Origin of the sequence: Neobacillus sp. C211 (genome assembly GCF_051842875.1) — a bacterium.
Taxonomy (GTDB): domain Bacteria; phylum Bacillota; class Bacilli; order Bacillales; family Cytobacillaceae; genus Neobacillus.
Genome location: NZ_CM122574.1, coordinates 57,018 through 172,360, shown reverse-complemented (window position 1 = coordinate 172,360; position 115,343 = coordinate 57,018). Strand labels below are relative to the sequence as shown.

Annotated in this window: 111 protein-coding genes, 4 pseudogenes and 2 riboswitches (2 of these 117 cut by a window edge); of the genes and pseudogenes, 88 read left to right on the top strand and 27 right to left on the bottom strand. The window is 37.8% G+C overall.

Going from position 1 to position 115,343, the window contains the following annotated elements; all coding sequences use genetic code 11:
* From ACSU6B_RS00895 to ACSU6B_RS00800, 20 genes and pseudogenes are all read left to right on the top strand, one after another.
* Window positions 1-358, top strand: partial view of a carbohydrate ABC transporter permease gene (locus tag ACSU6B_RS00895; RefSeq protein ID WP_168242552.1) — the 3' end only. 473 nt of this gene lie to the left of the window's left edge; only the last 358 of its 831 coding nucleotides appear in the window; the start codon falls outside the window, past its left edge; it ends in the stop codon at window positions 356-358.
* Window positions 359-453: 95 nt separating this feature from the next.
* Window positions 454-1,773, top strand: coding sequence for an ABC transporter substrate-binding protein (locus ACSU6B_RS00890; protein WP_410882007.1), 1,320 nt, complete (start codon window positions 454-456; stop codon window positions 1,771-1,773).
* A gap of 114 nt (window positions 1,774-1,887) precedes the next feature.
* Window positions 1,888-3,624 carry a sensor histidine kinase gene (locus ACSU6B_RS00885; protein WP_410882005.1) on the top strand — a complete coding sequence of 579 codons (1,737 nt, stop codon included), beginning with the start codon at window positions 1,888-1,890 and terminating at the stop codon, window positions 3,622-3,624.
* Between the two features lie 110 nt (window positions 3,625-3,734).
* Entirely contained in the window at window positions 3,735-4,340 is a 606-nt protein-coding gene (locus ACSU6B_RS00880; RefSeq protein WP_168242555.1) for a hypothetical protein, read from the top strand.
* A 115-nt stretch (window positions 4,341-4,455) separates the two neighbouring features.
* Window positions 4,456-7,131: a polysaccharide lyase 8 family protein gene (locus ACSU6B_RS00875; RefSeq protein ID WP_410882003.1), complete on the top strand. Its 2,676-nt coding sequence runs from the start codon at window positions 4,456-4,458 to the stop codon at window positions 7,129-7,131.
* Window positions 7,132-7,487: 356 nt separating this feature from the next.
* Window positions 7,488-8,393, top strand: coding sequence for an ROK family protein (locus ACSU6B_RS00870; protein WP_410882001.1), 906 nt, complete (start codon window positions 7,488-7,490; stop codon window positions 8,391-8,393).
* A gap of 23 nt (window positions 8,394-8,416) precedes the next feature.
* Window positions 8,417-9,583, top strand: a complete 1,167-nt coding sequence (locus ACSU6B_RS00865) for an SIS domain-containing protein (protein WP_410881999.1) — start codon at window positions 8,417-8,419, stop codon at window positions 9,581-9,583.
* 78 nt (window positions 9,584-9,661) lie between these two features.
* The gene (nagA, locus tag ACSU6B_RS00860) at window positions 9,662-10,810 is read left to right on the top strand and encodes an N-acetylglucosamine-6-phosphate deacetylase (RefSeq protein ID WP_168242559.1); all 1,149 of its coding nucleotides are present in this window, start codon (window positions 9,662-9,664) and stop codon (window positions 10,808-10,810) included.
* Window positions 10,811-10,834: 24 nt separating this feature from the next.
* On the top strand, window positions 10,835-11,770 hold the full coding sequence (gene lacC / locus ACSU6B_RS00855) for a tagatose-6-phosphate kinase (protein ID WP_168242560.1): 936 nt from the start codon (window positions 10,835-10,837) through the stop codon (window positions 11,768-11,770).
* A 14-nt stretch (window positions 11,771-11,784) separates the two neighbouring features.
* Entirely contained in the window at window positions 11,785-12,786 is a 1,002-nt protein-coding gene (lacD, locus tag ACSU6B_RS00850) for a tagatose-bisphosphate aldolase (protein ID WP_410881997.1), read from the top strand.
* 266 nt (window positions 12,787-13,052) lie between these two features.
* Window positions 13,053-13,706 (top strand): bifunctional 4-hydroxy-2-oxoglutarate aldolase/2-dehydro-3-deoxy-phosphogluconate aldolase, encoded by a 654-nt coding sequence (locus ACSU6B_RS00845; protein WP_168242562.1) that lies wholly within the window; start codon window positions 13,053-13,055, stop codon window positions 13,704-13,706.
* Window positions 13,703-14,716: a sugar kinase gene (locus ACSU6B_RS00840; protein ID WP_168242563.1), complete on the top strand. Its 1,014-nt coding sequence runs from the start codon at window positions 13,703-13,705 to the stop codon at window positions 14,714-14,716. The genes ACSU6B_RS00845 and ACSU6B_RS00840 overlap by 4 nt, the downstream gene beginning before the upstream one ends.
* Window positions 14,717-14,752: 36 nt before the next feature.
* Window positions 14,753-15,583, top strand: coding sequence for a 5-dehydro-4-deoxy-D-glucuronate isomerase (kduI, locus tag ACSU6B_RS00835; protein WP_168242564.1), 831 nt, complete (start codon window positions 14,753-14,755; stop codon window positions 15,581-15,583).
* A gap of 28 nt (window positions 15,584-15,611) precedes the next feature.
* Window positions 15,612-16,391, top strand: coding sequence for a 2-dehydro-3-deoxy-D-gluconate 5-dehydrogenase KduD (gene kduD, locus ACSU6B_RS00830; protein WP_410881995.1), 780 nt, complete (start codon window positions 15,612-15,614; stop codon window positions 16,389-16,391).
* Window positions 16,392-16,970: 579 nt separating this feature from the next.
* On the top strand, window positions 16,971-21,218 hold the full coding sequence (locus tag ACSU6B_RS00825) for a polysaccharide lyase family 8 super-sandwich domain-containing protein (RefSeq protein ID WP_410881993.1): 4,248 nt from the start codon (window positions 16,971-16,973) through the stop codon (window positions 21,216-21,218).
* 348 nt (window positions 21,219-21,566) lie between these two features.
* Window positions 21,567-22,436 carry an aldose epimerase gene (locus ACSU6B_RS00820; RefSeq protein ID WP_410881991.1) on the top strand — a complete coding sequence of 290 codons (870 nt, stop codon included), beginning with the start codon at window positions 21,567-21,569 and terminating at the stop codon, window positions 22,434-22,436.
* A gap of 81 nt (window positions 22,437-22,517) precedes the next feature.
* Entirely contained in the window at window positions 22,518-22,688 is a 171-nt protein-coding gene (locus tag ACSU6B_RS00815; RefSeq protein ID WP_410881989.1) for a hypothetical protein, read from the top strand.
* A gap of 477 nt (window positions 22,689-23,165) precedes the next feature.
* Window positions 23,166-24,572 (top strand): MFS transporter, encoded by a 1,407-nt coding sequence (locus ACSU6B_RS00810; RefSeq protein ID WP_410881987.1) that lies wholly within the window; start codon window positions 23,166-23,168, stop codon window positions 24,570-24,572.
* A 78-nt stretch (window positions 24,573-24,650) separates the two neighbouring features.
* Window positions 24,651-26,369 carry a hypothetical protein gene (locus ACSU6B_RS00805; RefSeq protein WP_410881985.1) on the top strand — a complete coding sequence of 573 codons (1,719 nt, stop codon included), beginning with the start codon at window positions 24,651-24,653 and terminating at the stop codon, window positions 26,367-26,369.
* Window positions 26,370-26,506: 137 nt separating this feature from the next.
* Window positions 26,507-26,692: pseudogene (locus ACSU6B_RS00800) on the top strand (L-glyceraldehyde 3-phosphate reductase); the annotation flags it as partial.
* Between the two features lie 98 nt (window positions 26,693-26,790).
* Here ACSU6B_RS00800 and ACSU6B_RS00795 read toward each other — a convergent pair.
* The gene (locus ACSU6B_RS00795) at window positions 26,791-26,961 is read right to left on the bottom strand and encodes a hypothetical protein (protein WP_410881983.1); all 171 of its coding nucleotides are present in this window, start codon (window positions 26,959-26,961) and stop codon (window positions 26,791-26,793) included.
* 180 nt (window positions 26,962-27,141) lie between these two features.
* Between ACSU6B_RS00795 and ACSU6B_RS00790 the strand changes: the two are divergent.
* The 3 genes and pseudogenes from ACSU6B_RS00790 to ACSU6B_RS00780 all read left to right on the top strand — a co-directional run.
* A pseudogene (locus tag ACSU6B_RS00790) lies at window positions 27,142-27,981 on the top strand (ABC transporter permease); the annotation flags it as partial.
* A gap of 186 nt (window positions 27,982-28,167) precedes the next feature.
* Window positions 28,168-29,331 (top strand): tryptophan synthase subunit beta, encoded by a 1,164-nt coding sequence (gene trpB, locus ACSU6B_RS00785; protein WP_410881981.1) that lies wholly within the window; start codon window positions 28,168-28,170, stop codon window positions 29,329-29,331.
* A gap of 168 nt (window positions 29,332-29,499) precedes the next feature.
* Entirely contained in the window at window positions 29,500-30,120 is a 621-nt protein-coding gene (locus ACSU6B_RS00780) for a YitT family protein (protein ID WP_410881979.1), read from the top strand.
* A 174-nt stretch (window positions 30,121-30,294) separates the two neighbouring features.
* Here ACSU6B_RS00780 and ACSU6B_RS00775 read toward each other — a convergent pair whose 3' ends face one another.
* Complete coding sequence (locus ACSU6B_RS00775) at window positions 30,295-31,098, bottom strand: alpha/beta fold hydrolase (RefSeq protein WP_410881977.1); 804 nt, start codon at window positions 31,096-31,098, stop codon at window positions 30,295-30,297.
* Between the two features lie 93 nt (window positions 31,099-31,191).
* The gene (locus ACSU6B_RS00770; RefSeq protein ID WP_168242576.1) at window positions 31,192-31,404 is read right to left on the bottom strand and encodes an alpha/beta fold hydrolase; all 213 of its coding nucleotides are present in this window, start codon (window positions 31,402-31,404) and stop codon (window positions 31,192-31,194) included.
* Between the two features lie 612 nt (window positions 31,405-32,016).
* Between ACSU6B_RS00770 and ACSU6B_RS00765 the strand changes: the two genes are divergently transcribed.
* The 5 genes from ACSU6B_RS00765 to ACSU6B_RS00745 all read left to right on the top strand — a co-directional run bounded on the left by ACSU6B_RS00765 (window position 32,017) and on the right by ACSU6B_RS00745 (window position 35,157).
* Complete coding sequence (locus tag ACSU6B_RS00765; RefSeq protein WP_410881975.1) at window positions 32,017-32,274, top strand: hypothetical protein; 258 nt, start codon at window positions 32,017-32,019, stop codon at window positions 32,272-32,274.
* Window positions 32,275-32,383: 109 nt separating this feature from the next.
* The gene (locus ACSU6B_RS00760; protein ID WP_410881973.1) at window positions 32,384-32,866 is read left to right on the top strand and encodes a hypothetical protein; all 483 of its coding nucleotides are present in this window, start codon (window positions 32,384-32,386) and stop codon (window positions 32,864-32,866) included.
* On the top strand, window positions 32,850-33,473 hold the full coding sequence (locus ACSU6B_RS00755) for a hypothetical protein (RefSeq protein ID WP_410881971.1): 624 nt from the start codon (window positions 32,850-32,852) through the stop codon (window positions 33,471-33,473). Before ACSU6B_RS00760 ends, ACSU6B_RS00755 begins: the two co-directional genes overlap by 17 nt.
* A gap of 22 nt (window positions 33,474-33,495) precedes the next feature.
* Window positions 33,496-34,062, top strand: a complete 567-nt coding sequence (locus ACSU6B_RS00750; RefSeq protein WP_410881969.1) for a polyhydroxyalkanoate biosynthesis repressor PhaR — start codon at window positions 33,496-33,498, stop codon at window positions 34,060-34,062.
* Window positions 34,063-34,083: 21 nt separating this feature from the next.
* Complete coding sequence (locus ACSU6B_RS00745; protein WP_410881967.1) at window positions 34,084-35,157, top strand: alpha/beta fold hydrolase; 1,074 nt, start codon at window positions 34,084-34,086, stop codon at window positions 35,155-35,157.
* Between the two features lie 77 nt (window positions 35,158-35,234).
* On the opposite strand, the gene ACSU6B_RS00740 is transcribed toward ACSU6B_RS00745, so the two are convergent.
* On the bottom strand, window positions 35,235-36,014 hold the full coding sequence (locus ACSU6B_RS00740) for an alpha/beta fold hydrolase (RefSeq protein WP_410881965.1): 780 nt from the start codon (window positions 36,012-36,014) through the stop codon (window positions 35,235-35,237).
* 338 nt (window positions 36,015-36,352) lie between these two features.
* Between ACSU6B_RS00740 and ACSU6B_RS00735 the strand changes: the two genes are divergently transcribed.
* The 3 genes from ACSU6B_RS00735 (at window position 36,353) to ACSU6B_RS00725 (ending at window position 39,558) form a co-directional block, all read left to right on the top strand.
* Window positions 36,353-37,492: a sensor histidine kinase gene (locus ACSU6B_RS00735; protein WP_410881963.1), complete on the top strand. Its 1,140-nt coding sequence runs from the start codon at window positions 36,353-36,355 to the stop codon at window positions 37,490-37,492.
* On the top strand, window positions 37,489-38,088 hold the full coding sequence (locus tag ACSU6B_RS00730) for a response regulator transcription factor (RefSeq protein ID WP_214999480.1): 600 nt from the start codon (window positions 37,489-37,491) through the stop codon (window positions 38,086-38,088). The genes ACSU6B_RS00735 and ACSU6B_RS00730 overlap by 4 nt, the downstream gene beginning before the upstream one ends.
* Before the next feature lie 237 nt (window positions 38,089-38,325).
* On the top strand, window positions 38,326-39,558 hold the full coding sequence (locus ACSU6B_RS00725; RefSeq protein ID WP_410881961.1) for a multidrug effflux MFS transporter: 1,233 nt from the start codon (window positions 38,326-38,328) through the stop codon (window positions 39,556-39,558).
* A gap of 52 nt (window positions 39,559-39,610) precedes the next feature.
* On the opposite strand, the gene ACSU6B_RS00720 is transcribed toward ACSU6B_RS00725, so the two are convergent.
* Complete coding sequence (locus ACSU6B_RS00720) at window positions 39,611-40,459, bottom strand: alpha/beta fold hydrolase (RefSeq protein WP_410881959.1); 849 nt, start codon at window positions 40,457-40,459, stop codon at window positions 39,611-39,613.
* A gap of 362 nt (window positions 40,460-40,821) precedes the next feature.
* Between ACSU6B_RS00720 and ACSU6B_RS00715 the strand changes: the two genes are divergently transcribed.
* The 7 genes from ACSU6B_RS00715 (at window position 40,822) to ACSU6B_RS00685 (ending at window position 47,874) form a co-directional block, all read left to right on the top strand.
* Window positions 40,822-41,016, top strand: coding sequence for an IDEAL domain-containing protein (locus tag ACSU6B_RS00715; RefSeq protein ID WP_098933134.1), 195 nt, complete (start codon window positions 40,822-40,824; stop codon window positions 41,014-41,016).
* A gap of 388 nt (window positions 41,017-41,404) precedes the next feature.
* The gene (pabB, locus tag ACSU6B_RS00710) at window positions 41,405-42,796 is read left to right on the top strand and encodes an aminodeoxychorismate synthase, component I (protein WP_410881957.1); all 1,392 of its coding nucleotides are present in this window, start codon (window positions 41,405-41,407) and stop codon (window positions 42,794-42,796) included.
* Between the two features lie 6 nt (window positions 42,797-42,802).
* Window positions 42,803-43,396, top strand: coding sequence for an aminodeoxychorismate/anthranilate synthase component II (gene pabA, locus ACSU6B_RS00705; RefSeq protein ID WP_410881955.1), 594 nt, complete (start codon window positions 42,803-42,805; stop codon window positions 43,394-43,396).
* Window positions 43,397-43,398: 2 nt separating this feature from the next.
* On the top strand, window positions 43,399-44,265 hold the full coding sequence (gene pabC, locus ACSU6B_RS00700; protein ID WP_410881953.1) for an aminodeoxychorismate lyase: 867 nt from the start codon (window positions 43,399-43,401) through the stop codon (window positions 44,263-44,265).
* 2 nt (window positions 44,266-44,267) lie between these two features.
* On the top strand, window positions 44,268-45,038 hold the full coding sequence (locus ACSU6B_RS00695; RefSeq protein WP_410881951.1) for a nucleotidyltransferase domain-containing protein: 771 nt from the start codon (window positions 44,268-44,270) through the stop codon (window positions 45,036-45,038).
* A gap of 159 nt (window positions 45,039-45,197) precedes the next feature.
* Complete coding sequence (locus ACSU6B_RS00690) at window positions 45,198-46,847, top strand: copper resistance CopC/CopD family protein (protein WP_410881949.1); 1,650 nt, start codon at window positions 45,198-45,200, stop codon at window positions 46,845-46,847.
* 448 nt (window positions 46,848-47,295) lie between these two features.
* On the top strand, window positions 47,296-47,874 hold the full coding sequence (locus ACSU6B_RS00685; protein ID WP_214714759.1) for a hypothetical protein: 579 nt from the start codon (window positions 47,296-47,298) through the stop codon (window positions 47,872-47,874).
* 55 nt (window positions 47,875-47,929) lie between these two features.
* On the opposite strand, the gene ACSU6B_RS00680 is transcribed toward ACSU6B_RS00685, so the two are convergent.
* Entirely contained in the window at window positions 47,930-48,574 is a 645-nt protein-coding gene (locus tag ACSU6B_RS00680) for a YczE/YyaS/YitT family protein (RefSeq protein ID WP_088086163.1), read from the bottom strand.
* A gap of 183 nt (window positions 48,575-48,757) precedes the next feature.
* Between ACSU6B_RS00680 and ACSU6B_RS00675 the strand changes: the two genes are divergently transcribed.
* The 9 genes from ACSU6B_RS00675 (at window position 48,758) to ACSU6B_RS00635 (ending at window position 59,239) form a co-directional block, all read left to right on the top strand.
* Window positions 48,758-49,939: an LL-diaminopimelate aminotransferase gene (locus tag ACSU6B_RS00675; RefSeq protein ID WP_410881947.1), complete on the top strand. Its 1,182-nt coding sequence runs from the start codon at window positions 48,758-48,760 to the stop codon at window positions 49,937-49,939.
* A gap of 148 nt (window positions 49,940-50,087) precedes the next feature.
* Window positions 50,088-50,537 (top strand): CoxG family protein, encoded by a 450-nt coding sequence (locus tag ACSU6B_RS00670; protein ID WP_214732286.1) that lies wholly within the window; start codon window positions 50,088-50,090, stop codon window positions 50,535-50,537.
* A gap of 89 nt (window positions 50,538-50,626) precedes the next feature.
* Window positions 50,627-51,775, top strand: coding sequence for a cadherin-like beta sandwich domain-containing protein (locus tag ACSU6B_RS00665; protein WP_410881945.1), 1,149 nt, complete (start codon window positions 50,627-50,629; stop codon window positions 51,773-51,775).
* Between the two features lie 178 nt (window positions 51,776-51,953).
* On the top strand, window positions 51,954-54,713 hold the full coding sequence (gene ppc / locus ACSU6B_RS00660) for a phosphoenolpyruvate carboxylase (RefSeq protein WP_410881943.1): 2,760 nt from the start codon (window positions 51,954-51,956) through the stop codon (window positions 54,711-54,713).
* Between the two features lie 243 nt (window positions 54,714-54,956).
* Window positions 54,957-55,394: a poly-beta-hydroxybutyrate-responsive repressor gene (gene phaQ, locus ACSU6B_RS00655; protein ID WP_214999458.1), complete on the top strand. Its 438-nt coding sequence runs from the start codon at window positions 54,957-54,959 to the stop codon at window positions 55,392-55,394.
* Window positions 55,375-55,974: a hypothetical protein gene (locus ACSU6B_RS00650; RefSeq protein WP_410881941.1), complete on the top strand. Its 600-nt coding sequence runs from the start codon at window positions 55,375-55,377 to the stop codon at window positions 55,972-55,974. Before phaQ ends, ACSU6B_RS00650 begins: the two co-directional genes overlap by 20 nt.
* Window positions 55,975-56,278: 304 nt before the next feature.
* Window positions 56,279-57,484 carry a coiled-coil domain-containing protein gene (locus ACSU6B_RS00645; RefSeq protein ID WP_410881939.1) on the top strand — a complete coding sequence of 402 codons (1,206 nt, stop codon included), beginning with the start codon at window positions 56,279-56,281 and terminating at the stop codon, window positions 57,482-57,484.
* Window positions 57,485-57,759: 275 nt separating this feature from the next.
* Entirely contained in the window at window positions 57,760-58,590 is an 831-nt protein-coding gene (locus ACSU6B_RS00640) for an undecaprenyl-diphosphate phosphatase (protein WP_410881937.1), read from the top strand.
* A gap of 220 nt (window positions 58,591-58,810) precedes the next feature.
* Window positions 58,811-59,239 carry a CotY/CotZ family spore coat protein gene (locus tag ACSU6B_RS00635; protein WP_214999451.1) on the top strand — a complete coding sequence of 143 codons (429 nt, stop codon included), beginning with the start codon at window positions 58,811-58,813 and terminating at the stop codon, window positions 59,237-59,239.
* 64 nt (window positions 59,240-59,303) lie between these two features.
* Here ACSU6B_RS00635 and ACSU6B_RS00630 read toward each other — a convergent pair whose 3' ends face one another.
* Window positions 59,304-60,110, bottom strand: coding sequence for a glycerophosphodiester phosphodiesterase (locus tag ACSU6B_RS00630; protein ID WP_410881935.1), 807 nt, complete (start codon window positions 60,108-60,110; stop codon window positions 59,304-59,306).
* A gap of 250 nt (window positions 60,111-60,360) precedes the next feature.
* Between ACSU6B_RS00630 and ACSU6B_RS00625 the strand changes: the two genes are divergently transcribed.
* Window positions 60,361-60,456, top strand: a complete 96-nt coding sequence (locus ACSU6B_RS00625; protein WP_026566235.1) for a YjcZ family sporulation protein — start codon at window positions 60,361-60,363, stop codon at window positions 60,454-60,456.
* Between the two features lie 33 nt (window positions 60,457-60,489).
* Window positions 60,490-60,612, top strand: coding sequence for a YjcZ family sporulation protein (locus ACSU6B_RS00620; protein ID WP_410881933.1), 123 nt, complete (start codon window positions 60,490-60,492; stop codon window positions 60,610-60,612).
* A gap of 24 nt (window positions 60,613-60,636) precedes the next feature.
* Here ACSU6B_RS00620 and ACSU6B_RS00615 read toward each other — a convergent pair whose 3' ends face one another.
* The 3 genes from ACSU6B_RS00615 to ACSU6B_RS00605 all read right to left on the bottom strand — a co-directional run bounded on the left by ACSU6B_RS00615 (window position 60,637) and on the right by ACSU6B_RS00605 (window position 63,320).
* The gene (locus ACSU6B_RS00615) at window positions 60,637-61,119 is read right to left on the bottom strand and encodes a YkvA family protein (protein WP_410881931.1); all 483 of its coding nucleotides are present in this window, start codon (window positions 61,117-61,119) and stop codon (window positions 60,637-60,639) included.
* A gap of 65 nt (window positions 61,120-61,184) precedes the next feature.
* Window positions 61,185-62,918 carry an AAA family ATPase gene (locus ACSU6B_RS00610; protein ID WP_410881929.1) on the bottom strand — a complete coding sequence of 578 codons (1,734 nt, stop codon included), beginning with the start codon at window positions 62,916-62,918 and terminating at the stop codon, window positions 61,185-61,187.
* A gap of 141 nt (window positions 62,919-63,059) precedes the next feature.
* The gene (locus tag ACSU6B_RS00605) at window positions 63,060-63,320 is read right to left on the bottom strand and encodes a hypothetical protein (protein ID WP_098933116.1); all 261 of its coding nucleotides are present in this window, start codon (window positions 63,318-63,320) and stop codon (window positions 63,060-63,062) included.
* Between the two features lie 201 nt (window positions 63,321-63,521).
* Here ACSU6B_RS00605 and ACSU6B_RS00600 point away from each other — a divergent pair, with 201 nt between their 5' ends.
* From ACSU6B_RS00600 to ACSU6B_RS00580, 5 genes and pseudogenes are all read left to right on the top strand, one after another.
* Window positions 63,522-65,102 carry a peptide chain release factor 3 gene (locus tag ACSU6B_RS00600; RefSeq protein ID WP_410881927.1) on the top strand — a complete coding sequence of 527 codons (1,581 nt, stop codon included), beginning with the start codon at window positions 63,522-63,524 and terminating at the stop codon, window positions 65,100-65,102.
* A 324-nt stretch (window positions 65,103-65,426) separates the two neighbouring features.
* On the top strand, window positions 65,427-65,903 hold the full coding sequence (locus ACSU6B_RS00595; RefSeq protein ID WP_410881925.1) for a hypothetical protein: 477 nt from the start codon (window positions 65,427-65,429) through the stop codon (window positions 65,901-65,903).
* A gap of 239 nt (window positions 65,904-66,142) precedes the next feature.
* A complete protein-coding gene (gene sigI / locus ACSU6B_RS00590; protein WP_410881923.1) occupies window positions 66,143-66,889 on the top strand; it encodes an RNA polymerase sigma factor SigI in 747 nt (248 codons plus the stop codon).
* A pseudogene (locus tag ACSU6B_RS00585) lies at window positions 66,886-66,954 on the top strand (anti-sigma factor domain-containing protein); the annotation flags it as partial. The gene sigI and the pseudogene ACSU6B_RS00585, both read left to right, overlap by 4 nt.
* A 174-nt stretch (window positions 66,955-67,128) precedes the next feature.
* Window positions 67,129-68,028, top strand: coding sequence for an anti-sigma-I factor RsgI family protein (locus tag ACSU6B_RS00580; protein WP_439276288.1), 900 nt, complete (start codon window positions 67,129-67,131; stop codon window positions 68,026-68,028).
* A 43-nt stretch (window positions 68,029-68,071) separates the two neighbouring features.
* Here ACSU6B_RS00580 and ACSU6B_RS00575 read toward each other — a convergent pair whose 3' ends face one another.
* Window positions 68,072-68,275: an alpha/beta-type small acid-soluble spore protein gene (locus tag ACSU6B_RS00575; protein ID WP_088086184.1), complete on the bottom strand. Its 204-nt coding sequence runs from the start codon at window positions 68,273-68,275 to the stop codon at window positions 68,072-68,074.
* A gap of 186 nt (window positions 68,276-68,461) precedes the next feature.
* Window positions 68,462-68,818 carry a DUF3905 domain-containing protein gene (locus ACSU6B_RS00570; RefSeq protein WP_410881921.1) on the bottom strand — a complete coding sequence of 119 codons (357 nt, stop codon included), beginning with the start codon at window positions 68,816-68,818 and terminating at the stop codon, window positions 68,462-68,464.
* A gap of 136 nt (window positions 68,819-68,954) precedes the next feature.
* On the opposite strand from ACSU6B_RS00570, the gene ACSU6B_RS00565 reads away from it, so the two are divergent.
* Together ACSU6B_RS00565 and ACSU6B_RS00560 are read left to right on the top strand one after the other, a co-directional pair.
* A complete protein-coding gene (locus ACSU6B_RS00565; RefSeq protein WP_166257651.1) occupies window positions 68,955-69,116 on the top strand; it encodes a hypothetical protein in 162 nt (53 codons plus the stop codon).
* Complete coding sequence (locus tag ACSU6B_RS00560) at window positions 69,116-69,253, top strand: hypothetical protein (protein ID WP_168242602.1); 138 nt, start codon at window positions 69,116-69,118, stop codon at window positions 69,251-69,253. Before ACSU6B_RS00565 ends, ACSU6B_RS00560 begins: the two co-directional genes overlap by 1 nt.
* A 20-nt stretch (window positions 69,254-69,273) precedes the next feature.
* Here the strand turns inward: ACSU6B_RS00560 and ACSU6B_RS00555 are convergent, their stop codons facing one another.
* Window positions 69,274-71,019, bottom strand: a complete 1,746-nt coding sequence (locus tag ACSU6B_RS00555) for a B12-binding domain-containing radical SAM protein (protein ID WP_410881918.1) — start codon at window positions 71,017-71,019, stop codon at window positions 69,274-69,276.
* 124 nt (window positions 71,020-71,143) lie between these two features.
* Complete coding sequence (locus tag ACSU6B_RS00550) at window positions 71,144-72,838, bottom strand: L-lactate permease (protein ID WP_410881916.1); 1,695 nt, start codon at window positions 72,836-72,838, stop codon at window positions 71,144-71,146.
* Window positions 72,839-73,166: 328 nt separating this feature from the next.
* Here ACSU6B_RS00550 and ACSU6B_RS00545 point away from each other — a divergent pair, with 328 nt between their 5' ends.
* The 7 genes from ACSU6B_RS00545 (at window position 73,167) to ACSU6B_RS00515 (ending at window position 81,418) form a co-directional block, all read left to right on the top strand.
* Window positions 73,167-73,895, top strand: a complete 729-nt coding sequence (locus ACSU6B_RS00545) for a FadR/GntR family transcriptional regulator (RefSeq protein WP_168242605.1) — start codon at window positions 73,167-73,169, stop codon at window positions 73,893-73,895.
* Window positions 73,896-74,205: 310 nt separating this feature from the next.
* Window positions 74,206-74,925 (top strand): (Fe-S)-binding protein, encoded by a 720-nt coding sequence (locus ACSU6B_RS00540; protein ID WP_410881914.1) that lies wholly within the window; start codon window positions 74,206-74,208, stop codon window positions 74,923-74,925.
* A 45-nt stretch (window positions 74,926-74,970) separates the two neighbouring features.
* Window positions 74,971-76,395 (top strand): LutB/LldF family L-lactate oxidation iron-sulfur protein, encoded by a 1,425-nt coding sequence (locus ACSU6B_RS00535; protein ID WP_410881912.1) that lies wholly within the window; start codon window positions 74,971-74,973, stop codon window positions 76,393-76,395.
* A 2-nt stretch (window positions 76,396-76,397) separates the two neighbouring features.
* Complete coding sequence (locus ACSU6B_RS00530) at window positions 76,398-77,117, top strand: LutC/YkgG family protein (RefSeq protein WP_410881910.1); 720 nt, start codon at window positions 76,398-76,400, stop codon at window positions 77,115-77,117.
* A gap of 279 nt (window positions 77,118-77,396) precedes the next feature.
* Window positions 77,397-78,410: a 2-oxoacid:acceptor oxidoreductase family protein gene (locus ACSU6B_RS00525; protein WP_410881908.1), complete on the top strand. Its 1,014-nt coding sequence runs from the start codon at window positions 77,397-77,399 to the stop codon at window positions 78,408-78,410.
* Window positions 78,410-80,704, top strand: a complete 2,295-nt coding sequence (locus ACSU6B_RS00520; protein WP_410881906.1) for a thiamine pyrophosphate-dependent enzyme — start codon at window positions 78,410-78,412, stop codon at window positions 80,702-80,704. The genes ACSU6B_RS00525 and ACSU6B_RS00520 overlap by 1 nt, the downstream gene beginning before the upstream one ends.
* 129 nt (window positions 80,705-80,833) lie before the next feature.
* Window positions 80,834-81,418 (top strand): metalloregulator ArsR/SmtB family transcription factor, encoded by a 585-nt coding sequence (locus tag ACSU6B_RS00515; RefSeq protein ID WP_410882249.1) that lies wholly within the window; start codon window positions 80,834-80,836, stop codon window positions 81,416-81,418.
* Window positions 81,419-81,452: 34 nt separating this feature from the next.
* Here ACSU6B_RS00515 and mtnK read toward each other — a convergent pair whose 3' ends face one another.
* On the bottom strand, window positions 81,453-82,637 hold the full coding sequence (mtnK, locus tag ACSU6B_RS00510; protein WP_410881904.1) for an S-methyl-5-thioribose kinase: 1,185 nt from the start codon (window positions 82,635-82,637) through the stop codon (window positions 81,453-81,455).
* 103 nt (window positions 82,638-82,740) lie between these two features.
* Window positions 82,741-82,893: riboswitch (SAM riboswitch) on the bottom strand.
* A gap of 68 nt (window positions 82,894-82,961) precedes the next feature.
* Window positions 82,962-83,747 (bottom strand): carbon-nitrogen family hydrolase, encoded by a 786-nt coding sequence (locus tag ACSU6B_RS00505; protein WP_410881902.1) that lies wholly within the window; start codon window positions 83,745-83,747, stop codon window positions 82,962-82,964.
* Between the two features lie 118 nt (window positions 83,748-83,865).
* On the opposite strand from ACSU6B_RS00505, the gene ACSU6B_RS00500 reads away from it, so the two are divergent.
* The 6 genes from ACSU6B_RS00500 to ACSU6B_RS00475 all read left to right on the top strand — a co-directional run bounded on the left by ACSU6B_RS00500 (window position 83,866) and on the right by ACSU6B_RS00475 (window position 88,899).
* On the top strand, window positions 83,866-85,041 hold the full coding sequence (locus tag ACSU6B_RS00500) for a pyridoxal phosphate-dependent aminotransferase (RefSeq protein WP_410881900.1): 1,176 nt from the start codon (window positions 83,866-83,868) through the stop codon (window positions 85,039-85,041).
* Window positions 85,042-85,123: 82 nt separating this feature from the next.
* Window positions 85,124-85,232: riboswitch (SAM riboswitch) on the top strand.
* 72 nt (window positions 85,233-85,304) lie between these two features.
* Window positions 85,305-86,516, top strand: a complete 1,212-nt coding sequence (gene mtnW, locus ACSU6B_RS00495) for a 2,3-diketo-5-methylthiopentyl-1-phosphate enolase (RefSeq protein WP_410881898.1) — start codon at window positions 85,305-85,307, stop codon at window positions 86,514-86,516.
* Window positions 86,513-87,187 (top strand): 2-hydroxy-3-keto-5-methylthiopentenyl-1-phosphate phosphatase, encoded by a 675-nt coding sequence (locus ACSU6B_RS00490; protein ID WP_214999412.1) that lies wholly within the window; start codon window positions 86,513-86,515, stop codon window positions 87,185-87,187. Before mtnW ends, ACSU6B_RS00490 begins: the two co-directional genes overlap by 4 nt.
* On the top strand, window positions 87,181-87,810 hold the full coding sequence (locus ACSU6B_RS00485; RefSeq protein WP_410881896.1) for a methylthioribulose 1-phosphate dehydratase: 630 nt from the start codon (window positions 87,181-87,183) through the stop codon (window positions 87,808-87,810). The genes ACSU6B_RS00490 and ACSU6B_RS00485 overlap by 7 nt, the downstream gene beginning before the upstream one ends.
* Before the next feature lie 30 nt (window positions 87,811-87,840).
* On the top strand, window positions 87,841-88,374 hold the full coding sequence (locus ACSU6B_RS00480) for a 1,2-dihydroxy-3-keto-5-methylthiopentene dioxygenase (protein ID WP_410881894.1): 534 nt from the start codon (window positions 87,841-87,843) through the stop codon (window positions 88,372-88,374).
* A gap of 282 nt (window positions 88,375-88,656) precedes the next feature.
* Window positions 88,657-88,899 (top strand): aspartyl-phosphate phosphatase Spo0E family protein, encoded by a 243-nt coding sequence (locus ACSU6B_RS00475; protein ID WP_410881892.1) that lies wholly within the window; start codon window positions 88,657-88,659, stop codon window positions 88,897-88,899.
* A gap of 58 nt (window positions 88,900-88,957) precedes the next feature.
* On the opposite strand, the pseudogene ACSU6B_RS00470 reads toward ACSU6B_RS00475, so the two are convergent.
* Window positions 88,958-89,691: pseudogene (locus ACSU6B_RS00470) on the bottom strand (ZIP family metal transporter).
* A gap of 395 nt (window positions 89,692-90,086) precedes the next feature.
* On the opposite strand from ACSU6B_RS00470, the gene ACSU6B_RS00465 reads away from it, so the two are divergent.
* Genes ACSU6B_RS00465 through ACSU6B_RS00450 form a run of 4 tightly spaced genes read left to right on the top strand, consistent with a single transcriptional unit; the run spans window position 90,087 to window position 93,549 of the window.
* Window positions 90,087-90,911, top strand: a complete 825-nt coding sequence (locus ACSU6B_RS00465; protein ID WP_410881890.1) for an electron transfer flavoprotein subunit beta/FixA family protein — start codon at window positions 90,087-90,089, stop codon at window positions 90,909-90,911.
* A 34-nt stretch (window positions 90,912-90,945) separates the two neighbouring features.
* Entirely contained in the window at window positions 90,946-91,977 is a 1,032-nt protein-coding gene (locus tag ACSU6B_RS00460; RefSeq protein WP_410881888.1) for an electron transfer flavoprotein subunit alpha/FixB family protein, read from the top strand.
* The gene (locus tag ACSU6B_RS00455; protein WP_410881886.1) at window positions 91,970-93,265 is read left to right on the top strand and encodes an FAD-dependent oxidoreductase; all 1,296 of its coding nucleotides are present in this window, start codon (window positions 91,970-91,972) and stop codon (window positions 93,263-93,265) included. The genes ACSU6B_RS00460 and ACSU6B_RS00455 overlap by 8 nt, the downstream gene beginning before the upstream one ends.
* Window positions 93,265-93,549 carry a ferredoxin family protein gene (locus ACSU6B_RS00450; protein ID WP_168242623.1) on the top strand — a complete coding sequence of 95 codons (285 nt, stop codon included), beginning with the start codon at window positions 93,265-93,267 and terminating at the stop codon, window positions 93,547-93,549. The genes ACSU6B_RS00455 and ACSU6B_RS00450 overlap by 1 nt, the downstream gene beginning before the upstream one ends.
* 138 nt (window positions 93,550-93,687) lie before the next feature.
* Here ACSU6B_RS00450 and ACSU6B_RS00445 read toward each other — a convergent pair whose 3' ends face one another.
* Window positions 93,688-94,035 (bottom strand): hypothetical protein, encoded by a 348-nt coding sequence (locus ACSU6B_RS00445; RefSeq protein WP_410881884.1) that lies wholly within the window; start codon window positions 94,033-94,035, stop codon window positions 93,688-93,690.
* Window positions 94,036-94,249: 214 nt separating this feature from the next.
* Between ACSU6B_RS00445 and ACSU6B_RS00440 the strand changes: the two genes are divergently transcribed.
* Window positions 94,250-94,774, top strand: coding sequence for a hemerythrin domain-containing protein (locus ACSU6B_RS00440; RefSeq protein WP_410881882.1), 525 nt, complete (start codon window positions 94,250-94,252; stop codon window positions 94,772-94,774).
* A 26-nt stretch (window positions 94,775-94,800) separates the two neighbouring features.
* On the opposite strand, the gene ACSU6B_RS00435 is transcribed toward ACSU6B_RS00440, so the two are convergent.
* A complete protein-coding gene (locus ACSU6B_RS00435) occupies window positions 94,801-96,036 on the bottom strand; it encodes an MFS transporter (RefSeq protein ID WP_410881880.1) in 1,236 nt (411 codons plus the stop codon).
* 358 nt (window positions 96,037-96,394) lie between these two features.
* Between ACSU6B_RS00435 and ACSU6B_RS00430 the strand changes: the two genes are divergently transcribed.
* Window positions 96,395-96,835 (top strand): MarR family winged helix-turn-helix transcriptional regulator, encoded by a 441-nt coding sequence (locus ACSU6B_RS00430; RefSeq protein ID WP_410881878.1) that lies wholly within the window; start codon window positions 96,395-96,397, stop codon window positions 96,833-96,835.
* 103 nt (window positions 96,836-96,938) lie between these two features.
* A complete protein-coding gene (locus ACSU6B_RS00425) occupies window positions 96,939-98,633 on the top strand; it encodes a M3 family oligoendopeptidase (RefSeq protein WP_410881876.1) in 1,695 nt (564 codons plus the stop codon).
* A gap of 47 nt (window positions 98,634-98,680) precedes the next feature.
* Here the strand turns inward: ACSU6B_RS00425 and ACSU6B_RS00420 are convergent, their stop codons facing one another.
* Window positions 98,681-100,834 (bottom strand): ATP-dependent Clp protease ATP-binding subunit, encoded by a 2,154-nt coding sequence (locus ACSU6B_RS00420; RefSeq protein ID WP_410881874.1) that lies wholly within the window; start codon window positions 100,832-100,834, stop codon window positions 98,681-98,683.
* Window positions 100,835-101,026: 192 nt separating this feature from the next.
* Between ACSU6B_RS00420 and ACSU6B_RS00415 the strand changes: the two genes are divergently transcribed.
* Window positions 101,027-102,076: a YkvI family membrane protein gene (locus tag ACSU6B_RS00415; RefSeq protein ID WP_410881872.1), complete on the top strand. Its 1,050-nt coding sequence runs from the start codon at window positions 101,027-101,029 to the stop codon at window positions 102,074-102,076.
* A gap of 32 nt (window positions 102,077-102,108) precedes the next feature.
* On the opposite strand, the gene ACSU6B_RS00410 is transcribed toward ACSU6B_RS00415, so the two are convergent.
* Window positions 102,109-102,720, bottom strand: a complete 612-nt coding sequence (locus ACSU6B_RS00410; RefSeq protein ID WP_410881870.1) for a CPBP family intramembrane glutamic endopeptidase — start codon at window positions 102,718-102,720, stop codon at window positions 102,109-102,111.
* A gap of 144 nt (window positions 102,721-102,864) precedes the next feature.
* Between ACSU6B_RS00410 and ACSU6B_RS00405 the strand changes: the two genes are divergently transcribed.
* A complete protein-coding gene (locus ACSU6B_RS00405) occupies window positions 102,865-102,984 on the top strand; it encodes a DUF6254 family protein (protein ID WP_251032950.1) in 120 nt (39 codons plus the stop codon).
* A 56-nt stretch (window positions 102,985-103,040) separates the two neighbouring features.
* Here ACSU6B_RS00405 and ACSU6B_RS00400 read toward each other — a convergent pair whose 3' ends face one another.
* Complete coding sequence (locus ACSU6B_RS00400; protein ID WP_066252404.1) at window positions 103,041-103,229, bottom strand: YkvS family protein; 189 nt, start codon at window positions 103,227-103,229, stop codon at window positions 103,041-103,043.
* Between the two features lie 248 nt (window positions 103,230-103,477).
* Here ACSU6B_RS00400 and ACSU6B_RS00395 point away from each other — a divergent pair, with 248 nt between their 5' ends.
* The 9 genes from ACSU6B_RS00395 (at window position 103,478) to ACSU6B_RS00355 (ending at window position 110,261) form a co-directional block, all read left to right on the top strand.
* On the top strand, window positions 103,478-103,672 hold the full coding sequence (locus ACSU6B_RS00395; RefSeq protein WP_214714687.1) for a hypothetical protein: 195 nt from the start codon (window positions 103,478-103,480) through the stop codon (window positions 103,670-103,672).
* Window positions 103,673-104,056: 384 nt separating this feature from the next.
* Entirely contained in the window at window positions 104,057-104,323 is a 267-nt protein-coding gene (locus ACSU6B_RS00390; protein ID WP_088086214.1) for a phosphocarrier protein HPr, read from the top strand.
* Window positions 104,323-106,035 carry a phosphoenolpyruvate--protein phosphotransferase gene (gene ptsP / locus ACSU6B_RS00385; protein WP_410881867.1) on the top strand — a complete coding sequence of 571 codons (1,713 nt, stop codon included), beginning with the start codon at window positions 104,323-104,325 and terminating at the stop codon, window positions 106,033-106,035. The genes ACSU6B_RS00390 and ptsP overlap by 1 nt, the downstream gene beginning before the upstream one ends.
* 229 nt (window positions 106,036-106,264) lie before the next feature.
* Window positions 106,265-106,411 carry a hypothetical protein gene (locus ACSU6B_RS00380; protein ID WP_215001663.1) on the top strand — a complete coding sequence of 49 codons (147 nt, stop codon included), beginning with the start codon at window positions 106,265-106,267 and terminating at the stop codon, window positions 106,409-106,411.
* Window positions 106,412-106,517: 106 nt separating this feature from the next.
* Entirely contained in the window at window positions 106,518-107,153 is a 636-nt protein-coding gene (locus ACSU6B_RS00375; protein WP_410881865.1) for an FMN-dependent NADH-azoreductase, read from the top strand.
* A 466-nt stretch (window positions 107,154-107,619) separates the two neighbouring features.
* Complete coding sequence (locus ACSU6B_RS00370) at window positions 107,620-108,405, top strand: SDR family oxidoreductase (protein ID WP_410881863.1); 786 nt, start codon at window positions 107,620-107,622, stop codon at window positions 108,403-108,405.
* Between the two features lie 81 nt (window positions 108,406-108,486).
* Window positions 108,487-108,960: a hypothetical protein gene (locus ACSU6B_RS00365; RefSeq protein ID WP_215001668.1), complete on the top strand. Its 474-nt coding sequence runs from the start codon at window positions 108,487-108,489 to the stop codon at window positions 108,958-108,960.
* Window positions 108,961-109,135: 175 nt separating this feature from the next.
* Window positions 109,136-110,014 (top strand): NAD(P)-dependent oxidoreductase, encoded by an 879-nt coding sequence (locus ACSU6B_RS00360; RefSeq protein WP_215001670.1) that lies wholly within the window; start codon window positions 109,136-109,138, stop codon window positions 110,012-110,014.
* A gap of 67 nt (window positions 110,015-110,081) precedes the next feature.
* Window positions 110,082-110,261 (top strand): hypothetical protein, encoded by a 180-nt coding sequence (locus ACSU6B_RS00355; RefSeq protein ID WP_168242639.1) that lies wholly within the window; start codon window positions 110,082-110,084, stop codon window positions 110,259-110,261.
* Window positions 110,262-110,307: 46 nt separating this feature from the next.
* On the opposite strand, the gene ACSU6B_RS00350 is transcribed toward ACSU6B_RS00355, so the two are convergent.
* The 5 genes from ACSU6B_RS00350 to ACSU6B_RS00330 all read right to left on the bottom strand — a co-directional run bounded on the left by ACSU6B_RS00350 (window position 110,308) and on the right by ACSU6B_RS00330 (window position 114,595).
* Window positions 110,308-111,462 carry an aminotransferase A gene (locus tag ACSU6B_RS00350; protein ID WP_410881860.1) on the bottom strand — a complete coding sequence of 385 codons (1,155 nt, stop codon included), beginning with the start codon at window positions 111,460-111,462 and terminating at the stop codon, window positions 110,308-110,310.
* A gap of 157 nt (window positions 111,463-111,619) precedes the next feature.
* Window positions 111,620-111,820, bottom strand: a complete 201-nt coding sequence (locus ACSU6B_RS00345; RefSeq protein WP_410881858.1) for a hypothetical protein — start codon at window positions 111,818-111,820, stop codon at window positions 111,620-111,622.
* Between the two features lie 192 nt (window positions 111,821-112,012).
* Window positions 112,013-112,489 carry a YkyB family protein gene (locus ACSU6B_RS00340; RefSeq protein WP_410881856.1) on the bottom strand — a complete coding sequence of 159 codons (477 nt, stop codon included), beginning with the start codon at window positions 112,487-112,489 and terminating at the stop codon, window positions 112,013-112,015.
* Between the two features lie 223 nt (window positions 112,490-112,712).
* Window positions 112,713-113,585: a metallophosphoesterase gene (locus ACSU6B_RS00335; protein ID WP_410881854.1), complete on the bottom strand. Its 873-nt coding sequence runs from the start codon at window positions 113,583-113,585 to the stop codon at window positions 112,713-112,715.
* A 164-nt stretch (window positions 113,586-113,749) separates the two neighbouring features.
* Complete coding sequence (locus ACSU6B_RS00330; protein ID WP_410881852.1) at window positions 113,750-114,595, bottom strand: C39 family peptidase; 846 nt, start codon at window positions 114,593-114,595, stop codon at window positions 113,750-113,752.
* Window positions 114,596-114,733: 138 nt separating this feature from the next.
* Between ACSU6B_RS00330 and ACSU6B_RS00325 the strand changes: the two genes are divergently transcribed.
* Window positions 114,734-115,343, top strand: the 5' portion of a protein-coding gene (locus ACSU6B_RS00325; protein WP_215001680.1) for an EAL domain-containing protein. 602 nt of this gene lie beyond the right edge of the window; only the first 610 of its 1,212 coding nucleotides appear in the window; it begins with the start codon at window positions 114,734-114,736; the stop codon falls past the right edge of the window.

The window sequence follows — 115,343 nt, the reverse complement described above, 5'->3', positions numbered from 1 at the left end:
TCAGTTTATGATTGGAATCAGTACAGAATATATCGAAGCGGCAAAAATGGATGGGGCTGGATTTTTCCGGATTTATTGGCAGATTATGCTGCCAATGGTTAAGCCAATTCTAGCAACTGCAGGAATCCTTAAGTTTATTTGGACTTGGAATGATTATCAGAATCCACTTATCTTTCTTTCCAGTCAAAAATTATATACGATTACACTTGGTATGGGAATGTTCGCAGATGAATTTGGCACCAGCTATGCAGCGACGATGATGGCAGCACTTGCTGCGATTATTCCGCTGATTGTTGTATTCTTAATCCTTCAAAAACAGGTTATCGATGGAATCACGGTTGGTGGTGTCAAAGGGTAGGAAAAATAGTGCACAATGTTCTCAAAATATTACACAGATTGAAACCAAAAAGAAAATTATAATAAATTTGAAAATTGAAAAAGGGGGAAACAATAATGAAGATGAAAAAAGTAAGAAATATGATGTTGAGTATGACATTGATCGGTTCTGTTTTTCTATCGGCCTGCTCAGCTGGAACAGAAAAGGTTGATCAAAAAACTGCAAAGAAAGATGAAAGGGTTTCCATCAATTACTATACTTGGGAAACAAATGATGTGATCCAGAAGAAAATTGACAACTTTGAAAAAGCAAACCCTAAGATTGATGTGAATTATGAGCCGCTCGTCACAAATAATAATAGTCTTGAGTATTACAAAAAACTGGACATTAAGATGGGAACTGGACAACCGATAGATGTAGTGGCTTTCTCCCATGTGGACTTCTTGGTAGAGCGTGCAGCCCGCGGCGTGTTGTCTCCAGTAGATGATTTTTTGAAAGCGGATTCTATTAATCCAGATGAAGAATTCTACAGTGTGCCGAAATATGAGAATAAGACATATGGTATCCAGGACACCTCACAACCTTGGCTGGTCGCGTTAAATAAGAAAGCTTTAGATGAAGCTGGGTTACCTGTACCAACTTGGGGCTGGACTTGGGATGACTTTCGTGAGTATGCGAAAAAATTAACGAAAGGCAAACAGTATGGTGCATATTTCCATACTTGGGGAGAATACGATAATTTCGTTGCTTACTCTGAGTTGCCACATCCATATTTAACAAAAGATCAAAAGCCGGTATTTAACGATGCATCTTTTAAGAAGTTCTTTGAACTGCGCCGTAACATGGAAAAGGACGGCTCTGTTAAGCCATTTAAGGATGTCATTGCGGCCCAATTGCATTATTCGACCGAATTTTTAAATGGTGAAGCAGCCATGCTGCCGACAGCGGCATTCTTCGTTAGTATAATTAAAGATAAACAAAAATTCCCGCATGATTTCCAAACTGTATTTGCACCGATCCCTCAATCTTCAAAAGATACAAAGGTTGGTGCAGCAAATATTGGCGGACACTATCTCGCTATTGGAGAATCTTCTAAACATAAGAAAGAAGCGTACAAATTCGCTCTTTATATGGCACAACAAACAGATGTCGTCAGTGATATTCCAGGATCTAAGAATGTCGACAAGGATGCTGTTATTGACAAAATGATTGGGGAAGACACAAATCTTGTAGACAAACAATCACTAGTTAGCTCCGTATTCGATAATAGAAGTTATGTAACTTACGATACAAATTATACGACAGGTTATGCCAGCCAATTAAAGCCCGTGTTGGAGAACGGATTCAGTAAATTCATGTTAGATCGTATAAGCGCTGAAGAAGCTCAAAAATGGATGGTTGAGCAAGGGAACGACATAATCTCCAAATCCAAGTAAACACTTTTATCTCTAGAAAAAGCAGCCGAAAAATGGCTGCTTTTTCCCTTATTATTAGGTTCAGTGTTCGTGGTATACTAAATTGTCGTCAGATGATGCAAAGGAGGGGTGGGAATGTTGAAATGGCTGTTTAAATCTACTTTTTATCGGAAAATTCAAATTTCCCTTTTTATTTTTATTCTATTTCCCCTTGCGATTGCTTCGGTTTTCTCTTATTCCCTCATAAGAGAAGTGGTAGTAGAAAAAGTGAAGGATTCCCGCCAAAATGTGGTAAATGTCTATGCCAGTGATTTAAATCAAACGGTGGAGGAAATCGTCTATGCCACCAATCTTTATGGAAAACCAGGAAGTAACACGTTTGAAGATATAAGGGCTTTTAAAGATGTAGGTCAGTTATCTTCATTTGAAAACTATCAAAGATATGCCCGCATCTCCGATTTTCTTAGATTATCTTTTTCAAAAACTTCTGGTCTAAAGGCAGAGGTATTTTATTTGAATAACAGTAATTTTTTAATTTCTGGAAGTAATACTTTAGAATACTCATTCCTAAAAGATTCCCATTCAAAGGCTCTGGATCCTAAATGGAGGAACACACTCGACCCTAACAGAATCTATTGGATAACAGAATCCGAATTAGGTATCTCGCCATTGACTGAAAATGAGTCGTATTACTTTGCTGTGAGAGCCTATAAAGACTTCTCCAACGGCAAGAATTTAGGTGTTATTTTTGTAGGAATCCCGCATGGATATTTTAAACAGTTGTTTAAAAATCTAGATTCTGGAACATTTCTGTTATACGACGATAAAAAACAGTTGATTATTCAATACCCGGAAAAGGAAATAGGAACTAGGGAAGGGGAGGAATTAAAGGTTGGGGCAACCGTTCCTGCTTCCAATTGGAAGCTTCTATATCGTTCTTCCTTCAGAAATATAACAGGCGAGATTTCTCAAACGTTTCGATTCTATGCTATTTCTCTTTCTATAAGTATTTTAATTTTTCTTATTATTTCGGTTTTTATCGGCAGCTCGATTTACAAACCCCTTAATAGATTAAGAAAAGTAGCAGAACAGTTTGGAAATGAAAATCTAAGTGTTCGTTTCCCTGTAGAAGGGAAAGACGAAATTGCTGTACTAGGAAATGCTTTTAACAACATGCTCGATCAAATAAAACAATGGATTGGAAAATTCAAAAAAGAACAGGAAGAAAAACGGCTGATTGAGCTTCAGGCCTTATTTGCGCAAATCCGCCCTCATTTTTTGATTAATACACTAAATTCGATTAAATGTAATTTGATTTTAAACAATGATCACATTCATAGTCGTCAAATAGATTCTTTAATGAGGCTGTTGCGCGGTTACATGAGGGTGGATGAACTAACGCCCCTCAAGAAAGAGTGTGAGTTATTGGTTGACTATGCAGATATTATGAAGATGCGAAACGACATGACTTTGGATTTGCTTATTGATATACCAGAAGAATGGGAAGATTTTCGCGTGCCGCGCTTAATTTTGCAGCCTTTAGTGGAAAACGCCATCATTCATGGTTTTAATGAAGATCTCCATAAACCCACGATTATTATTGAAGCTCGCAGCGTGAATCAACAATTGTTCATTGAAGTGCGGGACAATGGCATTGGTATGTCGGAAGAAAAAATAAAATGGTTGCAGTCAAATCTTCATGATGAAGCAGAGCAAAAAGAAGGTAAAAAACATATTGGCTTAAGAAATGTATTTCAACGACTAATGCTGACCTACGGACCTGAGGTATCAATGGATATTCACAATAATGAAAATACAGGCCTGTCCATTCGAATATCTATTCCTATTAAAAGGGCAATGGTAAATGATTGAAAAAGTAAAAATTCTCCACGATATGAGTAAAAATCATACATTGTTACTGGTGCCAAGCTCCAGTAACATTTTTTATGTAATGGTAACCCAGAAAGGGGGAACTTGATAAAATGGACATAAAAAAATTAATCAAAAAGGCTGAAAATATATGGTTCCATTATAAATCATTTATCTTACTAGGAATCGTTATTGCTGGGATGATACTTTCCCTTCTTCCATCTTTTCATCACTCAAGAGAAAGAGCCTTACAGGCAGTGTTCATTGGCAATTACGTAAAAGGGGAAAAGCAACTGGAATTGCAGACGACTACTAAAAAAATTCTTGGGAAAACAAATTCAGATTCAGCCATCAGTATGGATTTTTGGGCAACTAGAGACGAGACGCTATTCTCAGATAGCACATTCCCAAAAAAACTGGCAGCGATGATTGCAACAGAAAGTGTTGATATTGTCGTTATGGATAAAAAGTCTTTCTTAGCTTTCGCTCGTCAGGGGACTTTTTTGCCACTTGATCCATTTGAGAGCAAATTTTCAAAAGGTGTCCAGTTTTTATCAGGCATGGAAAAGGGGCAAAAACATCTTTACGGAATCGAGATAGCCAAGACCAAGCAATTGGGAATGGCGGGCTACCATACAAAGGATAAAGTTTTAGGGATTGTAACTAATAGTAAAAATCATAAAATGGCTGTTCAGGCAGTAAAAACGCTGGTTGACTAATAATTTAGTAGTAGTCTGGTTTATTGTTTTTTTGAATACGCTTCCATGTATAGTCAGAAAATATGTACTTAAAAACTCGATCATTTATGTTCACTATATTCTGAGGAGGAAGACAATGTCTAAACAACTAAAAAGGAAATCTATGATTCTATTAATGGTTTCTATGCTTCTCTTATCGTTTATTTCTGTTAAGAACATAGCACAAGCAAACACAACGGATGCTGAAGGGGGACAGTCTGGCACGATGGATGCTTTTGATCAGGCCCGCGCGAGATGGTTTAACAAACTAACAGGAAATGAACAATACAACCCAAATGACCCTGATATAAATGAGTACCTCCTGAAATTAACCAATCGAGTGACAAATCCCGAAAATAAAGGGTCTTGGGACACTCTAAATAAAACAGAGGGCCGGACATACTTATGGGAAAACCTAGTAAGTACCAAGAATTCAGCTGAGATTACTAGTGCTTATAACAACTTGAAAGATATGGCGCTTGCCTATTCAATTAAAGGATCGAGCTTATATCAAAATAAAGCATTAAAAGTTGATCTTATAAGCGCCTTAGATTGGATGTACGCCTACCGTTATAACGAGCAAAAAAGCGAATACGGAAATTGGTGGGACTGGGAAATCGGAACGCCAAAGAGATTAAACGATATTATGGTCTTATTGTACGATGAGCTGGCACCAACACAGTTAAACAACTATATAAGCACAATTGATCAATTCGATCCGAACCCGAAAGTGAGAACGTATAACAATGCCATTAAAGAAACAGGAGCGAATTTGTTAGACAAAATATTTATCGCTAACCTCAGAGGTGTCATTGGGAAAAACGATGAAAAAGTAACCCAAGGACATGATGCGCTTCTTAATGAATATCTTTACGTGGATCATGGTGATGGCGTTTATAAGGATGGATCGCTCGTGCAGCACTTCAATATTGCCTACACAGGAAGTTATGGAGCTGTTTGGCTCACGCGTACGGCAGATATCCTTTATTTGCTAAAAGATTCTAAATGGCCATTACCTCAAGTGGATAATATCTATAACTGGGTATCGGATACATTTGAACCGGTTATTTATAAAGGGGCCGTGATGGACATGGTGAATGGACGATCCATTTCGCGGCAATATGAAAATGATCATGATAAAGGCAGAACCATTATATTAAGCTTGTTAAATTTGGCCAATGCTGCTCCTCAGGAAAGATCAACTTTAATAAAACGTTTGGTGAAAGAATGGATCCAAACGGATACTACGTTCCCTAACTATACGGCAGGTTTGTCGATCTATGATATTAATCTTGTAAAATCCTTGATGGCCGATTCTACGATTCAGCCAAGAGGGGAATTACTTAAAAACCAGGTTCTTGCCGGAATGGATCGCGTTGTCCATTTACGTCCGGGCTTTGGCTTCGGGATAAGCATGTTCTCCGACCGGATATCAGCTTTTGAATACGGAAATGGCGAAAACTCAAAGGGCTGGTACACAGGTATCGGTATGACCAGCTTATACAACAATGATCTTAAGCAATTTAAAAACGATTTTTGGCCAACCGTCGATAGCTTCCGTTTACCGGGAACAACAACGGACGGGTCAAAAGGAGTATTAAAGGATTGGAATGCTTATTATAACTCCAGAACCTGGGCCGGCGGATCCACAATGGATGGGCTTTATGGATCGGCTGGTATAGACTTCTCACTTGCCAATGTGACGGGAAGCAGTCTACAAGGTAAGAAGTCTTGGTTCATGTTTGATGATGAAATCGTTGCTTTCGGATCCGATATTAAAGGCGGGGATAATCGTAAAGTCGAAACGATTGTTGAAAACCGGCAATTGAGAGATGCCGGAGACAACCAGTTAACCGTGAATGGAGAAACAAAACCAAGCAGCCTTGGCTGGTCGGAACCGATGGAAAACGTCAAGTGGGCCCATTTAGAGGGGAATGTTCCAAATTCAGACATCGGCTATTATTTCCCTGAATCCGCACGTATTGATGGTTTGCGTGAAGCAAGAACCGGTTCATGGAGAGATATTAATAATGGAGGTCTAACCACTCCAATTTCAAGAAACTACTTATGCTTGGCTTTTAATCATGGTATAAACCCGCAAGATGCCTCATATTCGTATGTATTGCTGCCAAATAAATCTAAAGAAGAAGTGGAAGCATTCAGCCAGAATCCGAATGTAACAATCTTAAGCAATACAAAGAATGTTCATTCTGTTAAAGAAACGACGCTTGGAATTACAGCTGCCAATTTTTTTGCACCTGGTACGGCAGATATCATCACAGCTGAGAATCCTTCCTCTGTAATGGTGAAGGAGGAAAAAGGCGAATTGTCACTCTCTGTTTCGGATCCAACACAGAAGCAGGATAAAGTGATTATTGATTTAGATAAAACAGGAGTTTCTGTCATTAGTAAAGATGACACCGTTAACGTTCTACAAACATTTCCTACCATAAAAGTAGAGATCAATGTTGCCGGATCTATTGGTAAAACACATGTGGTGAAATTCCAAGTGGATGAGTTGAAAGATATTGAACGGTTAGATCAAGTTATCGATTTCGGCTATCAAAACGGCTGGATCATGAATGACGGAATCTATAACAGTTTAATTTCTACGGTTAACCAAATTCAAAAACATAAATATGACAGTAAGTTAGTAAATGAGGGAGTGAAAGCTCTTGAAAATAAAGTTCGAGCTCAATCTGAAAAAATGATAGATCCTGTTTTTGCTAATTTTCTGTTAAGTAAAACGATGCTCTTGGAATCACATAAGTAAGAGGGTTATTTACATCGAAAGTTTTACAATAAAAACAGCCAAGGTTTTTTTAAGCCTTGGCTGTTTTTTTTACTTTTGGCTCTGTTAAACTTGCCTGTTGATTTGCGCTCCAGGTGCTTCGCTTTCCGCGGGCGGTTCGGGGAGCCCGCAGGAGTCTCGCGCCTTCCGTTCCAATCAACAGGGTTACAAAATCAACAATGACCTTTAACAGAGCCTTACTTTTTATATTAAATCAGATAAGGTAAAAATTTTTCACAAAAAGCCCTAAATCGTACCTATAGAAACCACCTCATAAAAATTATTATACGTTAAGAGGCAATATTTTAATGAGATGTCTAAGTTAGAGGTGCAGAAGAATGAAGAAGGCAATAGGCATTGATATTGGCGGGACAAAGATTGCAGCGGGTATTATCGCGGAATCGGGGGAATTGCTTTACCGTACGGAGGTGAAAAGTGATCCTTCCGACCGCGAAAAAATGTTCGAACAAGTAGTACGAGCGGTTGAAGAAGTTCTGGAAAAGTCATCTTTTAAATGGTCAGAGATAGATGGAATCGGCGCAGGTGTACCAGGCAAAGTGGATAGGGAGAATGGTGTCGCGATTTTTCAAAATAATTTGCCGTGGGAACAGTTTCCGATTGTAGGGCGTTTACAGGAAAGATTTCTCATTGAGAAGGTAACAATCGATAACGATGTTTATATGGCGGCTTTTGCCGAGTGGAAGTTTGCCCGGACAAAAATGCTTGAGACCTTTGTCTATGTGACCATCAGTACCGGAATCTCCTGCTCGATCAATCATAATGGAATCTTTATTAGAGGAGGCGGATTCGCAGGGGAGCTAGGCTTGATTCCAGTCTTTTCGAAAGCGGCTGGTAAGAAAAATGAGCGGTTGGAAAAAGTCGCTGCCGGACCCGCCATCCAAAAACTAGCAAAAAAGGAATTGCAAGTTCAAAATCTTACAACGAAAGATGTCTTTGCAGGCTATACAGAAGGAGCACCCGAATATGTACCAATCATCGAAGAAGTAACCGACAATTTAGCACAAGGCATTTATGCCATTTCTTGCTTATTGGACCCTCATAAAATCGTTTTCGGCGGCAGTGTCATCGTAAACAATCCTTTTCTGCTTGAGATTATAAAAGAAAAGCTGAAAATCTATCAATTGCCTGAACAACAGCATTTATTAGGCCAGATGAGTATCAGTACATTGAAGCAGGATAATGGAGTGATTGGTGCAGGGATGCGAGTTTTTGAAAGGATATAAATAAACCAAGAGGAGATGTCAGTATGTTTACATTAACCCAAGATAAATTATTGCCATTAGGCGCATCGATAACGACTGCGGAAATAAAGCAGCAGCCCGATTTATGGGATGAAACATTTGCCTTGTTTACAAAGAAAAGCATCGAGATTAGAGAGTTTCTACAAAAATTATCTAGTAAACACAACAGAGTCCGGGTCATTTTTACAGGAGCCGGAACATCTGCCTATGTCGGTGAGACTATCACGCCTTATCTAAAAGAAAAAGTGGATGAAAAACAGTGGGAATTGCTAAGTATTCCAACAACTACTTTGGTGTCAAATCCTTATCAATTTTTAAAAGCAGATTTTCCAACATTATTGGTTTCTTTTGCAAGGAGCGGAAACAGTCCAGAAAGTGTGGCTGCCGTACAATTAGCTGAACAAATCGTAACCGATTTGTATCAGTTAACGATTACTTGCTCACAAGATGGCAAGCTAGCCACGCGGGCAAAAGATGATGAGAATCATTTGTTGTTATTGATGCCTAAAAAATCCAATGATCAAGGATTCGCCATGACCGGAAGTTTTACTTGCATGGCGTTAACGGCTTTGCTCGTTTTTGATCCATTGTCCGTTGGGGAAAAATTAGCAATTGTTAGAACAATCCGCCATATGGGTGAAAGTGTCATTAATCGGGAAGATATCATACAAAAAATGATCGATACTGATTTTGAGCGCATCGTTTATCTTGGCTCAGCAAGCCTGGAAGGCTTAACCAGAGAAGCTCAGTTAAAAGTATTGGAGTTAACTGCTGGTAAAATTTCCACCTCTTTTGATTCATCGCTGGGATTCAGACACGGTCCTAAATCGTTTGTGAATGAAAAATCATTAGTGTTTGTTTTTGTTTCCAACCATCCTTATACACGTCTTTACGATTTAGATTTATTACAAGAATTGAAACAAGATAACATTGCCAACTACATTTGTGCCATCGCAGTTGACGGAGAAACAAATTATGATGGTGAAACCTTCTCTTTTGGCCGTGAAGCTCAAGATGTTCCAGACGCGTACTTGGCGCTTCCGTTTGTCATGATCGGTCAAACGGTCTCACTGCTGGCTTCCATTAAAGTGGGGAATACACCGGACACTCCTTCTCCATCCGGAACAGTCAACCGTGTTGTAAAAGGCGTAACCATTCACGAATACAAGTAAATAGATTAGAAGTTTTAAAAAAAGGAAAGGAATTCTTCGTCCTTTCCTGTATTTGCTTCTCAATGGAGGTGTGAATAAATGGAAAAGTTTGTTTTTGCAGAAAAATTTTTTCTTGAGGAAAAGGTTGCAGGTCCCGGTTTTCTGGAAATCAAAGAGGGGAAATTCGGTGCTTTTTTTGAAGTATTGCCTAATGAAGCAGCGGAAGTCATTGATTATGGCGGGCTATGGATCGCTCCCGGTTTAGTTGACACGCACATTCACGGCTACAAGAACCATGATGTGATGGACAATGACTTTGAGGGATTGAATGTCATTTCTGAGGGGCTGCTCTCCTGTGGAGTAACATCCTTTCTGCCAACTACTTTAACTTCCTCAACCGAATCATTGAATGACGTTGTTGAAATGATTGGTGCAAATTCTACAAAAGTGCAAGGCGCAAAAATAAGAGGCATCTTTTTAGAAGGGCCTTTTTTTACAGAAAAACATAAAGGGGCGCAAAACAAGAACCATTTCCGTGACCCGTCAGTTGAAATGTTGAAAATATGGCAGAAACGATCAAACGATACGATAAAAAAAATAGCCATTGCGCCTGAAAGAAAAGGTGCAGCGGAATTTATTGAATATGCCGTAAAAGAAGAGATTGCGGTGGCATTAGCCCACAGTGACGCTACTTATGAAGAAGCAAAACAAGCGGTTGAAAAAGGAGCATCCATTTTCGTTCATACTTACAATGGAATGAGCCCGCTGCACCATCGGGAGCTGGGGATGGTTGGTGCAGCCATGAATTTAAAAGATGTTTTTGCCGAAATCATTTGTGACGGACACCATGTTCATCCCGTTGCTGCAAACATTTTAATGAATGTCCGCGGCAGAGATACTATCGTTATGGTGACCGATTGTATGATGGCTGGAGGTATGCCGGACGGATCCTATCAGCTGGGAGAATTCCCTGTGGAAGTGAAAGATGGGACGGCCCGCTTGGAAAGTGGAAGTTTAGCAGGCAGTATTTTGCAATTAAAAGATGCTGTCAAAAATGTCGTCGAGTGGGGGATTGCCACACCTGAGGAAGCTATTTATATGGCGAGTACAGCACCCGCTAAAAGTATTCAGTTGGATAGCGTCTGCGGGAAGATTGCTCAAGGGTTTGCCGCTGACTTTATTGTGCTGACTCCAGTGCTGGAATTAACTGCGACTTACCTTGATGGTGTTTGTCGTTATCAAGCTTAACAATTTTCTGAAAGAGGGATTGCGATGATTTTAGCTGTCACCATGAATCCATCCGTCGATATTTCCTATCCGATTCATGAATTCAAGTTAGATGCTGTTAACCGGGTGGAAACGGTTCGAAAAACTGCCGGTGGAAAAGGCTTGAATGTTGCACGAGTGGCCGCGCAAATGGAAGAAGCAGTCTTGGCGACAGGTGTGCTTGGTGGAACCATTGGCGAATACATTGTTCAGGAATTAACTAAAAGCAACATTCCAAATGACTTTTTAAGAATCAATAAAGAATCAAGAAACTGTATTGCTATTCTCCATGAAGGCATGCAAACGGAAATTTTAGAATCTGGGCCAACCTTAACGAAAGAAGAAGGGGCGGATTTTTTAGGGAAATTTGAAGAGCTGCTGTCTAAAGTTTCATTTGTGACGGTTTCTGGCAGTTTACCGAAGGGGCTTCCAACTAGTTTTTACCAACAAATGTTAGAGATTAGTCAGAAAAAGGGGATTCCCATGATAGTGGATTCGTCAGGAGAACCCTTAAGGCTAGCCATGCTGCATAAGGTGAAACCATTTGCCATTAAGCCGAATACTGCTGAGTTGTCTCAGCTGCTTGGGTTTGAAGTGGATGGTAAGATAAGCAGTTTGAAACAAGCTTTAGACAATGAGTTATTTAAAGGGATTGAATGGGTTGTTGTCTCGATGGGCAGTGAAGGTGCTTTTGTAAGGCATGGTGAGGATGATTATCGAATTACAATCCCAAAAATAGACGTCGTGAATCCAGTTGGGTCCGGAGATGCGACAGTTGCTGGATTATCCGTTGCACTGAATCGAAATCAGACCACAGAGGTTGTACTGAAAACGGCTATGACCACTGGAATGTTAAATACGATGGAAGCCGGAACCGGTTATATTAACATGGCCAAGTTTAACCAGTATTTTGATTTGGTAAAAGTAGAAAAAATAGATTGATAGGGGGAATAACAATGTTAGAACTAACCAATAACAAATTGGCAGCTTTAAAGCGCTTGTCCGATGAAAATGGTGTAATCGGAGCTTTAGCGATTGATCAACGCGGCTCATTGAAAAAAATGATTGCGGCGGGAAGTACGAAAAATGTCGGGGATGAAGGCATCATCCGCTTTAAGGAATTGGTTTCTGAAGAATTGACACCTTATTCTACTGCCATACTTTTAGATCCAGAATATGGACTCCCGGCTGCAAAAGTCCGCAGCAAATTCGCAGGTTTATTGGTAGCCTATGAAAAGACCGGCTATGATGCAACAACCGTGGGTCGTTTGCCGGATTTATTGCCAGAGTGGTCAGTTAAACGATTGAAAGAAGCCTGTGCAGATGCCGTTAAATTCTTACTCTACTATGATGTGGATGAAGACGAAAAAATTAATGATTATAAACACGTCTATATGGAACGTGTTGGGTCCGAGTGTGCAGCCGAAGACATTCCGTTTTTCTTGGAAATTGTGTCTTATGATGCCAAAAATGATGATGTAAAGAGTAAACAGTATGCAAAAGTGAAGCCACATAAAGTGATTGAGGCAATGAGGGAATTTTCCAAACCTCAGTACAATGTCGATGTTTTAAAAGTAGAAGTTCCCGTGGATATGAACTTTGTCGAAGGTTACACGGATGGTGAAACAGTCTACAGTAAGGAAGAAGCTGCAGCGTATTTCAAAGAACAAAGTGAAGCAACAGAGCTGCCATTTATCTTTTTAAGTGCTGGAGTAAGCGCTGAAATTTTCCAAGAAACATTGAAATTTGCCAAAGAATCCGGTTCAACCTTTAACGGAGTATTATGTGGCCGTGCAACCTGGAAAAACGGCGTTGAACCTTTTGCTTCCAATGGTGAACAAGCAGGGCGGGCTTGGTTGCAAGAAAACGGCAAAAAGAATATTGAAGAACTAAATGCCGTTTTGAAAGAGTCAGCCAGCTCATGGTTCGACAAGGTTAAAAATACAGTGCTGTGTTAATCAGGATTTAACAATTTACAAAAGAGAGGAGTCACTTATACTAAAACTCCTCTTTTTTGTACGCTGTCATACATAAGAAAACATGTTACATTTTGATTTTATAAGGTAAAAAATTTTCACAAAAAGCCTTAAATTATACCTATTGAATCCGCTCTATGAAATTTATTATATGTTTAAAGGGAAAGTTGAATTTAATTTTGGAGAAGAAAAAAAAGAAGTGGAATGGTAGCTTCGATTTATTTCAAACCGATCATTGGAGGGGCCGCATGAATAAATTAAATACTTTAATCAAAATAGCTAATTGTGGAGTTGTTGCAGTCGTTCGAGCGGATTCTGCAGAAGAAGCCATTCGGATCTCTGAAGCCTGTATAGATGGCGGTATTTTGAGTATTGAAATTACCTTTACAATTCAAAGCGCTGATGAAGTGATTAAGCAGCTAACATCCATCTACGCTGACAGAGAAGATGTCGTGATTGGTGCAGGTACTGTACTTGATGCAGTTACAGCACGTATTGCCATATTAGCTGGAGCGCAATATATTGTAAGTCCAGCTTTCGATCAAGAAACTGCTAAACTATGTAACTTGTATCAAATTCCATATATGCCAGGCTGCATGACCATTACTGAAATGAAGCATGCGTTGGAATCGGGAGTTGATATTGTGAAGTTATTCCCGGGAAGCACATACGGACCTGATTTTGTAAAGGCAGTAAAAGCACCTCTTCCTCAAGTGAACCTCATGCCCACAGGCGGGGTAGATTTAGATAATATAGAAAAATGGATTCAAAATGGCTGTGTCGCAGTTGGAGTAGGCGGGAATTTACTAGCTCCAGCGAAAACAGGAGCCTATGGAGAAATCACTTCACTTGCTCGTCAATATGTAGAAAAAGTACAGAAAGCAAGGGTGAACAAATCGTGAAAAAAGTTGTCACGCTTGGAGAAATTATGCTTCGTCTCTCCACCCAAGTCGGGGAACGTCTCTCACAAACCAATCACCTGATAATGCATTATGGCGGTGGGGAAGCAAATGTAGGAGTTTCCCTTTCGCATTTTGGGTTCGATGTGTATTTTGTAAGCAAAGTACCAAATAGCCCATTAGGACTTGGAGTGAAACGTCATCTTCACTCACATGGTGTTCATACTGATTATCTGGTAACAGGCGGAGAGCGATTGGGTACGTATTATTTAGAAACGGGCATTGGGGAACGAAATGCAAAAGTGACTTATGATCGAAAGTATTCTAGTTTTTCGAATTTGTTGGTAGAAGAATTAGATTTTGATGAAATCTTTAAGGACGCAGTCCTGTTCCATCTATCCGGGATTACCCCAGCCTTGTCCGCTGGTTTGCAAGAAGTAGCACTCATCGCTTTACAGAAAGCAAACGAATATGGAGTCATGACAAGCTTTGATTGTAACTATCGTGCATCGCTTTGGAACCATCAAGAAGCAGCTGCAGTGTTACAAACCCTGCTGCCGTATGTAGACATTTGCTTCTGCGGCGAATTGGATGCTATTTACTTATTAGGGATTGAACAAGCAGCCGATACGTTAACAAGGGAAGCGAAACTGGTTTTCTATTATGAAAAAATAAAAGAGCTTTATCCAAACATTCAATATTTGAGTTCTACATTCCGGGATGTTCATTCAGCGTCATCTAATGTCTTGCAAGGAACATTATTCGTGGACGGCAATCTCTATGTTTCGAAAAAACATACAATCCATCCAATTGTAGACCGCGTTGGGGGAGGCGATGCCTTTGCGGCAGGGATCCTCTATGGCCTGTTGGAAACACTCTCCCCGCAAACCTCAGTTTCATTTGCGACTGCGGCCTCTGCATTAAAGCATACGGTACATGGTGATTGCAATACTTTCACAATTGAAGAAATATTGCAATTTGCTGAAAATGGTTCTGGAAAGATTTCACGCTAACTAGAAAAATGATGAAAAAGAAAAGGGGAATGATTCATGGAAACTCGTTACGCCCATCATCCTGAGGATATCAAAACGTACACAACTGAAGAACTCCGAAGTCAATTTTTAGTCGAAAGTATCTTTACTGAAGGTAAAGTGAATTTAACCTACACACATGTAGATCGGATGATTTTCGGTGGTGTAATGCCGACAAGGGAAGCATTACCGATTTCATTAAGCAAAGAATTAGGAGTCAGTTACTTTTTGGAACGACGGGAAATGGGTGTTATTAATATCGGCGGTGAAGGGGTAATTGTACTTGACGGTGTTGAGTACGATATGAAACGTGGAGATGGCTTATATGTAGGAAAAGGAACGAAAGAAATCTTGTTCTATTCAAAAGAACAAGTCAATCCGGCAAAATTTTATCTTAACTCAGTACCGGCACATCAAACATTCCCAACCGTAAAAATCGATATTAATAACATTGAACCGCTTCGTTTAGGAAATCCAGATACATTGAATAAACGTGCAATTTATCAATACATTCATCCGAATGTATGTCAGAGCTGTCAGCTACAATTAGGCTTGACAATGCTGGAACAAGGAAGCGCATGGAATACGATGCCGTGCCACACACATGAACGCCGCATGGAAGTATATCTATACTTTGATATGGAACCGGAAACCCGCGTTTTCCATTTTATGGGGCAGCCAAATGAAACAAGGCATTTAGTTATCAGTAATGAACAGGCAGCCATTTCACCAAGCTGGTCGATTCACTCAGGTGTTGGCACAAGCAATTACACATTTATTTGGGGCATGTGCGGCGAGAATATCACGTACGATGATATGGATGCTGTGAAAATGGAAGATTTACGATAAAAAATAATAGAAGATAGGAGTGTCATGTATGACAAATTTAAATGAATTTTCAATGGATTTCTTTAGTTTAGTAGGAAAAGTTGCGATTGTAACAGGTGGGAATTCAGGGTTAGGACAAGGATATGCTCTTGCACTTGCGAAGGCCGGGGCAGATTTATTCATTGTTACTTATGATAGAAATTGGGATGAAACAAAGGCTCTCATTGAAAACGAAGGGCGTAAAGTTTCATTTTTACAAGGGGATATAACAAAGAAAGAAACGATCAGCGAAATCGTTAAGTCTTGTTTAGACGAGTACGGGAAAATTGATATATTAGTCAATAATGCAGGGACTATTCGTCGTGCGCCGCTTCTTGAATACAAGGAAGAAGATTGGAATGCCGTAATAGATCTAAATTTAAATGCTCAGTATTTTTTAAGTCAAGCGGTGGCGAACGTCATGTCTGAGCAAAAAAGTGGGAAAATTATAAATATTGCCTCCATGTTAGCGTTCCAAGGCGGAAAGTTTGTTCCTTCATACACAGCAAGTAAACATGGTGTGGCAGGTATCACAAAAGCATTTGCAAATGAATTGGGCGACCACAATATCCAAATTAACGCAATTGCACCAGGATATATCGCAACAGCGAATACAGCACCGATTCGGGCAGATGAAAGCCGCAATCAAGAAATCCTTTCACGTATTCCAGCGGGACGTTGGGGAACACCATTTGATTTAATGGGAACAGTTGTATTCCTGTCAAGTCGGGCATCTGACTATATGAATGGTCACATTTTAGCAGTGGATGGCGGCTGGTTGGTTAGATAGAATGTACTAAGCAAAAGGTATAACGATTACTCCGTAAAGCTTTAGACGATCGACTAATTTTATCAGATTTGAACTGTACCATATTATTAGGACAGTTTAAATATAAGGGCTACGCAGCTAACAGAAGACCCTGGTATTGTACCGGGGTCTTCCGTTTTGAAGACTATAAGAATGTCTTTGTGACCCTAACAGATTATTTTATTAATATTTAAAATATTAAGGATAATATGACAAAATACTGCACATTTCTGTTGAAATTCTACACCCAGTGGAATGAAATAACCTCCTACAATAGATATGTAAATCTACCCCAATAAAGGCTTAATGCAGTTATATAGTTCGGGCAATGGATTATTAATTCAATAAGTAGAGGTGATCATATTAAATTTTTAAATTAATAACTTCCGTGTCAATCAAGCAGAAAGAACCTTCAAGGTGATCATATACTTGGATACTCCAGTAGCTAAAAGGCGATTAAGGTTCAAATTATGTGATCATTTAGGGGTAAAAGAATTTGTTAACTATCTTAAATGAAACTATGAATTGTTTAAAAATGTGAGCGTATTTAGGAGGAGTTATATGAGTGCTTTCTTGAAAATGAAACCGTTTACTTTTATTGTTATTGCTGCCTTATTGATTTCGTTAGCTCCATACTCCATAAAGCCCGTTAAGGCTGCAGATGAATTTGACAGCCTGAGGAGTAAGTGGAAAAATATGCTGGTTGGGGGAACTTACGACCAAACAGACCCGGATATTTCCGCACAAATTACCTCTATCACCACGACGGCAAATTCGTATTGGTCTACTTTGAACAAAGCGGCGGATCGTACGTATTTGTGGAGTGACCTGTCAAATTGGTCAACCAAATCAGCAGACATTACTAGTAGCTTTTCCCGTCTAAAGAGTATGGCGATCGCTTATAATACAAAGGGTTCCTCGCTTTATGGCAACACGTCTTTAGCACAAGACATTGTCAATGCTCTCGATTGGATGTATACGAATGTATACAATGAAGCTATTATTAACGAGTATGACAACTGGTGGGATTGGGAAATTGGTACGCCACAAGCGTTAAACGATACGGCTGTTTTAATGTATGATCAATTGACAACCACTGAAATTACCAATTATATCAATGCAGTTGATCGTTTTTGTTCTGACCCCACCATAAGAACCGTTAACAAAGTCAGCGAAACGGGTGCAAACCGGGCGGATAAAGCTCAAGTCGTGATTATCCGCGGTATCCTTGGCAAATCGGGGACGAAGATTGCCCAGGGAAGAGATGCACTCAGTCAAATATTTCTTTATGTCACAAGCGGGGATGGATTTTACACGGATGGGTCGTTAATCCAGCACTCGAATGTGGCGTATACACTCAGCTATGGGGCTGTTTTACTCAGTGATATGGCAAGACTTTTATATATTTTGAAGGATTCCTCTTGGGATGTTACAGACCAAAATGTGCAGAACGTCTATAACTGGGTGGTCGATTCCTATCAGCCGCTTATATATAAAGGCGCAGCAATGGTAATGGCTTCTGGGCGGAAAATATCCAGAATCGGCGAACAGGAGCATGTTACCGGCCAGGGAATAATTGCTTCTATAGCACGTCTGTCACAATTAGCTCCATCAGCTCAAGCTTCTTCTTTTAAAAGCATGGTGAAAGCATGGGTGCAGCAGGACACGACATTTGCCAATTATTATTCGAACTTGGCTATCTATGATGTTGTCCAAATCAAATCAATTATGAACGACAATACAATTACGCCAGGCCCTGAATTGATCAAAAACCATGTGTTTGCAGATATGGACAGGGTTGTTCATTTGCGTCCCGGCTTTGGTTTTGGCCTTAGCATGTTTTCGAATCGCATTTCGGCTTTTGAATATGGAAACGGCGAGAATCTTAAAGGCTGGTGGACCGGTCTTGGGATGACATATTTGTATAACAATGATTTGACCCAGTATGACAACAATTATTGGCCGACCGTCAATAGTTATCGTTTGCCGGGAACGACAACGGATGGAACAGGAAGCGGGACGCCAACTGCTTGGAAGTTTTATTCAAACCCTTATAACTGGGTCGGAGGATCATCTGTAGACGACCTTTACGGTTCAGCCGGAATGAATTTTTCCCTTTCGCAGGATACGGGAAGCCCGCTGCAAGGGAAGAAATCGTGGTTTATGTTCGGTGATAAAATGGTCGCATTGGGAGCAGGCATTACGGACACCAATAATGCAAATGTAGAAACAATCGTTGAAAATCGTAAGCTAAACAGCAATGGGGACAACGCCTTGACGGTGAATGGAACGGCTAAACCGAACAATCTGGGTTGGTCGGATACTATGAGCGGAGTGCGGTGGGCGCATCTGGCAGGCAATGCGGCCGGGTCCGACATTGGATACTATTTCCCTGGGGGTACTACACTTTACGGCTTGCGTGAGTCCAGAACGGGCGCATGGAGCGATCTCAACACGGGACAAAGCACAACTCCATATACGAATAACTTTTTGAGTCTAGCCTTTGAACACGGCGCAAATCCAACAAACGCTTCTTACGCATACGCAGTGCTGCCGAATAAAAGTGCCGCTGACATGGCTGCCTATGCAAGCAACCCGGATATCAGCATTCTTGAGAATGACGAGGATGTTCAGGCAGTGAAGGACACGACGTTAAATACGGTGGGAGCGAATTTCTGGAACGATCTATCGAAAACGGTTTCAATTAACGGAACAAGTTTTATCACAAGCAATAAAAAGGCATCCGTTACGACTCTGGAATCGAACGGTCAAATCGATATTGGCGTCTCCGATCCGACGCAGGCCAATTCAGGAACGATCAACATTGAAATCAACAGAAAGGCATCGGGAGTCATTTCGCTCGATCCGGGAATTACCGTAACCCAGTTAAGTCCGACAATAAAGATGTCTATTAATGTGAAAGGGGCACAAGGGAAAAACTTTAATGCAAAATTTAACCTTGGATCAGCAGTCACTCCGGCTGCACCTGTATTAGACACCCCTACAACAGGCATTTCATCGCAAGTTACTTTAAACTGGGCAAGTGTTGGCGGAGAAACGGGCTATAATTTAAAGTACGGCACTGCCCCAGGAAGCTACACGAATACAATCAAGATTACAGATGTCAGTGGTTTGAACAGTTATACAGTCACTGGACTTACGAACAGTACACCTTATTACTTCGCTGTATCCGCTACCAGTAGCGCAGGTGAAAGCACGAATTCGAACGAACAGATTGCAATACCGAATATAGCAGCAAATGCTCAGGTAACTTTAGGTGATGCAGCAGATTCTTATGTGAATGATGGAACCCTTAATGCTAACACGAATTATGGAACTAATAGTGGATTGTTGGTGAAAAATGATGCGGTAGGTTTTTATCGATCATCATTCCTTAAATTTGATCTATCCACAATTACCGGTACAGTTTGGAATGCACAGATTAAGTTAGTTCCTATTACTGAGGGTATGTCCGGTATCATTAACCAGGCTACTCTTGTAAACGATAATACATGGAATGAAAACACGATTACATGGAATAACCAACCTTCTATTGGGACAAACAAACCCCTGGCCCAGTGGACTGTACCAGCAGTTGGGACGCCTGTAAGTATTGATGTAACGGATCAAGTGAAAGCATCTTTAACCGGAGATAAGTTGTTATCGATAGTTGTAACGTCACCTTCTAAACAATCATCAAATGCCAGTGTGACTTATGCATCGAAGGAATATTCAAACAAATCTTATCGACCAGTAATTATCATAAACTCATCGAGTATGGATTCCTTGGCACCTTCGTCTACGGCAGCTAGTACTCCTGCCCAACCGGATGGCCAAAATGGCTGGTATGTCCATCAGGTGACGATGTCCCTCGCGGCGAATGATAATTTGTCCGGTGTGGCAAAGACCGAATATAGTCTCGATAGAGGAGAAAAATGGCAGTCTTATTATACACCGGTGAAGTTAGATCAAGACGGGAAGTATTCGATCGGATATCGCTCGACGGACTATGCCGGGTATCAGGAAACGATGAAAACAGTCAATCTTAATCTGGATATGACACCGCCAGAAACAACGGCAACTGCAACACCGGCCCAGCCTGATGGCTCGAACAGCTGGTATATAAATCCGGTAACGGTGACCCTTAACGCTTCCGATAACACGTCGGGTGTGGAAAAAACGGAATATAGTCTGGACGGCGGTACGACATGGCAAGCGTATACGGGTCCGGTAACGATTAGTCAAGAGGGCAAGAATACCTTGAGTTACCGCTCGACGGACATTGCAGGGAATGTGGGAGCCTTGAAAACTGTCAGCTTCAAACTAGATACAACTGCCTCTGAAATCACTGTATACGATTTGGTGCAAGGTACGTTAAGCGATTCTGGGGATATTACGCCCATCATAAAGCTGAGTGATAATCTATCCGGGGTTGACAGCAGCAAGACTACCGTAACACTGGATACGAATGGGGTACAGCAAGGGACAACGATACCTCTCTATACGTTACCGCTTGGTTCGCATACGTATACTGTTACGGCGAGCGATATAGCTGGGAACGTGAGCAGTCAAACGATAAAATTCCAGACCACGACAAGTAACTCAATCTTACAGGAATTAGTAAATCGTTTTGCTAAGAGTAAGTGGATCGATAATGACGGAATTGTAAGCAGCCTGCAGGAGAATTTGTCAGACAATGATTTGGACAGTTTTGTGGCCGAAGTAAAGGCACAAAGGGAAAAGCATATTTCTAGTGAAGCGGTGAAATACTTGCTGCGAGACGCTCAATATTTATTGTCAATAAAATAGTGGCGGGGATTCTATCGTTGACCGGACAGTTTTATGGGAATGATCAGTATCTTGTAGCGGCGGACTCGGCGGATTTGAAAAAGCTACGGAAAGGTGGAACATAGTGATTCCTCTTAGAGGAAATTAAACCAACCTGTCACATTACGAAGGGGAGCCGGAATCTAATGATATGATTCCGGCTATTTAAGTTAAGAAGCGTCAAGAAAGAGGTTTGATAGGAGATGATGCCGATGGGATTGCCTAAAGAGATGGCTCGCTTGCTCTTAATGAAAATGCAACCCCAGTCCTAAAGGAACAAAAAGAAAGCACTGAGTGTTACGTAGTTAGGCATGAAAGGGGAAAATAAAATTGTATCAAATTAGAAAATATAAAGATGGCAATTTGTGGATTTACAGTTTGCTAGATCAATCGTCAAATTCTTGGATTAAAGTATCTCCTGAGCGTGGAGGAATCATCATGGGATTTGGTGTCCAAGGAGAAGAAATCCTTTATTTGGACAAGGATACTTTTCATAACTCTAAAGCCAATATAAGAGGCGGCATTCCTATACTTTTTCCTATATGCGGACAGCTTACAGATGGAATGTATGCTTTAAATGGAAAGACCTATCCGATGAAAAACCATGGAGTGGCAAGAATAAATTTTTGGGAGGTTATAGAAACCGGGACTGATGGTAAGGCATCCATTACTTTAAGACTAAGAAGTAATGAAGAAATCAAAAGATCCTACCCTTTTGACTTTGAACTCAATTTCAATTATGTATTAAAAGGTAACAAATTAACGATATATCAAGAATACTATAACAAATCCAAATTCAATATGCCTTTGTATGCGGGATTTCATCCTTATTTCAAAGCTTTAGAGAAAAATATAGCTTATGAAACTGATGCAACCATGTATTTGGACTATAATGATATGAAAATATTAAATTATGATGGTAAATTGGATTTAAGTCATATGGTTGAATCCGCAGTATTTTTAGATGGCAAGAAAAACAACATTGCCTTTTCTTTACCTGGTTTGCAACGAAGAATTATTATGGAATATGGAGAAGAGTTCAAATATATTGTTCTATGGTCAATGAAAGGAAAGGATTTTATATGTGTTGAACCGTGGATGGCGAAGCCAGATGAAATGAATAAAAAGCGAGAGTTATATATTTTGGGGCCTGGGCAGGTTCTTAAGACATCTATGAGTATCACTTGCCAAATGACATGAGAATGATTAAAGATGAGGGGTTTGCAAACCTTCTGCTGAAATCTGGTTGCGATCTAGTTAAAGGAGAAGGTAGCCATATGATTGGCTACCTTCTCCTTTAGGTTAAACCCGTCACAAAATATCGATGAAGCAAACCTTTATTTCATTCCCATTCACGCCGATACATTAACAGCTGTCATCAAGGAAGGCAGGATCTCCTATGAATATAATCTAGTTGAACAAAACAATAGTGTTCAATATGAGCTAAAGTAGAAAGGCACTACAGCTATGATGCAGATTATTTACCCTTGTAGAGCTCGTGATCTGTCGATACCAACTGTTATGACAGTTGAAATACATGATTTGTTTGGAAATTTAGAAAACAAAAATGATGATCAAGCCTGGAAGATAATATTGCCTCATGTAAATGAAGAACATTTGCTTATCATTTGTCATCAAATCCTTCACTGCACCGGATGTCGTATGTTGTTGAGGGGACTCAAATATTTGGTGAAATAGTTCTTCTTAAAGTGGTGGAGAAGAGATAATCATCATTAAGTAGTAAGAGGGAGGTATTTCCTTTTAACTATTTAAAGATTATTTGAAAAAGTAAAAAACAATCACAATGAAGAATGAATATTACACAGTTTTTTTGCTGCTTTGGAGATAAAATGAACTTAAGTTGGATAGTAAGCGTTTTACCAATTGAAAAAGTATCAATATGTAAATGAATTATTGGAGGAATGTAAGATGAGTCAAGGTGCTCAAAAAATTTCAGAAACTGCAGCTTTTAGTTACAACGTACGTCCTTTTGGCATGAGGGATAAAATTGGGTACATGTTTGGTGATTTTGGAAATGACTTTTTCTTTCTGCTTGTAGCTCAGTTTTTAATGGTTTATTATACCGATGTTTTAGGAATTAGTGCAGGACTTGTTGGATTAATTTTCTTGATAGCAAGGGTATGGGATGCTTTCGCCGATATCACCTGGGGACGTTTCATTGACACGAGACAACCAACTTCAAAAGGTAAATACAAACCTTGGTTTTTCCGAATGTCTTTTCCAATGGTTGCTATGGGTTTATTAATGTTTGTGCAAATCCCGGGAATGTCTCATCAATTTTATTTGCTTTATGCTTTCATTACTTATCTTATTTGGGGAACATTATTTAGTACAACAAATATGCCTTACGGCTCAATGGCTTCCGTCATTTCGAATGATCCAGTTGATCGTACCTCTTTATCAACTTTCAGAACTGTTGGCGCTAACTTGGCATCTTTAATCGTAGGTACTGTTGGACCAATTGTTTTGTTTGTGAACAATAAAGCAAGTGGCCCTCGTTTTTTCATGATAGCCATTGTTTTTGCAATTCTTTCCATCATTTGCTTTGTTTTATCAAATAAATTAACGACAGAACGTGTTGTAATGCCTGTGGCTCAACAACAAAAATTAAATATTCACAAAACAATGAAAGGTATTTTGAAAAATAAACCATTACTTGTTATTCTTGGTATGGCACTAGTGTTTTTGACATCGTCATTCCTTTTGGGTGCAGTCAATGTTTATTTATTTAAAAATTATTTTGGATTTGCAAAATCATTAAGTATCGTGGGAATTGTTCAAAGTGTAGGTACCATTGCGCTTGCACCTGCAGTAAGACCTCTTGTTTCAAAATTTGGCAAAAAAGAAGTTGCCGCAGCAGCGATGCTAACCGCAGCCGTCGTCTATGCTCTTTTATACTTCTTACCAGTAGTCAATGCATTTGTATTTATTGGCATTTCAATGGTTGGTATGTTAGGTGTCGGAGTCTTTACCCTTCTTATTTGGGCATTCGTAACTGATGCTATTTCTTACCACGAATATTTAACTGGATCGCGGGAGGATGCAACCGTATATTCCATCTATTCCTTTGCCCGTAAAATAGGACAAGCTGCTGCTGGTGGTCTTGGTGGGGCTGTGATTGCAGCGGTAGGATATAATCCAAAACTTCCAGTGCAAACGCAGAGCACACTTAACGGGATCCATGCTTTAGGTACTTTAGGACCTGCAGTTCTTTATTTTGTCGTTTTCATTTTCTTATTGATTTACCCATTAAATAAAAAACGTTCAGAACAACTTACACTTGATTTAGCAAAAAATAGAAAAGCCACTCTTTAAAAATCTATAAAAATATATCATAAGGAATATAGCTAAGTTTTTAGCTGTATTCTTTTTCTCATTTGGAGGAAATAGTTGATGACCCATTCTAACAAAACGATAAATGATCGAAGAAAAGAAGTCGGAGAATTAGCTGCTAATAAAGCCCTGGAAATTCCAATTTTGCCAAGTGGATACTGGTTTCATCACGATTTGCGGGATAACTTTTATTATGCCATTCATTTATTTGCTTATTGTGTGGATAAGGAACTTGCAAACAATTGGAGTGAAGAAAAGCGCGAGCATGCCAAGAAGATTGCTCTTGATATGATCAGAAAAGTTTTATCGCTTCAGATGAAGGATTTTCATGACCCAATGTATGGGCATTGGCCATTAAATTTGGGTAACCATCCGTGTGAGGCAAAACCCAATCCCCTTACAGTTGAATTGCTGGGGTGTCTACTTACCTTATTTTATACCAAATATCAGCATGAGTTACCGTCTGAAGTGTCTAATGAATGCTATTTAGCCATCCAACATATGTATAAAAGCAGCGTCTATTGTCATCCATTAAAGTATAATGTTCACCATGGAGCCAAGCATGCCTCCCTTAAGTTATTGCTTGGGCATTTTTTTAATGATAATGAGTTAATGAAACAGGGACTACACTTCGCTAAGCAGCAATTCAATCATATCCAGCAATTTGGATTCAAAGAATACGGCCCACTTCCTTGGTTTTGGCATTGGATTCAAGCATTTACCTGTGTATGGGAAGTGGTGGAGAACTCAAAAGTGCGTAACGTAATGAATGAGATGCTAGATCATTTATGGAGGCTCAGAGCGGAAAATTACTTGAAGGGTACGTGGGTTGGTCCCCATTCACGCCAGTCGGCTCATGATGTACCAAAGGATCACAATACCTTGCTGGATTATATTCAATTTGGTGATTTTCCTTTTCCAAGTCAAATTGTAAGATTAGAAGGTTCCGTCTTATTTACGTATGAAGTTTCTGATAAGATTGTACAACATGCTATATCCAGAACCGAACCTGTGGAAATTAAGCGGAAAATCCAAGCTGCAAATGTCGATGGTTTTGTGACAGAAGAAATGCATACATATGTATTTATCGATCCTGCTTATGCTGTTGGAGGTATTTGGGAAAGGATAAATGAATATGACAATGAACAGCAGCTGTGGGACATCACACTGCCATTATCTCAAACCAATGCAGAAAACAGTGTAAACCAGGCATTCTTCTTTCATCCAGGTGAAAAATACGTTCCCGGTGACGACCGTCATGCAAGTCCCTTTGGTGAAGTACTGTATCATAAGGGTACTGTTATTCAAATGTGGCATATCCCAAAGGAAGAAAAAGATGTATATTCCGAACTTATCGGCTGTCTTCCAGTTGGAGAATGGTATTTTGAAAAAACATGTGGGTACGGTCGTGTGGAAAGCACGTATTTAACATTTCAACTTATAAATGAATACAACATTGAAAAAAAAGCGGACAGGATTTCTATTAGCAGCCCATTTATTTCAAATTGGAATGGAGTTATCATAGAAGCTGTTTCTTGCAAAGAAGCCGAAATGAAGGGAATCCAAGATTTAGAGTCATTCATTGCAGCTGTGAAAGAAAGAAAGCATTCTCATTCATTCTTTACAAACCAAAGCCTTTCTAATGGCACGATTGAAAAAATATTGGTTTCCTATACAACTTGCCAAAATGATCAATTAACATTTAGTCTAGACAATCAAAGTAGATGCGAGCGGGTAATTAATCATCACGTGCTTTCTTTTAATGACTATCAAATATAATAACATGTACATCTAGAAATGATGGAAGGTAATGGTTTGGGCTTCTTTACTACTACCTTTTTAATAATTCTTTTTTTGTAAAAAGAATTTTCATCTCAACTTTTTGATATAAGAATTTTTAGAAAAAAGGATAATTTATGGTCTATCAAGCAAATGGAAATCGTTATCAAGAGATGCAATACCATCGTTGTGGGAATTCCGGATTGAAGCTTCCTGCCATTTCCTTAGGATTATGGCATAACTTCGGCAGTATAGACTCTTATGAAAATATGAAATCCCTCATCCTTCATTCCTTTGACATGGGGATTACGCACTTTAACCTTCTTCATTTAGATCATCCTGGACTTATCGATGTAAAAGAGGCAGTCATGCGAAAACAACCTGAGGAAGCCCTTCGTCTAGGGCAAATACAGGCGTTCAATTAGCCAAAAAAGCAGCCATGCTGTAAGGCTATTTGAGCAAGACTTTGCCCTCGTTCAACTGCAATCTCATTCAATGCTCTCACTTTTTTTAACACCTTGTCTGTAACCCGTTCGTTTGGTAGAAATGTATTGGGCTTACCCGCTCTAGAATCAGCAGGTATTCCATTCAAATAACGATTTAAAGTCCTTTTATGTTAATTAGGAGCGTTTCATCTTGGTAAAGATAATGAGATTGAAATCGATAAATTAGTCATCGAGGCAGCGAGGAAAATGGTATATGCAGACCTTTACATGGCTAAACCAAATCATCATCAGCCGATGAAAGGTGATAGTGATCATTTTGACTTGAGAGATATCATGACAACGGCTGCCATCCTCTTTCAAGAAACAATGAGTTGAAAGTAGCAAAGGGAAGAAATTTTTCAGCTTCTGATTTTCTGGGCGGGCGCCGTGTGGGGTTAGTCAGTAACAAATTGCAGGAGGAATTATTTAAAGGGAAAAATCCCGTCGGAGATATTGTTACGGTAGCCAATCAACCAATTGAAATCATTGGGGTTTTAGAAAAACCAACCGGCCTTTTTTCCTTTGGTTCAATGGAAGTTTATCTACCTTTCCAAACATGGAAAACTATTTACGGAAGCAGCGATTTTACTCAAGTAACCCTTCAAGCAGCGTCAGCTGAGCAATTGCAGGTTGCAGGTAAAAAGGCTGCTAAGCTTTTAAATAATCTCCATAATACGGAAAAATCGTACCAAGTTATTAATATGGAAGAAATTGCTCAAGGAGTAGGGCAGATTACAAAAATCATGACTTTAATTATCGGGAGTATTGCCGGTATCTCTTTATTTGTTGGCGGGATTGGTGTTATGAATATCATGCTCGTTTCGGTGACAGAAAGAACAAGGGAAATAGGAATTCGTATGGCATTAGGCGCAACTCGAGGCCAGGTATTGACCCAATTTTTAATAGAATCGATGAAACGTACCTTTATTGGCGGCATCCTCGGAATATTACTAGGCTGGGGAACGTCAACTATAGTGAGTTTCTTTGCTGGCTGGCCAGCCTTGGTGTCTTGGCAAGTAGTGTTAGGCGGCGTTTTGTTTTCGATGGTAATTGGTGTTGTGTTTGGACTGCTTCCAGCAAATAAAGCTTCAAAACTCGACCCAATTGACTCATTGAGATATGAATAAACAGGGTCTTTTAAGGAATTTAGTACATAAAGTCTACACTCTGTGTAGGCTTTTTCTGTTGTAACTGAATAGTTAAAATATTTGCAGAAAATGGACTGTATGGTAAAATAATTATAGGAATATTCAGTTAATATAATGAAATTGTGGCTGAGTTAGAATAATAGATTAGAAGGAGTCGAGCAGAGCATGGAGAAAGTGAATGTAGAGAATAAAGGCTATTTTGGAGAGTTTGGCGGAAGTTTTGTACCAGAGGATTTACAACTAGTAATGAACGAATTAGAAGAGCAATTTTTCCGGTATAAAGATGACCCGGAATTTATTGAGGAATTCAAATATTACCTAAAAGAATATGTAGGTAGAGAGAATCCGTTAACATTTGCTGAAAATTTAACCAAGCAAAATCAAGGGGCAAAAATTTATCTGAAACGAGAAGATTTGAATCATACAGGGGCACACAAAATTAATAATGCAATTGGGCAGATTCTATTAGCAAAACGAATGGGTGCAAAGCGAATTATTGCTGAAACGGGAGCAGGCCAGCACGGTGTGGCAACTGCAACCGCATGTGCCATGTTTGGGATGGAATGTATTATTTATATGGGTAAACTAGATACGGAACGCCAGGCGCTCAACGTCTTTCGAATGGAATTATTAGGAGCCAAAGTTGTACCTGTTGATAAAGGGCAGGGCCGCTTAAAGGATGCCGTCGATGAAGCCTTGGGCGACTTGGTGCAAAACTATAAAAATACCTTCTATCTATTAGGTTCGGCCGTGGGTCCTCATCCTTATCCAACAATGGTCAAACACTTCCAAGCAATTATCAGCGAAGAATCGAAACGTCAGATCCTAGAAAAAGAAGGCAGGCTTCCAACAGCTGTAATTGCCTGTGCAGGAGGCGGGAGCAATGCTATTGGTGCCTTTGCCCATTATATTGACGAAAATGATGTGCGCTTAATTGGAGTTGAACCAGCTGAGGCACCGACGATGACTGAAGGGGTCCCAGCTGTGATCCATGGCTTTAGATGTTTAACATTACTAGATGAGAAGGGCGAGCCTAAACCAACGTATTCGATTGCTGCAGGACTTGATTATCCTGGTGTCGGTCCTGAGCACAGCCATTTGAAAACCAGCGGGCGGGCCGAATATGTAACCGTAACCGGGCAAGAAGCACTCGAGGCGTTTCAGGTATTAAGCAAGACTGAAGGCATTATTCCTGCATTAGAAAGTTCTCATGCTGTAGCATACGCCATTAAGTTGGCAAAAGAATTGGCAAACGACGATGTGCTGATTGTTAACTTATCTGGCCGTGGCGATAAAGATGTGGAGCAAGTATTTAAGATGTTAAAATAATTTAACAGCATTAAAATATTGACCTAAAAAAGAGTCGTTAGTAACAAATGTGAATTTGTTGCAGCGGCTCTTTTTTTATTCATTTGAGCTATAAAGAATTTTTCTCTATAAATTGAATATAATTTTAGAACACATGTGACCGCACTTTGGATTCAAAAGGGGACAAGTATGTATAGGAAAAAAATAAAATTCTATACTGATTTTAGCCGGTCAGGTGGATTCCCTTTTTATCAGCGAGTTTTTATTATTTTCTTGGGGGCATCTCTGGTCGCTATTTCCTTACAATTATTTTTGGTAGATAATCATATTATTGACGGGGGGATTATTGGAATATGCATCCTTCTTTCACATATTACAAGTGAAGAAATAGGATTGTTTTTGTTGATATTAAATACTCCTTTTTTCCTAATTGCTTATCGATTTCTGGGTAGAAGATTTCTCATGCTAAGTCTATTTGCTATTCTTGTCCTATCAATTGAAACCTATTTATTAGAACCGTTTCCTGTCATAACTGATAGCCCGATTGTAGTGATTGTCCTTGGAGGTATTAGTTTAGGACTCGGAGTTGGAATAACCATTCGGTTTGGCGGATGTTTTGATGGGACAGAGGTGTTGGCCATTCTGTTTAGTAAACGTTCCCCTTTTTCAATAGGGCAAATTATTCTGTTATTTAATATATTCATCTTTGGAAGTTCGATTTTCATATTTGGTCCTAAAGAGGCATTCTACTCTTTAGCAACCTTTCTCATAGCCTATAAGACTATTGATATTTCTATTCAGGCTCATTAATTTAATAGTAGCCTTTTGTAAATTGTAGAAATAGACTTATAGGCATACTCACTTTTTTTAAACGTGAGATGAAGAGATTTCGAAGGTAAAAGCTTAATTGAGAGTAGGAAAACCTTATCTTACCAAAATGCCCGGTCACCTATGTGACCGGGCATTTTTTAGGTAACTAGAGAGCTATTGTTTCTTTAAAAATTCTAGCACTCTTTCATTCACTAAGTCATTGGCTTCGGTTAAATAGATATGACCTGCACCTTGTATAGTCAAACATTCAGCATTCGGAATTTTCTCTGCTAATGTTACCCCATTTTGGTATGGGACCAGTTTATCTTCGTCCCCATGGATCACCAATGTAGGAACCTTGATTTGGTCAATCTCGCTGTAAGTATCATGGGCTAAGCAGGCCTGGAGCTGAAGTATATAGGCATAGGGAAGAACAGGTATCTCTATTCTTTTTTGGATGTCCTCTGCAACTAATTCCCGCTGATTTTCGATAAATGCTTGACTGTAAAGGATTGGAGCCGTGGCCCATGCCATTTCTTCTGGTGTTGCAATAGAGGAGCCCCTTGAAAGCATTAACATCGAGACATCGGAACTAGGTTGTACATGATTTACTCCGCCTGAGGTTGTACAACCTAGAACAAGCGAACGAACCCGTGTGGGATACATAAGTGCTAATCTTTGTGCAATCATCCCCCCCATGGATATGCCATATACATGGGCTGAGTCAACACCGGCAGCATCCAAGACACACCTTGCATCTTCCGCCATTTTCTCGATAGAGTAGGGAGTATCTGGTTTGTCGCTGAGACCTGTACCGCGATTATCAAAAATAATTACCTTAAAATGCTCGCTTAAAGCAGGTAGAGTTCTAAACCAAGATTTTGAATTTAGTGACAACCCCATAATTAATAGTAAGGGTTCACCCTCCCCATGAATCTCATAATAAAGATTAATTCCATTCCCGTTGGTTATTGGCATTCTAAAAAACTCCTCCTTTACATAGATAACGGTAAATTATATGATAATGTGCAATTGTAAAGAACATAGAAGAGGGGAGGAACCATCCTCCCCTTAACTTACTTTTGAGTGTTTTTTCAAAAAGTTGCGAAGAATCCTGTTAAAGGCATCCTTTTGCTCTAACTTTGCAATATGACCAGTATTCCTTATAATGACAAATTCAGAGTGTTGAATTTTTTTATGCATTAAAAGCTGCATCCATACAGGTATTACTGAATCATATTGCGACCCTATGATTAACGTTGGGACTTTAATTTTAGGAAGCAAATTTAAATTGTTGACTTCTAGCCCTCCTTTACCACTCCAAGACCATGAATAAAGACCAAAGGTTCACCTTCACCAAAACGTAAGTAAGGAATTTTAGAGCAACTAATAGACACCTCACTCAAATTTAACCCCTCCTATTGCCTTTTATCATAAATTGGTTTTCCACTATTTGTAAAGTGATATTTTTTATAAAATTCAGAATAATACAAACGCACTATTTTTACCTGTCCTCCCCAGGTGTACAAGTATATTTCTTTGGTGCCTGACACCACACTAGGAAATTTCTAAAATAAGTGGAATTTTTAAAGGAGAATACTGCTTTTTATTTTTGAGTTTCATTTGGACGTTTTGAGGGTAGTAGGTTTAATGTTTTGGTTTTACATATTTCACCATTTGGACAATGTTGGTATAAAAAAATATTCCGACAATTTTCGCTATATTTTTAGTGTTTACAAAAATACCTAGATCACTAATGTTTAGTATTTTAGAGGCTCGTCTTTGGTCTTTCGAGGAAACATGGATATTTGTTGAATTTTGTCGAGAGTGCGAGGTTTACAAATTTTCACTTAACTACAATAATCGTAACTATATTAATATTTTAATGTTCCAACCATGTATTTTGCATTAAACAGTCAATCTGGTCTAGAAGAATGTGGATTTGATAATTTGAACTACATAAGTTGTGGTGGTGCACCTCTTCCTGTTGAAACTGTAAAAACCTTTGAGAAGAAAACAGGTGATCTATTATTATTTTTCCCAACTAAAATGGCTAAAGCCATCTTGGACTATTCAGGTGATAGAATACTTGAGAGAACACCAGCAGGCCGTTTTGGTTCTGATGATGATATAAAAGGACCTGCACTTTCTTAGCTTCGGATGCTTCTAACTATGTATAGGTCATGTACTTGTCGTTGACGGAGGCACGACTGCCAGTGTACAGTAAAAGGTAGATACTGACTGGCAGTTAAGAGGGGTATAAATGAAGTACACCCATCAAGAAATGGATGCTTTTTATAAAAAGCTTGAAAAAAAATGGAATGAACAAATCCATGCCCGTACCAACAAACGCAGCTTTACTTTAGCTTTTGGGAGGGCATTGGAAGTACATGTGAAACAGATAAGAATTCACAAAAGGTTAACAACTAGGTGGTTAAAGCATTTAGATCTTCCGAATAAGGATGAAATAAGTGCTATTTCTGTAAGAATCGTAGATTATGAGGAAAAATTAGATTTTTTTGATGATGCGATCTACGAGATTAAACAAAGCCAGTTGAAGAACAATACCCAGCTAAGAATGGTTCGGAAGTCATGTGAAGACCTACTATCCGTTTTAGAAATGGAAGTAAAGGATATCCACGACTGCAAGATAAAAAGCCTAGAATCAGAGCTTTTAGAATTAAAACAATTTTTTTATACAAATCATTTAAATTTGGAGGAGAATAACAATGACGAAAAAAACTGAAACTGTACTAGAAGTTGAAAACCAAGAAACTGTGGTAGATGGGGAAAAGGATTTAACAAGTCTAGACCTTGTATGGAAACTTGGCTTTAATGAATTGGATGCCTGGGCAGAGCGCTTTAACAAACAGGATGAACTTTTCTTAGAGACTGTAAAGAACTATGTGGAAAAGCTTAAACAGAATCAGGAAAATGCAATCTCGATTGCTGCTCAATTTGGGATGGAACTTAAAAAATGGGAGAAAGCAGCACGCGAAGAATTACTTATGACCACAACTTCACTACAGAACTTTTTTCCAGTGAAATCCTATGAAGAAATTAACCAAGTAGTAGATGACATTCAAAATAAAACTGCAAATCTATTATTAACACCTACTCAAGCGTTAATAACTGGTCAATTGGAAGCACTGGATAAATATTTGGAAATGGTTGAACAATATATTGCTTATCGAAAAAATGGCAGAGAAAAATATATTGAGAGTGTAAAGAAAACTAGCAATGTTTTATTTGAAAATCAAAAAGTATTTGTGAACATGTTGACTAAACAAGTCAACACAGCGATGCTGCCATTTCAAAATTATATGAAGGACGTAACCGAGCAAGCTAAATAATAACAATATAGGAGTGTAAGTAATGTCAGGTAAAAAACCTTACGATCCATATGAATCCCTTCATAAGTTAAGTTTATTGTGGGAAAAACAGATTAATGATTTTATCTATCTGTTGACTAATAACAAAGATTTCGTGAAAATGTCCAAATTTGGGACTGAAATTAATTCCCTTTTTCTGGAGGAATTAAAAATGAACCAAGAAGCACTTGCTAGTGTACTAAATTTGCCTACTAAAAATGATGTCTCTAATGTTGCGACTTTAACGATCCAAGCAGAAGAGAAAATTGAAGCACTTGAGGGACAAATTTGGGAACTTCAAGATTCCATGAAGACCCAAAGCAAAGAGATTGAGAGTGTTGTAGAAATTTCCAAAGAAATTATTAAACTGACAAAGCAGCTTAAAATGGAATTAGTAAAAACGAAAAAAGAGCAAATAGACACAAAAGAATTACATGCAGAACTTCAAGAAATGAAGTTTGAAATCATGAAATTAACAAATTTTAAAGAAGAATTTGAGACTTTAAAGGGTCTTATTCTTAAAGGCACAAGTACGGAACAAGAGTTAACTGGATCAGGCTCATCCAAATAAAAATGAATCGGAGGTATGACATTGTCAACTGAAACACCAATAATGGGGTTCATTCCTGAATTGGATTATCAGAAAGAAATGGAACGTTGGTCTAATGTCTATAAGATTTTGAGTGAACCTGAGCCTAAGACAGGTCAGACTCCAAGAACTGAAGTATGGAAAAAAAATAAATCAGTTTTATGGTATTATCCTGCAAAACAGAAGAAGTATGAGATTCCTTTGTTTTTCGTGTATTCGTTATTTAATAAACCCTACATTTTAGATATAGACCCAAAGACAAGTGTTATTAAGAACCTAACCGACATGGGCTATGAAGTGTATTTATTGGATTGGGGTATACCAGGCTATGAAGATAAAAAAATCGGTCTTGACACCTATATCGAGAAATATTTAAAAACAGCAGTGAAGAGGGCTATTCGCCATTCTGGAGTAGAAGAAATTACATTAGTTGGCTACTGTTTAGGCGGGACGATTGCCTCAATCTATGCATCGATTGCAGAAGAACCCATAAAAAATTTAATTGTTGCAACCGTACCAATTGATTTCTCTACATTTATCGGACAAGATAAATGGGCTGAGGGCCTCAAAGAGGGAGATTTTAACATTGATCATTTCCTTGATGTTTATGGGGTGGTCCCGCCTAAATATGTTGAAATGATGTTTAGAGCGGTTGGATCACCAATTTATTTCACTAACTATACGATGCTTTTAAATCGAGCCCACGATCAGCGGTATGTGGATAAGTGGCGTCGAATGAATAAGTGGACTCTTGATCAGGTTCCTTTTACTGGGGAGGCTTATAAACAATTAGGTAATGACCTAATTAGGGATAACAAGCTTGTTAAAGGGGAATTAGTAGTTGGAAACAAAAAGGCAGATTTACGGAATATTGATGCCAATCTATTCGTTATTTCTGGCTCTAGAGACAATTTAGTTCTCGAAGAACAAAGTAAGCCAATTATGGATTTAGTATCTAGTAAGGATAAAACGTATCTTTGCGTTGAATCAGGCCATGTTGGACTTGCATTATCTGGTATGTTGGCGAGTATTGTTGATCAATGGGCATCCAGTCGCTCAAATCCGCTTTCAAAATGATTGTGTAATAAAGTTTGGTACAAGGAAATATATAATAAATATAGGCAATGAACAAGAGGAAGGAGAATCCTTCCTCTCTAACTTGCCGTTTTATGTTTGTTCAAAAATGTCCGTAGAACTTCGTTAAATTCATCTTTCGCCTCTAACTTAACAATATGGCCAGTATTCCTAAAAATAACAAATTCTGAATGGCGAATTTGTTTATGCATCATACATTGAATCCATATAGGGGTGATTGAATCATACTGCCCGCCAACAATTAAGGTTGGAACTTTTATCTTAGGAAGTAAAGTTATATTATTTACTTTTAGACATGCCTCCATTGCTTTAAAGAAAAATTCTTTGTTAGGCTTGTAAAATTTTGAAAAGTTTTCAAAATTTTCCTTTGACCAAGAATAGAGGCAGACCTTTGCTGAACTTTCTGTTATAGCCTCAAGAGCTTTTTTTTCTGCGCGTAATTTCCTGAATTTTATAAATAGTTTGCCCAGTTCTCTTGGAGCATAATGTAAAGTGCTTACCAGCATTAAGGAACGGCACATTTCAGGCGCTTGACGATATATTTCTTGCGCTACCACTCCACCCATAGACAATCCACAAATGTGCGCGCTTTCAAATCCAAGCCCTGTCACTAAACTGATTACATCACGAGCAAAGTTTTCTATCGATATCTCCCCAGGTGATATATACTCTCCATGTCCGCGTAAATCAGGGATAATTAAGTCAAACTGGTTCGCAAATTCAAACTGATGTGACCAACCCTCCTTCACCTCACCAAGACCGTGAATGAAAACTAACGGCTCACCAGCACCAAGACGCAAATAAGGAATCTCGGAGTAACTTTTGAATATTTTACTCAACCTTCATTCCTCCTAGTTGTTTTATACAACATATGTTCCCAATATTTGAACGGTGTAAACATATATATATAATTCTGATTATTTAATTATATAATTACTTGTGGGAAAATATTACATATGGATGTAAAACACATATATATGTACAGGTAGTCTCTTTATTCTTAAAAGTGAGAAAACAAGAGGAGGGAAAGTAAAGGGTAACTAAAATGAAAAAATGTTGTCAGGTTTAAAGGAGTAAAGTTTTTAGTTAAAATGAATGCTGTTAGGGAGAAAAACTAAGCTGCTTTGAGTTATGATAGGTAGATAAGAGGATTTTAAGTGAAAATGAGGTTTCGTTCATGATAAAAAAGTATATGACATTTCAAAAAAATAATGGTATTGCACCGTATATTTGGACGATTCTAGGTATATTACCGTTTTACTTTATTTTTCAATCACCTTCCACAATTGAAATTGTTGTAGGAATTTTACTCACGCTGCTATTCTTTATCTTTTACCGAATTGCGTTTATTTCAAAAGGCTGGCCGGTTTATCTATGGACGTTGATCTTGATCGGTATTTCGATTACTGCGAACAGCCTATTCAATTATGTTTATTTTGCATTTTTCCTTGCCTACTTTATCGGCAATATTAAAGATAGGGTTGCCTTTTTGACCTTGTATTTTATTCATTTGTTTAGTACATCGGTATCAATTAACTTCAGTATCGTCATGCATGAAAAATTATTTCTACAGCAATTGCCCTTTGTAATCATCATTTGGATTAGTGTGATCCTTCTTCCGTTTAGTATCCATAACCGAAAGGAGAGGGGGCAGCTTGAAGAAAAGCTAGTGGATGCGAATAAACGGATTTCGGAACTAGTCAAAATAGAAGAGCGCCAGCGGATTGCCCGGGACCTTCATGATACACTCGGTCAAAAGCTTTCACTCATTGGTTTGAAGTCAGATTTGGCACGAAAATTAATCTCGAAAGATCCTGATCAGGCACGGAATGAATTGAAGGATGTTCAGCAAACAGCTCGGACGGCATTAAGTGAAGTTAGAAAAATGGTTTCTTCGATGCGTGGGATCCGCTTGAAGGACGAGATCCTCCGTGTTGAACAAATCCTAAATGCTGCCCAAATAAATTTTGTGCGTGAAGGGGATTTTACACCATCAAATGTCTCGCTGTTAACGGAGAATATTTTAAGCATGTGTTTGAAAGAGGCCGTAAATAATGTCGTTAAACATAGTGAAGCTAAGTCATGTTCCATATCGATCGAACAAACGTTGAAGGAATTGGTAATAAGAGTTCAGGATGATGGTATCTTTAAGGGGGAGAAGGAAAAGTTAGCAGAAGGTCATGGGCTGATTGGTATGAAAGAACGGCTGGAATTTATTAATGGCAGTCTAGATATTTTGACAAAAGATGGAACAACGTTAATCATAAGTGTACCTAATGATGTCAAACCTGGTTTGGATAAGGAGGATAAAAAATGATTAAAATCGTGATTGCTGAAGACCAGCAAATGCTTTTAGGAGCCTTTGGTTCATTACTAAATTTAGAAGATGACATGGAAGTTGTTGGAAAGGCCTCGAACGGAGAAGAGGCCGTTGCGCTGGTGAAAAAGTTTCAACCTGATGTCTGTATTATGGATATTGAAATGCCTGGCAAGAGCGGACTGGAGGCGGCTGAAGAGTTGAAGGGTCTTGGATGTAAAGTTATCATTTTAACCACCTTTGCCCGGACCGGTTACTTCCAAAGGGCATTAAAAGCTGGTGTGAGCGGCTATTTGTTGAAGGATAGTCCTAGTGAAGAGTTGGCTAACTCCATCCGAAGTGTGATGTCAGGAAAACGAATTTATGCTCCAGAATTAATGGACGATGTATATGGAGAAGAAAACCCGTTAACTGACCGGGAAAAAGAGGTGCTAGAGCTTGTAGCTGACGGAAAAAATACGAAAGAAATCGCAGAAGTACTTAGCATCAAAACAGGAACTGTCAGAAATTACATCTCGATCATCCTCGACAAACTGGAAGTTAAAAATAGAATCGAAGCAATTACTCAATCTAAAGAAAAAGGCTGGTTCAAATAAAAAGTGTTTTTACGGTGTCAGGCACCGTAAAAACACTTTTTTTTTCGTATGATCTAAGGAGGTCAGACACTTGGGGAAGTGTAAATCCTAAATAAATGATTAAAATTTTCTTGAATTATAATCGGGTGCTAATTCCCTATTAAGGTTGCAAATAAGTTTTATTTTTTTGAAAAGTGTAGTTTACTATAATAGAAAGTAAATATAGGAAGTTTATTACAGAAAGGGATTGATTTTTTGATGGGAGAATCAATAAAAGATGAGATTGATGGCAGCAAGGTAATGCCCCGCTCCCAACGGTTATGGATGGCTGGTATCCTCGGTACGTTAGCAGCATTCGGTCCCTTGTCGATTGATATGTATTTACCTGCTCTTCCTGAGTTAGCAAAAGATTTTCACTCAAATCCGTCACTGGTTCAATTTAGTTTAACCTTTTTCTTGCTGGGATTAGCTTTTGGTCAGCTGTTTTCTGGTCCACTCAGTGATGTTTATGGGCGCCGTAAGCCGTTGCTTATTGGATTGATCACCTATTTTGTTGTTTCACTATTATGTGTGTTTAGTCCCTCGATTTGGACATTTATTATTTTACGATTAATTCAAGGGTTCGCAGGTTCCGCTGGAATTGTTATTTCACGGGCGGTTGTTCGTGATTTATATTCAGGTTCAGAATTAACCAAATTCTTTGCGTTGCTTGCATTGGTTAATGGCCTCGCTCCGATTCTAGCACCTGTTGTGGGTGCACAGTTCTTAAAAATTGTACCTTGGCAAGGTATATTTATCGTCTTAAGTATAATCGGATTACTGATGTCCATTGTTGTCTTTTTCTGGCTTCCAGAAACACATCCTGAAGAAAAAAGGGCTGCAGGAGGGTTGAAAAATACATTTATTACCTTTAAAAACCTCATTTTAGATCGCAGTTTCATGGGATATGCTTTAGTACAAGGACTTGTTTTTGCTGCAATGTTTGCGTATATTTCAGGCTCACCTTTTGTGGTGCAGAATATATATGGCGGCTCTGCCCAAATGTTTAGTTTGATCTTTGCTATAAATGGAATTGGAATCATGATTGCTAGTCAAACGACAGGAAGATTGGCTGGTCGAATACACGAGTCAAAGCTGTTTGTTTTTGGAATCGGGATGTCTTTTTTCGGTGGAATTATACTACTGCTTCTTTTGATTTTACATGCTGACTTACTAATTGTCTTACTGCCACTATTCTTTGTGGTAACCAGTGTCGGGGTGGTTAATACGGCAGGATTTTCCCTAGCTATGCAAAAACAAGGGAAGTCTGCAGGCAGTGCATCTGCTCTTTTAGGAGTCATGTCTCTTTCCTTTGGAGGAATTGTTGCTCCCCTTGTGGGATTAGGAGGAGAACATACAGCGATACCAATGGGAATTGTCATCTCTTGTGCTGGTGGGGGAGCGGTCCTTTTATACATGCTTCTTGTACATAACAGAAACCAAACAAATTGAGGTTACAAGGGTAAGTAAATTTCGGCTTCAAATTCTACTGTAAAAACGGCAGCTACGCTTCAGCTGCCGTTTTGTAATTATCAATAAAGCCTTTAATATATTCAAATACTTCCAAAGGGCGCTCTTCTGGAAGGGCATGGCCAGTATCTTTTAACACAATCAGCTCAGAGTTGGTTAGGTCTTTATTTAGCTTTTCGCCTACATTAAGCGGCATCGATTTATCATGATCCCCCCAAAGTAATAAACAAGGTGTTTTGATTTGGTTTAGGATCTCAACGGGCAAGTCTCCCTCACGGTCACGAATCATTCTTGTAAGCGCGACGAAAATCTCATCTTCTAAAAAAGGCTGTAAGTACCCATTTATCATTTCTTCGTTGATAATGGCATGGTTAAATAGTGCGTCTTGAAGATTTTTTTTTACACCAGTCCGTGCAAACCAATATTTTACGAAGAGATGGAAATAGGGAAGGTAGCTAGTCAAGATTAAGGGCAATTTAGAGCGTTTAAGATAAGCTGAACTGCAGAGTAGAATGGCTGTGTCTGCTAGCTCTGGCATCATATGAAGGATATTTAATACAATTTGCCCACCCATGGAATGACCAATAAAGGTCATTTTTTTTAACCCCAAAGACTCCGTAAGTTTTATGACAGTTTGGGCTAAATTCTTGTAGGAATAGACATATCGGTTACATTTCGCACTTTTCCCAAATGGCGGAAGATCAACGGATAGTACCTGGTAGTCTTTCTTCAATAATGAGATCAAATGGCGAAATGTGAAGGTGGAAGAAAGGAACCCATGTAATAATACAAACGTTTTTTCCGATGTTTGATTTGGATAAAATTCATAATATACATTAATGTTATTAACTGGTCGATAACCTGATAAGACTGTTTGTTCCATCTAAATCCCTCACCTGCTCCGTCAATAAAATAGATGAGTATAATGTTCCCCAAAAATCGATACATACACAAAAAAATCTGCAGATAGCAAAACAGCCCAAACATAGTTCTAAAATAAAAATTTTCAAAAAGTTAGTACAAAAAACCTATACAAATCTGATAATACTTTAAATAAATGAATATTTTTGATGTGCGTCCATCCGTCGTGGACAAATGGGGAAAGTGTCTTTTTGCGGTGCCTGACACCAGCTTTTTGTGTTTTTGGTCATTTGGTAAAAATTTTTTTTTGATTTTCGAAATAAAGTGTTTGAATTTTTAGAAAACTCCTTGTATAATTAAAAAAAACGTAAGGAGTTGATTTCCATGGAAAAGAAATTACTTAATTCACCACAACATTCGGATGAAAATACAGATGCTGTAGTTGCTGAGATGTTTCTAAACAATGCCCTGCTAGAGTTTAAGAGGGAGAAAATCCGCAAGGAAATCGACCAAACATTACAACATGGGGATAAAGAATTATTCCTAAGGTTAACAGAAGAGCTAAAGAAAATTTCTTAAATCATTTACTAACTAATCCTATTACTATTAAAAAAGAAGCCCTATCCAACCATTGGATGGGCTTCTTTCTGTTTTCAGCTCAGCTATTGTCGTCATCAGCCTTGTTATCGTCATCGCTGCTATGTCTGTTTTGATGAGCTTCATCACTGTATTTCCTTGCATTATCAAGAAAGATATACAGTAGCTGCTTTAGTTTCTTTTCATCATAAGTAAGCCTCCAGAAAAATCAACTAATTTATTACCAAATTCCATAGCAAGTTCAAAAAATCCTTCATTAATAACTGAATAAAAGTTCTCTCTCCGTTGGTGTCAGTTAGCAATTCTTCAGTGGTGCCTGACACCCATTTCAAGTATGATATAAAAAGAAAAACAATTAGGGGTGGAATGTTTGCATCAACTTCATTTGTACAGTAAAAAAATTCCTTATTCTTATTCAAAATTTTTCAGTCAGTTTCGTGTACTTGCTGAGAATAGCACCCATCATGTGCTATTGGAAAGTGGGCGTGGCGGGCGTTACAGTATTGCTGCGTTCCAGCCTGAAACGATTATCAAAGGTAAGAATCGTATTCTTGAAATTCACAAAGATAAGGGTTCTGAGAGGTTGGAAGGAAATCCGCTTCACTTATTGAAGGAATGGATGAGCCAGTATCATGTTGATAAAGTAGAAGGTCTACCGAGTTTCCTCGGCGGTGCGATTGGTTACATAAGCTATGATCATGCTCGTAACATAGAAAAACTGCCTGAGATAGCAAAAGATGATTTAGAAATGCCGGAAATTTACTTTTTCATAGTAAAGGAATGGTTTATTTACGACCATGAACAAGAACTATTATGGCTGTTGATAGTGGCTGAAAACGATCAGAATATTGATAATCGGTTAGCATTTTGGGAACAACGCTGGCTTCATGAATCATCATCTAATCCACCTCATAAAGCAGATAAGATTGACTTGGATCAATTAGAGGTTTCGATGACAGAAGATGATTTTAAACAGGCAGTAACAAAAGTACAACAATATATTTCACAAGGTGATGTGTTCCAGGTGAACCTAGCAGTCCGCCAATCAAAACCGATTGAAGTTGAGGCACTTAAAGTGTATGAACAATTAAGATCCTTAAATCCATCTCCATATATGGCCTATCTTCATACACCAGACTTTCAGCTTGTAAGTGGATCACCAGAACTGCTTGTTAAAAAAAATGGACAAGAAGTAAGCACTCGACCCATCGCCGGCACTCGTTCAAGAGGTAAGAACCACGAAGAAGATATCAAACTGGCCAATGAATTAATTGAAAACGAAAAGGAACGAGCGGAACATGTAATGCTAGTGGATTTAGAGCGGAATGATCTTGGAAGGGTATGTAAGTACGGAACAGTTGAGGTCAATGAATTTATGGTCATTGAAAAATACTCACATGTGATGCACATCGTCTCCAATGTAAGAGGGGAATTGGCGGAAGACAAATCTAGCATTGATATTATAGATGCTGTTTTCCCCGGTGGAACCATTACAGGTGCGCCTAAAGTACGAACAATGGAGATAATAGAAGAGCTTGAGCCTGTCCAACGGGGAATTTATACGGGATCACTCGGTTGGATTGATTTTAGTGGTAATCTAGAATTAAACATTATCATCCGAACCATGCTCATTAAAGATGGAATGGCACATGTTCAAGCTGGTGCCGGGATTGTTATTGATTCTAATCCAAAGCATGAATACAAAGAGTCTATGAAAAAAGCAGCTGCATTATGGAAGGCAAAAGAAATGGCAGAGGAGTAAGCAAAAATGATTTTTATGATAGATAATTATGATTCCTTTACCTTTAACTTAGTTCAATACTTAGGTGAACTTGGAGAAGATTTAGTGGTCAAGCGAAATAATCAAACGTCTATTGAGGAGATTTCAGAACTACAGCCTGAATTCTTAATGGTTTCTCCAGGGCCATGTAGTCCAAATGAAGCGGGAATCAGCTTGGATGCAATAAAAGCATTTGCAGGGAAAATCCCGATATTTGGTGTGTGTCTAGGTCAGCAAGCAATTGCCCAAGCTTTTAATGGAGAGGTTATTCGAGCAGAAAGACTCATGCACGGGAAAACATCCGATATGTATCATGATGGAAAGTCGATTTTTCAAGGTTTACCGAACCCTTTTCCTGCGACACGATACCATTCATTGATTGTCAAAAGAGAGACTCTTCCAGATTGCTTTGAGATTTCTGCATGGACAAAAGAAGGGGAAATTATGGCGATTCGTCATAAGGAATTACCAATTGAAGGAGTCCAGTTTCACCCCGAATCTATTTTGACTACTTCGGGAAAAGAACTTTTGCGCAACTTCGTCCATCATTATAAAAATATTTTAATGCAAAAGGGTCATTAAGTATGGTGATCTATTTAAACGGACAATTTTTAAAAAAAGAAGATGCGATGATTTCCCCGTTGGATCATGGTTTTTTATATGGAATGGGATTATTTGAAACGTTTCGAGTGTATGAAGGGTTTCCCTTTTTATTAGATGATCATCTAGCACGTCTAAATCAAGGTTTAGAGGTGCTTAACATTAACTACCTATTTCATCGTGAAGAAACGAATAGAATCTTGCAGGATGTACTGAAAATAAACAATTTATCTAATGCCTATATCCGCTTGAATGTCTCAGCCGGAATAGGTGAGGTTGGTTTGCAGGTGGAACCTTACAAGGAACCGAACATCCTTATTTTTCCTAAGCCGTTACCGCTGGCAGGAGAATTAACGGAAAAAAAGGCTGTTTTATTGAAGTTGAGGCGGAACAGTCCAGAAGGAAATGAACGAGTAAAGTCACATCATTTTATGAATAATATCCTGGCAAAAAGAGAAATTGGAAATGCTGCTGATATTGAAGGGATTTTCCGAACTGAGGATGGATACTTAGCTGAAGGGATCGTCTCTAATATCTTTTGGATAAAAGGTAACGTCTTATATACTCCTTCAGTACAAACCGGTATTTTAAATGGGATTACACGGCAGTTTGTTATCGAATTAGCGATGAAACATAATCTTTTTGTTAAAGAGGGATTGTACTTATTAAAAGACGTTCTTGAGGCCGATGAGATGTTTGTGACCAATTCAATACAGGAAATCGTACCAATTACTACATTTGAGGGTCATCAATTACCAGGTAAACAGGGACAAGTTGTTCAACAATTACATCACGAATATCGCCATTATTGTCAAAGGCTGTGGTCAAGGAATGGTTTAGGGAGTGAATAACCTTGAAAGAAAAAATACTAACAGAAATCAAAAAAATAGAAGAAGAATATGGAGTAAGAATCTGTCTTGCTGTAGAGTCAGGAAGCAGAGCATGGGGCTTCCCATCCAAGGATAGTGATTACGATGTCCGGTTTATTTATGTCCATAAAAAGGACTGGTATTTGAGCATTGACCAAAAGCGAGATGTGATTGAACTGCCAATTAATGATCTCCTTGATATTAATGGGTGGGAGTTGCGTAAAGCCCTCCAACTTTTTAGAAAATCAAATCCCCCGCTAATGGAGTGGCTCCATTCGGGGATAGTTTATTATCAGGCTTTTTCGTTAGTAGATAAATTGAAAGCAATTCAAAATCAAGTGTTTTTACCACAGTCAGCACTCTACCACTACTTAAATATGGCAAAAGGTAATTTTCGTGATTACCTCCGAAACGATCAAGTGAAAATTAAAAAATACTTTTATGTCCTTCGTCCAGTTTTAGCTTGTATTTGGATTGAAAGATATAATTCAGTACCGCCGATTGAATTTCAGACATTGGTAGAGGAACTCCTTGTTGAGGGGCCACTTAAGAAGGAAATCCTTACCTTGTTAGAAAGGAAAATTTGCGGGGATGAACTAAACCTCGAACCAAAGATTACTTCCATTAATGACTTTTTGGAGAAAGAAATCAACCGGCTTGAAGAATACACCAAAACCCTTAGAGCCCCCAAAGAGGATATGACTCCAATTCTAGATGATTTATTCAGAGAAGTCCTCAATGAGGTCTGGGCTTAAATATTACTGTAAAAAGTTCAACAATTATTCACAGGTTGGTCCTATAAAGATATTGTTAATATTCTTATTTATCATTATTATAGTATCGACAGTGAAAACTTTATTGCATGTGATATATATCAGCTACAACACGATTCTAACCATAAGGGGAGTGATGGATTGCAAATAAAAGAAAAAGTCAGCTCATTTCTTGTTATCCTGTCCCTTTTTTTACTTCTATTCCCATTTGTTTCATCAGCACACGCCTATATAAAAAAATCTACACCATTAGAAAATGAAACGGTGGAAAAAGCACCAACCGAAGTAGCAATAAAATTTGATGAAACCATCCAGCCTGCCTTTAACTCAATTAAGGTTTTTGATTCAGAAGGAAATCGAGTCGATAAAAAAAATGGGCGGATTGACCCAAAGCAACCTTTTATCCTAAAGAGCGGATTAAAGAAGAACCTTCCAAATGGATCCTATCGAATAAAGTGGAAGGTGGTTTCAAGCGACGGCCATCCTGTTGAAGGTGTTATTCCTTTTCAAATAGGTGAAAAAGGTCAAGACACTACCTCGTTAGATAATGAAACGAAAGGCTACACCCCTAAAGCGGATCTAATCATTATCCGTTGGCTGCAATATCTGAGCAATGCGTTCTATGTCGGGCTCATCTTTTTTTATATGGTTATTGTGCCTATGGAATTACGGGAAACAGGTTCAGTCGATAAGAAGTTCCGTAAGCTATTAAGCACAGGTTTGATTCTTCTATTTCTTAGTATTCTGTTAAGTCTGCCATTACAGGCAACGATTGAATCTGGTTATTCTTGGAGTGAAGTGTTTAACTTCTCAATCATCGAAAATATCTTAATGAACACAAATTATGGTCAATTTTGGGTTATTCAAATAGCTCTCCTTATAACTCTTGCCCTGCTCACTTCTTTTATAGGCATGGCCGAGAGCACGAAACGTTGCATTTTGTGGACTTGCTTTTGTCTTGGGGCAGCCTTGTTATTGACAAAGGCATTGACAAGTCATGCCGCAGCACAACCAAATCATTTATTAACAATATCAATGGATTTTCTTCATTTACTTGCTGCATCGATTTGGATCGGAAGTTTAACCGGTTTTGTCTCATTGCTGTCATTACGTAAGAACACAGAGATAAAGCAAAATTATTTGAAAATGATAAAAAGTTTCTCCAAATGGGGACTGATCCTTGTTCTTTTTTTAACTTTAACAGGAGTTTTTGCCAGTTTTTTATATATTCCAAACCTTTCAGCACTGGTCCAAACGAACTATGGAAAAGCCTTAATGTGGAAACTTATTTTATTTTTGGTGATGCTGCTCCTTGCAGCTGTGAATTTTATTAAAGGAAAAAGGGGAACCACTAAGGGACTGAAGGCATCTCTAAAGGGTGAGCTTACCCTTGGTTTGTTAATCTTAGTTCTATCCGTTGTTTTAACCAATTTACCAACAGCCATGCAATCTCCGGGACCATTTAAGGAAACTAACATAGTGACCCAAGGCAGGCAAGTGACTTTAGAAGCAACGCCTAATATTATTGGAGTGAATTTATTCGAAATTACCTTAAAAGACCGAGAAGGGAAGCCAATTAAAGATATTGAACAAATTCACTTAACCTTTACCATGCTTGAAATGGACATGGGAAAAGAAACCGTTAGTTTAACAAAAGCGGCTGAAGGCAAGTATGAAGTGAAGGGTTTGCATTTTAGCATGGCAGGTCATTGGAACGTACATGTCCATGTTCTAACCAAGTCGTTAGAAAGTATCGACACTGATTTCAAAGTTTTAGTGGGAAGTCAATAAAAAACTTATCACTAATTTAATCAGGAATAGCCTCATTGCTTTCATTTGCAGCCTAGGTTATAGCAATCCGTAAAAATAGTAAAAAAACAGAAGATGCCATGTGTATCTTCTGTTTTTTTATAAGCTTTTCTTATATAAAGTAATTAAAATTTTGTAATGGCAAATACTTTTATTTGTAAAAAATACTAAATTTTCCCTTAGAACTGTTATAATTCTAAATAAGAAAGAACTATAATAATATTATCAGTCCTTATCATATTAGGAGTATTTTGGATATTTATTTGCATCCTTTTGCAAAAAAAGACTGTTCCTAAGGCTTAGGTCTTAGAAGAAAATAAATCTGCAGATTGTTTTCCCTTTTATTTGAATTAATTATGATTAACTTATAGAAAATATAAGGGTTAGAATTTACTATATTTTCCTCCCAATCGAATAGGGGGTTTTAAAAATGAGCAGGAAAGTTTATGTTCTTCTAACAGACACGGGTACAGTTTTAGGGAAAATGATTAAGCTCTATACAAAAAAACCACTTAATCATGCCTCAATTGTGATTGATGAACAATTCAACAAGGTTTATAGTTTTGGGAGAAGAAATCCAAGAAATCCTTTCTTTGCAGGATTTGTGGAAGAAAACGTCCGTGGTGGTCTATTTAGGAATGCTGATTGTGCTATTTATTGCATAACGATTACCGAAAAACAATTTCAAAAAATGATCTGTAAATTAAGGGATATGGAAGACCATAAGGAAGAATACAGGTACAATCTCATTGGGTTAATTGCTGTGATGCTGAATATGGAGATGACCCGTAAAAATGCCTTCTTTTGTTCCCATTTTGTTGCAGCCATCTTGGAAGAATCCGGGATTGATATCAAAAGTCAAAAGCCTCTATCCCTTGTAACTCCCCATGATATAAAGGAGTCGGCACCCTTAGAATTAATTTATGAAGGGAAATTGTCGGCCTTCATCACCGATTCCCATCGAAAATATTATAAAGAGTTTACTCCTGAGAGTGTCGAAGTTATTTAGCTGAAATAACGGAAATTAAGTCACCACTTCCAACAGGTGCTTAATTTCCGTTATTTTAAATAACAATACCTTCTTGCGTTTTACTGTTTTTCCTTTTGACAGTTTCTACTAATGACTTAAATAGCTTAAGAGAATGATGGAAAATAGGACTTTGAATGAATGTATAAAGGAAAGTAGCAATAAATACAGGACCACCTAATAATAAACCGATCATTAAAACAATGCTTTCAACTATGATGCGTGCTTGACTTACTGACAACTTTGTTTTATCAGAAATCGAAAGCATGAAGCCATCACGTGGACCAGCGCCAATCCCTGCTGCTACATACATGCCGCCACCAATCCCTGTAATCATGATTCCACTGAGGAGAATGAGGTAATCCAACCATGTGCCAGTTGCTTTTGGGAGAATATCCAACCAGAGAAAAAAGTCCATGATAGGTCCAATACATAGGGCATTTAGGATTGTACCTATGCTAATATAGCTTCGTGCAACAAAAAAGGAAATGAAGATCAGAATTAACCCGCAAATCACTCCCCAAGTACCAATAGTTAAACCAAAATGCTGATATAGGGCGACATTTAGTACTTCCCATGGGTGTAACCCAACATATTTAACCTTAACGGCAATCGCATTTCCCAAGCCGAAAAAGGTTAATCCTGCAAAAAATAAGAAATACTGAAAGAATTTCATCTTCAGTTACCTCCACTTACTCATCGTTTTTCGAATATTTAAACCTATCATAAGATTCTAAAGGATGAATCAATAATAATCAATTGTTAATTAGAAATATAGAATTGTAATCATTAGACTGATATAATTTGAAATATATTTGAATAGTTGGAATTATTACTTTACAAAATTGTGATTGAGGGGATATCTATGAATCTCGTTGCTTCTGAAAAAGTAAAAAGGATGTCGGCAAGTATTTTCCAAGAAATAGCTAATCGGAAACAAGAGGCTATCAAAGATGGTAAAGATGTAATTGATTTAAGTGTAGGGAGTCCAGATTTTCCACCGCCTTCATTTGTCGTGGAAACATTAAGTGACTACGCTAAAGACCCCAGTAAGTATGGCTACACACTGAAAGGGATACCTGAATTTAATGAGGCAGTTGGTTTTTTTTATAAGCAAAGATATGCTGTTGAACTTAAACCCAGTAGTGAGGTATTGCAGTTGATGGGGTCGCAGGATGGTCTTGCCCATTTGGCTACAGCCTTAATTAATCCAGGTGACTATGTGCTGGTGCCGGATCCAGGGTATCCAATCTATGAGGCTAGCGTAAACATTGCGGGTGGTGTTATCTACCCAATGCCGTTATTAGCAGAAAACAAGTTTCAACCAGAGCTGGATGCAATCCCGTTAGAAGTTTTACATAAAACGAAAATGATGATTATCAGTTATCCTGGGAATCCAGTCACAGCATTAGCGGATAAATCTTTTTTTGAAAAGGTAGTTGAATTTGCTAAACTTCATGAGATTTTGGTTGTTCATGATTTTGCTTATTCTGAGTTGATATTCGATGGGAATCCACAAATAAGTTTCCTGTCGGTTCCCGGTGCAAAAGAGGTTGGAATTGAATTCAATTCACTTTCAAAGACCTTTAATATGGCGGGTTGCCGGATAGGCTATGTTGTTGGCAATGAGCAAGCTATCGATATCTTGGCTTCCTTTAAATCCCATATTGATTATGGAGTTTTTTATCCAATCCAAATAGCAGCTGTGATGGCATTAACTTCAGATTTTTCATTCCTTCAAACACAGGTGAATGAATATGAAATTCGTCGTGATGCGTTGATTTCTGGGCTTGAAAAAAGCGGCTGGCAAGTAACTAAGTCTCCTGCCACCATGTTTGTTTGGGCAAGAATTCCTTCAGGATGGAATTCCCGTGAGTTTGCCTTTGAATTAATTGACCAAGCGGGTGTGGCAGTGATTCCTGGGGATGCGTTTGGAGATCTTGGTGAAGGGTATGTCCGAATCGCCATGGTACAACCTCCAGATCGCCTTTCACTGGCGGCAGAACGGATTCATGAATTCCTAATGGGATACTCATTAAAAAAATAATTAAAAAATCCTAACATCTTTAGTGTTAGGATTTTTCTGGTGAACTGCTACTTGCCTCTTCTATAAACAGAAAAATCCACATATATTTTTTAAAAGGACCTTCCGCACTTTGAAGGTCTTTTACTTTGACGACGAAAGAGGGATACAAATGCTAAGCGATTTGCAACATCTAGAATTAGATATCCCGATTGAAGTGATTTGGGACTTTATTCGAGACGAAAATAATTGGGCACCGCTTGTACCAGGTTATATTCAACATGAAAAAATAAATGAACGTCAAATCTGCTGGGAATTTAAGAGTGACCTCGGCGTTATGAAAAAGAAGGTTAGTTTATTGATTGATATTAAAGAGTGGAATGAACCTGCCAGGGTAAGTTTTGAATTAAAAAGGGCAAACGAAAAGTATTTGGGTGAAGGCTACTTTGAAGCAAAAGCATTAAATAGAAATAAAACTCGAGTGACAGGCTTTCTTGAAATCAATGCATCAGGACCGATGGGCTCCTTAGCAAATTCGCTATTTAAAAAAGCGCTCCAAAAATCGGATGAAGAAGTAGCATCAGTAATCTCATCAAAGCTAGAAGAATTTCATCGCAGATAAAAATTAAACTTAAGATAAACTTAAGCTATGAATGATAAAGTTAGTCCAAATTCCACTATCTCCAAAGATAGTAGACAGGAGGATTGACTATGAAAGAACCGATTCAAAGCAAAGCCCTAAATGTAATGCTTGTAATTTCAATGGTATGGATGGGGGTTGGAACGTACATACCAACAGCATATGCTGAAACAAATACGCCTCCAGTCCAAGAGGACCAACAAGAAGGCAAACTATCAAAAATAGAGATAGAAGGAATTAAGCTAGACCAGCTGTTTTCAGCAGATTCAAAGGAATATTCTGCCACAGTAAAAAACGAGGTTCCATCGATTAAGTTATTAGTAGAAAGCAGCAATTCAGATTCATCGATTACAATAAATGGGCAGACGGTTATAAGTGGAGTTGTCGGTGCATATTCCCTTCAAACAGGTGAGAATAAAATTATTATTTCTGTGGATAATGGGAGTAACTCAACCAATACCTATACCCTGACTATAATGAGAGCGGAAAATGATAATAATCTCTTGCAAAGTATTATCCTATCAAAAGGGCAGTTATCACCAAACTTTTCTTCTACTGGTACAGACTACAAGGTAGTTGTTCCAAATGACGTTCCTGTGATTACCATTAAACCTACATCTGTTGAAACAACATCAACTATTAAGGTGAATGAAACTTTAGTAACAAAAGATGGTGCTGCAGTAGAACTTCCCGTCGGAGAGTCGGATATTATTATAGCGGTAACAGCTGAAAATGGTGAAAAAAGAATTTATACCTTACACATTACAAGAGCAGCTGCTGAGATTAAAACCAATACCAATACCAATATCAATACCAATGCCAATGCCAATTCAAATCAGAATAATAAACCGGGTCTTTCCCAATCAACATCGCAACCAAATAATCTGCCCCATTCTACCCAACCAACATCACAACAGGCGAGTTCTTTGACCGTAGAAAAAACAAGTAAAGCGTTACTTTCCTCACTGTCAGTTTCAGAAGGATCCTGGGATAGCACATTTACGAGTGATGAGTTTACCTACCATGTAACCGTGTCAAGTGATATGGACGAGGTAACTCTTAACCCGATTGCAAAATCCAGCAATTCAGAAATTTTGATTGAAGGCAGTACTAAGGAAACAATTAAGCTCGAAGACGACTCGAAAACGATTATTTCTATTATCGTAACAAACGAAGATGATCGAAAAACATATGTGCTAGTATTTGATAAAAAATCTTAAAATGAAGAACTTTTATATTTTTTTTTACTTGAAGAAACCTGCATTTAGCAGGTTTTTTTGAATCAGAATAAACTTTATTTTTAAAAAACTGCACTTATTTTCTAACATGATGCAAAAAAATATGTTATATTAATAAATAAAAAATTTACCGAATTTTCGATTAAGGGAAGGTGGCAGTATGACTATAGAATTGAAATTGAATGACAGCAGTCTTCCGTTGCGACAAGACGTGAAATTACTGGCAAATATGCTTGGTGAGATTCTGCTCAATCACGGTGGGACCGAACTACTGGATAAAGTGGAAAAAATACGTTTAATGTGTAAGACATTAAGAGAACATTTTGATCAAGATATCTATGATGCATTAAAGGAAGAAATTGCTAGTCTAAGCGCACCTTTAAGGAAACAAGTTATTCGAGCATTCTCCATGTATTTCCACTTAATTAATGCCGCAGAACAGAATCATCGTATTCGTAGACGGAGGCAGTACCAACTCGAGGATGAAACTATTGTCCAACCCGCCTCAATAGAGAGTGCTATTCTTTCGCTTAAAGAGAACAATATTAAGGAAGAAGTCATTCAAGATCTCCTTAATACTTTGTCACTTGAACTCGTTATTACAGCCCATCCAACAGAGGCAACTAAGCGTTCAATTCTTGAAATTCAGCAGCGGATTGCTGTTATCCTAAAAAGTCTCGATCATCCGTTATTAACAAGTAGAGAAAGAAAAAAGCTTGAAGAGAGTTTGTTTAATGAAGTTTCAATTCTTTGGCAAACGGATGAATTACGGCAAACTAAGCCTACGGTTTTAGACGAAGTGAGAAACGGACTATATTATTTTGATCAGACCCTTTTCGAGGTTCTTCCTGAAATCCATCAAGAAGTGGCAGATTGTTTAGAGAAGAATTACACTCAAACACAATGGGAAGTTCCAAATTTTCTCCGTTTTGGATCATGGATCGGTGGAGACCGTGATGGGAATCCAAATGTTACACACGATGTTACTTGGGAGACACTAAATAGGCAAAGAAGACTCGTCTTAAAAAAATATAAAAATGTTCTCGTTGATTTAATGAAACGATACAGTCATTCCACTTCAAGAGTGGAGGTAAGTAATGATCTTCTTAAGTTAATTGAACTAGAAGATACATATTTAACCGATGAGAAAAAATGGCCAATTCTAACGGAAGTGTACCGTCGAGCATTTGCTATCATTATTGAACGAGTAAAACAAGTAGGTAAAACGAACTTGGGTTATAAATCTTCCGATGAATTACTAAAAGACTTATTTATTATTAAAAAAAGTTTGAAACAGCATCATCCAGCAGCACATGAATTAATGACTATTCAAAAGCTGATTCGACAAGTTCAATTGTTTGGTTTTCATTTAGCGACACTAGATATTCGGAATCATAGTGGTGAACATGAAGCAGCCATGACCGAAATATTGCGCAAAGTCAGTATCTCTGAAAATTATGCAGAGTTGGCGGAAGAAGAAAAACTAAAAATCCTGCAAAATATCCTAAAGGATCCTCGCCCGCTTCTATTATTAAATGAAGATTATTCGGCGGAAACACAGGAAATGATTAAAGTATTCCAAATGATCAAGAAGGCACACGAAGAATTCGGGAAGCGGTCGATTTCCGTTTATCTTGTGAGCATGACAAAATCCCCAAGTGATTTACTAGAGGTGCTTGTTCTTGCTAAAGAGGCTGGGATTTATCGACTGCACGCAGATGGGACCTTAGAAAGTCATTTACATGTGGCTCCATTGCTGGAAACAATTGACGATTTAACTGCTGGGCCAAAAATTATGGAAACACTTTTCGAAATGCCTGTCTATCGAAATCATTTGCAAATTATGGGGGATCAGCAGGAAATAATGCTTGGTTACTCGGATGGAAGCAAAGATGGTGGTACATTGACAGCTAACTGGAAACTATATAAAGCTCAAATTGAAATTCATGAAATGGCAAAGAGGTACCAGATCGGACTTAAGTTCTTCCATGGACGTGGTGGTTCGTTAGGCCGTGGCGGCGGTCCATTAAATAAAAGTATCCTGTCTCAACCGGCAGAAACAATTGGCGATGGTGTTAAAATTACGGAGCAAGGAGAGGTTTTATCTTCACGCTATTTACTTGAGGATATTGCTTATCGGAGTTTGGAACAGGCTACTTCCACGCTGTTCTTAACGGCAACACATAAATCAAAAGAAGCGAAGCAAGGTTTTCAACGTGATCCAATATGGGTTGAGTCGATTGAAGAAATTTCAAGCTTGGCTTTGACCAAATATCAATCACTTGTATTTGGAGATCCAGATTTCCTTACCTACTTCACGGAAGCGACACCACTAAGAGAGCTCGGAGACTTAAACATCGGCTCAAGGCCAATGAGCAGAAAAAATCAGGGCCGCTTTGAAGATTTAAGGGCAATTCCATGGGTGTTTGCTTGGACTCAAAGCCGTCAATTGCTTCCAGCATGGTACGCAGCAGGTACTGGTTTGGCAGGATTTGCAGCTAAAGGAGAACAAAATTTGCAGATGCTTCAGCAAATGTATGAAAAATGGCCGTTCTTCCAATCAACGATTGATAACCTGCAAATGGCATTAATGAAAGCTGATATTACGACAGCCAGAGAATATTTATCCCTTGTGAAAGACCAGACCATTGCAGAACGGATCTTTACTAATATTCTTGAAGAATACGAAACAACAAAAGAAGTTCTCCTTAGAATTACAGGTGATAATGAATTGTTAGATCATACACCTAATATAAAGGAATCGGTATATAGAAGAAATCCATATGTCGATCCGCTAAACTTTTTACAAGTTGAATTAATAAAAGAACTAAGAAATCAAGAAGAACCTAATGAAGAACTATTAATTGAAGTTTTGCTGACAATTAGTGGGATCTCTGCAGGGTTACGAAATACTGGTTGATATTGAAGGACAAGCCATAAACTCTCTCGAAAGAAGGGTTTATGGCTTTTTTCATTTATTTCTTCCTGTCAAAAGCGAAGGTGATGATTCCATTTCACACCACCTTCTTATTTTTATTAGTTTATTACCTAAATAAGGTAAAAGTAAATGTTGTTATTGTATTTTTATTCATATTTATTTACTGTGTTGACAAAATATTACTCATAAGTGTAAAATACATATATAGAGTGAGGTGATTAAGATATGGTGAATCAAGACAATCAAACAATTAATGCTTCGAAAAATTTTGTGCTACCATTTATTTTATTGCTTCTTAGTAAGGTTTCTCTTCATGGATATGAACTTAGCCAGAAGCTAGAGGCATTCGGGTTTAAGACACTTGATCAGGGGAATTTATACAGGTTGTTAAGACAACTTGAAAAGGACGAGCTGTTATCATCAGAATGGGATACTACCGGGAGTGGTCCTGCTAAAAGAAGGTACTCCATAACTAACGCCGGGATCACATACTTAAAGGGATATGCCAATCAACTAGAATCCTACCAATCATTATTGGATCAATTTTTCAAAATGTATTCCAGTTTCTTTGAGCTCTACATTCCTTCATTTCATAAGAAGGATTCCATAGAGAAAGTCAATAATAGTAAGAGGAGGAAAGACGATGGCACAGAAGAAGAATGAAACGGTTCTATCTGCAGTAGAAACAATTAATCAAGCAGCAGAGGAATCGGTAGCCGTAGGTTCATTTGTTAACACATTTTGGGATCAATTCGAGCTATCACGTGAACGTGCAGAACAGTTACGGGAAAATGGCGAGGATGCATATATTAATGCATTAAAGGAAGTCATCAAATTTAATAAGCAATTTAGGAAATCCGTTTCAAATTTGTATCAACAGTCGAAAAATACTAACAAGGAAATGGTCTCAGAACTGATGCATCAATTACCATTCGGTAAAGAAGATGTCAAGGACGAGGTGTTACCAATACCCGAAACTGAAGAGCTTAAGAAACAATTTGTAGAGGTTTCAGGACAATTAGAGAACCTCGCTCTTACACCAATTAAATCTATCTTTCATGTTGTTGAACAAATGGAAGATAATTTTGAAAAAAGTGCAGAATCTAGTGTAGCTTATGGGCGTGAAAGTCGAAATGCATGGTTCCAGGTAAGGAAGGAATATGTTAAATTAGCAAGAGATTCTCATTTGAATCTTGTTGACAGAAGCAAATCCAGTTTTAAAGAATTCATTAAACCACAATAATTATTTTTACCGTCTTAGGGAATTATCAACTTTGAGGATCCACATAGGTAAATTTTATTATATATTAGAACCACAATCTCTTTTCTTTAAGAAACAAGAGATTGTGGTTCTTTTATTTTTGTTGGCACTTTAGAGTTAAGCTAAAAATGAACACTTTGTTAAATCCCTTCCAAAAGTTACTAATGAAATGTTAATGTAATATTATTATTACCTAGTTGACAAATTTAGAAGTTATACTTCTAATTAAGATAAAATAGGATGATACAGGGTTGCTTTATTGGAATTAAGAAGGCAGGGGTGTAAATTGAAAAAGAAGTTATTTGCACTATGTACCACAATTATTATGGGACTAGGGAGTGTTTTCTCGTTGCCAGTAGTAAACGCAAAGGCAGATAATCCTACAATTAAAAGTATAGAAGAGCAGCGTTCTGGTTTTCAGACAGATATAACAAAAGCAAATCAGGAAATTTCTCAAGTACAAGATGAATTAACAAAATTATCGGAACAAATTAAAAGAGTTGATGAGGCAATTAAAGATAATAATAAAATGATAGTTCAAACAGAAGAAAAAGTAAAAGCATCACAGTCCAAAGTGAAAGTTCTTCAGCAAGAAGTTATGGATATACAAGAAAGAATCAATAAACGGAATGAAATAATAAAAAAACGGGCGCTATCCCTACAAGCAAGTGGTGGCAAGGTTAGTTATATTGACGTAATCCTTGGAGCTTCTAACTTTAGTGACTTCGTGGGTCGACTTGGTGCTGTTTCAACCCTGGTAAAAGCGGACCAAGATCTTTTAACGAAGCAAATAGAGGACCAAAAAGAAGTTCAAATGAAACAATCCTCCGTAGTAAAAAAGCTAAACGATTTGCAAAACATGAAAACGGAGCTTGTTGGAATGCAAGCACAGATAATAGAACAAAAAGTGCAAAATGATGCACTTAAAGAAGAACTAAAACTAAAAGAGCAAGAAAAACTTACTGTAATGGCAGATTTACAAATGCAAGATGGTACGCTTGCATCAAAGGAAGCACAAATAAAAAGTGTTACCTCTAAGGATGAGAATACCGAACCTGTTAATAGTAATGTATCGATACCAACTACCACAAATGAAGTACATAATATTGTCATCCACGCAGGTGATAAGTACATAGGGAACTCTGTTTATGTGTTTGGCGGGGGAAGAAATTCTTATGATGTAGCCAATGGAAGATTTGATTGTTCTGGATTTGTTGCATGGGCGTTCAGGCAGGCAGGGATTAAAGTTGGTGCCCATACCGATATTTTGAAAAATACTGGAACCAGAGTATCAATGAGTGAAGCACGACCTGGGGACCTTGTATTCTTTGATACTTATAAAATCGACGGACATGTGGGGATTTATCTTGGTGGAGGTAAATTCATTGGTTCACAAAGCTCGACGGGGATTGCGATTGCAGATTTAACGGGCGGTTACTATAAAAAGAAATTTAATGGACGTGTCATGAGAATCATCAACGACAAACAATAAAAAGAAGCGATGCATCGCTCCTTTTTATTGTTTGCTAATAATTAAATGTTGTAGAGGAAATTGTCGGGTGTGGCCATGTAATTTAGCGGACCACATTTTTGTTTATGGCGAAAAGTAAATAAATGAAACTATTACATGAATTACTTCGTTATTAATAACGAGGTGTAAAAGTAAAAAAAGATATTGCAAAGTAGTTAGTTAATAAGTAGAATAAATAGGTTGTAAATCATCATGACTTACGATACTGTCGAAATAGGTTAGGAGAAAATCATAACATGGAATTACTTTTGATTATTAAAGCCATTATCCTTGGATTAGTAGAAGGTTTAACAGAATTTGCACCAGTTTCCTCCACAGGTCACATGATTATCGTTGATGATATGTGGTTGCAATCTGAAAAGTTTTTGACACAGCATGGAGCCAACACGTTTAAAATTGTTATTCAACTTGGTTCGATTCTTGCGGTTGTCGTCACCTTTAAGGACCGCTTCATCGATTTATTAGGTCTAGGCCGCATCAATAAGAAAGTTGTTAACGAGCAAGGCCGTCTTAAATTAACACAAGTTATTGTCGGTTTAATTCCTGCAGGTGTTTTAGGCGTTCTCTTTAATGACTATATTGATGACCACTTATTTTCAACCGCAACGGTTTTAATTGGTTTAGTTATTGGTGCTATATTAATGATTCTTGCAGATTTTATTGGTCCAAAACATCCGAAAACACAAACAGTTGATCAGATTTCCTATGGACAAGCTTTGGCTGTTGGTTTATTTCAATGTTTATCCTTATGGCCTGGATTTTCTCGTTCCGGATCAACTATCTCAGGTGGCGTATTACTAGGAATGAGTCACCGTGCTGCAGCGGATTTTACCTTTATCATGGCTGTGCCAATTATGGCAGGTGCAAGTTTACTCTCCTTATTAAAAAACTGGGAATATATGACGATTGATGCCTTGCCATTCTTTATTGCTGGATTTATTAGTGCCTTTATTTTTGCGTTATTATCCATTCGCTTTTTCTTAAAGCTGATTAACAAAATTAAACTTTTGCCGTTTGCAATTTATCGCATTGTTTTGGCATTAATTCTTTATATTATTTTCTTTTAAATTTTAGCCAGCTTACAAAATGTAAGCTGCTTTTTTTTGTTTCAAACTTTGCAGCCAGTTTTATGTTTATTTACCCAAATAAACATAAACGGGTAGGAACCTATCTAGAAATAAATAGTCATTTACCTGTTTTCCGTAAGAAAGTTGCCTATACCACAATTGCTGAATAGAATATTTTAAAATAAGTGGATTGTTCAACGGGACGGAAGGAGGGATAGACATGGAAAAAGGACGGTGCGAGGAGCATTGTTTATGTAATGAAATGGAACAGTTGCTTGATGAACAACAAAGATTATCCTTTGAAGGTTTTCGATTTGTATGCGATAAAATTGGGTTTGATACCATTCCCTTTGTCCTTTCTACTAGTAAATGTCCATTTGAGGTAATGGGAAAAACGAAGAGTGGTCTATTTTTTACTACTCAAGTATTCAGATTAGAAAGTCTTGATTCAAGGCATTGCTGTGCAAAGCTATCGCTGCTTTTGCCTGTAGATATAGATGGTTTTGCAGTAGACCTTTGTGACGAAGTATTTTCATTAATAAAAACGAATAACTGTATTTTAGTTGATCTATCTTGTTTTTGCAGTATTCAACCTTTATCCCCCAGATTAGTTAATCGGGGACTGCCAATTGTTGAACCGAAATGTTAATAAAAAAAGCAGATTAGGGTCTAATCAGGAAATAAAATATAGACCCAGACCCTAATCGATTTTCTTAACACAAATCTGGAAAGTCAGTAATAATACCTTCGACATGTAGATTTTTTAAAGTATTGACCTCATTCTTTTTTTTTGCTGTCCAAATAATCGTTTTTAATCCATGTTGATGAATTCTTTTAATAAGCCTTTTATTAACCATGGTTATTTTAGGATTTACATAAGAAACATAACTTGCAAAAGACTTTAAATCTTTATTTGAAATAATATTTACACCCGAATTCTTTACTAAAACTCCAATCGGGATGAAAGGAAGCAGTTCATGAAAACGTTTAAGTGAACCACGATCAAATGATTGAATAATTATATGATTTTCTCCTGATGTTAAATTTCTTTTGATTAGTTCTTCGGCAGTCTTCTCTACCATTTGCGGGTAAAGTGAGGGTTTTTTTAATTCAAGTAAAATACCAATTTTCCCTGCAAACTCATCGAAAAACTCAGAGAGGGAAGGGACCTTCTCACCAGCAAATTTACTATGGAACCAACTTCCTGCATCAAGGTTTTGAATTTCTTGCAAGGTGAGGTCCTTTACCTTCCCTTTCCCATTCGTTGTCCTGTTAACGGTTGAATCATGAATCACGACCAATTCACCGTCTTTTGTCATTTGGACATCGATTTCAAGGTAATCTACACCTAAGTCTACGGCTTTCTTAAAAGATGCAAATGTATTCTCAGGGCAGTATCCAGCTGCACCTCTATGGCCAATTTTCAAGGGAGAGTGTTGTTTATCCTTTAAGCTTAACCGTGTCATCAATCGATAAGATACCATAAAAATCAGAAACAAAAGGGCTGCGGCATTCCTCAAGTTTGGGACTCCAATCTACATTTATTTGTGAACATGTTATGAAAAACAGTGGCAATTGTCAACTAAATGAAGAGATTTTTATAAAAGTGAATTCCCCTGGGTCATACTTTTCTATTTTGATAATTGCTTTTTGTTGCTAAGAATGGGCTTCTTCTTTTTTTTCATAACTAGGTAATTTGGATATGTGTCTATCGCACATTTTTATCCATGTGAATAGGATATATGGAAATCAGAAAAGGAGGTAATGTAAATGTCTGGTGCAGCTGGTGGCTACGGCGGAGGATTTGCCCTACTAGTCGTTTTATTTATTTTGTTAATCATTATTGGGGCTTCATGGTGCTACTAAGTTTTCTATTAAAATAAAAAGGAGGTCATGAAAATGTTTGGATATGGTGGATTTGGATATGGATATGGTGGTGGCTGTGGCTACGGCGGCGGGTTCGCTTTAATCGTAGTATTATTTATCCTCTTGATTATTGTAGGTGCAGCTTGTTTTAGATAATAATATATAGGTGAACCCGCTTGGTTAATCAAGCGGGTTTTCTTGTACAAATATATTGGCTCGTTTCCATTTACTAAATGCATCTAATTCGCTGGAAATTTTTTTTACGGTAAATCCAATCAAGGCGGCGTCATCCAATATGCCAAGCCCAATGATGAAATCTGGTACTAAATCAAGTGGTGAAACAAAATAAAGCAGGGTTCCGACAACGGTAAGAATTGTACTGGGAGAGACATTTTTATATTCACCCTTCGAATAAGATTTAACCAGATCAAAAAATAATTGCAATTTTTCCCAAACTTCTTCTAAGTTTTGTTTTTTCTCATTTGCCATTTTTATTGCTTTGTTTAGTAAGCCTTGTGTTTTTTGCTGATCACCGAGGAAATCTTTAGCTTTGACATTATATTTTTGCTGCTCTTTTTCAAAAATCTTCTCTTTACTTAACAACCTGTCCACTTCCTTTTTTAAAAGACCATCTTTAGTATTCCACCAAATTAAAAAAAACATGAGATAATAGATCACCAATAAAAACAAAAACCAGGCGCATGAGCACCTGGTTTTCTACTATTATATTAAACAATGTTTTCATTTAAATTAGTCTGCGTTCCCCATACAATATCTTCGATTTCAGTGCCTTCAAGGGTTTCTTTCTTTAATAAAGCCTCGACCAATTGCTGATATTGATTGTGATGACTATTAATGAGATTTTCTGCTTTTTCTAATGCTTTTCCAAATAGTTCCTGCATTTTTTCTTCTTTATCTTGTTTATTGAAGGTCAACTGGAACCCTTCTTGAAGCATTCCGGTATCCACCATTTGTTCAATGATTTGTTTTGCCTGCTGCACGTCTCCACCTACACCGATACTGTGTTCACCCAAATGCATTCTTTCGGCAACTCCTCCGGCTAATACCATTGCCACACGCTCTAGTAAGTCACTGGTTGTCGACAAGTGCAGTTCCTTTGGAATGGGTGCAACATAACCCAACGCCTCACCGCGAGGGATAATGGTTGCTTTTCTAACAGAACCTGGCTTCGTTAGTGATGCCACAATGGCATGACCTGCTTCATGGATGGCAACCCTGCGCTTTGTTTCAAGGTCTTGCAATGAGCGGGAGGTACTCCCTAAGATGGTTCTATCCAAGGCATAGTCAAGGTCATGCTTCTTAATCATATCCTGCCCGTTTCGAACGGCTCTCCTACTTGCCGTTTCAAAAAGGGACTGAAGCTCTGCGCCTGAGAAACCAGAGGTACTTTCTGCTAATTCATCTAATTTTGAAAGTACATCTTTAGCAAATGACTTACCTTTAGCATGAATACCAATGATTTCTCTTCTGCCTTTTGTATCGGGCAGCGGTACATGAAAAGAGAAGTCGATTCTTCCTGGTCGCAGAAAGGCTTCATCAAGCAAGTCTTTTCTATTGGTTGCAGCAATAAATAGAATTCCATCATTTGAATGTCCGCCATCAAGCTGTACAAGTAATTCAGTTAATGTTTTTTCTGCTTCCTCGCCACCATGTGCTTTTCTTTTAGCAGCTAGAGCATCTACTTCATCGATGAAAATAACAGCTGGACTTTGTTTTCTAGCCGTTTTAAACAAGGAACGGACCCGACTGGCCCCTACACCAATGAACATTTCATTAAAAGCTGATCCACTGGCTGTAAAAAATGAAGCATTTAGTTCACGAGCAATTGCTTGTGCAAGTAAGGTTTTACCAGTTCCAGGCGGTCCGTACAACAGTATGCCTTTCGGTGGCTTAATTCCTAATTTTGTTGCCCGTTCCGGTTCTTTAAGGGTAGTAAGTGTTTGTAATATTTCTTCCTTCATTTCGTCTCCGAGGCCACCTACATCTTTTAAGCTAATAGAAGGAAGCGCGCGAGAATTGGCAACACTATTTTTCATTGAATTATTTAATCCGAGGCTGCCCTTTGTTTTTTGAAGAGCAAATGCTGCTCCAGCCAGAAGAAGAATAACACCACCCAAAATCCACTTTCCATATCTACTGCTAGTGGAGTATGAATATTCGATATTATATTTTCCAACCAGTTTGTCTAACATTTGACTATTGGGAGGAACATGGGAAATAAATTCGCCTTCCCTTGTTTGAATATAAAGGCTCCCATCAGGTTTTTCAATTAGTTTAACTACTTTTCCTTGTTGATCTTGAATGGTTTTCTCAACAGAAGAGAAGGGAATAGCGACTTCATTATTTGTGGTCTGGACGACCCAGATCGTTCCTGCAATAACTAATATAAACGCTGCAATTAGCGGAATAAACTTTGAAACTTTTCGTATACTTTGATTCAATACCTTCATCTCCTTCAACAGAATACTACTCTATTATAAAGGGATTTCCAGAAAAATGGATGTGGGAATCGTTGGGAAACTCTTGTCGTAATGAAAAAACACCAGCACTTTTTTGAATAGGTGTGGTGTCTTTTATAAAGACTAGGATAATAGACGTAGATGTGGAATAATTGGCATCAATACACTCTGAGCAATCACACCAATACTTGCACCTATACTCGATGCTTTACTCCATTTAAAAACATGAACTTTTTCATCTTTTCCTTCATACAAAAATAATAGCTGTTCGCCTTCTTCAGCAATTCCAATTTTTTTATAAGAAATGTTGTTCTCCTTTAAAACAATATCAAAGGCTTTATGCAATAAATTTATGGTCTGCTGATCAATTTTTATAATATTCATTTCCCGTTACCTCCGTTGTGGTTATGTATGAACGGTCCTTAATACAATGATTTCCGCGTACCTTCATTATATTCTTTCTGAACAAGGGATTAAAGAAATAATCGTTGCTGATCCAAATTGAAATATTGCAAAGTTAGCGTTTCAGAGATAAGATTGAGGTTATGGACAAAAATTTTTATTGTCAAAAGAGAGGAAAACGAAATGGGTAACAATTTTAAAGAAGATGTATTGTCACGCCGGACATTTGCGATTATTTCCCACCCTGATGCCGGTAAAACCACGCTAACTGAAAAATTATTATTATTCGGCGGTGCCATTCGTGATGCGGGCACTGTAAAAGCGAAAAAAACGGGAAAGTTTGCTACAAGTGATTGGATGGAAATTGAAAAGCAGCGGGGAATATCGGTAACCTCCAGTGTAATGCAATTTGACTATGATGGATTCCGTGTCAATATTTTGGATACTCCTGGCCACCAGGATTTCAGTGAAGATACGTACCGTACTTTGATGGCTGTAGATAGTGCTGTGATGATCGTCGATGCTGCAAAAGGGATTGAGGCACAAACACTCAAGCTTTTTAAAGTATGTCGGATGCGTGGTATTCCAATTTTTACATTTATGAATAAACTTGATCGCCAAGGCAAGCCGCCACTTGAACTTTTGGCTGAATTAGAAGAGGTTCTCGGCATTGAATCATATCCGATGAACTGGCCGATCGGGATGGGGAAAGAGTTCCTTGGAATTTATGATCGATTTAACAATAGGGTTGAACAGTTCCGTGTCGATGAGGAAGAACGATTTATTCCATTAAATGAAGACGGGGAAATAGCTGGGGACTACCCGCTAAAAACGTCGGGACTTTATGATCAAACACTTGATGAAATCATGTTGCTTAATGAGGCTGGAAATGAATTTTCAGCGGAAAAAGTAGCAGCTGGTAACCTGACACCTGTTTTCTTTGGTAGTGCACTAACTGCCTTTGGTGTCCAAACATTTCTTGAGTCTTACCTAGAGTTTGCTCCGCCCCCAAAGGCGCGTAATTCATCCATTGGGGAAATTGATCCATTAGGGAACCAATTTTCAGGTTTTGTCTTTAAAATTCAAGCAAATATGAATCCTGCACACCGAGATAGGATTGCTTTCGTACGAGTGTGTTCTGGGAAATTTGAGCGAGGAATGACAGTGAATATTCCGCGTTTGAATAAACAAATAAAGCTTTCTCAATCGACATCGTTTATGGCGGAAGAACGAAATACGGTAGATGAGGCAGTTAGTGGAGATATTATTGGCTTATACGATACAGGAACTTACCAAATTGGCGACACACTGACTTCTGGGAAGGATGACTTTCAATATGAAAGACTGCCTCAGTTTACACCAGAACTGTATGTCAGGGTTTCTGCCAAAAACGTGATGAAGCAAAAATCATTTTATAAAGGAATTCAGCAGCTCGTTCAAGAAGGAGCAATTCAGCTTTATAAAACAATTAAAACGGATGACTATTTATTAGGTGCAGTTGGTCAATTGCAGTTTGAGGTTTTTGAGCATCGAATGAGAAATGAGTATAATGCAGAAGTATTGATGGAACGGATGGGGTCGAAAATAGCTCGTTGGGTTGAAGGTGAAACCGTCGATGAAAATTTATCGAGTTCCCGTTCTCTTCTAGTTAAAGACAGATATGACCATTATGTATTTTTGTTTGAAAATGACTTTGCTCTCCGTTGGTTCCAAGAGAAAAATCCAACAGTTAAACTCTATAACCCAATGGATCAGGAGACTTAAGAAAAGTGGCGGGTTTGATACCTGCCCTTTTCCATGGATTTATAAAACAGAAAATTCAGACTAACTATCCATAGACGAATCTTTTCAAGGGACTTTACAATGATTACAATCGTTTATTTATAGACTAAGGAGGAGATAAGTTGGAAAAAGGGTATTTTTTCACTGATTTTCCTGGGTTCATTTGTATTCACTTGCGCATTCTAAAAAAGAATTAAGATTTGGAAAAAATATTGAATTTATGGTATTTTTTTACATAGTCTGGAAAAGCTAAGTTGAAGTGTTCTTTAGCTTACAAAAATATGCCATGAGAAGCGGGATTGTACGATGAAAAAGATGAGCAAACTCGAAGCTGTTTTATGGAATATTGCTTTTCCTGGTTTTAGTCAATTGTTAATGGGTCAATATATCAAAGGAATATTGTTCGTTGCATTAGAAGTAATGATCAATGCCAAAAGTCACTTTAATATGGCAATTATGTTGAGCTTCTTAGGAGAAATTGACAAGGCAGGGGCTGTTCTTAACTATCAATGGCTTATGTTTTATCCGTGTGTTTATATGTTTTCCATGTGGGATGGTTATCGTTCTGCCATGCCTGCTAATGAAAAGTACACATTTTTACCATTTGTCTTCGGTGCTTACTTCGTCACTGTGGGATTAATGCTGTCACCAAAAATCACGATTCTAAAAGTTCACCCAGGTCCTGTATTTTTACCGATGTTATTTTTAATTCCTGGGCTGCTAATTGGCTTTATATTGAAATTTTTAATGTCTATAAAGCTTCGAAAAAAAGTGATCGAATAAAAAGCTTCAAATCAGGATATTTCTGGTTTGAAGTTTTTTATTGAGAAAATTTTTTTATAACCCCCACAAACTGATTCAGAAGAAACGTAACTATGTAGTGAAAAGAAAAAAGCATTAATCGCACTAAACAATAAAGAGGAAATGATAGCCATTCTTGGTGCTATCTTTTTCAAAATGCTAACCCCATAAAGTCAAATATAACAGTCTTATGTTATAATTGGTCGAATAGAGGTGAGCAAATGCTAAGTTTATTGTTTATGGCTAAAAAGAAAAAAAGAACTTTGGAAGAAACCGTTCTTTTAATTCAACAAGGTGAGCAATACCTACTTGACGAAATTATCAGGGCTTATAAGCCATTTATTGCAAAAACAGTGTCTTCAGTATGTAGACGATATATCTATGAAACCGATGATGAATTTAGCATTGGTCTCATCGCATTTAATGAAGCGATAGAGAAATACTCAACTGAGCGCGGAAGTTCTTTATTGAGTTTTTCCGAAGTCATAATCAAAAGAAGAGTTATTGACTATATCCGTAAACAGTCGAAAAATCAGCACCTAAGTTTTGATTTAACCAATGATACCAAAGACGAAGAATCAGCAGGAACAATCATTGTTAATGAGCTCTCACTTGATGACTACAATAAAAAGAATGATGATCAATTAAGGAAAGATGAAATCCTTCACTTTCAAAAATTATTAACTACCTTTGATTTAAGTTTCAGTGACTTAGTTGAGAATTCACCTAAGCACTTCGACGCCCGAAAAAATGCCATTATAATAGCGAAAATGTTAGTAGAAAATCAGGAGTTAAAAGAATTATTATTTACGAACAAGCGTCTACCCATTAAGCAATTAGAAAAAATGGTAGATGTCAGCAGAAAGACGATTGAACGAAACAGGAAATATATTATTGCCATTGCACTTATTTTATCGGGTGATTATATCTTTATGAAAGATTATATAAAGGGGGTGCTTGAAACATGAAAAAGGGAGTTGTAATGGAAATAGATGATGCCTTCCTAACGCTTTTAACCCCTGAAGGTGAGTTTTTGCATGCCAAGAGACAAAATCAGCCATATGCAATTGGTGAAGAAATCCACTTTTTTCCGATTGAAAGTGTTAAAACTTCGAATCATTTTAATACATTAAAAAATGTTTTTAAATTAAAACCAGTTTGGGCGCTAATGGCAGCATTATTTATCTTCCTCGGTTCGTTTTTTCCCATGTATCAAAATAATAAGGCATATGCCTATATGTCCATCGATGTAAATCCAAGTATTGAGTTAAGTATTAATAAAAAAATGCAGGTTGTAGAGATAACTGGTTATAACAAAGAAGGAAAAGAGATTATTTCCCAATTGAACAAATGGGAAAAAGAGGATGTTTCTAAAGTAGCTCAAACAATTTTAGCTGAAATGGAAAAAGAAGGATACTTGAATACTAAGGAAAACATTATTATTTCCACGGTCCGGACAAAAGAGGCTGAAGTTAAGATTGATAAAAAGCTTCAAGAGAATATTGATGAGATCAAGGCGTCAGTGAACAAACAAAAGTTAGAAATTACAGTTTTAAAAGCTACGGAAAGCGAATGGAAAAAAGCTCATAAGCTTGGTATCACAACTGGAAAATACAAGAAAAACAAAATTCAGGGTTCTATTAATCAAAATTTGAAGACAAAAGATAAGGGCGGAAAAATTGATAGGAAAGCTGTACCATTAAGTCCTGCTAACAAAATTCCCCCTGGCCAAGTCAAAAAACAAACAGAAAATAAGGCTATTCAAAACAAAGAGCTTGGCGGAAATAAAAAGCAAATTGAAAAAAAAGGGTTGAATGGAAAAGTTATCGCACCTGACCAACTAAAAAGGATCGAAGCAGGTCAACTAAAACAGAAACAACCACAGCAAAAAAGACAAAATAATCAAAGGGAAAAATCATCCCAGAATAAAAAATCAAAGGTCAACGAAAAACAGGAGAAAGACAGTCAAAAAGTTGATGATAAAAATATTGGCCAGTACCAAGTAAAATATACTCCAAAATATAAAGATAAAAATAGCGAAAAACATGATGAAAAACAAAATGGGAAAAGTTACCAAAAATATAATCACAATCAAAAGAATAAATAAAGTCCGGATATATTATCCCGGACTTTTTTCCATATTTATTAAATTATTTTTGAGTGAATTGTCCAGAAATTTGTGCTTGGGCTTGTTGAACAAGACGTTTTGTAATTTCGCCACCTACAGACCCGTTTGCTCTTGAAACAGTATCTGAACCTAAATTAACGCCGAATTCTTGGGCAATTTCGTATTTTACCTGGTCTAAATATTGTTCAATCCCAGGCACTAACAACTTGTTACTGCTATTGGCCATTTTATTCAACTCCTTATTTTCGGTACAGAGATAATTTTACCTCTGTATAAGTATTATTTATTTATTTTTGTGATTTATAAGTGGTAATGTTTTTCGGTTTTGGATTTTAAATTTTTATAAGAATAAAGAATCCATCAAACAGCCGCTAAAAAAGGAAACACGATGTGTTTGTTTTCCAATTATAAGTTAATCGCTTCCTTTACTAACATCTTTTGTGGGATGCATAAAAGGATAAGCTTGTGGTTTCTTTTTACTTTCTAATAATTCACGATTTTCAGCTGTGTTCCAGCCAATATCATTTGTAGGGTGAACCCATTCATCTCCAGCCATGATAGCTGGGTCTGTATCCTTTGTCCAGGTTTCCAATGGTGAATTAGAAGAGGCGTATATACTATCACCAATAGTTACACCATGTCTATTTACAAAAGGAGGCTCCATCTTTATTCCAGTACCTTCAAAGCTTGGGGCATTAATTTGATGTGGCATTGTTTCATTCATGCTTACCTGATCTTCAGACCCTGTATTCTTCGCATTTTTTTTCATTTTTACATCACTCCTGTTTTTTCTTATTTTCTTCGAGTCATGGGATTTTATTTATGAAAAATAAGGAAAGGAATGATAACTCTATATTTGTTCAAAACTATGGTAGTAAGATTAATTTTTAAGGGAGGATTATTCCATGGCTAAACGCAAAGCAGAATTTGATGCAGTAGAAAAATATACAAAAACACCACATAAAAATGTTCAGGAAAGTGAATTTTCTGCGGAATTTACCGATAATAACAATGCTATAAGGTTTCAAAATCGAAATTCAAAATTAGGAAAAAAGGGAAGAAGCTAATGAAAAGCCGCCGTAAAACTCCACCCCGTATTCCGACTGAAGAATTCAGCATTGAATTTGGCGATGTTAACGGCACAAAATTATATGATATTCTCCAGGTTTCACAAAAAGAGAAGAAAAACAATAAAAAGAAATAAGCCGGCAATGCCGGCTTTAGTTAGTTCTCAATAAATGAAAATATTAGTGTACGGCCCTTTATGGGGTCAAAATAAGCTAATACACAGGAAGGCTGTTTATTAATCTTACCAGTTGTTTGATACAATGCTAAATCGAAGGATATTTCTTCCAACATGGTATGTTTATATAAGTCCTTTTCATCAAGGCCTAGATCAATAAACGATGGTCCTAACATCGAAGGGTGTTCAGAAATTTGTTTGTAAATTTGTGTTCTCTTTTCCTTATCAAAGCTAGCTTCCCACCAAGGTTTTCTCGGTTTATATTTATGGTTCTTTAGATAATCATATTTCATCAGGCCTATTATCACATCTAGGTCATTAACCTTTTGGTGGACCAAAAACGCATGAAGTCTGCGAAATAAATCCTCAAGCTGATGACCAATTCTGGACCAGCCTTGTTTTTCCCAGTAGGAACCAAACTGTTGGAAGAAATCAAAAGGGGATGGAAAAACATTTGTTATTAAGAATTCAACTGTTTCATCCATCCGGTGATCATTCCAATACTTTTCCAAAACATCCTCAACTTGCTTGATTCTAACGATATCATTAAATGAGAGTACGTTATTACTTAATATTTCATATGGAGAATGATCCATATAAACATATTTTTGTTCAGCAGCACGTAGTCGGACTCCAGTTCCTCGAAGCATTTTTAAAAAACCTAACTGCAGTTCTTCAGGACGTAACTCAAAAACATCATTAAACGTTTTTCGAAAAGAAGCGTAATCTTCTTCTGGTAAACCAGCAATTAAATCAAGATGCTGATCAATTTTTTTACCTTCCTTCACCATTGTGACGGTTCTACAAAGTTTTGAATAATTTTGTTTGCGCATCACAAGTTCATTTGTAAAGTCATTAGTTGATTGGACTCCGATTTCAAAGCGGAAAAGTCCCTTAGGTGCTTCTTGGTTTAGAAATTCAATTACTTCAGGCCGCATAATATCTGCAGTGATTTCAAACTGAAAAACGGTACCGGGGAGATGTTCATCAATTAAGAACTGGAACATTTCCATAGCATAGCTCCTGCTAATATTAAATGTTCGATCCACAAATTTGATGGTTTTTGCTCCATGAGTCATTAAATAACGTATATCGTCTTTAATTTTTTCACGATCAAAATAACGGACACCCACTTCAATAGACGACAAACAAAATTGGCAGCTAAATGGACAACCGCGACTAGTTTCAATATAGGTGACTCTTTTGCCTAAATGAGCGATATCTTCAGGGAAGCGATAGGGTGACGGTAATTCCTTAAGGTCTAGCTTATTCATTTGGGGAGTAATGACAACTTGCTGATTATCACGGAAGGCGACACCAGGTACTTTTTTATAGTTACGGTTTTTTTGGATTTCAGCCAGAAGCTGTTTAAAGGTTTGTTCTCCTTCACCCATAACAATAAAGTCAACCTCAGGGATCTTCTCCATCCATTCGCGGGTATCATAAGTTACCTCCGGGCCGCCTAGAACAATAATTATCGATGGATCCACTTTTTTTATCAAATTTACAACCTTAATGGTTTCCTCGATGTTCCATATATAACAGCTAAATCCAATGACTTCAGGATTCAGTTGATAAAGATCTGTTACGATATTTAAGACCGGGTCCTTTATTGTATATTCTTTGATCTGTATATTGAATTCTGGTGCTGCATAAGCCTTTAAATATCGAATCGCTAAGTTAGTATGTATATACTTAGCATTCAAGGTAGAACAAATAACATTCATAAAAAAACTCCTTTACATAAATGAAAACAATATATTATTATAACTTATTTTAGACCAAAAGGATAGGAAGCAAACAATCAAAAAGCCCATGCCGATTGGGCATGAGCTTTCATGTGTGATAAGGTTAAGGTATCATCCAAGATAATACACCGTTTTGTAGGAAGGTAAGAATTCCCACAATAATGACAAGGAAAAAGCTATGTTTAATAGTGAAGCGGAATAACTCGGATTCTTTTCCTGCTAATCCTACAGCTGCACAGGCAACTGCAATAGATTGTGGTGAAATCATTTTTCCAGTTACACCACCTGAAGAGTTGGCTGCAAGGGCAAGTACTGGGTCCATTCCGACGGAAGTTGCTGTGATTTTTTGCAGGTTACCAAATAATAAGTTTGCAGAAGTATCAGAACCAGTAATAAACACTCCAAGCCAGCCAAGGAAAGGTGAGAAAAACGGAAATAGTAATGAGCCTGTTTTGGCAAGTGTCATTCCAAGAGTAGTGCTCATACCAGAGGCATTCGTGACATACGCAAAACCAACAACAGCAGCAATTGTAATAACTGGATACTTTAATTCATTAATGGTTTCTCCAAATGTAACGAGCCAATTTTTCCAAGAGATGCCAACAATGAATTTTGTCAAGAATGCCGCGATTAATATTGCAGTACCTGCGGCACCCAGAATCTCAAGTTTATAAATGGCAGGAATTGGAGCACCAGCACTGTTAATAATTTTATTATTGATTAATGGTACATTTGGAATAAAGGTTAATGCGTGCCCGATGGAATTAATAGCTATTAAGATTGCATTTGCACCTTCATAATGACCAGTTAACGCTAGTTTAATAGTAGGCATACCCCATAAAGTTATGATTCCTGTTAACAATAAGAAAGGGGACCATGCCTTGAAAATTTGCCCTCCCGTATGTTTTACGTCTTGGGTTTTTAATTTCTTTGCGGTAGATGTAGCAGCAAGCTCTTGTTCAGAAGAAAAACGGAAAATAGTTTTTGGCTTCCAGAATTTCAAGAAGATGGCAAGTGCGAATAATGAAACTAGCGCTGATAAGATATCTGGAAGTTCTGGTCCCATAAAGTTAGAAGTAAAAAACTGTGTCAGGGCAAAGGCTACTCCTGAAACAAGAATGGCTGGCATAACTTCTTTCGTTTTTTTCCAACCTGCCATAATAAATACTAAGTAAAATGGGATAAAGACAGATAGAAATGGCAACTGGCGACCAACCATCTTGGAGATTTCAGTAGCTGCAACTCCAGTTGGGCCTTCCATGGCAATGATTGGCGCACCAATTGCTCCGAATGCAACAGGAGCAGTATTTGCAATTAGACAAAGCCCAGCAGCATATAAAGGATTAAATCCTAAACCGACTAAAAGAGCAGCTGATATTGCGACTGGTGCTCCGAAACCGGCTGCACCTTCAAGGAACGCTCCAAAGGAAAACGCTACCAATAGTGCTTGTAAACGGCGATCCTCAGTAATAGATACAACAGAAGTTCTAATAATATCAAATTGTCCTGTCTTTACAGTAAGTTTGTACAAGAATACAGAAGTAATGATAATCCAGCCAATTGGTAGGATACCATATACAGCTCCTTGAGATGCGGACATAAATGCCATCCCTGCTGGCATTTTATAGGCGACAATTGCAATTACTAAGGCAATGGCTAGAGTTGATAATCCAGCAAGATAGCCTTTCATCCGTTTAATTGCTAATGCCCAGAAGAAGTATAAAATTGGAATTAGTGCAACAACTGCGGAAAGCGCGAGATTATCCCCCACTGCGGTAATATTTTGAGTAAATGTCATAATAGCTTAATCCCCCCTGAATTAGCTTTTTTTGATTTTTTCTTTCCCCAATAAATGGTATCTACCCTCCTTAATTTTAGTAACCGCTTTCAAATAGTGTTATGGTCATCTGATGACTAGATGTCTTATGGTGCTAAAATGAATTATATGGACGAATTGGAAGAAATTCAATCTTTTTTTTTAAAATATCACTTTTTATTATTTCAACGGTAAAAATGATAAAGCCCTCTATTATTTAAGATAACGTAGATGTTAGATGCAGTTCTTTCAAAAAAATGTATAATAAAGATGCGTCCAAATTACGAAATGGTTGATAGGGGATGGATGGGTGAATTATAAAAAAATTAAACCAAAAAAGATATATGAAGAAGTAGCAGAAGCTATTTATGAAATGATTCGAACGGGTCAAGTAAAACCTGGTGAAAAACTTGATTCAGTACAACAGCTGGCGGAGAATTTTCAAGTGGGGAGGTCTGCCATTCGCGAAGCATTAACCTCATTAAGAGCGATGGGCCTCATTGAAATGAAGCAAGGAGAAGGTACATTTGTAAATGAGTTTGAAACAGATCAAATAACCTTTCCACTATCAACAGCTATGCTAATGAACAAAGAGGATATAGCCCAATTATTAGAGGTTCGTAAGATAATTGAAATAGGTACAGCAGCTGCAGCTGCTAAAAAGAGAACCAATCAGCAGCTCATAATTATGGAGAGAGCATTGGAAGAAATGAAACATGCAAATGGTGATGAGGAACTCGGTGAGAAAGCTGATTTACAATTTCATCTTGCTTTGGCAGATGCAGCACAGAACCCACTGCTGCTTAGCTTAATGAATCATGTTTCTGGATTAATGGAAGAAACAATGAAGGAAACTAGGCGAGTATGGCTTTTTTCTAAACAAACAACGGTAGAACGTCTTTATAATGAACATATTGCTATTTATGAAGCAATAAAAGAGCAAGATGTAGATAAAGCAAGCAAGTTTATGCTTATTCACTTAGAAAATGTTGAGGCATTACTACAAAAATATTTTCAATCCACCAATTTATCTAGGTAGTATGCTGGCGAAAGTGATTTATTAAAAACATGTGGCTCTAATTTATTAGGAACGCATGTTTTTTTAATAGCTCTGTTAAAGCTAATTGTTGATCTTGGTACTATGTTGATTGGAGCAGAAATCAGCAGCCAAGTTTATCATAACCTTTTAATAATAATTTTTTTTTTGAAAGCACTTTCTTTACAGCGTGTTTTTTTGTATTGTAGTAAGGTAGATATTAATTAATATATATTTTTTATCCAAGTCATCTGATGACCAGTTCACCTGCATGATTTGAAGAAAATCAGATATTTAGGAGAGGAAGACAAACATGAAGGTTACACTTTTTGCGACTTGTATTGTAGATATGTTTCAAAGTAATGTAGGGAAAGCAACAGTAGAATTGCTTGAAAGGCTTGGATGTGAAATAGATTTTCCTGAATCCCAAGTATGCTGTGGACAGCCATCATATAATAGTGGTTATGTTAAAGAATCAAAAGAAGCAATGAAGCGTATGATTGACACTTTTATAGATGCCGAGTACATAGTATCTCCATCCGGTTCTTGCATCACAATGTTCCACGAATATCCACATATATTTAAGGGCGACCCTGTTTGGGAACCAAAAGCAAAAAAATTGGCGGAAAAGTCATTTGAACTTACACAATTTATTGTAGATGTCATGAAAATTGAAGATGTTGGTGCCCGTTTTGAAGGAAGTGTAACATACCATACCTCTTGTCATATGACGAGATTGTTAGGAGTTAAAAAAGCTCCTATGGTTCTTTTAAGCAATGTAAAAGGCCTTAAGTTTACTGAATTACCTGGAAAGGAACAATGCTGTGGTTTCGGCGGAACTTTTTCGGTTAAAATGGCACAAATTTCAGAGCAAATGGTCGATGAAAAAGTTCGCCATGTTGAAGAAACCGATGCTGAATACCTTATCGGTGCTGATGCAGCATGCTTAATGAATATAGGTGGACGGATAGATCGAGTAGGAAAGCCAATCAAAGTGCTGCATATTGCTGAGGTATTAAATAGCCGTGGATAGTTATTTACTTGCTTAATAAATTTACTTGAGTGGAGGAATGGTCGTATGTCAATGAAGATTAGCACGGATCAATTTAAAGAACGTGTTGATAAAGGGATCCATGATGACTTCATGCGGGGTGCCGTTGCGGGAGCACAGGACGGTATGGGCGTTAAAAGGCGTGTTGCAACAGAAGAATTAGGAAACTGGGAAGAGTGGCGCTCACATGGGGAAGAAATTCGTCAACATGTGTTAGAGCACTTAGATTATTACTTAGAGCAATTAAGTGAAAATGTAGCTAAGCGGGGTGGGCATGTATTTTTTGCTCAGACCAAGGAAGAAGCTAATGATTATATTCGTGAAATAGTTAAGAAAAAAGAAGCAAAGAAAATTGTTAAATCCAAATCAATGGTAACAGAGGAAATCAGCTTAAATGCAATGCTGGAACAAGAAGGCTGTGAGGTAATTGAAACAGATCTAGGCGAATACATTCTTCAAGTTGATGATCATGATCCGCCATCTCATATTGTTGTGCCCGCCCTGCATAAAAATAAAGAACAAATTCGTGACGTGTTTACTGAAAAGCTTGGTTATAAAAAGACTTCAAAACCAGAAGAATTAGCCTGGCATGCACGTGAAATGCTTAGGAAGGAATACCTATCAGCCGATATTGGTATAACCGGATGTAACTTTGCAGTGGCAGAGACGGGTTCTTTTAGTTTAGTGACGAATGAAGGAAATGCTGATTTAGTTACCGCGTTACCAAAAACACAAATTACCGTCATGGGTATGGAAAGACTTGTCCCAACCTTTGAAGAGATGGAAGTTCTTGTTAGTTTATTAACGAGAAGCGCCGTAGGGCAAAAATTAACCAGTTATATTACCGTGTTAACTGGACCAAAAGAAGCATTGGATGCGGATGGTCCGGAGGAATTTCACCTCGTCATTGTCGATAATGGCAGATCCAACATACTTGGCGGGGAATTCCAGTCGGTGTTGCAATGTATCCGTTGTGCTGCATGTATTAATGTATGCCCTGTGTATCGTCATGTGGGCGGACACTCCTACGGCTCGATCTATTCTGGCCCAATAGGTGCGGTCCTGTCTCCTTTATTAGGTGGATATGACGAATTCAAAGAATTGCCTTACGCATCAACTCTATGTGGTGCTTGCACTGAGGTATGTCCGGTAAAAATACCGTTACATAACCTTCTCCACAAACACCGTGAAATCATTGTCGAAAAAGAAGGGAAAGCACCTATTTCCGAGAAACTGGCGATGAAGGCTTTTGGTTTAGGGGCAGCATCACCACTCTTATACAAGCTTGGTTCGAAAATGGCACCAGCTGCAATGAACCCGTTTACGGTTGGAGAGAAAATATCAAAAGGGCCAGGTCCATTAAAGGCTTGGACAGATATTCGTGAGTTTCCGGCACCAAATAAAGAGCGATTCAGAGATTGGTTTAAAAACCGTGAAAAAGGAGGCCAATAATCATGGTAGGGACGATTCAAAATCGGGATAAATTTTTAAATCAAATTGCCGGACGCCTTGAACGCCCACGAATTTCCTCTGCGGTTGAAAGGCCGACTTGGAAATTTGAGCCCCAATATGAGGTGTTAAAGGATGCTACTCAGGACGATTTGTTAGAGGTATTAACAGAACAATGTAAGAAAATCCATACAAACCTCTATGTAACTGACAGTAAAGATTTAGCAACTACGCTTAACAAAGTGGTTTCTGGCTATGGTGGCGGCCCAATTGTAACCTGGAAAGATGAGCGCTTTTCTCAGTGGGGGCTGGATCCGCTATTTAAGCAAGAATGGCCTAGCCGGAAAATGGAAGTATTTGAATGGAATCACACCAAAGGGAAAGAAAATATCGCGAAAGCGGAAAAGGCTAATGTCGGGATTACCATAAGTGAAATAACACTTGCAGAATCCGGCACGGTGGTTTTGTTTAGCGATGAGAATAAAGGAAGAACAGTTAGCTTTTTACCAGCAACCTATATTGCACTTGTACCGAAAAGCACTTTAGTTCCACGGATTACGCAAGCTGCTCAAAAGATGAGGGAGATTCACAAGAAAACGGGGCATGTTGCTTCATGCATCAATTTTATTACCGGACCAAGTAACTCTGCGGATATTGAATTGAATCTAGTAGTTGGTGTCCATGGGCCAGTAAAAGCTTCCTATATTGTTATTAACGATCTTTAAACAAATGAAATGGTCTGTATCCTGAAATGGATGCAGATCATTTTTTTATAATCTGTTATACAACATAAATTCACCTGTTATATAATTGCGAAAGCTCTTTAAAGTCATATATGGTAACCCTTATTCAATAAAAATTTTATGTGTTTCAAGATAATTATCGTTATGTTTGACTTTTATCACATCTTATTAAAAATAGTTGTCTTACAATAGTTTTTGGGAACCTTAAATTTTTATGTCTATTTCGTGTTATTTTATTGAACGAAGTTAGGGAGGGACATTATGTCTATTTTACCGAAAAAAAATGAATTAGGATTTTTTGAAATCCGTCTTGAATCAATTGGGGGGCTGGGAGCTAACCTGGCTGGAAAAATGTTAGCGGAGGCTGGTGTTTTAAGTCTTGGCTTGAAAGGATCCAATTTTTCATCCTACGGCTCTGAGAAAAAAGGGTCTCCAGTAAAGAGTTTCATTCGCTTTTGTGAACCAGATGTAGAAATTAGAGATCATAGTCCAATTGAACAACCACATATTGTTGGTGTTTTCCATGAAGCCTTATATAGAACGGTTGATGTTGTTAGCGGTTTGAATGCTGATAGTATAGTCTTAGTAAATACAGCAAGGGATTTTGATGAAGTTAAAACGGATTTACAATTAGATTATGGTACACTAGCGATTGTTGATGCCCTCCAGATAGCCGTAGAGGAAAAAACTAAAGTAAATACGGCAATGCTAGGAGCATTATATCGTATTTGTGATTTTCTAGATCCTGAATCCATGAGAGACGTGATTCGGAAAACGTTTACGAAGAAATACCCGCATCTTGTTGAACCAAATATCCGCACTTTTGACCGCGGTTATAATGAGGTTCAATTTAAAACATATGAAGTGCCAGAAGGGGCTGAAGGAAAAGCCTTCACACGCCCACTTCCTCAGCTTGGCTACTTGACTCAGGAAATCGGTGGTGTCATGGTTTCTCAAGCAAATAGTATTTTTAAAGATTTAAGTGGTTCACGCCAAGGATTCCTTCCGGAGTTCCAACACGATAAATGTATTCACTGTGCTGCATGTGACAACGTTTGTCCTGACTTTTGCTTCGTTTGGGAAGAAGGAGAAGATAAGCGTGGAAGAAAACAAATGTTCCTTCAAGGTATTGATTACCAATACTGTAAAGGCTGCCTGAAATGCGTGGAGGCATGCCCAACCGACGCACTCGGTGATCTTCGTGAAATGCTTGGGTATGCAGATAATAACCGCGTAAAGCAAAACTTTCCTTATATTGCAGGAGGAATCCAATAATGGCTATTTTAGAAGATAAATTAACAACAAAAGGTGTAGCAGAACAAATTTCTACTTTTGAATCTGGAAATGAAATGGCTGCTATGGCGGCAGCACAAATCAATTATCATATTATGGGATATTTCCCAATTACACCTTCCACAGAGGTTGCTCAATTTTTGGATCAAATGAAAACGCGCGGGGAGCATGATATTAAACTGATTCCTGCCGATGGCGAGCACGGTTCCGCAGGTATTTGCTACGGTGCTGCGGCAACTGGTGCACGTGTTATCAATGCAACCAGTGCAAATGGATTCTTATATATGCTTGAACAAATGCCTGTCCAATCAGGGACTCGTTTTCCAATGGTTATGAATCTTGTTACTCGTGCCGTCAGTGGACCGCTCGATATTCGTGGCGATCACTCGGATCTCTATTATGCATTAAATACAGGCTGGGTAATCTTAACAGCAAAGACACCGCAAGCTGTATATGATATGAATATTATGGCGCTTAAAATTGCCGAACATTCAAAGGTTCGCTTACCAGTTATTGTTGCTTATGATGGCTTCTTCACATCCCACCAAAAGCGTCGAGTGGAATTCTTTCAGGACCGCAGTGTTGTACAGCAATTTGTAGGTGAATGTCCAACCGATTACAACTTTGTTAGAGACTTGAGGAAGCCGGTAACTATTGGTGCTCATATGAGTGGTGACGATTTCATTAACAATCACTACCAACAATCAGAAGCAATGTACAATGCTGGTGAGGTATTTAAGGAAGTGGCTGCGGAATATGCTAAGCTTTCTGGAAGAGAATATCCAGTTCTAGATTTATATAAAATGGAAGATGCTGATGTAGCATTATTCCTATTAAACTCTGCGGCAGAATCTGCTAAAGATGTAGTGAATCAACTTCGTGCAAAAGGAATTAAAGCAGGTGTAATTAGCCCGAATATTATCCGTCCATTCCCTGCAAAGGAAATTCGTGAAGCCCTTAAGAATGTAAAATCATTATTGGTTGGGGAACGTGCGGATTCTTACGGAGCAAATGGTCCTAACCTTACACATGAAGTGAAATCTGCACTTCAAGATGACAAAGACAACCAGACGATCGTGTTAAGCCGCGTATTTGGTCTCGGCGGTAAGGATTTCTATGCAACTGATGCACAGGCTTTCTTTGAAATGGCACTTGATGCAAAGGAAAAAGGCTATGCTGAAAAGCCCTTTGATTACTATGGTCATATTCCAGGTAATCCTGAAAAAATCCTTAAGCCTGTTATTTTGCCACAGCACGGGGATGTTTATAAAACAGGTTTAATTGATGTGAAAATGGATGAAGAAACCAATAAATTAAAGGTGAAAATCCCGCCGTTACGTGCTTTAACTGGTAAACCGAAACGGATTGCCTCCGGTCACGGGGCATGTCCAGGATGCGGAATTTTTGCTGGACTCGAGTTATTCTTTAAAGGGATTGAGGGAGACATTGTTACTCTATTCCAAACGGGATGCGCTTATGTAACAACAACATCTTATCCTAGCACCTCCCATAAGCAAACGATGATGCACAATTTGTTCCAAAACGGTGCCGCAACGCTTTCAGGTACTGTTGAAGCATTCATGGAATTAAAACGACGTGGCGAAATTGAAGTATCGGATGACGCCACATTTGTTATGATTACTGGTGATGGTGGTATGGATATTGGTATGGGTTCAGCGATTGGTACTGCTCTTCGCGGACATAAACTGATTATGCTTGAATATGATAATGAGGGCTATATGAATACAGGCTCACAAATGTCTTACTCAACACCACTGGGTCATATGACAAGTACATCGGGAGTTGGAAAGGCGCAGCGAGGAAAAGCCTTCCACCATAAGGATACTCCGCAAATTATGGCTGCTACCAATATTCCTTATGTGTTTACCGGTTCGGAAGCCTTTCCGCAGGACTTAGTTAAAAAAGGTGCAAAAGCACAATGGTACGCACAAAATGTTGGAACAGTATATGGAAAACTTCTCATTACATGCCCACTTAACTGGAAATCTGATGACCGTTTTGGTGCGAAAATAATCGAAGCCGCTGTAGATTCTTGCTTCTTCCCGCTATATGAAATAGAACAAGGTCTTACAACCATAACTTACAATCCAGAAGAGAAGAACAAACGAATTCCACTTTCTGATTGGCTAAAATATATGGGGAAAACAAAACACCTACTTAAAGATGAAAACAAGCCAATGCTAGAAGAATTTGAAGCAGAAGTTGAGAAAAGATGGCAGAGACTTAAAGCAAAGAATGAAAATCCTATGCTGTAAAAAAAGCAATTCAAAAAAACACTTCATTGGGAAGTGTTTTTTTTGTTGGTTATTGACAGGGTAATATAAATTTGATATACATCTAATTAGATGTATATCAAATTAGAATGAAGAGGAGATAGTGCATTGATACAATTAGACCGTGTTGTTGCGTTTTATAAAACGATGGGGGATCCCACACGGATTAGAATCGTTGCTATATTAGCAAAAGGTCCACTCCATGGGCAGGCAATAGCGGGTAAGCTTGGCTTGTCCGCACCTACGATTACCCACCATTTAAAGAAATTACGAGATGTCCATGTGGTGTATGACAGAAGAGTGAAGAATACGATTTACTTTTACTTAAATGAGTCGTTGATTAACCAGCAGGCAAAGGTGTTTACAGAGCTGTTAGAAAAAAAGGGGAAGGAGTTGGATGAAATGGTCGAGTCAAGTATCGAGAGACAAAAAATTATCGAGAACTTCTTTATGAAAAATGGGAAGCTAAATAATATTCCTGCCCAAAGGAAGAAGAAATTAATCGTGTTCGAACACATGGTACGTGGGTTAAAAATAGGTGAAAAGTATGAAGAAAAAAAATTAAACGAGTATATAAAACAATTCCATGATGATTATGCAACTATTCGCAGAGAGTTTATCATAAATCATTACATGTTCCGTGAAAATGGTATTTATGAACTAAATCCAGAAGAAATGTGGGCAAAACTTGACTAGAAAAGCAATCCGAAAGTTCGGATTGCTTTTCCTATTATAATGCTTCTTTTACAGTCGTTATGAAAGAAATACGGTTCTTTATTTCTTTTCGTTGTTTAATTAGGATTGTACCAAGTTCTAATGTTTTCTGCTTTGCAGTAATTCTAGTTTGATCCTCCTCGATCCCATCTAAATCAGCAACATGAGCAAGACCAATTGTTCTTCTGATTAATTCGCAGCCGGCAAAGCCGATCGAGTCCTCAAAAAACTTAGTTAAATTATAGTTTAGAAAGGTAGAGGATTTAGCGTAATCGTCTTTATTCTCCGTATTCCATAATAGTGTAAATTGATCCTCAAATACACTCCATACCGTTTCAATATGATTGAGGAAAAGATCACGTTCTTCAACATTTGCTATTACCTGGAAGAGAAGATTTGCAATTACTTGGCCGATATCAAATCCAGCTGGTCCGTAGAAAGAAAATTCGGGATCGATTACTTTTGTTTCATAATTATCGGCAAAAACACTTCCGGTATGAAGATCACCATGGAGGAGAACTTCAGCCTCTGTTAAAAAGCGTTTCTTCAAAATATTTACATGAAACTTTAGTTCATCATCCTGCCAAAGCTCTTCGACGACAGGACGCAGTCCTTCCTCGAAATCGTTGGTTTCTGCATCAATAAAAGGATCTGTGAAGATTAAATCTTCAGTTATTTTGCAAAGCTCGGGATTGATAAACTGTTGTACATATTCCTTTTTTACGGAAGGGGTTAATCCGTAATCAGAAGTATAAAATAATGTTTTTGCAAGATATTCACCTAGATGCTTTGAAATTAATGGATAGGTTTCTCCTTTGATAAAGCCAGTTCTTGCGATTGAAAGATGGGAAAGGTCCTCCATTACGGTTACAGCTAGGACATCATCTGTGAAAAAAACTTGGGGCACATAATCTGGAGCAATCTGTCCGAAAATTTTTAAGGCATCCGCTTCAATCTTTGCTCTTTTCAAAGTTAATGGCCAGCTTTCGCCAACTACCTTTGCATAAGGGAGAGCTTGTTTGATAATAACACTTTTTCCTTCCAATTCATCAACAATATGAAAGACTAGATTGAGATTCCCATCGCCAATCTCCTTGCAGGAAAGTTTTGCATGCTGGTCAAAAATTTTCAATTCAAGTGCCAGTTCAACTGCACTCTCGTTTGTTAAAGGCTGGTATGTTTTTTGTTTTAGTAGACTCATTATGGTTCCTCCTCGTTTTTGGGAGGCTTAATTATGCACGCAGGCACTAAAAAAGCCTCTTTCTCATCTGAAAGAGGCTGATAGACAATATTGTCTGTCGCACCTCTTATCTCTCAGAAAGATAATCCTTCTGTTGGAATTAGCACCGTGCCTTAAAGGGGGGATCCCCAGCGCAAAAAGCGCCCCATTTCAATGGGTTTCCGGTCGGTTGCTGGGCTTCAAAGGGCCAAATCCCTCAGCCAGCTCATGATAAGAGAAAATCTATTTAACTGGTAAAAATCATATCAGTAACAAAGAGAAAGTGTCAATATTTTTTGAAAATTATTATTTATAGAATTCTGGTTTTCTATCCGTGAAAATAGGAATTTGCTTACGGACCTCCTTGACTAAGTCCATCTCAATTTCAGCCGATAGGATTTCTTCCTTCATTCCAGCCTCAGCAATGACCTCACCCCACGGGTCAATAATCATCGAGTGACCAGCAAACTGGTTATTTGGGTCATTTCCAGAACGGTTACAGGCAATTACATAACTTTGATTTTCAATTGCTCTGGCAATTAAAAGGGCCCTCCAGTGGGACAATCTGGGTGCAGGCCATTCAGCCACAACAAACAGTGCTTCTGCACCTTCTGATGAGTGAGCGCGTATCCACTCTGGAAACCGGATATCATAACAGATCGACCCAGCAAACTGGTGATTATCAAGTTGGAAAAGTCCCTTCTCGGCACCAGGCTCTAAGAAAACATGCTCATTCATGAGTTTAAAAAGATGTAGTTTACTATACTTGTGCACCAGCGTGCCATCTTTATTGATGATGAGGAGAGTATTTTTTACTCCTGTTTCTTCACGGTTCGCAACTGAGCCGCCAACGAAATGGACCTGATTTTGTTGTGCTGCATTTCTCAGAAATTCAATCGTTTGTACTGCTTTTGGGTCTGCAATTTCATTCAGGCGGGTCAAGTCATATCCCGTTGTCCATAGTTCCGGAAGGACAATGATATCGGGTTGTTCAGTCAGTGCATTTTCAATGAGTCTTTCGGCAGTTTGGTAGTTTTTATTGGGATCACCGAAGACGATATCCATTTGCAGACATGAAATTTTTAATTTCACGAATCTTCACCTCGTTTGAAATTTCGGAATTTTTTCTTTACAAGCCGTTATAAAAGTTATATCATTTGTGACTAGAATTTCACAATGATTCTTAAAAAAAATTAAGCAGGTGAGAACAATGAAGCAATTTCCACCATCAGAATTATTAACTAGTCTTCCAAAGCAATTTTTTGCTTCACTTGTTAAAAAAGTGGGGGAATATATTTCACAAGGGTTTGATGTGATTAATTTAGGGCAAGGCAACCCTGATCAGCCAACGCCTTCTCATATTGTTAAAAAACTTCAAGATGCAGCAGCGAATCCATTAAATCATAAATATTCTCCTTTTCAGGGACATCGTTATTTAAAACAGGCTGCCGCTGATTTTTATTTAAGAGAATATGGAGTGAGCATTGATCCGGATAAAGAAGTGGCGATTTTGTTTGGGGGTAAAGCAGGACTTGTCGAAATTCCTCAATGCTTATTAAATCCGGGGGATACCATCCTTGTACCTGACCCCGGTTACCCTGATTATTGGTCTGGGGTTGCTCTTGCAAAAGCTGAAATGGTTACGATGCCGTTACGAGAGGAAAATAACTTTCTACCGGATTATTGCGAACTGGATAAGTCTGTTTTATCAAAAGCAAGGTTAATGTTCCTCAATTATCCTAATAATCCAACAGGAGCTACAGCTACTCATGAATTATTTGATGAGACTATTAAGCTAGCTAGTGATCATGATATTTGTGTTGTTCATGATTTTGCCTATGGTGCTATTGGTTTCGATGGTGAAAAACCAATAAGTTTTATGCAGGTTGAAGGGGCTAAAGAGGTTGGGATAGAGATATATACTTTATCAAAAACCTTTAATATGGCAGGCTGGCGTGTTGGTTTTGCTGTTGGGAATGAGAGTGTGATTTCAAGCATCGAACTTTTACAGGACCATCTTTATGTTAGTTTATTTGGGGCTGTACAAGAGGCAGCGGCTGAGGCTTTAATGGGCCCTCAGGATTGTGTACGGGAACTTAACGATCTTTATGAGCGAAGACGTAATGTATTGATTGATGGGCTTCGTTCATTGGGATGGAATGTCACCGCGCCAAAGGGGTCCTTTTTCGCGTGGCTCAAAGTTCCTGAGGGCAAAACATCTGAGGAATTTGCTAATATTTTACTCGAACAAGCACATATCATGGTTGCACCGGGAATTGGCTTTGGAGAATTTGGAGAAGGATATGTCCGTGTTGGGTTATTAACATCAGAACAACGATTAGCCGAAGCTGTTGAAAGAATTAGTCGTTTGGAAATATTCTGTTAAATTGATTGACATTTTATATTTTTCTTGCGATAATGCAAATTAAAGTTAAACAACATTAAAACTTTATAAAATACGAATCGTTTTCTTATCAAGAGCAGGCGGAGGGAAAAGCCCGATGAAGCCCGGCAACCGACTTAAACCAGTTTTAGGCACGGTGCTAATTCTTGCAGCAACAAGCTGATAGATGAGAAGATGTTAGTTTGCGGCTAACCTCTTCTTTGTTGAAGAGGTTTTTTATGTTTTTTGAAAGGACGTGTTTTTGAATGTCTAAAATAATTGCTACATATTTACTGCATGATGAAAAAAAACCAACCAAAAAGGCTGAAGAGATTGCACTTGGATTAACTGTAGGTTCATGGACGAACTTGCCTGAACTAGAGCAAAGCCAATTACGCAAGCATAAAGGTAGTGTGGTATCCGTTGAAACGATACCTGCAGAAAAAGGTGACCAATCTTTAATCCGCATAGCCTATCCAGCGATTAATTTTTCTAATGACCTGCCTGCTATTTTAACAACCGTTTTCGGTAAGCTTTCATTAGATGGAAAAATAAAATTACTAGATTTACAGTTTGATGACGGATTAAAGAGTCAGTTCCCTGGCCCAAGGTTTGGAATTGAAGGTCTTCGGAAGAAATTAAACGTTTATAATAGACCGCTTTTAATGAGTATCTTTAAAGGAGTGCTCGGTAAAGATCTCGCATTTTTAGTTGAGCAATTAAAGCAACAAGCCCTTGGTGGTGTAGATTTTGTGAAGGATGATGAAATCCTTTTTGAAAATGAGCTGACACCATTTGAAAAAAGAATTGTCGAAGGAAAAAAGGCATTGCAAGAAGTATTTGACCAAACAGGACATCGAACTTTGTATGCAGTTAACCTAACGGGTAGAACATCGCAGCTGAAGGAAAAAGCAAGGAAGGCTGCAGAGCTTGGAGCGGACCTCTTACTGTTTAATGTGTTTTCCTATGGCATAGACGTCCTGCAGGAATTAAGAGAAGACGATGAAATTGCCTTACCGCTTATGGCACATCCTGCAGTTAGTGGTGCTTTTACATCATCTCCAGTTTATGGATTATCCCATTCATTATTGCTTGGAAAGTTGCTTCGTTATGCTGGTGCGGATTTATCGTTGTTCCCATCCCCATATGGAACCGTGGCGTTAGAGAAGACGAAAGCACTGTCGATTGCAAGTGAGTTAACCATAGAAGATGTCTTTAAAAAGTCATTTCCAGTTCCATCAGCGGGAATTCATCCAGGCTTGGTTCCTTTATTAATTCGTGACTTCGGTAATGATTCTGTCATTAATGCAGGCGGAGGGGTCCATGGCCATCCAGAGGGTGCACGCGGAGGGGGCCTTGCGTTCCGTCAAGCGATTGATACCAATCTTAAAGGAAAGTTATTAGCCGAAGGTGCAAAACAGCATCCTGAGCTCCATACGGCACTAAAACTATGGGGTAATGCAGAGGTGACCGTATGACAAAACCAGTGATTTTTTGTGATTTTGACGGAACGGTAACTGAAAGTGATAACATCATTAGCATGATGGAAAAGTTTGCTCCTCAAGGGTGGGAACGGATTAAAGATCAAATCCTCTCACGTGAGATTTCGATCAATGAGGGAGTTGGGAAACTTTTTTCCTTATTACCAAGTAAGTTAAAGGATGAATTGACTGAGTTTGCGATTGAAAATGCAAAGATTCGCCCAGGATTTGGAGAGTTTGTTGAATTTGCGCGTGCAAAAGGTATTCCATTTTATATTGTTAGTGGCGGTATTGACTTCTTTGTTTATCCAATCTTGGAGAAATATGGTCCATTTGATGGAGTTTATTGCAATGAATCGGATTTTACAGACGAGAGAATAAAAATTCTATGGCCGAATGAATGTGATTCATTATGTAACAATGATTGCGGATGTTGTAAACCAAGTATTATTCGTAAATTAAACACTCAGGAAAACCGTTTCAAAATTGTTATTGGAGATTCGGTAACCGATCTCGAGGCAGCAAAACATGCGGACTTTGTGTTAGCAAGAGATTTACTTCAGGAAAAATGTGTGGAATGGGGAATCAATCATCAAGGATTTACTTCCTTTTTCGATTGTATCGAGGAGATTAAAAAAAGAATTGAGGTGGATGAACTAACATGCTAAATGAAAGATGGAACGAATTAGCCGAGGTAAAGGATGAGTTAGCTGAGCGTGATTGGTTTATGGGTACGAGCGGTAACCTGGCGATTAAAGTAAGTAATCATCCGCTTCAATTTTTAGTTACAGCAAGTGGAAAGGATAAACGGAAGCGAACAGATGAAGATTTTTTACTCGTTGATGAATTTGGCCGTGCAGTTGAAGAAACACATTTAAAGCCCTCAGCAGAGACACTTCTTCATGTCGAAATTTACCGTCGAACCAATGCTGGCTGCAGTCTCCATGTGCATACGATTGATAATAATGTGATCTCAGAAGTTTATGGTGATAATGGTGAGGTTACATTTAAAGGGCAAGAGTTGATCAAGGCTTTTGATAAGTGGGAAGAGGACGCAGTCTTAACAATACCAATTATTCACAATTTTGCCCATATCCCCTCACTTGCCAATAAGTTTTCTGAATATGTTTCAGGAGATACTGGAGCTATCTTGATTCGCAACCATGGGATAACGGTATGGGGGAGAACTGCCTTTGAGGCTAAAAAAATCCTTGAAGCCTCAGAGTTTTTATTCCGCTACCAATTACGTTTACTAGAGCATAAACCATATCAATTATTTAAAGTAGTGTAAAAAATATTAAAAATGAGAGGATGATGAAGAATGGCATATATTACTTTTCAAACCAGAGAAGAGCAAATTCATGAACAAGATGAGGTTGCAAGCTTTCTGGAGTCGCAGGAAGTTATTTATGAAAATTGGGATATTAGCAAGCTTCCCGCTGAACTCGTAGAAAAGTATCTTTTAAGCGATGAAGAAAAGGAAGAAATTCTAGCTGCATTTGAAGGCGAAATCGCAGATATTTCTGTTAGACGTGGCTACAAAGCGCAAGATGTCATTTCTTTATCAGAAAATACTCCAAATTTGGATGTATTACTGACAAACTTTAAAAATGAGCATCATCATACAGATGATGAAGTTCGTTTCATAGTCAGCGGTCACGGTGTCTTTGTCATCCAAGGTAAAGATGGTGAGTTCTTTGAAGTACATCTCAATCCAGGGGACTTGATTTCTGTACCTGAAAATACAAGGCACTATTTTACCCTTGAAGAAGATCGGAAAGTGGTTGCTGTAAGGATTTTTGTTACCACCGAGGGATGGGTACCTATTTACGAAAAAGAAGAAGTAAATAAATAAATAAATAAATAACAGATACTAAAACTGGCTGCAGATTATTGCAAGCCAGTTTTTTTATTATGTATGTAAGTATGGTGAAATAGAATAAAACGCTTGCAAACTAGAAGAATTTTGTCGTAAAAACAAGAATTTATTTGAGGAATTTGTCGAAAAACGAAAGAAATAGAATGTTTTGTCTACTTTTGCGATTGTGTTTACTTTTATAAAAATTCTTGTCATAATTCATCAAGTAGTCTAATTTTTCGTTGTTTACAGTAATAGAGTAAGAGGTAGGGGATAATTGTGTGCGAGTATAGTAATACCCATATTGAAATGATTGAAGAGATAAAGGCTAAAAGGGAATTAATGATAAATAGCGCCAATACACAGGGATTTACCAATGAGATGACAATAAAATATAGCCAGGAGCTAGATGAATTAATAAATGAGTACCAAAAAGTAATGGATAAAATATCCAGGCCAAATGAAGAAATTAAATTTGCCTTTAAACAAATGATCATGATTTGGCCGAAGGTTTTAGTCTAATGATAATTAGGTAAGAGAGTGATATTTTTTTTGTTCAACCGATTAGTAAAATAATTACTTATGAAAAAATATCAATAATGTACACCATGACAAGCAACCCCAATATAAAAGCATAGGTGGAAACGCGCTCATTTCCGTCTCCATGGCTTTCAGGAATTAATTCTTTATAAATAATAAATAACATGGCGCCAGCAGCAAATGAAAGACCATAGGGGACAAGCCCTTGAACAAATGAGGTTAAAAAATACCCAAATAAGGAAGTAATGATTTCAATGGCTCCAGTTAAAGTTGCAATAATGAAGGCCTTCAGTTTACTAATTTGCTGATTGATTAAAAATAATGCGACAAGTAGGCCTTCCGGCGCATTTTGAAACCCAATCGATAAAGCAATTAAATTTCCAGTATCCCCCGTTCGGATGCATAGCTTACGCCAACTGACAATCCCTAAGGAATATTATGCAGTGTAATTGCAGATATAATTAACAACGCCTTCTCATCAAATTGAATTCCCTTTTTGTTATGCTGTAAGTCAATATGAGGGATATTTTTTTCCAAAAAAGTCAGCACCCATACTCCTAAACAAACTCCTGCAAAAAGTGAACCAAAGCCCCCTGTCCTTAATGCCTCAGGGATCAACCCAATCGTAGAAGCTGCCATCATAATTCCTGCACTAAATGCTAATAAAACATCCTTCCAACGATGTGTAATGGAATGAGGAATAAATAGTATAATTAGTGCCCCTGCCCCCGTTGATAACGCCGAAAGAACACTTCCAATAATAACTTCAGTCATCACACATCTCCTTTCTTGTCCAATTAATCCAAATCAAATATCTACAATATTAGACAGTAGCTGTGATTTTTATCATTGTTTATATCTTAATATTTCATATAGTTATATTAGTACTACTTTATCTAATATTCACATCACGATTAACTACATATCTTACCACAAACTGTAATAACTTCAACTTTTACAAACTACTACTTAGCTACTGCATAAGATTTTTAAGAATGGTAAATGATCACTAGTTTTAGGTTAAATCGAGAAAGAAAAAAAAGAAAACTATCACTGTTTGGTACTATGCTTGTGTTGCGATTCATATATCGTAAATAAAAGCATTTTTAAACCATAGGGAGCAAACGCTTTCAATAATCTCAGATCATATGGAGGAGGGAAAGTCCTACATGCATATTGTCGTATGTGTCAAACAAGTACCAGATACAAAAATTATTAAAATTAATCCTAAAACCAACACACTCGACCGTCGCAGTGCACCAGCCATCTTGAACCCTTACGATGCCCATGCAGTTCAGGAGGCCGTAAAAATTAGGGAAATAACAGGAGGTACCATTTCCGTCTTATCAATGGGACCACCGCAAGCGACTGATATTATCAAGAAGAGTGTGGAAATAGGTGCTGATAAAGGATATTTAATTTCTGACCGTGCCTTTGCAGGGGCAGATACACTGGCAACTAGTTATGCGCTTTCGAAAGCTTTAGAAAAAATCAATAAGGAACACCCAGTTGACATGATTATTTGTGGTAAGCACGCGATTGATGGTGATACAGGACAAGTTGGACCTGGTATTGCAAGAAGAATGGATATCCCGCCAATAACTAATGTAATTGAAGTGTCTGAAGTCAATCAGAAAGAAAACACCGTACTTATTAAACGGAAATTAACCAATGGCTATGAATTGATTCAATCCAATCTTCCATGTTTATTGACGGTTGAAAAAGAAATTAATGACATCGATTATTCGCCAATGCCGAACATGATTAAAGCGGCAAGGTACGAACCAATTATTTGGGCAGTAAGTGACTTTGAAAATGTAGAACGGTCGCAACTAGGACTAAAAGGTTCACCAACCATTGTTGGAAAAATGTTTACGCCACCACGTCCAGAAGGCGGGAAAAGACTAGAGGGTACTAGTGATGAACAGGTTAACCAGTTAATGGCGTTGTTGATGGAGAAAAAGGACCTGTTAACATTCCAATCATCTAAATAAAAACGATTATCTTTTGTCATGGGGGGGAATATACATGAATCTAGACGATTATCGGGGAGTCTGGGTATTCATCGAACAAAACGATGGTAAAGTAGAAGGCGTTTCTCTAGAATTACTTGGTGCTGGAAGGAGGCTAGCGGATAAATTACAAGTTCCTTTAGCGGGCTTTTTACTAGGCAATGAAGTAAAAACTTTAGCAAATAAAATTATTTCTTATGGTGCAGATATCGTATACATGGTCGACCACCCTGTATTGAAGAATTACCGTACTGAATCATATATGAAGGGCGTAATGCTCCTCGCTGAAAAATATAAGCCAGAAATTATCCTTTATGGCGCAACACCAAACGGTAAAGATTTAGCTAGTGCCGTAGCAACAGATTTAAACACAGGATTAACTGCGGATACTACAATGCTTGATGTGGATGTTGATAATAGATTACTAGAAGCTAGCAGACCTGCCTTTGGCGGTAATATCATGGCGACAATCCTATGTAAAAAACATCGCCCGCAAATGGCAACCGTCAGACCAAAGGTAATGAAGGCACTAGAACCGGTATCAGGAAGAACAGGTAAGATTAATGAAGAAAAAATATCACTGCAAGAAGAAGACATGCGTACAAAAGTGTTACAAATTGTGAATGACGTAACAAAAAAGGCCAATCTAGCGGATGCACATGTAATCGTCTGTGGAGGAAAAGGAATGGGAGATGTGCAAAACTTCCAGCTCCTTTATGAATTTGCGGAAACAATTGGAGCGACTGTTGGAGGTACTCGTGATGTGGTTGAAGCAGGCTGGCTGCCACACCATCTTCAAGTTGGCCAAACTGGTGAAACAGTTACACCAAAAATTTATTTTGCTATAGCACTTTCTGGTGCAATTCAGCACGTTGTCGGTATGAAAAATTCGGATTTAATTATCGCTATAAACAAAAATCCAAATGCACCAATTTTTGATGTTGCCACATATGGAATCGTAGGAGATGCTATGGAAATTCTCCCAAAACTAATCGAACAATTTAAGCAGCTTAGAACTGAAAAAGGTGGTGAAATAAGCTATGCATGAAAAATTTGATGTGATTGTCGTTGGGGCAGGTCCAGCTGGAAGTGCATGTGCCCTCACATGTGCCAAAAATGGACTAAACGTTTTGCTTATTGAACGTGGAGAATACCCAGGAGCCAAAAACGTAATGGGCGGGGTATTGTACCGCAAACAAATGGAAGAATTAGTTCCTGAATTTTGGAAAGAAGCACCACTTGAGAGACCAGTCATTGAACAGCGCTTTTGGATGATGGATAAGGAATCGGTCGTTCAATTCGGCTATAAAGGTCTTGAATGGGGAATGGAACCATATAATAACTTTACAGTCCTTCGGGCTCAGTTTGACCAATGGTTTGCTAAAAAGGCAGTAGACGCCGGGGCATTACTTATTAATGAAACGGTAGTAACTGAATGTATCGTTGAAAATGGCAAGGTTGTCGGGGTTCGTACCGATCGTCCGAATGGAGAGGTATTTGCGGATGTCGTGGTGCTTGCAGACGGTGTTAACTCTCTTCTTTCAAAACAGTTAGGCTTTCATAAAGAATTTCGTCCAGATGAAGTAGCCTTAACAGTAATGGAAGTTGTTAATTTACCAAAAGAAAAAATAAATGACCGTTTTAATTTGGAAGATAACCAGGGTTGTACAATTGAAATCTTTGGTGATTCAACAAAGGGTAATCTTGGAACCGCTTTTGTTTACACGAATAAAGAGAGCTTGAATATCGGAGTTGGTACAACACTATCGAGCATGATAAAAGCGAAAATCAAGCCATATGAGCTTCTAGACTACTTAAAAACTCACCCCATGGTCAAGCCAATGCTTGCTGGTGGGGAATCTGCTGAGTATCTTGCTCATCTTATTCCTGAAGGTGGTTATCGTTCGGTACCGAAAGTAGCTGGTAATGGAGTTATAGTCGTCGGTGATGCAGCACAGCTAGTAAATGCCATTCATCGTGAAGGTTCGAACATGGCGATGTCATCAGGAAAGATGGCTGCTGAAGCCGTAGTTCAGGCACATAAAAGTGGGGACTTCAGTGAATCAAGCTTAAATAGCTACCGTGACGCGCTTAATAGTAGTTTCATAATGAAGGATTTAGAGAAGTACAAGGATGCGGCACATACGTTTGAGAAATACCCACAATACTTTAATGAATATGTTCCAATGATGAATAAAGCGATGAGCAAGTTCTTTACAGTTGATGGGACTCCAAAGCGTGAAAAACAAAAACAAATAATGAAGAGTGTAACTGCGGAAAGAGGAACAATTAGAGTATTGCAAGATATCTATCGTGCCTGGAAGGCGGTGAAATAATGTCAACGAAGAATATCGAGGAAAAACAGTATCTGCTCCGTTTTAAGTGTGATACAAAGTCCCATTTGACCGTGATGGATCATGACGTATGCATGACAAAATGTCCCGATAAAATTTGTACAGTATTTTGCCCAGCGGAGGTTTATAAGTGGGAAGGAACACGGATGCAGGTTGGCTATGAAGGATGCCATGAATGTGGAAGCTGCCGGATCGGCTGTCCATACCAGAACATTAAATGGGAATATCCAAAAGGCGGACACGGGATTGTATTCCGTTTAGCGTAAATTGGATATAAAAAAGGAGCTTTTTGCGATTTATGCAAACAGCTCCTTTATTTATGTAGATATTTTAATAATACTATATGTGGGTTATTTCACAAGTGATGGTAAAAAAGGTGAAGCAGAAGGTAAGTTTTTAGGGGGTTAGCTTATTTTCTCTAGTATGGTAGCTGAGGAAAGTTTATCGTTTTTGCTGGCTGTGACAAGCGAAGATGCAAATGAGTTCGCATGATCCATTAACTCCATACTCTGTGAGCAATAATATGGTTTTTTCCAATTGAAATCACCTTCACTATCGGCAGGATATATACTTACTTTCCAATGATAGTATATTTTTGACTGTGGGAGCTGCACCCCTTCTACGGCAATAAGCCAATGTGTCGAAGGTGAGTTAGGGTAGTATGCTCCGGATTCCTGTAAGGAAACTAGATCATTTACACCAATGGGTATTAATGCCTTTTGATAAAAGTCATGATAATTTGGGGTTTTCATATTTTTTTTCCCTCCCTTTTATGTTCTATCTCTATTATATGAAACATTTAAACTTTTTTTGTGTGATAAATGTTAAAATTTTAAAAAAAATTAACGAGTTTTCATGAAACTGACAAAAATTCATAACCTAATTGTAATTGTGACCTATGTCACTACATTAATTAATGGTTGATTTTATACTTGAAGCAATAGAATGAGATAGAGGTGATTGTTGATGAGTGGCTGTATGAGTGCTCTTGGTGGAATGCCCCAAGCTGAACTAAGTAAAGGACTTAAGCAATTAAAAAGTGAACATCCCCCGTTATTAGGACAATTAGAAGGATTGTATGATCTAACACAAAAAATTGATCAAGAAATAGATGTAGAAACTAACTTTGCTGCATTAATTACAAAAGTAAAAGAATTTAAAGCAGCATTGGACCCTCATTCAGAAAGAGAAGAAGGCGTTCTTTTTCCTATGATGGGTGTATATATCAGGACGACATCTGGACCAATAGCTGTTATGGAATATGACCATGACCAGGCAAAAGCAAATATTGGAGAATTTCTTGGAAAAGCAGAAAGTGGTCTTATATCTACGGAAGAAACGAAAAAAACAGCTGAACTAATTCAAAATGCCTACTTTATCTTAACAGAGCATTTCTCCAAAGAGGAAAATGTTTTGTTCCCAATGGCTGAAAGAATGCTTACAGAAGAGGAAAAGGAAGAATTATACCGAAAAATCCAAGACATAAAATAAAGGATGGGCTTCTGGCCCATCCTATTTTACTTTTGATTCCATTCTTTAACCTTTTGGTCAGTTGGAAGGAGAAACGCAATTAAGCCTAGAATCGGAAGTACACCGAGCCATGTAATCATCGACTGTAATCCAATCCAGTCTGCAATATAACCAAGTCCTACAGAACCAATTGCACCCATTCCAAACGCAAGTCCTACTGTTAAACCAGACATCATCCCAATTTTCCCCGGGACTAATTCCTGTGCATATACTACCGTTACAGAAAAACTAGTCATTAAAATAAACCCAGTAAGTATTAAGAAAATAAATGCCAACGTTGGTGGTACCTGTGGAATTAAAATTGAAAAAGGAATCGTTGCTAACATTGAAAAGGAAATGATTGTTTTTTTACCAAAACGATCTGAAAGAGGACCTCCAAAAAAAGTACCGACGGCACCGGAAACTAAAAAAGCGAACAGGAATAATTGTGATTGCTTAATCGTAAGGGCATATTCTTTTATCGAATAAAAGGTATAAAAGTTGGTAATTCCAGAAGAATACCAAGTCCTTGCAAAAATTAATAATAAAATCAATGCTAAGGTATTTTTTACCTCTTTAGTTATTGCTACATTGTTAGATGAGCTAGATTTCTTTTTCTTTAGTATATTTGGGGAAGCTATCAACCTGTGATTATACCAATTTGCAATATAAATTAATAAAATCACAGCTAGTGCTGCCACAATCGTAAACCAGGATGCACCAATCTGCCCTAAAGGAACCAATATTAGTGCAGTTATCAGTGGAGCCAATGCTTGACCCGTGTTTCCACCGACCTGATAAATCGACTGTGCCAGCCCGCGTCGATTTCCTGCAGCCATATACGCAACCCGGGAACCTTCCGGGTGAAATACTGCTGAACCAAGACCGATGAAAAGGACTGACAAGACAATTAGTCCAAAGTTTGAAGCAAACCCTAATCCAAGAATACCGACTAACGTGAAAGTAAGTCCGATCGGCAGTGCGAAAGGCATTGGTTTCTTGTCAGTTATGTAGCCGACCATTGGCTGCAAAACTGATGAGACCATATTTAGAGAAAAAGCAATGATTCCAAGCTGGGTAAAACTTAGCCCCATTGATTTTTCTAAAATAGGGAACATGGCTGGCACCACAGCTTGAATTGCATCATTCAATAAATGGCACAATCCAATAATAAAAAGAATTTTAAACATGGTTGATTCAGAAGACTTTGGAGCCTTTGCAGGTAAAACAGCTTGTGAACTCATAATGATCCCTTCTTTATTAAAATTCTAAATTTTTTTATAACCATATTTTACTACCGAACCATAAAAATAAGAAATATTTTATTTATAATTAATTTTATAGTCTCTGTCTAACTTGGCCGTTGATTTCCGCTCCAATCAACGTAGGCTTTAAATCAACAATGACCTTTATCAAAGCCATTTAATAAAAAAATTCCTATCATGCATCAATTCCCCTTGGATACGAAATATTCCTGATTTTTTTAGGGTGAATTGACATTTCTTAAAAATTTTTTTATAATAATCTTGAAATCAAGATATTTTATTCATATTGATACCTCAAAGTAAGTCTAATTTATAAACCTAAAAGGATGAGTTTTTTATGGAAAATAATTCAACTGCTAATTCATTAAAGCTTTTTATAGTCCTTTCAAGAGCGTATAAAGCAATTAACGAGCATGTAAATAAAGTGATCCAGGCCAGTGGGTTAAATCCTACTGAATTTGCAGTTTTGGAGCTACTTTACCATAAAGGTGACCAGCCAATGCAGCAAATAGGCGGGAAAATATTACTTGCAAGTGGAAGCATTACTTACGTGGTCGACAAGCTCGAACAAAAAGGGATGTTAAAAAGAATTGCCTGTCCGAAGGACCGACGAGTCACATTTGCACAAATAACTGAAGATGGGAAAAAGTTTATTCAGGATATTTTTCCTGAACATGCTGAGCAAATTGATAACCTCATGTCATCACTGACTGAAACTGAAAAACTGGAAGCAATTGACCTGTTGAAAAAACTAGGGTTGCCTGCTGGTAAGTTCTAATACGGCCATTGGGTCGTATTTTTTTTGTTGTTAGGAATGTTAGTCGATAGTATATAATAAAATAGATTGGAATAATAGCAAAGTATAAAAAGGGGATGGTTCAATGGGGTTTGAGAACTATACATACATACGTCCGGATTTAAATGAGGTAACAGAAAAATTTCATTTGGCACTTGAGAGCCTAAAAAATGCAGAATCAGTTGAAGAGCAAAGCAGGGTCATGAATGAGATTAATAAGCTAAGAAATGATCTAGGTACGATGTTCAACCTTTGTTATATTCGTCATTCTATTGATACAAATGATGAGTTTTATAAGGATGAACAAGATTTTATGGATGAAATCCAGCCTGAAGTGGAAGGGTTAGTAACTAAGTATTATCAAGTGCTTGTAAATTCTAAGTTCCGTCCTGAATTAGAAGAGAAATGGGGAAAGCAGCTATTTGCCCTGGCTGAAGGACAACTTAAAACATTTAAACCTGAAATTGTGCCCTTACTTCAGAAGGAAAATCGCCTATCAACGGAATATACGAAGCTAATGGCCTCGGCAAAGATAGAATTCGAAGGGGAAGAGAGAACATTAGCACAATTAGAACCATTCGCGCAGTCGACTGACAGAAAAATGAGAAAACGAGCCAATGAAGCGAAATTTGGTTTTATGGTTGAACATGAAGCTGAGTTTGATCGAATTTATGATGATCTGGTGAAAGTAAGGACAGAAATTGCCGAATCACTTGGATTTAATAACTTTGTTGAACTTGGTTATTACAGAATGATGAGAACAGATTATAATGCTGAGATGGTTGCCAATTTCCGTAGTCAAGTACAGGATTTCATTGTTCCGATTCTGACAAAATTAAAAGTACGTCAACAAGAAAGAATTGGACTGGATAAATTAAAGTACTATGATGAAAGCTTTAATTTTCAAACTGGTAATGCCACTCCAAAAGGTACTCCGGAATGGATCATAGAAAATGGACAAAAAATGTATGAAGATCTTTCAGAAGATACGGGGGCATTTTTTCGCTATATGCAAGATAATCATTTGATGGATCTTGTTGCCAAGAAGGGTAAGGCCGGCGGAGGCTACTGTACGTTTATAGAGAATTATAAAGCACCTTTCATTTTTTCTAATTTCAACGGAACGTCCGGGGATATTGATGTCCTGACACATGAGGCAGGTCATGCTTTCCAAGTATATTCAAGCCGTCATTTTGAGATTCCCGAATATGCATGGCCAACCTATGAAGCCTGTGAAATTCATTCGATGAGTATGGAATTTTTCACATGGCCATGGATGGACTTGTTCTTTAAGGAAGACACTGATAAATACAAGTTTTCTCATTTAAGTGATGCCCTATTATTCTTGCCATATGGGGTTTCGGTTGATGAATTTCAACATTGGGTCTATGAAAACCCAGAAGCTACTCCAAAAGAGCGTAAGCTCCAGTGGCGTGAGATTGAGAAAAAATATTTGCCGCATAAAGATTATGACGGAAATGAATACCTAGAGAATGGCGGCTTCTGGCAGCGCCAAGGGCATATCTATAATTCGCCATTTTACTATATTGATTATACGCTCGCCCAAATTTGTGCTTTCCAATTCTGGAAGCGTTCAAGAGAGAATCAAGATGAAGCTTGGGCAGATTATGTTAAGCTTTGTAAGCTAGGCGGGAGTATGTCATTCACAAAGTTAGTCGAGGCAGCAAATCTAATCTCTCCTTTTGAAGTTGGTTGTGTAGAGTCAGTTGTGGGTGTAATTGATGATTGGTTAAAATCTGTGGATGATAAAAATCTATAGTTAAATGAAAAAAGCGAAGCCGTTCAAGAAATGGCTTCGCTTTTGACCTATTTAAGAGAAGTTACTTTAGAAACTACTTTGAGTTGATTATCTTCAACAACGGCAGATAATTTTTTAGTATCTGGCTCCTCTAAGATAAAATCAGCAATTTTATCTTCAAGTTCTTCTTGGATTACGCGGCGGAGCGGGCGTGCCCCAAATGCGGGGTGGTACCCAAGCATAGCTAGTTTTTCTTTTGCTTCAGTTGTAATGGTTAATTCAATCTTTTGCTCAGTAAGTGTTTCTTGTAATTCACTAATCATTAAATCGACAATATAGAGGATATGCTCTTTACCGAGTGAATTGAATTCAATAATACTATCGAAACGATTCAAGAATTCTGGCTTAAAGAAGCCGCCTAACGAGTCAAGTATACTTGCTTCTTCGATCGCCGCTGTTGTACCAAATCCAACATGAACTGTCCTGTGGCCCACACCAGCATTGCTTGTCATAATGATAACAGTATCCTTAAAGCTGACAATTCTTCCTTGACTGTCTGTGAGTCGGCCATCTTCAAGAATTTGCAGGAACAGATGCTGGACATCTGGATGTGCTTTTTCAATTTCATCTAATAAGATAATGCTATATGGATTTCTCCTCACTTTTTCGGTTAGCTGTCCTGCCTCTTCATGACCTACATAGCCAGGAGGTGAGCCGATTAATTTGGAGACGCTGTGTTTTTCCATGTATTCGCTCATATCAAGACGGATCATCGAATCCTTAGAACCAAATAATTCCTCAGCAAGCGTTTTGGTTAACTCTGTTTTTCCCACGCCGGTTGGTCCAACAAATAAAAAGGAACCAATTGGGCGATGCTTTGATTTTAACCCGGCCCGACTACGTCTAATCGCTTTAGAAACTTTATTTACTGCCTTTTCCTGGCCAATAACCTTTTGGTTAAGATTTTCTTCTAATGCCTTCATTTTTAGCTGCTCATCTTGTTGCAGCTTTCCAACAGGTATCCCTGTTTTTTGTTCGATGATTTCTTGTATAAGCCCTACATCAACGATGGGTCTTTCAGAGCTTGATATGAAATGTAAAGACTTTTCAAGGTTTGTTTCTTCATCGCGAAGGGAAGCTGCCCTTTCATACTGCTCATTTTTAAGTGCTTCTTCCTTCTCAGCACCAATCTCTTTTAGACGTATTTCAATTTGTTCATTGCTCTTATAATCCGAAACTAGGTTTAATTTCGAACCAGCTTCATCAAGCAAATCGATGGCTTTGTCAGGTAAAAAGCGGTCTTGAATATAGCGCTGAGACAATTGAACACAGGCAAGGATTGCTTCATCAGAATAGACGACTTCATGATAATCCTCATACTTCTTTTGTATCCCTTTTAATATATCAATCGCAGCTTCTGCAGTCGGTTCAAGTACATGAACTGGTTGGAAGCGCCGTTCCAGAGCAGAATCTTTTTCGATTTGGCGATATTCTTTTAAGGTGGTTGCACCAACCACCTGAAGTTCTCCACGAGCAAGGGCTGGCTTTAAAATGTTGCCGGCATCCATAGAGCCTTCAGCAGAGCCAGCACCTATTAGCAGATGAATCTCATCGATGAAAAGGATTATATTTTTCCGCTCCTGTAATTCGGAAATGACTTGCTTCATTCTTTCCTCAAATTGGCCACGGATTCCTGTATTGGCAACAAGGGAAGCGACGTCAAGCAAATATACCTCTTTACCCCGTAACTTACCTGGGACATCTCCTTCAGCAATTTTCTGGGCAAGACCTTCAGCAATTGCTGTCTTCCCGACCCCTGGTTCACCAATTAATACCGGATTATTCTTATTTCGTCTGTTTAGTATTTCAATGACACGCTTTACTTCTCCATCGCGGCCGATGACAGGATCTATCAACCCCGCTTTTGCCATTTGGGTTAAATTACGTCCGAATTGGTCAATAAAGCCACCTTTTCCGGTTTTTCTTCCTGTTTGTTGTGTAGGTTGAATGCTATCATCCTTATCATGAGATGCGTTATTCATGAACAGATTTTCAAATGGGAAGCTTGGATAAGAATTCATCTTTGGACCAAAACTTGCACCTAAAGTTTGCTTTTCTTTTGTATAACATTCGTGACAGAGTTTGATTTCCTTACGTTGTCCGTTAATAATCATATTTAATTGAATGTTCGCATGGTTTTCATTACATTGTTGACAAAGCATAAGCAAATTACCTCCTTGTAAAGATTCATATTTTCACTTTGACTTTGACTATATTTGACCTTATGACGATAGTATACTCTGACCTTTTTTGACTTTCAAGAAATTTGTTTTTGGTAATGCTTGCTATTTCAGGAAAAAAGCTCGTCTTTGTTTGTCCTTATCATCATATATTGATTATAAGGAGGAGATGATGTGAAAAGGGATTGGACTCAAGCATTTCAGATTGCGGCGGTCTATGTAGGCACTGTAGTAGGCGCTGGATTCGCCACGGGAAAAGAAATCGTTGAATTTTTTTCGCGGTTTGGTTTCTTTGGCTTAATAAGTATTTTGATGAGCGGATATCTCTTTATTTCATTGGGTTCAAAATTAATGAGAATGGCTGCACTTATAGATGCAAAATCTTATCAAGAGTTTAATGAGTACTTGTTTGGCAAATGGCCTGGTCGTGTCATTAACGTCTTTATGCTATTTATGCTTCTTGGTGTTAGTGCTGTGATGCTTTCAGGGGCTGGGGCTATTTTTGAGGAACAGTTAAGTCTTCCCAAAGCAGTCGGTGTTTTCCTGACAATTTTTTTATCCTTTTTAGTCATGCTAGTTGGTACAAAAGGTCTTTTTGCTGTCAACACGTTTGTTGTCCCGGTAATGATCACATTCAGCATAATTTTAATGTTCTATTCCATTCAAATGCCCAACTTCCTCAATCAATTATTATTTATTCCTCATTCCGACGATGGCTGGAAAAGTGTGATTGCACCATTTTCATATGTGGCATTGAATCTGGGGCTAGCACAAGCCGTTTTAGTACCGATTGCAACAGAGGTAAAGGATGATTGGACAATCAAATGGGGAGGGATTCTTGGGGGGGCTGCTTTAACAGTGATATTGATTGCTGGTCATTTCACTTTAATCATGCTTCCTAATTTGGAACAGTATAATATTCCAATGGCAATTATTATGAAAAACTTAGCCCCTTTTTTTTATTGGATTTTTGTTCTCGTTATTTATGGAGAGATTTTTACTTCTGTAATTGGAAATGTCTTTGGACTGGACCGACAATTGAAGCAATATTTGCCCATTCCGACAATTGTGTCGGTTACGCTTATTTTTATTGTTTCCTACCTGATTAGTCTTGTGAATTACGGTACGTTGCTATCCTATTTGTATCCATTGTTTGGTTACATTTGCATGATTTTTTTTATTTTACTATGGATGAAACCATTTACACCAAGTATAAGAAAATAGAAAAGCAAGTGTCTGCTAGACACTCTGCTTTTCTAATTAAAAGGCAAAATAATAAAAATCAAAAGGTCAAAAATGATATGAGAAACAATAACCAAGGGCATACTCTTTTTAAAAAAATAAAGATATCCCCACACAAAACCAGAAATAAAGGCAGCGAGAACTAATAAAAATGAGCCCGAATAAATATGGACGGAAGCGTACAGAATTGATGCAGACAAAATACTTACAACCGGATTTAAGTATTTCGAGAGTCTTTTTTGGATAAATCCACGCCAGAAAAGTTCTTCGCCAGGTGCCGCAACTAAAACAAGTGCAAGGTACTGCCAAAATAAGGATGGGGCATACCAGTTATAGAGATTTTTAATGCTTGTATCAATTGGCAGCTGAAGTATCTCCATTCCCCGTATACCAGCCCGAAAAACAAAATATAATAAGACACCGGATATTGATCCAAGTAGGATAAATTGAATAAATGATACTTCATCATCCACCTCCTCTTGAAAGGTTGAGTATGCGATGAGTACCAGAACTGATCCTGAAAATATATACCAAAAGATCGCTCTATCATGAAATGAAAAAAATAAAAGAACGTGAGCAATAATAAAACCAATAAGTATGCGAGGGTCTTGGAAGAATTTTTTCATTATCGCGATCTCCTTTTCGAAACAATAAAATATATTTTATCAAATTAGTTTTTCAAATGGAAATCATTACATCACCCCTTTTCCCATTTATATTGTTTAGAACACCAAGAAAAGAAAAAAATAATAAGGAAGGGAGTGAAAGGGATGAGCAAATCAAGGAGTGAACAAGAACGAGAATGGACAGTTAGGAAACAAGATCAAAATCCTCATGGGAAAGTCAAAAGTTTAAAGCAGTTATCAAAGGAAGCAGGAAAAGGCGAATAGCGGTTTAAAAAAAAAAGGCAGCCATGGTTAGACTGCCTTTTCTATAATTCTATTAATTAATAAGCGCTTTCTTTTACAACCTTATAGTTTTTGTGATTAACAACAGTTCGTTGATCCAATTCTAAATCACGATAATTGTCCATAAATGTTAGGTCGACTATGACAGAATTTTCATTTACCTTTTCAACGATCCCCTTTAGACCACCGCGGAATTCTATGATATTTCCTACTTCTGCTTTTCTCATTTTAGTCTCTCTCCTTTACCCCAAAAAACTATAATAAAATCCAGTTAAATAACAGTTTGCACTACTTTATTCATTTCGTAAAGGCTTTTATTTGACAATTATGTTAATTCTTTATAAACATTTTAATAATATGCGAAAAAAGGTCATAAAAGAATCGGAAACGCTTTCAAAAGTTATCGTAAGTTTCGAAAATTGGCTTAATAAAAGTCATATACGTTAATATAAACAGGTAAAGGTGGTGCAACAGAATGAAGGAAGAAATGATCACTGAAATCTTGGATCGACTAATGACTGGTGAACTTTCAGAGTATTTTGTAACAAATGATGATTTCATGGAATTTCGACAGGTACTTGTAAAAAGAAAAGATTTTAAGCATTTCCGCGGAATTGGTCAGAGGGGAGGCGATGTTTTGTATCAATATCTAAAAGAACCAAGAAGCTAATCGCTATTATTACCAGGAACTCTCCATATAGAAATGTTGAAATAATCAAAAGCTGTCGAAGGTGACAGATTTTATTGTTTTTTCTTGGGGGAATGTGATAGTTTATGAATGTTTTTGACAGAATTGTGACAAATGATATAAAATTGATTTTACAGTTGTTTGATAAAGTGGAAAGTGCTATTCTATCAATTGAATAAACAAAAAACATTATCATGCGAGTGTAAATTCATTACATATTTGTTTTCCTTTTGGAAAAAATAAGTGAAAAAGATTTGAATTTAACTCTTTAGCCAATTAATGATTTAGTTGACTAAATGATGAGAAATGTTTATTTTTAATGAAGCAAGTTTATATTTTTATATATATTAAAGGAGTTTGATGATCATGTCAGAAAAGCAATTTAAGGTAATCGCAGAAACAGGGATACATGCAAGACCAGCAACTTTATTAGTACAAACGGCTAGCCGATTTGATTCTGAGATTCATTTAGAATATAAAGGTAAAAAAGTTAATTTAAAATCAATTATGGGTGTTATGTCTCTAGGTGTTGGCCAAGGTGCAGATATTACGATTTCTGCAGAAGGAAACGATGCAAACGATGCTTTAAATAGCCTTGAAGAAACATTGAAAAAAGAAGGATTGGCTGAATAATGACTTTTTTACATGGGATCGCAGCATCAAACGGTATCGCAATTGCGAAGGCATACCGTCTGGTTGAACCAGATTTATCTTTTGAACAAAAAACAATTGACGATGCTGCTGTAGAGGTTGACCGTTTTCGACAGGCAATGGAAAAATCTAAAGCAGAACTCGAAGCAATTCGTGACCGTGCCAAAGTTGACTTGGGTGCGGATAAAGCAGCAATTTTTGAAGCACATTTACTTGTCCTAAGTGATCCTGAATTAAATACACCAATTGAAGAAAAAATTCAGTCTGATAAAGTGAATGCTGAGTCTGCTTTAAAGGAAACGGCAGATATGTTCATTATGATGTTTGAACAAATGGATAATGAATATATGAAAGAACGTGCAGCAGATATTCGTGATGTAACGAAACGTGTATTAGCCCATTTATTAAGTGTTCAACTGGTTAATCCAAGCATGATTGCTGAGGAAGTTATCATTGTCGCAGAGGACTTAACACCTTCGGATACAGCACAATTAAACAGACAATATGTCTTAGGATTTACAACAAATATTGGTGGACGTACCTCACATTCAGCAATTATGGCTCGCTCTATGGAAATTCCAGCAGTAGTTGGAACAAAAACGGCTACTGAGGAAATCAATAATGGGGATCTAGTTATTGTTGACGGTTTAAAAGGTGAAGTACATATAAATCCTACTCCAGAACTTGTTGAACAATACCGTAAAGTTCATGATGAGTATGAAGTACAAAAAGCTGAATGGGCCAAGCTTGTTAACGAACCAACGATAACGAATGATGATCATCATGTAGAATTGGTCGCCAATATAGGTACTCCCAAGGATTTAAAGGGAGTAATTGAAAATGGCGGGGAAGGTGTAGGTCTTTACAGGACCGAGTTCCTATATATGGGAAGAGACCAGCTTCCAACAGAGGAAGAACAGTTTGAGTCCTATAAAGCCGTTTTAGAAGGATTAAAAGGAAAACCTGTTGTAGTTCGTACCTTGGATATTGGCGGGGATAAAGAACTACCATATTTGGATTTACCAAAGGAAATGAATCCATTCTTAGGCTTCCGGGCCATTCGATTATGTTTAGAAGAGCAGGATATATTCCGCACCCAGCTTAGAGCCTTGTTACGGGCAAGTAACTATGGGAATTTAAAAATCATGTTCCCGATGATTGCAACTCTGGATGAATTCCGTGCGGCAAAAACGATTCTTGAAGAAGAAAAGCAAAAGCTTCTTGCTGAAGGTCAAAAGGTTTCCGATGAAATTGAACTTGGAATAATGGTCGAAATTCCTTCAACTGCTATCTTAGCTGATCAATTTGCAAAAGAAGTAGACTTCTTTAGTATTGGAACAAATGATTTGATTCAATATACGATGGCTGCAGACCGCATGAACCAACGTGTTTCATACCTATATCAGCCCTATAGCCCATCCATTTTACGATTAGTAAAAATGGTTATTGATGCAGCACATGCAGAAGGAAAATGGACAGGTATGTGTGGGGAAATGGCAGGAGATGAAACGGCTATTCCGGTTCTTTTAGGTCTTGGGCTTGATGAATTTTCTATGAGTGCAACTTCAATTTTAAAAGCTCGCTCACAAATCAGGAATTTGAAAAAATCTGATATGGAGAAGCTTGCTCAACAAGTTTTAAATATGCAAACAACTGCTCAGGTTATTGAAGCAGTAAATGCTGCTACAAAGTAAATACAAAACTCAAAAAAGACCGGCTGATGATTAGCCGGTCTTTTTCTGTCGTTCATTTATTTTTTGATTTTTCACAGTATTGTCTTTTTAATTATGGATTTTTGAGTATAATAATAAGTAATACATAGTACCTATTTTTTGACCAGTACTTTAGGATGATAGATGGACAGGAATAGGCAAGTGTTTTATTGGACATGGTAAATTTAAAATGGTGGAGGTGAATGGAAGTATGGAACAAAAACCTGTACATTTTGATGGAAGTTCACTACTAGGTCAAGCAACCAATGAGGCATTGGTTAATGAACCATTCCAGTTGACTGATGAAATGAGAATTAACATTGGTCACAACCCTTACTCTCTTGATACAAATGAATAAATGATGCATGAAAAGGATTTGTCTTCGGGCAAATCCTTTTTGATTATTTTCTCTTATTTTAACTAATAATATTATTGTCTTTATTTAAAAGAAAGGTGGAGGTTAAATGGTACGTGTTTTGTATATCACGGCACATCCTCACAATGAAACACAGTCCTATAGTATGGCGGTAGGTAAGGAATTTATTGATAGCTATAAACAAATCAATTCCAGCGATGAGGTAATTCATCTTGATTTGTATAAAGAACATATACCTCACATTGATGCAGATGTGTTTAGCGGCTGGGGAAAACTTCGTTCTGGTCAAAGCTTTGATGAATTAACAGCGGAAGAAAAGCAAAAGGTTGGCCGGCTTAACGAGTTAAGTGAGCAGTTTGTTAGTGCGGATAAATATGTGTTTGTCACGCCTTTATGGAATTTCTCATTTCCGCCAATTATGAAGGCATATCTTGATTCTGTAGCAGTTGCGGGAAAGACATTTAAATATACGGAACAGGGACCCATAGGTCTTTTGACGGATAAAAAAGCATTGCATATTCAAGCTCGGGGTGGATTTTACTCAGAGGGGCCTGCAGCACAGATGGAAATGGGACACCGATATATCAGTGTGATGATGAGTTTCTTTGGAGTTCCATCCCTAGAGGGGTTGTTTGTGGAAGGACATAATGCAATGCCTGACAAGGCTGAAGAAATAAAAGAAAATGCGATTGCACGTGCAAGGGATTTTGCACATACATTCTAAATACTTACTTAAGTATAGGTAAAGAGACAGATTAAATCTGTCTCTCAGGCTGTCGAGAAACTTTCGACAGCCTCTTATTTTCTACAATAACTTTAACCATTCACCGCGTTAATTTATTATAATATTATTAATATATAGGCTTTGCAACATGTCTGTTGATTTGCGCTCCTGGCACTTCGCTTTCCGCGGGCGTGCCGGGGAGCCTCCTCGGCGCTAGCGCCTGCGGGGTCTCCCCAGCCCCGTCCTCCCGCAGGAGTCTGCGTGCCTTCCGCGGAAATCAACAGGCCCATTAGCAGGTACAATGAATAATTAAATGCTGAGAAAATAAAAAATTGCCGAGAAAAATACCCTTTCTCGACAATCTGAGGCAGATTAAATCTGTCTCTTTTTGTATGAATTTTGCCAAGTATTCCCTCAATTTATCCTGTATACTAAAAATATATTTATGAAGGAGGAATTCTAAACAATGGAGTTGAATTTAACTGGTAAAACAGCTTTGGTGGTTGCTTCCAGCCAGGGCTTAGGGTTTGCAATAGCTGAACGATTAGTAAGAGAGGGAGCAAATGTTATGATTTCTGGCCGGGAAGAGGAAAAGCTGAAACAAAAAGCAAGTCAGCTTGAATCTCTTGGTATGGGAAAAGTAGCCTACCAAAAAACTGATATAACTAATTTAAATGACATTAACCGGCTGGTAAAAGTAACAGCAGAATCGTTTCAAAGAATTGATATACTAGTTAATAATGCTGGAGGGCCTCCTGCAGGGGCGTTTGAGGAGTTAACAGATGAGGAATGGCAGATGTCCTTTGAATTGAATTTATTATCATATGTTCGAATGATCCGAGCTTCTTTGCCCTATTTAAAAGAGCAGGGCGGGAAAATTTTGAACATCGCCTCTACTTCGATTAAAGAACCAATTCCAGGCTTAATACTCTCGAATACCTTTCGGACGGGAATAGTTGGACTAGCAAAAACTCTTGCTTTAGAACTGGCTCAATATAATATTCTTATTAATACCATTGCTCCTGGCCGGATTGCAACTGACCGCGTCAATCATTTAGATCAAGTAAGTGCAGATAAACTTGGAGTCGATCGGGAAGCTATCGCATTGCAAGTAAAGGAAGGAATTCCATTAAAGAGATACGGAACACCAGAGGAATTTGCAAATGTTGCAGCTTTCCTATTATCTGATGCTAATTCCTATATGACAGGCAGTTCATTTTTAGTAGATGGAGGGATGATCAAAGCGATATAATAACTTTCCTATATTAACCTTTCTTTACGTTTATTACCGATGTATTTTGGCTATGGTAAAAATATTAAGGGAGTGTTATAGATGCTGAAAAATATTCGATTCATTACTGTATTGATCCTAATAGTATGCAGTTCTTCTCTGCTAAGCGGCTGTAATTTGCTTTTTTCCAATGAATTAATTGTAAACCGCTATGCCGACGCCTTGTTAACAAAAAATAATGAACTTCAATTCCGTTTTCGAATTAACAATGAAATATTAGCAGGGCAACAATTATATAAGGTGAAAGTTACTATTCACGATGACAAATTAGCTTCTGCAATCGGTAAACGAGAAATAGTGTACGGAGAAGATCAAGTGTTGAACGGTGAATATTTAGAAGTAAAAGGAAAAGGTGAGAAATATATTTTTATGGATCCGTTGCCCCTAAGAGAAGATTTACATATTCTTGACCTTAAAAACATGATTGAAAAGGATAATGCTGTTTCGATTGAAGTATTTAATAATCAAGAAGTATTCGGTCGTGCCTATTTAACAAATTTTTCTTCAGAGTTATAAAAAGTGATTATGTTCTCGTTTGAAAGGACAAAATATATTTGTGCATAACTTTGGAGATGGAGCACGAAGACCGGAGCGACTGGGACGTTCCGGTTTTTTTATGCATAATTTTTTATCAAACAAAATTTTAATGCTAAAATATATAAGGAAAATTCCAAAGAAAGGGAAGATTATTTTGCTTACTCCAGAAAATACGGTAATTGGATTTATTGGCACAGGTGTAATGGGAAAAAGTATGGCAGGACATTTATTAAAGGCGGGCTACTCTGCAGTTGTTTATTCAAGGACAAAGGAAAAAGCACAAGACCTATTGGATAAAGGCGCAGACTGGGCCGCAACGCCGAAAGAGGTAGCTGAAAAAGCATCTATAACTTTCACTATGGTCGGCTATCCAACCGATGTGGAGGAAATATATTTCGGCGAAAATGGCTTAATTCAAAATGGAACATCTGGAAGCTATCTTATCGATATGACAACCTCTTCTCCGTCACTTGCCATTAAAATTTATGAACAGGCTAAAAGGAAAGGAATTCAGGCGATTGATGCACCTGTTTCTGGTGGAGATGTAGGTGCAAAGGAAGCTAAGCTCTCCATCATGGCTGGCGGTGAAAGTGAAGCGTTTGAAGAGGTTCGTCCTATATTGGAGTTGCTTGGAACTAACGTGGTCTACCAAGGCAAACCAGGTGCTGGCCAGCATACAAAAATGTGCAATCAAATTGCAATTGCTTCAAACATGATGGGTGTTTGTGAAGCAATTATATATGCTGAAAAAGCTGGGCTAGATCCAGAAAATGTCCTGAAAAGTATTACAACTGGAGCTGCTGGAAGCTGGTCTCTTAGCAATCTTGCACCAAGAATGTTAGCCGGAAATTTTGAACCTGGTTTTTACATAAAGCATTTTATAAAGGATATGAAAATAGCGATAAATGAAGCTGAACGAATGGGAATGGAAGTACCAGGTCTCTCATTAGCTAAATCTTTATACGACCAATTAGCCGAAATGGGAGAAGAAAATAGCGGCACACATGCGCTTTATAAATATTGGAAGAACTAATAGTTGAATAAATTCCTCCTATTTTCTTGAAACTATAAGAGAAACCTTGAATTAGGAGGAATTGTTAATGGCTAAAAGGACAAAAAAGAACGACGCGAAACAAAAAAACAAAAAGGGGTTTGATTCTGCAGTAGCGAACGAAGAATTCGCCAATGAATTCGGATCAGCTGCAGCAAATCAAGCACATAAAGAAAAGGCTAAAAAAGAAAAGGCTCCTAAAAACAATGGGAAATATAAAGGCCAATAATTTTTAAAATTAATACCCTCACATTAAATGTGAGGGTAAAATTCGTTTATTTCCAATTTCGTAAATATTGTTCCAGCCGATTTAGGCCAAGTTCTAATAATTGCATAGAACAAGCAAACGATAACCGGAAATAGCCTTCTCCATATTCAGAAAAAGCACTGCCTGGTACGACGGCCACTTTTGTTTCTTGAACAAGCTTAAGGGCAAAATCAAAGCTGCTTAATGCGATGGTATCAGGAATTTTCACAAAGAAATAAAACGCTCCATCCGGTTTGACGGCATCAAGTCCCATAGCAGATAATCGCTTGAAAACATAATCCCTTCTTTTTAAATATTCCTTTTTCATCATAAGCGCATCATCAATACCTGTTGTAACGGCCGCCAAAGCTGCCTTCTGCGCAATCGAAGTGGCACAAGATATATTATATTGATGGACTTTTAAAATATGTTTGGTGATACCTTCAGGTGCAAATAAAAAGCCAATTCTCCATCCTGTCATTGAGTGGGACTTGGATAACCCATTTATTACGATGGTTTGTTCTTTTAGAAAGGAAGCAATCGATTGATGTGGCTGATCATAAGTAAGTTCGCTGTATATTTCATCAGCAAGGATAAAGATATCTTTATTCTTAATATATTCTGCTATTTCTCTTAGCTCTGACTCTGAGAGACTGACTCCAGTCGGGTTCGAAGGGTATGGGAGTACAATGCAGCGAGTTTTCTCGGTAATAAATGGTTTGATCATTTCTAATGTAAAGCGAAACTGGTTTCGCCGAATATCGACATGCACTGGAGTTGCCCCCATCATTCGAATAATTGGTTCATAGCCTGGATAAATTGGACCAGGTAATATGACCTCGGAACCTTCTATTAAAATAGACCGAAAAGCAATATCAATTGCCTCGCTTGCCCCTGCAGTAACAATCACTTCTGATTCAGGCTTATAATGCAAGCCATATTTTTTTTCTACAAAATTGCACGCCGCTTCCCTTAATTCAATCGTCCCTGCATTATGTGTATAGGAAGTAAAGTTTTGTTCAATTGCTGCAATAGCTGCATTTTTTACATGTTCTGGGGTCGGGAAATCAGGTTGTCCAATTGTAAATGAAATCAGGTCATCAACATGCGCAACCATATTAAAAAACTTTCTAATTCCCGAGATTTCTATATCTTTTACTCGTTGATTAATTAAATGCTCCAATATTGTCCATCCTTCCGACTGGGTTTAATCTGTTATGAATATAATGATTATAGACTATTTTTAGCTAAAGTTACCACCATGTAGAAATAAAAAACGATCTGAGTTTTTCTCAAATCGTTTTTTGGGGAAGGGGAGTTGTAATTCAAATTAAAGTGTTTTAATAACCGTAGTCCCAGTCAACTTCGTCCTCGTGCCAAAAAACTGGTGACACAAAACCAAAATTAACTATTTTATTTTCGAGCTTGCAATTACATTTCTCGCAGCCACATTGCTCTTTAATTTCTTCATAAATAGAATGATCAACATCTTCAATAAATGTAACATTTTGTTCCTGAAAAAGAATCGCTGTTCCTTTCATTTCTCAAGCACCTCTTTTGAAATTATAATCAACTTAAGACTATTTGACTTATAACTGTATTGTAAATCCACATTTATTAACAGTCTATATAATAGTGATATTGTTCACAAAATCATCACGAAGCATTAGCAAAAGTAATCCAGATTTATAAATCAAAAAAAGCCAAGCTTGAGCTGGCTTTTTCAGTTCTTTTTAGGAGTATCTTTCTCCTAATTTTTTAAAAATAGGCTTTTGGTAAGTTTTGCTCTTTTTATGATTGCTTGGGGGTTGATCTAGTTCTGAGATTCCAGTATATAGTTGAAGTAATGCTTTTGCTGAATTAAGTGAGAGTGCTGCCTTTGGATTTCGTACCCGTTCATCTAATTTCCCAAAATGAGGTAGTTCGAGAAAATCTGATTTAGTTGGAGGAATATGAAATGTGTATCTTCCACATTCAACAAGCACATCTGACTGCTGCTGACTATTACGCGGATTTCCAGAAAAATGAAGACCAACTTTTTTTGCCTTGCCTTCTTCAATCAATTTTTTTAATGTTTCTTGTTTCAATTTGTACAATAATTTGGGATTTGTAGCCGTTTTTGCATGGCGATTCACAATAAAGATAGCTTGAGCGAGGTTTTCGATGGTTAGATTTAGATTTATTAGGGGGCCTTTCTGATCATAATTCAAAATATGTTCTCCCTTCAGTTATATAAAACATCTATATTATACCCTTTTTTTTAAGAAATAGGAATAAAACAGTGCGTCTTTTTGGCTATTATGATAAGAAAATTATAAAAATTCTTCTAATCTTACGAATAAAAGAGAATTTAGGCTGTTAACCTAATCCTACACTATAAAAAGAATAAAAAGAAACTTTATAATCATTATGTTCGAAAGGTTTTTTCGTTTTCTACTTTTCTGATTTTAGAGTAAAGACAGTTAATTCAGGTTTTGACATAAAGCGAAAAGGGAGACGTGTTGTTCCAATTCCTCTATTTACATATAGTGAGAGGGGATTATGCTCGCCGATTGAATAAAGACCCTCTGGATATATTTTTCCAAAGGGAGGAGTCACAAGAGCCCCCAAAAATGGGATTTTAATCTGTCCTCCATGGCTATGACCACTTAGCTGCCATTGGACTGGATACAATGAAGCTGTTTCTGCAAGATCGGGTGCATGGGATAATAATATTTTAAACGAATTTTTAGGCACATTTTTTAAAGTCAAAGATATATTAGGATTCCCTAGCATCGCATCATCAATCCCAAGCAGATAGATTATGCTTCCATCACTTAATTTAATTGGTGCTGAATCATTCAAAAGTACGGAAAAACCAGTCGTTTCCATAATATTCCGGTAAATATCAGAGCCATAGCCGCCATGATCATGATTACCAAAAATGCAGTATTTTCCAAGCGGAGCCTGTAATTTCTTCAAAATAGGCATCAGTTTATTAATTTCTGTATATTGGTTTGGCTCGTCCATTAAATCTCCAGTAAATAAAATAATGTCTGGCTTAAGACTATTAATTTTATTAACTAATTGATTAAATTGATGAAGATTATATTGAAAACCAAGGTGGGTATCACTAAATTGAATCATTTTTATTCCATCAAAGCTGTTAGGGATTAGTGGATGTTTTATTTGAAGTTTTTGAATATCGAGTAATGAGGGTTCAATTCGATTAGCATAAAGATAACCTCCCGAACTTAATCCGAGAACGGTAAGAAATGAACCCAGTGTTCGTTTTAGAAAGGTTCTCCTCGTCTGATTTTTAGCCATTTTTTCAACCAACCTATCTTTTATTCACCTTCTATAAAAAGAAGGGTCCCTTTGTATTTTCTTCAAAAACTTTCGATAATGCAAGTGAAAAGGTCCTTGGTATGTTCTTATTCAAAAAAAATTAAAACATGCATAAAAAGCAGCCAACAATGTGGCTGCTTTTCCTACTTATAGCTTACGGCACGGCTTTTTAATGCTTTCCAAGATGAAATAAATTGTTGTTTACCTACTCTTACTTGTTTTTTTCCAGAAAGTGGATCGTTTAAATAGACATATTTCGTGTCATAGCCAACTAAAACGACAGCATGTAAATCAAGTGGTGTTTTAATGTATTGTTTCCCGTGATACCAGCCCTCCCAACGGTCTGGAAGACGGTAATCCCCGGTTGTCCATACAACCACTGGATACCCTGCAGAAACATGCTCTAAGACCCTGTCAAATGGCATATTTGTTAAATTAATGGCTCTTCCAGGGAGCTTTTGGTTGATTAGGGCAATCATCGGTTGGTCAAATACTGCATACCCTGCTCTTCTGCCTGTCATATCCCCAACAAAACCATCTGCTGGGTTTCCCCAACGTACTATATCTCCCTTTGGAGATCTAATAAGCGGGTCTACATCCTTCCGTATAGACCGGTATAGATCCATTTTACTTGTTTTAACGCCTGCAAAATTTAGCACCATTGCTAGGCTTGTGACTTCACAGCCGTATCTAAGTTCAGGGTTTTGCTTAATTAATACCACATTTAGCATAGCAGAATTCTTTTTGGGAGTAGTGCTAACTGAATCACTCTTATTGACTTCATTTTTTCCATAAATCACTTGTTGATTAAGTTCTTTTATTGTATATCGGTTATTTTCAAAATCGACAGATAATCTGGATTGAGTATTCTCTTTCACGGATATCGTGGAAAGAGGCTGTTTACTTTCTGTCCTGGAATGTGTATCAGCATTAAAGTGGCTGCATCCCAGCATGGGAAGGATCGAGGCTAATAAGCAAAGTTTTTTCAAAACTTATCCTCCTTATAGAACAGCGTAGGTATAGGATATGATTGTTTATAAGCGACTATAATGGTATCCTTTTGGAAAAGAACGAGAATCCGTCGTTTTGCGTATGGTATAATGAGAAAAAATTTTGGAGGTACTTGGATGGATGCATTGGAAATACTATCGGATCTTGAAAATGTATTTCCCTATTTTCAACCGATTATTAGTGCCGATGAACAACGCGTAATTGCCTATGAGGTATTGGGGAGATATGAATCAGAAGGGAAAATCATCAGTTTAGGGGCCTTTTTTCAGGATGATCAAATTCCTGATGAATATAAGTTTGAAGTGGACTTGTTATTAGTCAAGTTGGCACTTGAAAAAGCGTTAAAGCTTGATGAGGATGTAAGTATTTTTCTGAATCGGAATGCTGATTTATTAATGTATGGACATGGTGAACCTTTTTTACAAGAGCTCCTTGCGTTTGAAAAAAAGGGCTTGATGTTAAATCGAATTGTTCTGGAAATTTCAGATCGAAATTATACTGGGGATTTAGACCAATTTGATCACTTATTGCAATATTATCGAACATATGGGATTAAAATAGCGATAGCAAGAATTGACAGTGAAAGTAACTATTTTGAACGAATAGGACAACTTGAACCAGATATACTGAAAATTAACCTACAAGCCTTAAAATCGACATCAACTGGTATAAATTATCACGATGTCTTGTTTACATTGTCTCTTTTGGCTCGGAAAATAGGTGCCA

Bases quoted from the DNA above. Each gene is read 5' to 3' on its own strand.
- ACSU6B_RS00890 (WP_410882007.1), top strand. From the start codon at position 454: ATGAAGATGAAAAAAGTAAGAAATATGATGTTGAGTATGACATTGATC.
- ACSU6B_RS00885 (WP_410882005.1), top strand. From the start codon at position 1,888: ATGTTGAAATGGCTGTTTAAATCTACTTTTTATCGGAAAATTCAAATT.
- ACSU6B_RS00880 (WP_168242555.1), top strand. From the start codon at position 3,735: ATGGACATAAAAAAATTAATCAAAAAGGCTGAAAATATATGGTTCCAT.
- ACSU6B_RS00875 (WP_410882003.1), top strand. From the start codon at position 4,456: ATGTCTAAACAACTAAAAAGGAAATCTATGATTCTATTAATGGTTTCT.
- ACSU6B_RS00870 (WP_410882001.1), top strand. From the start codon at position 7,488: ATGAAGAAGGCAATAGGCATTGATATTGGCGGGACAAAGATTGCAGCG.
- ACSU6B_RS00865 (WP_410881999.1), top strand. From the start codon at position 8,417: ATGTTTACATTAACCCAAGATAAATTATTGCCATTAGGCGCATCGATA.
- nagA (WP_168242559.1), top strand. From the start codon at position 9,662: ATGGAAAAGTTTGTTTTTGCAGAAAAATTTTTTCTTGAGGAAAAGGTT.
- lacC (WP_168242560.1), top strand. From the start codon at position 10,835: ATGATTTTAGCTGTCACCATGAATCCATCCGTCGATATTTCCTATCCG.
- lacD (WP_410881997.1), top strand. From the start codon at position 11,785: ATGTTAGAACTAACCAATAACAAATTGGCAGCTTTAAAGCGCTTGTCC.
- ACSU6B_RS00845 (WP_168242562.1), top strand. From the start codon at position 13,053: ATGAATAAATTAAATACTTTAATCAAAATAGCTAATTGTGGAGTTGTT.
- kduI (WP_168242564.1), top strand. From the start codon at position 14,753: ATGGAAACTCGTTACGCCCATCATCCTGAGGATATCAAAACGTACACA.
- kduD (WP_410881995.1), top strand. From the start codon at position 15,612: ATGACAAATTTAAATGAATTTTCAATGGATTTCTTTAGTTTAGTAGGA.
- ACSU6B_RS00825 (WP_410881993.1), top strand. From the start codon at position 16,971: ATGAGTGCTTTCTTGAAAATGAAACCGTTTACTTTTATTGTTATTGCT.
- ACSU6B_RS00810 (WP_410881987.1), top strand. From the start codon at position 23,166: ATGAGTCAAGGTGCTCAAAAAATTTCAGAAACTGCAGCTTTTAGTTAC.
- ACSU6B_RS00805 (WP_410881985.1), top strand. From the start codon at position 24,651: ATGACCCATTCTAACAAAACGATAAATGATCGAAGAAAAGAAGTCGGA.
- trpB (WP_410881981.1), top strand. From the start codon at position 28,168: ATGGAGAAAGTGAATGTAGAGAATAAAGGCTATTTTGGAGAGTTTGGC.
- ACSU6B_RS00780 (WP_410881979.1), top strand. From the start codon at position 29,500: ATGTATAGGAAAAAAATAAAATTCTATACTGATTTTAGCCGGTCAGGT.
- ACSU6B_RS00775 (WP_410881977.1), bottom strand. From the start codon at position 31,098: ATGCCAATAACCAACGGGAATGGAATTAATCTTTATTATGAGATTCAT.
- ACSU6B_RS00765 (WP_410881975.1), top strand. From the start codon at position 32,017: ATGTATTTTGCATTAAACAGTCAATCTGGTCTAGAAGAATGTGGATTT.
- ACSU6B_RS00760 (WP_410881973.1), top strand. From the start codon at position 32,384: ATGAAGTACACCCATCAAGAAATGGATGCTTTTTATAAAAAGCTTGAA.
- ACSU6B_RS00755 (WP_410881971.1), top strand. From the start codon at position 32,850: ATGACGAAAAAAACTGAAACTGTACTAGAAGTTGAAAACCAAGAAACT.
- ACSU6B_RS00750 (WP_410881969.1), top strand. From the start codon at position 33,496: ATGTCAGGTAAAAAACCTTACGATCCATATGAATCCCTTCATAAGTTA.
- ACSU6B_RS00735 (WP_410881963.1), top strand. From the start codon at position 36,353: ATGATAAAAAAGTATATGACATTTCAAAAAAATAATGGTATTGCACCG.
- ACSU6B_RS00730 (WP_214999480.1), top strand. From the start codon at position 37,489: ATGATTAAAATCGTGATTGCTGAAGACCAGCAAATGCTTTTAGGAGCC.
- ACSU6B_RS00725 (WP_410881961.1), top strand. From the start codon at position 38,326: ATGGGAGAATCAATAAAAGATGAGATTGATGGCAGCAAGGTAATGCCC.
- ACSU6B_RS00720 (WP_410881959.1), bottom strand. From the start codon at position 40,459: ATGGAACAAACAGTCTTATCAGGTTATCGACCAGTTAATAACATTAAT.
- ACSU6B_RS00715 (WP_098933134.1), top strand. From the start codon at position 40,822: ATGGAAAAGAAATTACTTAATTCACCACAACATTCGGATGAAAATACA.
- pabA (WP_410881955.1), top strand. From the start codon at position 42,803: ATGATTTTTATGATAGATAATTATGATTCCTTTACCTTTAACTTAGTT.
- pabC (WP_410881953.1), top strand. From the start codon at position 43,399: ATGGTGATCTATTTAAACGGACAATTTTTAAAAAAAGAAGATGCGATG.
- ACSU6B_RS00685 (WP_214714759.1), top strand. From the start codon at position 47,296: ATGAGCAGGAAAGTTTATGTTCTTCTAACAGACACGGGTACAGTTTTA.
- ACSU6B_RS00675 (WP_410881947.1), top strand. From the start codon at position 48,758: ATGAATCTCGTTGCTTCTGAAAAAGTAAAAAGGATGTCGGCAAGTATT.
- ACSU6B_RS00670 (WP_214732286.1), top strand. From the start codon at position 50,088: ATGCTAAGCGATTTGCAACATCTAGAATTAGATATCCCGATTGAAGTG.
- ACSU6B_RS00665 (WP_410881945.1), top strand. From the start codon at position 50,627: ATGAAAGAACCGATTCAAAGCAAAGCCCTAAATGTAATGCTTGTAATT.
- ppc (WP_410881943.1), top strand. From the start codon at position 51,954: ATGACTATAGAATTGAAATTGAATGACAGCAGTCTTCCGTTGCGACAA.
- phaQ (WP_214999458.1), top strand. From the start codon at position 54,957: ATGGTGAATCAAGACAATCAAACAATTAATGCTTCGAAAAATTTTGTG.
- ACSU6B_RS00650 (WP_410881941.1), top strand. From the start codon at position 55,375: ATGGCACAGAAGAAGAATGAAACGGTTCTATCTGCAGTAGAAACAATT.
- ACSU6B_RS00640 (WP_410881937.1), top strand. From the start codon at position 57,760: ATGGAATTACTTTTGATTATTAAAGCCATTATCCTTGGATTAGTAGAA.
- ACSU6B_RS00635 (WP_214999451.1), top strand. From the start codon at position 58,811: ATGGAAAAAGGACGGTGCGAGGAGCATTGTTTATGTAATGAAATGGAA.
- ACSU6B_RS00625 (WP_026566235.1), top strand. From the start codon at position 60,361: ATGTCTGGTGCAGCTGGTGGCTACGGCGGAGGATTTGCCCTACTAGTC.
- ACSU6B_RS00620 (WP_410881933.1), top strand. From the start codon at position 60,490: ATGTTTGGATATGGTGGATTTGGATATGGATATGGTGGTGGCTGTGGC.
- ACSU6B_RS00615 (WP_410881931.1), bottom strand. From the start codon at position 61,119: ATGTTTTTTTTAATTTGGTGGAATACTAAAGATGGTCTTTTAAAAAAG.
- ACSU6B_RS00605 (WP_098933116.1), bottom strand. From the start codon at position 63,320: ATGAATATTATAAAAATTGATCAGCAGACCATAAATTTATTGCATAAA.
- ACSU6B_RS00600 (WP_410881927.1), top strand. From the start codon at position 63,522: ATGGGTAACAATTTTAAAGAAGATGTATTGTCACGCCGGACATTTGCG.
- ACSU6B_RS00595 (WP_410881925.1), top strand. From the start codon at position 65,427: ATGAAAAAGATGAGCAAACTCGAAGCTGTTTTATGGAATATTGCTTTT.
- sigI (WP_410881923.1), top strand. From the start codon at position 66,143: ATGCTAAGTTTATTGTTTATGGCTAAAAAGAAAAAAAGAACTTTGGAA.
- ACSU6B_RS00580 (WP_439276288.1), top strand. From the start codon at position 67,129: ATGTATCAAAATAATAAGGCATATGCCTATATGTCCATCGATGTAAAT.
- ACSU6B_RS00575 (WP_088086184.1), bottom strand. From the start codon at position 68,275: ATGGCCAATAGCAGTAACAAGTTGTTAGTGCCTGGGATTGAACAATAT.
- ACSU6B_RS00570 (WP_410881921.1), bottom strand. From the start codon at position 68,818: ATGAAAAAAAATGCGAAGAATACAGGGTCTGAAGATCAGGTAAGCATG.
- ACSU6B_RS00565 (WP_166257651.1), top strand. From the start codon at position 68,955: ATGGCTAAACGCAAAGCAGAATTTGATGCAGTAGAAAAATATACAAAA.
- ACSU6B_RS00560 (WP_168242602.1), top strand. From the start codon at position 69,116: ATGAAAAGCCGCCGTAAAACTCCACCCCGTATTCCGACTGAAGAATTC.
- ACSU6B_RS00555 (WP_410881918.1), bottom strand. From the start codon at position 71,019: ATGAATGTTATTTGTTCTACCTTGAATGCTAAGTATATACATACTAAC.
- ACSU6B_RS00550 (WP_410881916.1), bottom strand. From the start codon at position 72,838: ATGACATTTACTCAAAATATTACCGCAGTGGGGGATAATCTCGCGCTT.
- ACSU6B_RS00540 (WP_410881914.1), top strand. From the start codon at position 74,206: ATGAAGGTTACACTTTTTGCGACTTGTATTGTAGATATGTTTCAAAGT.
- ACSU6B_RS00535 (WP_410881912.1), top strand. From the start codon at position 74,971: ATGTCAATGAAGATTAGCACGGATCAATTTAAAGAACGTGTTGATAAA.
- ACSU6B_RS00530 (WP_410881910.1), top strand. From the start codon at position 76,398: ATGGTAGGGACGATTCAAAATCGGGATAAATTTTTAAATCAAATTGCC.
- ACSU6B_RS00525 (WP_410881908.1), top strand. From the start codon at position 77,397: ATGTCTATTTTACCGAAAAAAAATGAATTAGGATTTTTTGAAATCCGT.
- ACSU6B_RS00520 (WP_410881906.1), top strand. From the start codon at position 78,410: ATGGCTATTTTAGAAGATAAATTAACAACAAAAGGTGTAGCAGAACAA.
- mtnK (WP_410881904.1), bottom strand. From the start codon at position 82,637: ATGAGTCTACTAAAACAAAAAACATACCAGCCTTTAACAAACGAGAGT.
- ACSU6B_RS00500 (WP_410881900.1), top strand. From the start codon at position 83,866: ATGAAGCAATTTCCACCATCAGAATTATTAACTAGTCTTCCAAAGCAA.
- mtnW (WP_410881898.1), top strand. From the start codon at position 85,305: ATGTCTAAAATAATTGCTACATATTTACTGCATGATGAAAAAAAACCA.
- ACSU6B_RS00490 (WP_214999412.1), top strand. From the start codon at position 86,513: ATGACAAAACCAGTGATTTTTTGTGATTTTGACGGAACGGTAACTGAA.
- ACSU6B_RS00485 (WP_410881896.1), top strand. From the start codon at position 87,181: ATGCTAAATGAAAGATGGAACGAATTAGCCGAGGTAAAGGATGAGTTA.
- ACSU6B_RS00480 (WP_410881894.1), top strand. From the start codon at position 87,841: ATGGCATATATTACTTTTCAAACCAGAGAAGAGCAAATTCATGAACAA.
- ACSU6B_RS00465 (WP_410881890.1), top strand. From the start codon at position 90,087: ATGCATATTGTCGTATGTGTCAAACAAGTACCAGATACAAAAATTATT.
- ACSU6B_RS00460 (WP_410881888.1), top strand. From the start codon at position 90,946: ATGAATCTAGACGATTATCGGGGAGTCTGGGTATTCATCGAACAAAAC.
- ACSU6B_RS00455 (WP_410881886.1), top strand. From the start codon at position 91,970: ATGCATGAAAAATTTGATGTGATTGTCGTTGGGGCAGGTCCAGCTGGA.
- ACSU6B_RS00450 (WP_168242623.1), top strand. From the start codon at position 93,265: ATGTCAACGAAGAATATCGAGGAAAAACAGTATCTGCTCCGTTTTAAG.
- ACSU6B_RS00445 (WP_410881884.1), bottom strand. From the start codon at position 94,035: ATGAAAACCCCAAATTATCATGACTTTTATCAAAAGGCATTAATACCC.
- ACSU6B_RS00440 (WP_410881882.1), top strand. From the start codon at position 94,250: ATGAGTGGCTGTATGAGTGCTCTTGGTGGAATGCCCCAAGCTGAACTA.
- ACSU6B_RS00435 (WP_410881880.1), bottom strand. From the start codon at position 96,036: ATGAGTTCACAAGCTGTTTTACCTGCAAAGGCTCCAAAGTCTTCTGAA.
- ACSU6B_RS00430 (WP_410881878.1), top strand. From the start codon at position 96,395: ATGGAAAATAATTCAACTGCTAATTCATTAAAGCTTTTTATAGTCCTT.
- ACSU6B_RS00425 (WP_410881876.1), top strand. From the start codon at position 96,939: ATGGGGTTTGAGAACTATACATACATACGTCCGGATTTAAATGAGGTA.
- ACSU6B_RS00420 (WP_410881874.1), bottom strand. From the start codon at position 100,834: ATGCTTTGTCAACAATGTAATGAAAACCATGCGAACATTCAATTAAAT.
- ACSU6B_RS00410 (WP_410881870.1), bottom strand. From the start codon at position 102,720: ATGAAAAAATTCTTCCAAGACCCTCGCATACTTATTGGTTTTATTATT.
- ACSU6B_RS00405 (WP_251032950.1), top strand. From the start codon at position 102,865: ATGAGCAAATCAAGGAGTGAACAAGAACGAGAATGGACAGTTAGGAAA.
- ACSU6B_RS00400 (WP_066252404.1), bottom strand. From the start codon at position 103,229: ATGAGAAAAGCAGAAGTAGGAAATATCATAGAATTCCGCGGTGGTCTA.
- ACSU6B_RS00395 (WP_214714687.1), top strand. From the start codon at position 103,478: ATGAAGGAAGAAATGATCACTGAAATCTTGGATCGACTAATGACTGGT.
- ACSU6B_RS00390 (WP_088086214.1), top strand. From the start codon at position 104,057: ATGTCAGAAAAGCAATTTAAGGTAATCGCAGAAACAGGGATACATGCA.
- ptsP (WP_410881867.1), top strand. From the start codon at position 104,323: ATGACTTTTTTACATGGGATCGCAGCATCAAACGGTATCGCAATTGCG.
- ACSU6B_RS00380 (WP_215001663.1), top strand. From the start codon at position 106,265: ATGGAACAAAAACCTGTACATTTTGATGGAAGTTCACTACTAGGTCAA.
- ACSU6B_RS00375 (WP_410881865.1), top strand. From the start codon at position 106,518: ATGGTACGTGTTTTGTATATCACGGCACATCCTCACAATGAAACACAG.
- ACSU6B_RS00370 (WP_410881863.1), top strand. From the start codon at position 107,620: ATGGAGTTGAATTTAACTGGTAAAACAGCTTTGGTGGTTGCTTCCAGC.
- ACSU6B_RS00365 (WP_215001668.1), top strand. From the start codon at position 108,487: ATGCTGAAAAATATTCGATTCATTACTGTATTGATCCTAATAGTATGC.
- ACSU6B_RS00355 (WP_168242639.1), top strand. From the start codon at position 110,082: ATGGCTAAAAGGACAAAAAAGAACGACGCGAAACAAAAAAACAAAAAG.
- ACSU6B_RS00345 (WP_410881858.1), bottom strand. From the start codon at position 111,820: ATGAAAGGAACAGCGATTCTTTTTCAGGAACAAAATGTTACATTTATT.
- ACSU6B_RS00335 (WP_410881854.1), bottom strand. From the start codon at position 113,585: ATGGCTAAAAATCAGACGAGGAGAACCTTTCTAAAACGAACACTGGGT.